A 106,167-nucleotide genomic window follows, 5' to 3' on the forward strand; every position below is an offset into this window, starting at 1 on the left:
CGACGGGATAGTAGACGGACGCACACGGCGTCCACGTCAAGGCAAGGAGAGAACCATGAAGTACATGTTCATCATGCGCGCCACGGACGAAGCCATCGAAGCCTCGAAGCAGGTTCCGTTCGAGGAGATCCTCAACCAGATGGGCGCCTACAACGAACAGCTCATCAAGGCCGGCGTCATGCTCGCCGGCGAGGGCCTGACCGACCTGTCCGAGGGATCGGCCTTCGTGGTCGATTTCTCCGAAGAACCGCCCGTGGTGACGGACGGCCCCTACGGCGAAACGCATGAGCTGTTCAACGGCTTTTGGATTGTCCAGGTGGCTTCCAAAGAAGAGGCGAAGGAGTGGGCCAGCCGCTGCCCGCTTGGTCCCGGTTCGAAGCTTGAGGTCCGCCGGATCGCTGAGGCCGACGACTTCGCCGACTTTGCGGACAACGAGTACATCAAGAAGGAAGCGGTGTGGCGCCAGGAGCTCAACCAGCCGTGAGCCGGGAGCGGGCGGTGGGCGGAGATGCCGTAAACGATGCGGCAGCCGCGGTACGGCGCCGGATTGATGCCCTCTGGCGCATCGAGGGTGCCCACATCGTCGCGGCCCTGGCCCGCGCCACCCGGGACGTTGGCTTCGCCGAGGATCTGGCCCAGGAAGCCCTGGCCGAGGCCCTGGTCCAGTGGCCGGAATCCGGGACACCGGACAACCCTGCCGCCTGGCTCACCGCCGTCGCCAAGCGCAAGGCCATCGACGCCTGGCGCCGGTCCGAACGGCTCGAGGAACGGTACCGGGCCAAAGCCCGGGACCTGGAAGACGACGACGGCGTGGCCTGGGTTCCGCTGGAGGACGACGTGCTCAGGCTCGTCTTCACAGCCTGCCACCCGGTCCTCTCCCGGGAGGCCCAGATGGCGCTGACGCTGCGGGTGGTGGGCGGCCTCACCACCGAGGAAATCGCAAGGCTGTTCCTCGTTCCCGTCGCCACCGTGCAGCAGCGCATCGTGCGGGCCAAGAAAACGCTGGCGGCGGCCCGGGTGCCGTTCGAGGTTCCCGAGCCCAACGAGTGGGGCGCCCGGCTGGGAGCGGTCCTCGGCGTCGTCTATCTGATGTTCACGGAAGGGTACGCCGCCACCACGGGAGATTCGTGGATCAGGCCCGACCTGGCCCACGAGGCCCTGCGGATCGGACGCATCCTGGCCGGGCTGGTCCCCCGCGAACCCGAGGCCCACGGACTGGTGGCCCTGATGGAGTTCCAGGCGTCCCGCTTCCCTGCCCGCACCACACCCGACGGGTCTCCGGTCCTGCTGGCGGACCAGGATCGGACCCGGTGGGACCGGGCGCAGATCGGCCGGGGGCGTGCCGCCCTGCGCCGCTGCGACGGGCTGGGCCGGGGCCGCGGCAACTACGCACTGCAGGCCGCGATCGCCGAATGCCACTCGACGGCGCCCAGCGTCGACGACACCGACTGGCAGCGCATCGTGCTGCTCTACGAGGCGCTGGGCAGGATCGCTCCCAGCCCCGTGGTGGAACTGAACCGGGCCGTGGCGGTCTCCATGGCCACCGGGCCGGCGGCCGCGCTGGCCATCGTGGACGGCCTCGCCTCCGGCGGAGCCCTGCGCGGAACGCACCTGCTGCCCAGCGTCCGCGGGGAACTGCTGGTCCGGCTCGGACGGACCGGGGAGGCGCGGTCCGAGTTCGTGACGGCGGCCGGACTGGCCAGGAACCAGCGCACGCGGGAGCTACTGGAGCAGCGGGCAGCCGGGATGTGACCGGCACCCGGTTCAGCCGGTGAAGATGACGTCCTTTGTCTCTGCCACTGCAGCCGTCCGGCCGGGCCCTCCATGGTATTTCCAGTAGAGGTTCGTGTGGGCTATGACCTGGCCCGGCGGAGGGGCACCCCATTCGGTCAGGTCCTCCGTGGTGTGGGCGTCGCTGACCAGTGTCACGTCGTAACCGCGGACGAACGCCCCGTGGATGGTGGACCTGATGCATTCGTCCGTCTGCGCTCCAGCGACCATCAGCCGGCCTACCGCCGCGGCGGCCAGCACCTGCTCCAGATCGGTGTCGTCGAAGGCATCGCTGAAGGACTTGTGCACCACCGGTTCCTGCTCGCGGCGCCTCAGCTCGGGCACATACTCCCAGGCCTCGCTCCCCCTCTCCAGCCGGTCGTCGGAGTGCTGGACCCAGACGACCGGAACCCCGGCTTCGCGGGCCCTGTCCACGAGCGCGGCGATGTTGGACACCACTGCGTCCCGCTGGTGCGCTCCGGCCACGACCCCCTTCTGCATGTCAAGCACCATCAGGGCGGTGTTGGGCCGGTCCGGCAGCGTGGTCATGATGGTCTCGGCGTGGTCATATGAGCTCCTTGGCCGGGTGGTTGGTGGAACCCAGCCTAGGAGCGGCCACCGCCGTTGTGAACCCGCCACCCATTGCAGGCGGACGGGGCCAGCGGAAGAATGGGGCCTAGCGTGCATTCTCGGCAGATCGGACCAAAAGCATGACCCGCATCCTGCTCATCGGCCCGCCCGGCTCCGGCAAAGGCACCCAGGCCCACCGGCTCAGCGGAGAGCTGCACATCCCGGAGATCTCCACCGGGGACATGTTCCGCAGCCATCTGGCCAACGGATCGCCCCTGGGCCGGGAAATCAAGGAATTCCTCGACGCCGGCAACCTTGTTCCGGACAATCTCACCACCGCCATGCTGCGGGAGCGGCTGCAGGAACGGGACGCGAGGAACGGCTTCCTGCTGGACGGCTATCCGCGCACCGTGAGCCAGATGGACGACCTCGACGGCATCCTGGACGCGGCCGGGACCAGCCTCGACGCCGTGGTGGAAATTACCGCCCACGACGACGAGATCGTCCGGCGGCTGCTGCTCCGCTCCGACGCCGAGGGGCGAAGCGATGACACCGAGGACGTCATCCGCCACCGGCTGGAGCTGTACCGGCAGGAAACGGAGCCCGTCATCGAACGCTACGGCCGGCGCGCCCTGCTGGTCAGCGTTGATGGCACGGCGGACATTGATGCCGTCACCGTCAGCGCGCTACAGGGCATAGAAGCCGTCAGGGCGCGGCCATAAGCAGCGCACCGCTCACGCCGCCTTCCACTCATATCGCCGTTCAGGGCGCCCGACGCCGTACTTAAGTGTCACGTCCACCAGCCCCACGTCGTTGAGGTACTCCAGATAGCGCCGCGCGCTGACGCGCGACGTCCCCACCTGCACAGCCAGTTCCGCGGCCGACACATCGCCGCCACCGGAGCGCAGCGCCTTCTCCACCACCTGGAGCGTCTCGGCGCTGCAGCCTTTCGGCAGGGGACGGTCCGCGCGTTCCAGCCCAAACACGCGGTTGACGTCCGACTGTTCCGCCACATCCTTGGACGAGTCAAGGCTTTGGTAGGTGTTGCGGTAGTGTTCCAGCCGCTCCTGCAGGTCGGTCTGGGAAAACGGCTTGATCAGGTAGTGCACGATCCCGCCACGAAGCGCCTTCCGTACGGTCTCCACCTCGCGCGCAGCACTGATCACTAGCACGTCCAGCTCGGGCGCCACGTCCCGCAGCTGGTGCATCAGGTCCAGGCCGTTGACATCGGGCAGGTGGATGTCCAGCAGCACCAGGTCCGGCTGCAGCCGTTCGGTCTCCAGCACCGCCTGCGCGCCCGTGTGCGCCACCCCGACGACGGCGAACCCCGGCGTGCGCTGGATAAAGCCGGCGTGCACTTTGGCCACCATGAAGTCGTCGTCGACGATAAGTACCTTGATCAAAGCTGCTCTCCCTTACGCGTCAGCAGGGCTGTAAAGACGGCGCCGCCGTCGTTCCGAACGGTGAGCCGTCCGCCGCGCCGCTGGCAGACCACCCTGGCGAGCGCCAGGCCGTAGCCGCGGCCGCCGTCGGGCGAATTTTTGGTACTGAAACCCTGCCGGAAAATGTCGTCCATGACCTCCACCGGAACCCCCGGTCCCGAGTCCCGCACGTCAACCCGCACGCCGCCGTCGGCCTCTCCGATGAGCACCTCGACCTTCGCTTCGGCCGTGTTGGTGACGGCGTCGAGCGCATTGTCCACCAGGTTGCCCACCACGGTGGTCAGGTCACGGGACAGGTCCTCATCCACCTTGCCCAGCCGGGATTCCTCCGCGAGCTGCAGGGACACCCCGCGTTCGGCGGCGAGGCTCGACTTGGCAATGAGCAGCGCGGCGAGGGCGGGGTCCTCGATCCTGCTGGTCACGTCGTCGTTCAGGCGGGTCCGGTTCGACGTCGTGCCGTTGACGAACTGGACGACGGCGTCATACTCGCCGATCTGGATCAGGCCCGAAATAGTGTGCAGCTGGTTGGCGAACTCGTGTGCCTGCGCCCGGAGGGTGTCGGTGGCCGTCCGCGTCGTGCCCAGCTCACGTTCCAGGGACGCCAGCTCCGTCCGGTCGCGCAGGGTGGTGACCGAGCCGATCACCCGTCCGTGCGAGCGCATCGGCATCCGGTTCAGCACCACGAGCTTCTCCCCCACCAGGACCAGGCGGTCCGGTCCGGGCTGGTCCTCGGTGAGCACCTCGCGCAGCATCGGCGGCACCGCCAGGCTGCCCAGGTTCTTGCCCACGCAGTCGTGCGGCAGATTCAGCAGGCTCCGTGCGCTGTCGTTGACCACCGTGATGCGCTGCTGGGGGTCCAGCGCCACCACGCCTTCCTTGAGCCCGTGCAGCATCGCCTCCCGGTTCTCCACGAGGCCGGTGATCTCGTCCGGCTCCATGCCCAGCGTCTGGCGTTTGACGCGGCGGGCCAGCAGTAGCGAACCGGCCACGCCCAGGACACTCGCCACGCCCAGATAGGTCAACAGGTTCGGGACTGCATCGCCCAGCCGCTCCAGGACGGAAGGGTAACTCCTGCCGACCACGGCAATGCCTACCATTTTCCCGGCGTCGTCCAGCACCGGCACGTGCGCGGCGACGGCTTCCCCGGTCCCGGTTCCGACCACGCCGGTCCACGCGCGCCCGGACATCACCGCGCTGTCGCCGAGTTCCAGCTGGCGTCCCTCCTGGGACGGATCCGACGACGTCACCACCGTCCGGTCGGCCCGGGCCAGGGCCACCTGGGAGGACCCCGAAATCGTCCGTACCGCCTCGGACACCGACGGCAGCACGGAGTTGCCCTGGGGCTGGGCATCCGGCAGCAGGCTCCGTACGGCAGGGTTCGCCGCCAGCGTTTCCGCGGCCGAAAGGGCCTGGCGGCCCTCCACTCGTTCAAACGTTGCCGCCGACTGGGCCAGCGAGATCGCCACCACGGCCACCAGCACGGCCAGCACGATCAGGAGCTGCAGCCGAAGATACTGCCCCGCAAGGGACATTCCTCGCCGTCGAGTCATCTGCTGCTGTTCTTCCTGTGGGGCCGTAGGTGGGGTGAACTATACCTGACACGGTACCGGGCCTACCCCTTCGTTTGCTGCGCTGTTGGAGAGCGGAAACGTGAACGAAATGAACTTAACTTTCTCTGCTTACACAAGAGTGAGCCCCGTCACGTTGGGCCCTAGCATCGGAAGCACCCCCCGATCAACGGATTCAACGAGAAGAGGAACAACATGCGCGGATTGAGCGCATTGCGCGTGGCGGCAGTGGCGGCAGGCATCGCACTGATGGCGTCAGGCTGCGGAGCAACCGGCAAGACTGCCGCCGGCCCCTCCACGAGCGGAGCCAGCACCGCCCCCCTTACCGGACTTCGCATCATGGTGCCGAACACCGCGGGCGGCGGCTACGACACCACGGCCCGCGCCGCGGCAAAGGTTCTCGAGGACGAGAAGCTGGCCACCAACCCGGAGGTCTTCAACCTGGCCGGCGCCGGCGGCACCGTCGGCCTGGCCCGCATCGTCAACGAAAAAGGCAACGGCGACCTCGCCATGCTCATGGGCCTGGGCGTCGTCGGCGCAAGCTACACCAACAAGTCCGAGTCCAAGCTGACCGACACCACCCCGCTGGCGAAGCTCATTGAAGAGCCCGGCGCCATCATGGTCTCCAAGGACTCCCCATACAAGACCATCGACGATCTTGTCACCGCTTGGAAGAAGGACCCGTCCAAGGTCAGCGTCGGCGGCGGCTCCTCGCCCGGCGGCCCGGACCACCTCCTGCCCATGCAGCTCGCAGGTGCCGTGGGCATCGACGCCAAGAAGGTCAACTTCGTTTCCTACGACGGCGGCGGCGACCTGCTCCCGGCCATCATCGGCAACAAGCTCGGCTTCGCAGCTTCCGGCGCAGGCGAATACATCCAGCAGATCAAGTCCGGCGACATCCGCGTGCTGGCGACCAGCGGCGAAAAGCGGCTGGAAGGCGTTGACGCCCCCACGCTCAAGGAATCCAACATCGACCTGGTGTTCACCAACTGGCGCGGCATCGTGGCTCCCCCCGGCGTCAGCGACGCCGACCGCGACGCCCTGATCGCCACCCTGGAGAAGATGCATGAGTCGGCAGCCTGGAAGGAGACCCTGAAGACGCGCGGCTGGACCGACGCCTTCATCACCGGCGACGAATTCAAGTCCTTCCTCACCGACCAGGACAAGCGCGTTGCCGACGTTCTGACGAAGCTCGGCCTGGCGTGACCTCTCTGTCCACCCGCCTTAAAGGCCGCTCCGAGCTGGGCGTCGCAGCCCTGCTCGGGGCGGTTGGCGCCTTGGTCCTCCTGGACGCAACGCGCCTGGTCGTGCCCTACTCCCAGTCAGACCCGGTGGGCCCCAAGACCCTGCCCATCGTCGTGGGAGCACTCCTGGTGGTCTGCGCCGTGATGCTGGCCGTGAACGTCCTGCGCGGCGGCCGTGGCGAAGCTGAGGCCGGCGAGGACGTCGACCTGACCCACCCCAGCGACTGGAAGACCGTCCTCCCGCTGGCCGGCGCCTTCATCGCCAACATCCTGCTCATTGACTGGGCCGGCTGGGTCATCTCCGGCACGGTGCTCTTCTGGGGCAGCGTCTGGGCGCTCGGAAGCCGCCACTACGTCCGCGACGGACTGATCTCCTTGGCGCTTGCCTTGCTGACCTTCTACGGCTTCTACCTCGGCCTCGGCATCGCACTTCCTGCCGGGCTCCTTGAAGGGATTCTCTAGATGGACATCCTGTCCTCACTCATGGACGGGTTCGCGACGGCGCTGACCCCCATGAACCTCCTGTACGCGTTCATCGGCGTCCTGCTGGGCACCGCCGTCGGTGTCCTGCCCGGCATCGGCCCGGCCATGACCGTGGCCCTGCTGCTTCCCGTGACAACCGTCCTGGAACCGACCAGCGCCTTCATCATGTTCGCCGGCATCTACTACGGCGGCATGTACGGCGGCTCGACGACGTCGATCCTGCTCAACACCCCCGGCGAATCGTCCTCGGTGATCACGGCCATTGAAGGCAACAAGATGGCCAAGGCCGGCAAAGCCGCGCAGGCACTCGCGACGGCGGCCATCGGCTCGTTCGTCGCCGGCACCATCGGCACCACCCTCCTGGTGGTCTTCGCGCCGATCGTCGTCCAGTTCGCCGTCAGCCTCGGTTCGCCGAGCTACTTCGCCATCATGATTCTGGCACTGCTGGCCGTCACCGCAGTCCTGGGTGCCTCACGACTCCGCGGCTTTGCTTCCCTCGGCCTCGGCCTGGCCATCGGCCTGGTGGGCATCGACTCGGTGACAGGCCAGCGTCGCCTCACCTTCGGCCAGCCCCTGCTGGCTGACGGCCTCGACGTGGTCGTTGTCGCGGTGGCGATCTTCGCCGTCGGCGAGGCCCTCTGGGTCGCGGCGCACCTGCGCCGCACCCCGCTGCAGATCATTCCCGTCGGCCGGCCATGGATGGGCAAGCAGGACTGGAAGCGGTCCTGGAAGCCGTGGCTGCGCGGCACCGCTTTGGGTTTCCCCTTCGGGGCATTGCCCGCCGGCGGCGCCGAGATACCTACTTTCCTGTCCTATGTGACCGAGAAGCGGCTGTCCAAGCACCCTGAGGAGTTCGGCAAGGGCGCCATCGAAGGCGTCGCCGGGCCCGAGGCTGCCAACAACGCCGCGGCTGCGGGCACGCTGACCCCGATGCTCGCGCTGGGCCTGCCGACGAACGCCACGGCCGCCGTCATGCTCGCCGCGTTCGTGCAGTTCGGCATCCAGCCCGGACCGCTCCTGTTTGCCAATGAGGGACCCCTGGTCTGGGCGCTGATCGCCAGCCTCTTCATCGGCAACACGCTGCTGCTGCTGGTCAACCTCCCGCTGGCACCGGTATGGGCCAAGCTACTCCGGCTGCCCCGCCCCTACCTCTACGCGGGCATCCTGTTCTTCGCCACGCTGGGCGCCTACGCAGTGAACCTGCAGGCCTTCGACCTGGTGATCCTGCTGGTCCTGGGCGCCCTCGGCTTCCTGATGCGCCGGTACGGGCTGCCCGTGCTGCCGCTGATCCTCGGCCTCATCCTGGGTCCGCGAGCCGAAGGCCAGCTGCGGAAGACCCTGCAGCTGAGCGCTGGCGACGTGTCTGGCCTCTGGAGCGAGCCGATCGCCGTCGTCGTCTACATCATCGTGGCCCTGGTCCTGGCCTGGCCGCTCCTGGCAAAGCTCTGGCGCCGCCTGCGGCCCCGGACGGCCGGGCTGGTTTTGGCCGGCGGACCCGCCGTTGAAGGACCCGCTGCCGGCCCTGCTGCCGCGCCCGCCGTCGAGGGACCCGCAGCCGGGCCCTATCTTTCACCCGCTGTTGAGGCACCTGCCGCTGAGCGACCTGCTGATGCCGGCCGCCGCCGGGCGGACGCCACCCACGCCAACCACGGAGAGGAGAACCCGTGAGCATCATCGTCGGCTACGTCCCCACGGCCGAGGGTACCGCGGCCCTGGACCGCGCCATCACCGAGGCGCACAAGAGCCAAACACGACTGGTTATCATCAACTCCTCCCGGGGAGACGCCATCGTGGACAAGCGGTACGCCCAGGCGGCCGACATCAATGAGGTGACCCAACGGCTGGAGCAGGCAGGGATCGACCACCTGGTGCTGCAGCCGGTCCGTGGCAACGACGCGGCCAACGAGGTGCTGGAGGCCGCGGAGAAGTACCGGGCCGAGCTCATCGTGATCGGTCTCCGTAAGCGGACCCCGGTAGGGAAGCTGATCATGGGCAGCACGGCGCAGCAGATCCTGCTGGAGGCATCCTGCCCGGTGCTGGCCGTCAAGGCCGGCGCCTGAGCCTGAGCCACCAAACGGCTGCCGCCACTAACCACGCCGCGGGCCGGTGTCCGGATCCATCGGGATCCGGACACCGGCCCGCGGCACTTTGAAAGGACCACCCATGACCGTTTGCGCCCCCAATATCCAGGCCCGATCACCGTGGCCCGCCCGCGAACCAGTAGCCAACTGGGCAACGCTGTCCCCGGCTGACGAAGTAGAGATCCGCCGCAACGGGCGCACGGTCGCCGCTGGCTGCGTCGACATGCGGGCCCCGGACGGCAGCGTCATCTGGCTCATCCAGGACGGCGGCCGCGGGCGTGCGCTGTTTCTGCAAGGCGACGGAGTAACGGTCTTCCGGCGCGCCCGGAGGCACATCGCCGGCACGGACCGCACCCGGATTCCCGGCAGGGCCGGGCAGTCCCACCGGCGCTGACCACCACTGACCTGCGCTGACGTGCGCTGACCGGCGCTGACCGTCCGATACCGTAATGCCATGAACCAGTACCGGCTAGCCATTCTGGACGACTATCAGGGAGTCGCGGAGGACTTCGCCCCATGGAGTTCCCTGGCGCAGCGGGGCGTCGCCGTCACAGTGTTCGGTGCGCATTTTGGCTCGGAGGCCGAAACCGCGGCGGCCCTCGCGGACTTTGACATCGTCATCGCCATGCGGGAGCGGACGCCGTTTCCCCGCAGCCTCATCGGGCAGCTGTCGCAGCTGAAACTGCTCGTGACCACCGGCGCCGCCAATGCGGCCATCGATCTGCAGGCGGCAGCCGACCACGGCGTCGTGGTGTGCGGAACCGGCGGCTCCCCCACTGCCGCGCCGGAACTGACGTGGGCATTGCTGCTCGCTTTCGCCCGGAACCTGAGCGCGGAAGAGGCCTCCTTGCGCGCCCACCACTGGCAGACCGGCATCGGGTTCGAACTGTCCGGAAAGACCCTGGGAATCGTTGGTCTGGGGAAGATCGGGAAGCGCATCGCCGCCTACGGCCGCGCCTTCGGGATGGACGTGCTGGCCTGGAGCCAGAACCTCACCGAGGAAACCGCCGCGGCTGCCGGCGCCCGCAGAGTCGGCAAGGAAGAACTCTTCACAGAGTCCGACGTCGTGTCCCTGCACCTGCGCCTGTCGCCGCGTTCGGAGGGGACAGTAGGAGAACGGGAACTGCAGCTCCTCGGCCCCGACGGCGTCCTGGTCAACACCGCCCGCGGGCCGCTGGTGGACCAGCAGGCTCTGGTTACCGCCCTCCAGGAGGGCTGGATCCGTGGCGCCGCGATCGACGTGTTCGACCAGGAACCCCTTCCGGCAGGGCATCAGCTGCTGGCCGCGCCCCGAACACTCCTGACGCCCCATCTGGGCTACGTCACCCAGGAAAGCTACCGGGCCTTCTTCGGCGGCGCGTTCGAGGACGTCACTGCGTGGCTGGACGGCTCCCCGGTGCGGGAACTGACGCCATAGAAGACGGACGTACCCCAGCCGGGCCGGGTCTGACTGGCTTGAGGCTATTGGGCCACTCGGGTGGTTCCCAGTCCTGGTACTCGGCCGGATAGGACCGGCCGGTGGGCGAGATCCAGCCCGGCGGGCTCTCACGGGTGGCGCCGACCGGTCTCCACGCTGTGGTGTGTTTCAGGCGGTGGTGCTTAGGGCAAGGCTGGCCTAGGTTGGCAACGCCGGTGGTCCCGCCGTCGGCCCAGGCCAGGATGTGGTCGGCGTCGTTGTCCAGGGAGTGATTGTTGCAGTTGGGAAACGTGCAGCTCGCGTCTCGGAGCCGGAGCCATTGGCGCATCGGCTTCGTTAATCGGTAGCTGGTGCGTCCGATCTCCAGCGGCGCGCCGTCCCGCGGGTCGGTCAGGACCCGCAGGAACGATCCCCCGCCGTCGGCAACGAGCCGGCGGGCCATCGACGGCGGGATCGGCCCGTACCCGTCCAGGGTGGCCGGCTCCTCCGTCTGTCCAAGCAGCGAAAACACCGGAACCGTGACCAGGAACTGCGCCCGTGGAGTCGGCACAACACCGGGAGGGACAGAGCCTGCGGACAAGGAACCTTCGGCTCCATCAACCCCGGGGCCCGCCGTCAGCAGCCATCCGGCGGCCACATCAGCCCGCAGCTGGGTCAGGGTCCGGGACTCTGCCGGGCCCTGCAAGGCACGGGCGGCGACAGTGGTGCGGTCCCAGATCCCGGCAGCCTGGTCCGCGGGCAGATACGCGGACAGCCAGGCCATGCCGTCCCGGTCCGGAACATACTCCAACCGCCGATCCTTCACACTCTTGCTGTGGCGGGTTTCGATGCTCACCGGATGGTGCCGTTCCCGCCAGGCACGTGCCCTGGCCCGGAACCTGCCCGGCGCCAGCTCCCCGGCAAAGCAGCCCCGCGCAAACCCGGGAGCGTCCGGGTCGAGGAAATGGGCTTCCAGGGCCCCGGCCGCGGCGGGCTCCAAGTTGGCTGTTTCGTCACACATCACCCGTGCGTGCTGAAACGATATCCTCCCTGACCCCAGCGCGGTCAGCGTCATCGGCCGCTCGGTGGTCAGGGTTTGGGCCTCGCACAGCAGGGCACCGGCACTGCGTTCGCTCACGGTCAGGGCACCCGCGACCTCAGCGGTCACGGACATTTCCCGGGCTGTGCCCTCCTGCCTCGAATTCGACGGTACCGCCAAGGCCTCGTCAAGGGTGGAATACCCCGCGGCCAAACGGACTTTCAGAGCCGCCAGCCGGGCCTCCAACCTGCCCAACTCAGCCATACTGTCCAAACACGCATCCCCGTTCCCGAAGCGGATCACCCGCAGCAGGATCCACAGCGACCAGATCACCGGTCGCCTGGCCGTCACCTATTCCGGCGGCCCCGCGGACAAAACCAGCCAGCACAGCAACGGAGGACTCAATGCCCTCCCACGTTTCCACCACTGCCGTGCTATCCATACCCACAGCATGACAGGGGGAACCGACAATTTTGCGGCGCGCCAAGGCAGACGATCCCGGGGTGGCTCCGCCGGTTTCGCGGGTTGGTTTCGACAGGCTCAACCAGCGGTTCGGCACCCCGACGGCGCCGAGAAGGTGCCCCCGCGGGAAGCGTGCCCCGCAGTCAGCTGCCGGCACCTTCGACGGTCCCGGAACCGTCGAGCGTGACGGTGCCGGCGTCGCCGTCGACCTTAACCTGCTGTCCGCTCGACACGCGCTGGGTGGCCACCCCCGTTCCAAGGACGGCAGGAATGCCGTACTCCCGGGCGACGATTGAGCTGTGGCTCAGCGGCCCGCCGACGTCCGTGACGACGCCGGACGCCATCGCAAACAGCGGTGTCCAGGCTGGGGTGGTCATGCGTGCCACCAGCACCTCGCCGGGCCGCATGCTGGCGAAATCGTCGGGACCATGCAGCAGCCGGGCCAGCGCGCTCACCTGCCCCGAGCTCGCGCCCACGCCGGTGATGACATCCCCGGCCTGCTGCACCGATCGGGCGGGCATCATGCTGACAAAGGCCCGCTCCATCCACCGGCTCTCGGGCAGCAACTGCGGGGCAGCCGCTTTCCGCTGACCGCGCCACAGCATCTTGCGCTGTTCAACGGCCTCCGCCCGCACCGGCCGGTCCGTACCGGTAATGGCCGCGCCGGGCGTGGCCAGCCCGAAGTCGATGGCGTTGCGGAGTTCGTCGAGCCGTAGCCAGAAGATGTCCGACGGCGCCCCGATGACGCCCGAGTCCGTCAGCCGCTGCCCCAGTTCCAGCAGCATCCGGCGCATCAACGGCCAGGCCAGTCCGACGTCGGCCAGTGCGTCCTCACGGACAGGCGCCGCCTTCTGCGCCCAGCGGAGGAGCCTGCGGAAGACAGCGCGGCGGCGCGGTCCCACCCTGGCGCTGACCAGCCGGCTCTGCTCTTCCCGCCGGTCGGCGGACCGCTGCTGGCGCTCGTGCGGGTCCTTCCCCTGCCCCCGCACGAAGTACCTCAGGGTCTCCAGCAGCGCGGAGGGGTCATCGGCCGGCACCGGGTTGATGAAGTCCAGGTTGTAGACGGCATGCCCGTAACGGTCCAGGTGCCGCTGGAGGCGGGAACGCCACTCGTCCCACTGTTCCGGATCCACAGCCGGGGCTCCGTCCACTCCCGCCGAAGGCGTCCCGGCGCGAAGAGCTTCGGCGATGCCGGCCGATGGCCCTTCCGTGACGGCCGAGGCAAGCTGCGGGCTATCGCGGGTCCACATCGCAAGGTCGTACAGGGATTTCTCCGCGCGGATGGGTTCGCTGTCGTAACCAAGGAGGAAGACCTCCGCGGAGGGGTCGCCGGGCCGCCGGACGAGCTTGTCGTAGTAGCTCCGGAACATGATCTCGCTGGTTGCGGCGATGGGGATGATGGACTGCACGGCGGTGTAGTACGCGGCGCCGGCGTCCAGCAGCGCCGAAATGCCCTCCAGCAGTTCGGCCGCCGGACGGTCCGCGGGCCGTTTGGCGGCCCAGAACTTCACGAGTCCGCGGTACTTCGGGTGCGAGTGGTCTCGCCAGCCCTTGATTCCCATGTTGGCCTTGCCTTGGGCCAGCGCGCGCATCGCCGTCAGTGACTTGCCCATGACCCGCCGCATTCCGGCGTTGTTGTAGTAGTAGTACGCGTAGCCGTTGACGGTGGGCAGCGAGACGTCCCCGGGCCGCACCACGCTCTTACCGAATGCCTCGTTGAACAGGGCGTTCAGCGACCGGACTACGGCGCCGTCGATGAGGTCGGCGAACAGGGGCGACAACGGGTCCGGCAACTGCTCGACGATGCTGGCCCGGAAGTACATCCCGTTCGGGTAGGGCAGCGGCCACTCCGTCGGGGCGTCGGCCGAGGGCTCGGGCAGTGCGGTGATGGGACGGGCCTGCAGGATGAAAAAGTCCCCTGCTGCCTGCGCCCATTCGATGTCCTGGGGCACCCCGAAGTGCTTCGCTATAGCCGTTCCCTGGCGGGCCAGGGCGGCCGCCGCGTCGTCGTCGAGCACGGGCTCCCGGCGCTTCTCTTCGGGGACCGGCTGCTCCCTGGTGCCTGTTCCGTCGTAGACGGTCATCACGTCCTTGTCCGCCGTCCGGCGTTGCTCCACGCGGCCCGTCGCGGCATCCACTACGACGTCGTCCGTGGTGACGGCCCCGCTGACCACGGATTCGCCCAGACCCCAGGCGGCGCTGATCACCACCTGGTCGCGGCGGCCCGTGGCGGGGTTGGCGGTGAACAGCACGCCAGCGGCCCCGGCGTCGACCATCTCCTGGATCACGACGGCGAGGCGCACGGTGGCGGGGTCGAAGCCGTTCCGTGAGCGGTATGCCATGGCGCGGGCGTTCCACAGCGACGCCCAGCAGTCGATGACGGCGGCGACGATGGCGTCAGGCCCGGAGACGTTCAGGTAGGTGTCCTGCTGGCCGGCGAAGCTGGCCGAGGCGAGGTCTTCCGCGGTGGCTGAGGAGCGCACCGCCACCCGCGCGGCGTGGTCGCTGCTGGGCTCCGCGCCGGCCCCGTCGCCTGCTCCGGCCGGCGTCTGGTGGTCCAGCGTCTGGTGGCTCAGCCGCCCGTAGGCCGCCAGGAGTTCGCCGGTAATCTCCTCGGGCACCGTGCTCTCGGCGAAGAGGGCGCGGATCTGCCCGGCGGCAGCGTCATAGTCGCCGTTCGAAGCGCCGGCGGGGAGGGCGGCGAGCTCAAGGATGCGGCCGGTGATCCCGTTGGCGTTGACAAAGTCCTGGTAGGCCGCCGTGGTGAGCACGAAGCCGGGCGGCACCGGGAAACCGGCCCGGGCCAGCTCGCCGAGGTTGGCGCCCTTGCCGCCTGCCTCGTCCAGATCGCTGCGTCCCAGCTGGCCAAAGTCCTTGATGTAAGTCATGACCCTGCGTCCCTTCTGCCCGGGAGCCGGGACCGCGGCATTGCGGCTGCTGACCCCGTTCCGGCGCTGCACCCTATTGTGGCACTGCACCCCGTTCTGGCAATGGGGAAGGCCAGGAGGGGACGGCTAGACCCGGATGGCTAGATATCGCCGCGGGGCCGCCACACCACCACGGCCTGCGAACGGGGCCGGGGGCGCTGGCCGCGTGCCAGGCTCACCACGTCACCGGCGGCGCCGGCGGCAAAGATCCGGGACTCCAACGGCTCACGACGGCGGGCCAGTTCCTCGGTCAGTTCGCTCACCCGGTGCTGCAGGGCAGCAACCTGGTTTTCGAGTTCCAAGATGCGCTTGATGCCTTCGAGCGAGACGCCCTCATGGGACAACCGCTGCACTTCACGGAGCCGGTTCACGTCCCGCTGGGAGTACCGGCGGGACTTGCCCGGCGCCCGGCTGGGCGAGACGATGCCCAGCCGGTCGTACTGGCGGAGGGTCTGCGGGTGCATGTCGGCGAGCTCGGCGGCCACCGAGATGACGAAGATCGGCTGATCGAAATTAATGTCCACGGCCGGCACTCGTCGCTAAAGCCGGGCCTTGGCTGCCAGGCCCTGGCGGACGTCCGAGCCGGTGGTGGCGGCTGCAAATGCTTTCACGGCCTCCTCGGCTTCCTTGCTCAGGTTCTGCGGTACGGCGACGTCGATGGTCACCAGCAGGTCCCCGGTGCCCTTTGACGTCTTCACGCCGCGGCCCTTGACCCGGAGTGTGCGCCCCGACGGAGTGCCGGCAGGAACGCGGACCCGGACGTGTTCGCCGTCGATCGTAGGAACCTCGATGTCGGCACCCAAAGCAGCCTCCGGGAAGCTGACGGGCACGTGGATCCGGAGGTTGTCGCCGTCGCGCGTGTAAAAGTCATGGTTCTTGACGTTGACGGTGACCAGCAGGTCGCCGTTGCCAGCCGGGCCGTACTGGCCCTTGCCGCGGACGCGCACCTTCTGGCCGTCCTTGATGCCCGCGGGCACCCGGACGTCGATGACCTCGCCGTCCGGCTCACGCAGCCCAATGGTGGTGCCTCGGATGGACCCGGCGAAGGAGATGCTGGTGCTGGCCGTCCGGTCGGCGCCCTTCTGCGGTGCGCGCTGGTAACCGGCAGGGCCGCCACCGAAACCGCCGCCGAACAGGTCGGCGAACTCGGGCGGGACGCCGCCGGCGGTGCTAAACCCGCCGGAGTGCCGGCCGCCGCCGCCGGTGAACAGGCCGCCGAAGAGGTCCTCGAAGCCGCCGTTCGCGGTGTTGCCTGCGCCGTGCGGGGCAAAACGGGCGCCGCCGCCCATGGCCCGGATGGCGTCATACTGCTGCCGCTCATCAGGATCGGACAGCACAGAGTACGCCTCGGAAATGTCCTTGAACTTCTTCTCCGCAGCAGTATCTCCGGAGTTCGTATCAGGGTGGTACTGCCGCGCGAGCTTCCGGTAAGCCTTCTTAATGTCAGCGTCGGAAGCGTCCTTGGCAACACCAAGGATCTTATAAAAGTCCTTGTCCACCCAGTCCTGGCTAGCCAATGGCGTTTCCTTTCAAATCTGTTCTAACCGAGCTCTCCGCGATACATGGGCCCCCGCCCCTTCGCGTGGCGGCTTTGGTCCTACGGACCTGAGCCGCCACGCTCCGGCAGGCCCGATGCCACTCCCGGGGCCCATGTATCGCTGCGAGCTTGTGGTCACCTCACCTTAGGCGAGAAAACCGCTGGCGCGGAGGCCGGATATGGGGCGGCGGTGTGGAGGGCACCGCGAAGCGGGCACCGCCCCATATCCGGCGTAGCGCCTTGGTGAGTCAAGCAGGTACCGCGACGATTACCTGTGCTGCGCGGAGGACCCGCTCGCCTGACTTGTAGCCGGAGCGGAGCACCTGGCTGACGGTGTCCACTTCGATGTCATCGCCGGGCTGCTGGATGAGGGCCTCGTGGATGGTCGGGTCGAACTCCACGCCGGTCTCATCGATGCGGGTCAGGCCGTAGGTCTTCAGCGCATTCTCCAGCTTGGCGGCGATCGCGGCGAACGGGCCGTCCGCGAGGTCACCGTGCTGGCGGGCAGCGTCGACGTCGTCCAGGACCGGGAGCAGGGAGTTCAGGACGCCGATGACGGCCATCTCCCCTGCCACGGCGCGGTCGCGTTCAACGCGCTTGCGGTAGTTGACGTACTCGGCCTGCAGGCGGAGCAGGTCGTTCTTCAGCTCCGCCGCCGCGGCGGCCTCGGTGCCCTGCGCGACGGACTCCTCGGCGGGCACCTCGACCTGGTTGAGGATTTCCTCAGCCTGGGCGAGGGCGTCGCCGTCGGAATCCGCGGGTGCGCCGGCCTCCGACGCGGCGGACTGGCCGCCCTGCGGATGCCGGGCCTCCCCGGTCACCGGGTCCACCTTGCGGTGGTCCCGGATGACCGGCTCGTCGCGGTTGCTGCCTTGGTCTCGGGAAGAGTTGTGCTCTTCTTCGTTACCGTGATGCGGCATGGTTACTTCTTCTCTTCTTCGTCGACGATCTCGGCGTCAACGATGTCCTCGTCAGCCTTGCCGCCTGCGGCACCGCCAGCGGCGCCTTCAGCACCTGCAGCGCCGGTGGCGCCGTCCGGGGAACCGGCCTGGGCGTAGATGGCCTCGCCGAGCTTGGTCTGGGAAGCCTGCAGCTTCTCAAACGCGGTCTTCACCGCAGCGTCGTCGGTGCCTTCGAGGGCCTTCTTGAGGGCGTCGACGTCGGCCTGGACCTCGGTCTTGACCTCTTCAGGCAGCTTGTCGCTGTTGTCGGCGATCAGCTTGTCCACGGAGTAGGCGAGCTGCTCGGCGGTGTTGCGGGTGTCGGTGGCCTCGCGGCGTGCCTTGTCCTCGGCTGCGTGCTCCTCGGCGTCCTTGACCATGCGGTCAATGTCTTCCTTGGAGAGCGCGGTACCGCCGGTGATGGTCATGGACTGTTCCTTGCCGGTGCCCTTGTCCTTCGCCGAAACGTGCACGATGCCGTTGGCGTCGATGTCGAAGGTGACCTCGACCTGCGGGACGCCGCGCGGGGCCGGCGCGATGCCGGTCAGCTCAAACGTGCCCAGCGGCTTGTTGTCGCGGGTGAACTCACGTTCGCCCTGGAAGACCTGGATGGCCACGGACGGCTGATTGTCGTCAGCCGTGGTGAAGGTCTCGGACCGCTTGGTGGGGATGGCCGTGTTGCGCTCGATCAGGTGCGTCATGACACCGCCCTTGGTTTCGATGCCCAGGGACAGCGGGGTGACGTCGATGAGGAGAACGTCCTTGCGCTCACCCTTCAGCACGCCGGCCTGCAAGGCTGCGCCAACGGCCACAACCTCGTCCGGGTTGACGCCCTTGTTGGGCTCCTTGCCGCCGGCCAGTTCCTTCACGAGATCGGAGACGGCGGGCATACGCGTGGAGCCGCCGACGAGCACGATGTGGTCGATGTCGGAGAGCTTGATGCCGGCTTCCTTGATGACGTCGTGGAACGGCTTCTTGGTGCGCTCGAGCAGGTCCTTGGTCAGGTCCTGGAACTTGGCGCGGGTCAGCTGCTCGTCCAGGTGAACCGGGCCGTCCGGAGTGACGGAGAGGTACTGGAGCGAGACGTTGGTGCTGGTGGAGGAGGAGAGTTCCTTCTTGGCCTGCTCGGCAGCTTCGCGGAGGCGCTGGAGGGCGATCTTGTCCTTGGACAGGTCGATGCCCTTGACCTTGAGCTGGTTCAGCAGGTACTCGACGACGCGGTTGTCCCAGTCGTCGCCGCCGAGGCGGTTGTCACCGGCGGTGGCGCGTACCTGGATGGTGGAGAAGTCGTCCTCGTCCTTGCCGACTTCCAGCAGGGAGACGTCGAACGTTCCGCCACCGAGGTCGAATACCAGGATGAGTTCGTCTTCCTTGCCCTTGTCCAGGCCGTAGGCCAGGGCGGCCGCGGTGGGCTCGTTGACGATGCGCAGGACGTTCAGGCCGGCGATTTCGCCGGCTTCCTTCGTTGCCTGGCGCTCGGCGTCGTTGAAGTAGGCGGGAACGGTGATCACAGCGTCGGTGACCTTTTCGCCAAGGTAGGACTCGGCGTCGTTCTTCAGCTTCATGAGGACGCGGGCGGAGATTTCCTGCGCCGTGTACTTCTTCTCGTCGATGGCCACGGACCAGTCGGTGCCCATGTGGCGCTTGACGGAGGCGATGGTGCGGTCGATGTTGTTGACGGCCTGGCGCTTGGCGATTTCACCGACCAGGACTTCGCCGGACTTGGAGAACGCAACGACCGACGGCGTGGTGCGGCCACCCTCGGCGTTGGCAATGACGGTGGGCTCGCCACCTTCGAGAACGGAGACGACGGAGTTGGTGGTTCCGAGGTCGATACCTACTGCACGTGACATGTGTTGCTTCCTTCTTTCCTTGGAAACTTGGGCTCGCCCACTTCCTTGAGCGATCTGCACTCAACTCTACTCAGCGCGCAATTTAAGTCAATCCAAAGTTGAGTCAAGGACACTCAACTTCGCCTGCGTGCGACCCCGCAGCAAGGAAAGAACCCCCGATTGCCACGCGGTACTTCCGCGTGAAACCGGGGGTTCTTCAATAAACGGCTGCCGGATTTCGCCCAACGTGAACCTGCGCCTAGCCTCCCGAGGAGGTGCCGCCGTCGTCGTTCCGCGGCGCATTGACCTGGCCGTCGATCAGTTCGTCCTTCAGGTCTTCGGCGGCGCCGCCTTCGGGGGATGTGCCGGCGGCGCCGTAGTCCCCCTCGGGGTATTCGCCTTCCTCATCCCCGGGCAACTCCTGGCCGACCCCTCCGGCCCGGCCGTAGTCGCCTTCCGGATACTCGCCTTCTTCCACCTCCGAGGAGGGCTTAACCGCCCCCGCATCGCCGTAGTCCCCTGCCTGGTATTCGCCCTCGGGTTCGGTGGCGGATTCCTGCCCTGCCACGCCGGCATCGCCGTAATCACCCTCCACGTACTGGCCGCTGTCCCCCTCGAGCGCCGGATTCCTGGAGCTGTTATGCGTCTTGCCCGCGCCGCCGGTCTCACTGTTTTCGGTCATCGGTTGATCACTCCTTCGAAAGGACTGGGCGCGCCTGGTTCGGGCGCAGTGGCAGTCTACTCAGCCGGCGCAGGCGGCAACAGGGGCCGGCGCGGGGCTACCCGGCTTGGGACTGCCAGTCCGGGGCCAATCCGGCCGAACTAAAGCCCGGCGAGATCCGCCAGCAGAGCAATGTGGTGCTCGAACAGTTCATCAGGGGCGGAAAAAGTGCCGGCGCCATACTGCCCGAACACTTCAAAACTGACGGCTCCAAAGAGTGAGGTCCAGATGAGGGTGCCGCGGGCCAGCAGGGCACCCGGGACTTCCACGTTCAGCTCACGCCGGATTGCTTCCAGATCGGCGGCCAGGGGTGCCGGCACCGCGGAGGGCCCGCGCTCCGCAAGGCGCCCGGCACGGTGCGCCGCGTCCAGGATCTGCACCAGGCTGTTGACCACCCGCGTGCCGGGCGCCGTGGTCCGCTCCGCCGGAGCCTGATACCCCGGCACCGGGCTGCCGAACAGGAGGCCGTAGCGCGCCGGCTCCCGGAGGGCCCACCTGCGGACAGCGCGGGCCAGTGCGCCGAACCGGCCTCCGAAGTCTTCCGCGGGGACGGACTCGACGGCGGCATCCACCGCATCCCCCAGGTCGTTGTAGGCATCCACGAGCAGGAGGGTCAGCAGCTCGTCGCGGCTCCCGACGTATCGGTAGACGGCCGAGGAGACCACACCCAGCTCACGGGCGACAGCGCGGAGCGACAGGGCGGCGGCCCCATGTTCCGCCAGGTGCTGCCGGCCCAGCCGGATGATGTCGGCGATGGTCTGCGCCCGGGCACGCTCACGCGGCGTACGGATTTCCCCGCTGGCGGTCTGAGAGGTGGCTGGCATCAGCCCAGCATGGCACGAATCAGAGCAGTGTCAACAATTGAGAGCAGTGCTCTTGACTTTGCTGGGTCCCTGCAGGATCCTTGCTTTGAGAGCAGTGCTCTCAAAACCCCACTTGGCCCCCCGGGACCATCCGCACGAAGGAGAAATGCTTATGTCCGGTCTATATGTGGTCACCGGCGCCGGGCCCCGTGGGCTGGACGGTGGCGGAGCAACTGGCGGAGCGCGGCGGGCGGGTCCGTGTCCTCACGCGCTCCGGCAGCGGTCCCGACCACCCGTTGGTCGAGAAACTGCAGATGGATGTCTCCAACGCGGGCCTGCTGGGTGACGCTTTCGAGGGCGCCGCGGCGGTCTTCCACTGCATCCACGGCTCCTCCTACAGCGCCGCGGCCTGGGAACAGGAGCTGCCCGCTGCCGAACAGGCGGTCCTGGCGGCGGCAGGCGAGGCGGGGGCCGTCGTCGTTTTCCCGGAAAGCCTTTACTCCTACAGCGATCCGGAGCGGGTGATGACCGAAGGCAGCCCGCGCGAGGCGGAGGGCGGCAAACGCGGCGTCCGCGCGGCGCTGCTGCGGGCGCGGGAGGCGAGCGCCACTGACACCGTGTCCGTGGTGGCAGGCGATTTCTTCGGCCCCCGCGTCCGGATGGCCCACGCCGGCGAGCGCATGGTGCCAGGCGTCCTCGCCCGGCGCCCGCTGCAGGTGGTCGGAAGCGCCGACCAGCCGCATTACTTCACCTACGTTCCCGATCTGGCCGCGGCAATGATCCGGGCTGCGGGAATGCCGGAGCTGTGGAACCGGGTGCTGCACGCGCCCACCAACCCGCCGCTCACGCAGCGCCAGATCGCTCGAGCCTTTGCCGCGGCCGCCGGCGTGCCGTCCGCGAAGGTCCACGCGGTGCCGGGATGGGTCCTGCGCACCCTTTGGCTGTTCTCCGCCGACATGAGAGAGCTCGGCGAGATGCTCTACCAGTTCGAGCGGCCGTTCGTGATGGATTCAACGGCCAGCGAGGAGCAACTGGGCCTTCGTCCGACTCCCCTGCAGGTGGCAGCCAAGGAGACGGTGGAGTGGTGGCGCTCGGAGCTCACTGCAGGTCCGGGACGGGCACCGGCGGCGACGGCCGCCTAGCGGATGGAAACTTCCGCAGGGCCTTCCAGTTTGCTGGCTTCCTGCGCCTCGGGCCGGCTGAGTCTACCCGGCCACCAGATGCGCCGGCCCAGGTCGTAAGCCAGGGCGGGAACCAGGAGCGAGCGCACCAGAACGGTGTCCAGCAGCACCCCGAACGCCACGATGAAGGCCAACTGCACCGGGAACATGATGGGGATGACGCCAAGGGCCGCGAACGTGGCGGCCAGGACCACCCCGGCCGATGTGATCAGTGCTCCGGCGCACCATATCGACCCTTCTTGCTACCTGCCCGAGGTGCGGAGAAGGAGTAGCGTTTCCCTATGAGCGCGCAGCAGCCGGAAGATGTCTACACTCACGGCCACCACGAGTCCGTGGTCCGGGCCCATGCGTCGCGGACGGCGGAGAATTCGGCCGCGTTCGTTATCCCGCACCTCACCCCCGGCGCATCGGTGCTCGACGTCGGGTGCGGGCCGGGCAGCATCACGTGTGACTTCGCGCTTCTGGTGGCCCCCGGGAAGGTGACGGGGCTGGACCGCTCCCCTGACGTGATCACCCACGCCCGCGAACTGGCGGCCGACCGCGGCGTGGAGAACGTTGAGTTTGTAGCGGGCAACATCTACGACCTTGATTTCGAGGACGACACCTTCGATGTGGTCCACGCCCACCAGGTCCTGCAGCACCTGACCGATCCGGTCGAAGCGCTGCGGGAAATGCGCCGGGTGGCCAGGCCCGGCGGCATCGTTGCCGTCCGCGACGCGGATTTCCACGGCATGAGCTGGTATCCCGCCATTCCCGAGCTCGACGAGTGGATGGATCTGTACCAGCGGATCGCCCGCCGGAACGGCGCCGAGCCCGACGCCGGCCGCCGGCTCGTCTCCTGGGCCCAGGCCGCCGGCTTTACGGACGTGGCGCCAACCAGCAGCAACTGGCTCTACGCCACCGGGCAGCAGCGCCGCTGGCAGGCCAGGGTGTGGGGCGAGCGCGTGCTGCATTCGGCGTTCGCGGAGCAGGCCCTCGAGTACGGCTTCGCACAGGAGGCCGACCTCACGCGCATCTCGGCCGGCTGGCACCGCTGGGGCTCCACCGACGACGGCTGGTTCCTCATTCCCAACGGCGAGGTCATCGCCCGGGCGTAAGCGGGCCCCAGCCGTCGTAAACGTCCCGCCCCGCAGGCCGACTAAACTTGATGGGTGCAACTCTCCCTTTGGCTGGCCCTCGCGGGTGCCGGCGTCCTCATCAGCTTCACTCCGGGCGCAGGTGCCATCAACACCATGAGCAACTCGCTGACCGCCGGGTTCAAGCGCTCCATCTGGGGCATCCTGGGGCAACAGGCCGCCCTGATCCTGCATGTCATCGTTGTGGCCCTCGGCGTCGGCGTTCTGGTTGCCGGCTCCCCGGTCGCCTTCAACGCCATCCGCTACGCCGACGCCGCATACCTGGTGTACCTCGGCATCAGGCAATTCCTGCGCAAACCGGACCTGGACCAGGAGAAGGTCGCCGCACTCCGGAACGAGCCGGCCTGGTCCATGTTCCGCAGGGGTCTGTGGGTCAACCTGCTCAACCCCAAGGCCATCGTGTTCTTCCTGGCCTTCGTGCCGCAGTTCATCCGGCCCGCCAGCCCGCTCCTGCCCCAGTACGCCGTGCTCGCCGCGACCGTGGTCCTCATCGACGTCCTCGTCATGTGGTTCTTCTTCGCGGCGGCGGCAAAATCGTTCCAGCGCTTTGCCCACAATGCCCACGGCCAAACCGTGCTGAACCGGATTTTCGGCGTCCTGTTCGTCGCGGTGGGCGTGCTGCTGGCATTCATCCACTAGCAGCCTCCCGCTGCCAGCCCGGAGCCGACCCCGCCGTCCGTGGCAGGGTCACTCCTCGCCCTGCCAAGAGACCCGATTTCGGCACCGCGCGAAATGTTTTGAACAATAAGAATACTTACTAGCCAAGCGGTGTTAGCGTGCTCCATGCTTAGCCGTATGACCTCAATGACGAGACCATACCGGATCATCGCGGTCTGCACCGGCAACATCTGCCGGTCCCCGATGGCGGAGCTGATGCTGGCGGAGGCCTTTGCAGCGGCGGGGCTCGCCGGCGCCGTCGTCGTGGACTCCGCGGGAACCACCGCCTATGAGGCAGGACGCCCCATCGACCCCCGGGCCGCGCGGAAACTAACTGCCCACAATCTCCGCTCCGACCGGCACATTGCCCGGGAATGGCGGAAGGAGTGGTTCGCGGAACGCCATCTGATCCTGGCCCTCGACGTGGACCACTACGGCTGGCTGCAGGCGTCGGCCCCGGACGGCGAATCCCTCGAGAGAATACGCATGCTGCGCAGCTTCGATCCCCTATTGGCAACGAAGGATCCCTTGGACCAGGGCATCGAAGACCCTTGGTACGGGGACCACAGCGACTTTGCGTCCGTGTGGGACCAGATCCAGGCGTCGGTGCCGGGAATCGTAGAGTATGTCCGTTCCGCCATCGCCGCGGCCTCGGCGGATGGCGCCCCGCTCCAGCTTAAGGACAGCCAGCAGGTACGCTCTATTTCATGACCCCCGCACCTGTGATCATCGCCATTGACGGGCGGTCCGGCGCAGGTAAAACCACATTGGCCATCGAGCTCGCGGCCACGCTGCGGAACCACCACAAGGTCTCGCTGTTCCACCTGGAGGACATCTATCCCGGCTGGGACGGACTGTCGGCCGGCATCGAACGCTACGTCACCTCGGTGCTGGCGCCCCTGAGCCGCGGCGAAGCGGCCACGTGGGTCAGCTGGGACTGGAAAAAAGATAACGACGGCGACCCTCGGGTCACGCTGCCCGCCGAGATCGTGATCGTCGAGGGCGTTGGGGCGGCCGCAGCCGCCGCCAGGCCGCATCTGGACGCCGTCATCTGGGCCGATGCCCCTGACGGCGAGCGCCGCACGCGCGCGCTGGCACGTGACGGCGAGACGTACGAGCCGTTCTGGGACCAGTGGGCCGGGCAGGAGGCGGAGCTCCTGGCCGCGGACGATATCCCGCAGCATGCCCATGTCCGGGTCCTCAACCGTGCGGACGGCACCGCCCCCGCGGACACCCTGCAGGCACTTACCTACCTCCCGGCGCTCACCACGGCACTGGTTCCCGAGCTCTCCTCGCGGCGCGGCCTGCGCCTGCTGTCGGAACGCATCGAGGCCAGCCCTGATCCGGCCGCACTTTTCCAGGCGCTGTACGCGACGTCCGGCAATGCGGTCTGGCTGGACTCCTCCCTGCGTTCGGCCGAAACGGCCGGTCCCGGCAAGGGAACCCCCGCGGCGGAGCGCAGCCGTTTCAGTATTTTGGCTGACGACGGCGGCACGTTCGGCCAGTCTGTCCTGCACAGTTCCGGGGTCACCCGGATCACCGCCGGATGCGCCACGGCCAACGTGTCCGGCCCGTTCTTCCGCTGGCTGGAGACGGTGTGGGGACGGAAGGCCGTGCGCGGGCCGGAGGACTACCCGTGTGACTTCGCGCTGGGCTGGCTGGGCTACCTCGGCTACGAGCTCAAGCGGGAAACCGGCGGGCACGACATCCCCTCGGACGCGCCTGATGCGGGCCTGATCTTTGCCGGCCGCGGCGTGGTCCTGGACCACACGGACAACACGGTGTGGCTGCTTGCCCTCGACGCGCCGGATGCCGCGGACTGGCTGGACCGCGCCCGTGAGGCGGTGGTCACCGCCGCACCGGAAGCCGGCGGCAGCACCGGCGTCGTACTTCCGGCGCCAAACGCCGCAGCCCCGGCCCATAACGCAGCGCCTGCCTATGATGCAGCCCCGGCGTTTGCCGGCCGCGACACCGAGACGAGCTACAAGCGCAAGATCGCCGAGGCGCAGCATCAGATCGCCGAGGGGAATTCGTACGAGGTCTGCCTCACCACCACCCTCGCGGCGGAAGTGCCGGCACTCGACCCGTGGGCCGCGTACCTGGCCCTGCGCCAGCGGAACCCGGCGCCGTTTGCGAGCTACCTGCGGTTCGGCGGGCTCACGGTGGCCAGCACGTCGCCGGAACGCTTCCTGCGGATAGCGTCCGACGGCGGCATGCGCGCCGAGCCGATCAAGGGAACCCGCCGCCGGGCTGCTGACCCGGACGCCGACGCCGCCCTGCGCGACGACCTGGCCACGTCCCTGAAGGACCGGGCGGAAAACATCATGATCGTGGACCTGCTCCGGAACGACCTCAGCCACTTCGCCGACCCCGGATCGGTGACCGTCAGCCGGCTGTGCGAGATCGAAAGCTATGCCACGGTCCACCAACTGGTGAGCACCATCGACGCTGTACTCCTGCCGGGGTCGCCGCGGGCCGAGGCCGTGGCCGCCTGCTTCCCGGCCGGCTCCATGACCGGGGCGCCGAAGATCAGCACCATGGCCATCCTGGACCGGCTGGAGGAGGGCCCGCGCGGCGTCTATTCGGGCGCGATCGGGTACTTTTCGCTGAACGGGGCCACGGATCTGGCGGTGGCCATCCGCACCCTGGTGGTGCAGGACGGCGGCGAAGGCGGAAAGGTAAGGCTCAGCCTTGGCGTCGGCGGCGCCATCACGGCCGATTCCGTGCCGCAGGATGAGTACGAGGAGATCCGCACCAAGGCCTACGGCGTGCTCTCCACCCTCGGGTCCGCCTTCCCGGACTGAGTTTTGTGTTTAGCGACCGGGTTATTGGACCGTGGCCGTGAGTCGGGCTACGTTGTCCACGTACCTTGCCGCGAGGGGCCGGCGCATCCAGTCCTCTAGCCGCAGTTCGTGGGAGATGTCGCGGTAGGTGTCCTCCACGGCGCGCATGCTGTTCACGATGTCCGCGCCCAACAGCATCACCGAAACCTCCAGGTTCAGGGAGAAGGACCGCATGTCCATGTTGCTGGAGCCCAGGACCGCCACCTCGTCGTCGATGGTGAAGTGCTTGGCGTGGAGCACGAACGGCGCCTTGTACAGGTAGATCCGAACGCCCGCCCGCAGCAGAGCCTCGTAGTAGGACTGCTGGGCATGGTGGACCAGGAACTGGTCGCCCTTCTCGGAGACGAACAGTTCCACGTCCACGCCGCGCTGTGCCGCCGTGGTGATGGCGTAAAGCAGGGAATCGTCCGGCACAAAGTAGGGGCTGCAGACGGAAATCCGATGCTGTGCCGAGTAGATCAGCGTGTTGAAGAGCCGGAGGTTGTTCTCAGTGGTGAAGCCGGGGCCGCTGGGCACCACCTGGGCCGTGACGCCGCCCGGTGACGGCTCGGCGGAAAGCTGCAGCTGGTCCTCGAGTGATTCGTCGGTCTCGCTGAGCCAGTCGGTGGCGAAGACAACATTGAGCGTGGGAACGATCGGGCCCCGCAGGCAGGCCATCAGCTCGATCCACTCCCGGCCGGCCTTGCGGTGCTTGGGGTTGTTGTAGGAGGGCTCGATCAGGTTCTGCGACCCCGTAAAGGCGACTTCGCCGTCGATCACCATGATCTTGCGGTGGTTCCGCAGGTCCGGCCTGCGCCATTGGCCGTGGATGGGCAGCAGCGGAAGCATCCGCCGCCACTGGATGCGGCTGGCCTTGAGCCGCTTCAGCAGCTTGTTGTACCCCTTCACGCGCAGCGTTCCGATGTGGTCGAACAGCACCCGGACCTGGACGCCGCGGTCCGCCGCCTCCTCGAGGGCCGTGAGGAGGTCATCGGTGACGTGGTCCGTGCTCATGATGTAGAACTCGGCGTTGATGAAGCGCTTTGCCTTCCGCACGGCCTCGGTCATGGCTCGGATGGAGTCCGGGTACCCGGGAATCAGCTCCACATGGTTGCCGTCAACCAGCGGGATCGACCCGAGCCGGCGGTTGAGTTCGGCCGCGGACTGGACCCATTCGGGACCCGAATACTCACTGGCGGCGTCGGAAAGCACCGCACTTCCGGCCCGGACCCGCTCGTTGACCAGCTGCTGCTGCTCGGTGCGGCGGCGCGACAGCTTGAAGTTGCCGAAAAGCAGGAAGAGGATCAGTCCCAGGACCGGTACGAAGAAGATGCCCAGCAGCCAGGCCATGGCCGTAGTGGGCCGCCGGTTGCCCGGGATGATGCCCACGGCCAGGACCCGGATGACCAGATCCGCGCCGCTGAGCAGCAGGATCAGCCACGCCGGCAGTGTTTCCGCCAGCGGAAATGGCCACAACACAGTTGAAACCCCCGTCATTTCTTACCTTCGCAGCCATTCCGTATGGAGCGGTGAGGCCAGCCTATCGGCCACCGGCCGCACTAAGCTTGAGGCATGACCTCTCGTACCTCCCACACAGTGCTGGTATTTCTGGATCCGGACTATATGAACGGCCGGCTCGCCGACCCCGAAAAGCCGCAGCTGATGGCCACTGATCTGGGCGCCACCCGCGGCGACGGGGTGTTCGAGTCCATGCTCGCCGTCGCCGGACACACGCGGAAGATCCAGGCCCACCTGGACCGGCTGGCCCGCTCGGCCGAGGCACTGGATCTTGAGATTCCGGGGCCGGACGACTGGCGCCGGGCGGTCCAGACGGGCGTGGCAGCGTTCCGTTCCGACAACCCTGCTTCCTCCCCGGAGCTGGACGAGGCCGTGGTCAAGCTCATTGTCACCCGCGGCGTCGAGGGCGCCGCCGCCCCCACCTGCTGGGTGCAGGTCTCCCCCGTGGCCGCGGCGGGCCGGCGCCAGCGCGAGACCGGCATCGACGTCATCCTCCTTGACCGCGGCTACGACAGCGACGCGGCCGAGCGGGCCCCGTGGCTGCTGCTCGGCGCCAAGACCCTGTCCTACGCGGTGAACATGGCCGCGCTGCGCCATGCCCACAAGCAGGGCGCGGACGACGTCATCTTCACGTCCTCGGACGGCCGTGTGCTGGAGGGCCCCACGTCCACCGTGCTGCTGGCGAATGTGGAGAAGAACGACGGCGGCGCAACAGTTAAGCGGCTCGTCACGCCGCAGCTGGACAGCGGCATCCTTCCCGGAACCTCGCAGGGTGCGCTGTTCGCCGCTGCCAAGGCCGCCGGCTGGGAACTGGGCTACGGCCCGCTGAAGCCCCAGGACCTGGTGGACGCCGACGCCGTGTGGCTGATTTCCAGCATCCGCCTCCTGGCACCGGTCAATCACATTGACGGGCGCGAGATTGGTACGCCGGCGCTCCGCAAGCAGCTGACGGCCGAGCTGAACGAGCTGTTTGCCGGCATCGAGTAATAACAAAAGGGCACCGTTCTAAAAAATGTAGGACAAGCCGGCGCCCCGCGTTGTAGTCTTCTTCCACGGCCAACTGCCCGTACCCGCAGGGGTGATGACACGCGGCCTGGTTCCGGGCTCAGCCGGAATGAGTACATATAAAGGAATAGCCGATGTCTTGGGACGAGAATTCCCTTCCCGCATGGACAAACTCACCACCCACGGGCTTGGGGGCCCAGGCAGCGTTGCCGGGGGACATGGGTGGAATTTCCGTGCGCTGGCAAGCCCGCCAGATCATCACCGAACTGCTCGCCGAGACAGATCCGGCCAGCGAGTGGACCCGCACGCAGCTGCGTGTCCTGTTCGAGGCACATCCGGATAATCCCGAACACGTGCTGCTTGAGCACCTCACCGCCACCACAGAGCTGGCCAACGCCGAGAACGGCGCCATCCCGGTCAGCGTGCCTTCCCAGGCTGTGGCTGCGCCTGAACCGGTTCCATTTACCCGGCGCAGCAGGAACCGGATTGAAGCCATCCTTTCCGACAAGATGCTGATGACCGCGTTCCAGCCGATCCGCCGGCTTCCGGAGGGGCACGTGATCGGGGTCGAGGCCCTGACCCGCTTCGTCAGCGACGACGGCGCCAGCGCAGACCACTGGTTCAACGAGGCAGAGTCCGTCGGCCTGGGCACAGACCTTGAACTCGCGGCACTGCACCGGGCCCTCTCTGCGGCGCAGGCCGTGCCCGACCCCATGTTCATCGGCCTGAACCTGACACCGGCAACGTGCGCGGACCCAAGGATCACGGGGCTGCTGGAACATTCCCAGCTGGCCATGGACCGGATCGTCATCGACCTGAACGGCCCGATCCCGCTCGACCAGTACCCGTCCCTCACGGCCGCCATCGCTCCGCTGCGGCGCCGAGGACTGCGGATCGCCGTAAACGGCGCCGAGGCCGGCTTCACGTCCATGGACCAGGTCCTGGAGCTGCACCCGGACATCATCAAACTGGACCGGAGCTTTATCGCGGGCATTGAAAGCTCCCCGGGCCAGCGGCTCAGGGCCGCCGCCATGGGTGAACTCGCCAGGTACATCGATGCCGCACTCGGCGCCCAGGGCGTGGAGACGCCGGAGGAACTCGAGGCAGTGACCGAACTCGGCATGGCCGCTGCGCAGGGCTACCTGCTGGGCAGGCCCTCCATCCATCCGCTGGACTGGAATGCCTGGATCCGTTCCGAAAGCGAAACGGCCACCAGTGGCCCTGCCTCCTGACGGGTCTCTGCGGGTCCGGTCCTCCGCGAGGTGCTAGTCCTCCGCAAGATCCGTGGCCAGGCGGATGTGGTTATCCGCCAGCCACACAGGATTGAAGGCCTTGCTTTGGTAGTTGCTGCCCGTGTCCGGGGCGATCGCCACCACCACTGACCCGTGCGGCGCCGCCCTGGCCACCCGGAGCGCTGCCGCCACCGTCAGGCCCGACGACGGCCCGAGGGACAGGCCTTCGTCGTTGAGCAGCCGGTGCAGCGTGGTGTACACCTCGTCATTCGGAATCCGCAGGAACCGGTCCAGCAGACCGCGGTCGAAGACCTTCGGCCAGTCGGGCTTGGGCCAGGAGTTGCCCACACCGTCCACCAGGATCGGGCCGGGATGCCCGCCGCTGTAGACCGAACCGTACGGGTCCGCGCCGATCACCTCCACATGCCCGCCGGACTTCTCCTTGAGGTACCGCCCGTTCCCGCTGATGGTGCCGCCGGTGCCCACGCCCGCGACGAAGTGCGTCACCCTGCCCGCCGTCTGCTCCCAGATCTCCGGCGCCGTCCCCTCATAGTGCGCCTGCGGGTTGGCCGGGTTGTCGAACTGCAGCGGACGCCATGCGCCGGGAATTTCGGCCGTGATCCGGGCAGCAACCGCCCGCGCGTTTTCCGGCGAATCCGACGGCGCGCTCCAGTCGGTGAACACCACCCGCGCCCCGTACCGGTTGAGGGCCTCCAGCTTTTCCGACGAAATGGAATCACCCGTGACCACCACCACCGGATGGCCGGTCAGCGCCCCGATCAGCGCGAGCCCGATTCCGGTGTTCCCGGAGGTGCTTTCCACGATGGTCCCGCCGGGCTGCAGCTCGCCGCTGCGCTCAGCCGCCCGGACCATGCTCAACGCGGTCCGGTCCTTGATGGAGCCGCCGGGGTTCTCCGATTCGAGCTTGACGAAGACAGTGCTCCCCAGCCCGCGGCTCAGCACGTCGAGCGGCACCAGCGGAGTGTTCCCCACCCGCGCCAGCACCGCACCGGCGTCCATCCCCGGATCCAGTACCTGGCCCACATGCCTTGCCTGGCGGCCGCTTCCTGTCACGGTGGTCATGATTCTCCTCCCCCGTCATCTGCACTTCGGCCATTCGGCCCACGGTCATCCGGCCTTAGGTCATTCGGGCCACCCAGGCCCGGTGTCCGTAATTCGGGCAGTCCTGCCAGCAGGTCCCCCAGCGCAGCACGGGCGCTGTCAACCAGCACCGCCGCCGGCAGCTGCCCGGCCAGCAGCTCCGACAGGCGCGCCACGACAGCGCCGGTGCCCGCTCCCAGCTGCCGGATCTCCGCTTCCCGCAGATCCGTGCCCTGCGCCTCCGCCAACAGGTAGGAGGCCGTCAACGCCTCAATTGTAAGGAGCTTGGCCGCGGCCTCCACCGAGCGCTCCAGCTGCTGGAGGGCCAGCGGGGCCAGGGTGGAGTGGTCCTCCACGTCCGCGGACAGGGTGGGGGCACCGAGGGTGGCGGGTGCCGCCAGGAACTTCAGCTCCGCCAGCAGGCCGGCGGCCGAGTACCAGAGCAGTCCCGGCAGGTCTTCGGACGCGAGTGGAGTGCCGGCCCGGGCCGCCTCGAGGTTGAGCTGCCGGATCAGGCGCTGCGGCGGATAGAGCTTGGCGATCCGCCGCTCGCTGCTGATCCCGACATGAGCCAGTCCCAGCCGCAGCGCCTCGAACGCCAGCGCGAGCTGCATGGGCTGGAAGTTTCCGCCGGACACCATCCGGCCGGAGGCAACATCCGTCAACGGGTTGTCGCCCCTGCCGTTGAGCTCCACCTCGAGCGCGTCGGCCAGGGCCGTGACCTGGGCCCGGAACGCACCGTGCGTCTGCGGCGCGGCGCGGAAGGACAGGGCGTCCTGGACCGATACCTGCCGCCGCGGGTCCTCCAGCCAGCCGCCGCGAACCAGTCGGCGGACGTTGGCCGCCGAGACGCGCTGGCCGTCCACTGCCTTGGCCGACTGCACGGCCGGCGAGAACGGGCTGAGGTTACCGCCGCCGTCGTACCTGGCTGTGGCCTCAAGGGACAGCGCCAGCGCGGTGTCCGCCAGATCGGCGAGCCCCCGGATACGGCGGAGCTCCAGCGCGCCGGCGCCAATCGAATAGGAGTTGGCGCTGACCAGCGCCAGGGCCTCGCCCGGCGCCAGCACCAGCGGTTCCAGCCCGGCGGCGGTGAGCGCTTCCGCGCCGTCCTGCAGGCCGCCGTCGGGAGCAAGCGCCTGTCCCTCACCGATGGCGACGGCGGCAACCGCCGCCAGCTGGGTGAGGTCGGACGAGCCGACGGACCCGTCGCGCGGAACGGCCGGCACCACGCCCCTGTTGAGCAGCCCGGCATAGAAGCGGGCAGTCTCCGGACGGACCCCCGAGCCGCCACGGGTGAACCCGATGAGCCTTGCCAGGATGAGGGCGCGGACTTCATCCCGGTCCAGCAGCGCGCCGACGCCGCTGTGGTGGTAGCGCACCACCTGCAGCTGGAAGTCGAGGATGGATTCCTGCTCCACGGAAGTGTCGCGGCCGGAACCCAGCAGGGTGTTCAGGCCGTAGACGCGGTGGCCGGAATCGATGGCGGCCTGCACCACCTCGCGGGACAGGCCCACGAGCTCGAGGGCTTCGGCACTGAGGACCACCTCCACCGCGGGATCGGCGGCTGCGGCGGCCATGTCGTCGGCACGGATGTGGGCTGTGCCGATCAGGAACGTGCCGTGCCGGACCCCCGGCAACGGTCCGTCGTATCCCCCGGCTCCTGCCCTTGCACCAGCCCCTGCCATGGCGCTAGAAGTCCAGCAGATTCCGGCGGAAGCCGCCGTCGCCGTAGCTCGTTCGCAGCAGTCCCCGCCTCCGGAGCACCGGCGCCAGCCTGTCCAGCACGCCGTGAATGGTGGCCGGATCGACGAAGCCGGAGAAGAGGAACCCGTCGCCGCCCACTGCGGCCCCGGTCTCCTCGAGGTAGTCGGCGATTTCCTCTGCGGTGCCGATGATGCTGTCGCCGGCGCCGCCGCTGCGGGCCTGCAGGATCTGCCGCAGGGTGGAACCCGGCGGCGCGGCCTTGGAGAAATGCTCCAGCGTGCCCTGATTGCTGTTGGTGCTGAGCTCGGGGAGGGGCGCGTCGAGGTCGAACTGCTTGAAGTCGATGACGGGACAGATAGGAGATCGAGTTGAGCTGGCTGTCGATGTCCCGCTGCGTGAGCTCCCGGCGGGCAGCCCGCAGCTCCTCCGCCTCGGCCCTGGAACCGGTCACCGTGGGTTTGAGGACGAACAGCACCTTGACGTCGTCGGGGTTCCGGCCGGCCCCGGCGGCCTCGGCGCGGATGGAGTCGCGGTAGGCCTTCATGCCGTCCACGCCGCGGGCCAGGGCAATGGCAACATCCGCGTTCGCGCCGGCGAAAGCCTTGCCCCGCGGGGATGCCCCTGCCTGCACCAGCACCGGTTCCTCCGGCAGCGGTGCCGTGTTCAGCGGTCCCCGGACCTTGAAGAACTCCCCGTCGTGGTGGATCGGCCGGACCTTGGTGTGGTCCGCGAAGACGCCTGCCCGGGCGTCCTCCAGGATGGCGTCGGGTTCCCAGCTGCGCCAGAGCTTGCGCACGACGTCCACGAACTCTTCGGCCTTCTCGTAGCGGAGGTCGTGCTCGATCTGCTGGTCCAGCCCGTAGTTCTGCGCGGCAAGGTCGCTGCCGGAGGTCACCACGTTCCAGCCCAGCTGCCCGTTGGAGAAGTGCTGAAGCGTAGCCAGCAGCCGGGCCGCGGTGAACGGCGGATAGAACGAGGCGCTGATGGTGGGCACAATGCCGAGGTGCTCCGTGGCGGAGAGCAGGTACGGCACCAGGGCCAGCGGATCGTGCTTGGGCGCAAAGGACGCCTGCGCCAGCGAAACCTCCGCGCTGCCGCCGTAGGTGTCGGGGACGGTGAGCGAGTCCTCGATGATGAACAGGTCCAGCCCGGCCCGCTCGAACTCCCGGACCGCATGCTGGTAGGGAGCGGGCTTCTTCCAGTCATAGCCGATTCCGTAGCCGGGCGTCCCCCAGCCCTGAACCCCGAAGCCGTGGCCCACAAACCATCCAAAGTGCAGCATGGGAGTCACTGTATTCGCGGTCGAATCATTCACTGTGGCCTGGTTTCATCCGGCGTTACGGCGGTTCATCTCCCGTCATTATCCTCCCGGCCACCGGCTTTGTAACCGGAGCGCGGCGACTGCTGCGACCGGCAGTGACCGGATGCGTTACGGAACATGACGACGACGGCGGTGCGCACCGCCGTCGTCAGTGTTACGTTTTTGGGGAGTAATGAGTACCGGCATGAAGCCCTGACTGGCCGGTCGGCAACCCTCCTTCCACGGCGGGGTGCCTCAGGTGAATACTCGGCATATCGACCACTTCGAGCTGCAAGCGTGAGAAAAGGAGATCCGTCGTGTCAGACGCCCCCGCCGTTGCAACGCTGCCGTCCCAGCAGGATAAACCTGAGGAAAAGCTGGCCTACCGCCTGATCACGGGACCGGACGACCGCGCGTTCTGTGAGCGCATCTCGGCTGCCCTGGCCGAGGGATACGTGCTGCACGGCAGCCCGGCCGCCACCTTCAACGGCACCAGCGTCATCGTGGCCCAGGCCGTCATCCTGCCCGCCGCCATCGCCACCGCAGATGCCGCCGTCGCCACCGCCGTGGACCGGCTGGACTCCGACGACGACCTCAGCGCAGAAGCCTACGAGGGCCACGCATGAGCTACGCCGGAGACCTCACGCCGCAGGACGCGTGGGCCAAGCTCGAAGAGGGCGCCGTCCTGGTGGACGTTCGCACCGAGGGCGAATGGGCGCACATCGGCATTCCGGACACCAAGGCCACGGAGAACGATCCGCTTTTCATCCAGTGGACCTTTCCCGGCGGCATTCCCAACCCCGACTTCGTCGAGCAGCTGAAGCAGCAGGCGCCTGAGGACACCCGGGTGGAGCTGGTGTTCCTGTGCCGCTCCGGCCAGCGCTCCATCGCCGCAGCCATCGCCGCCACACAGGCCGGTTTCACGGCCTACAACGTCCTCGAAGGCTTCGAGGGCGAACCCGACCGCTACGGTGAGCGCACCGTGAACGGCTGGAAGAACCGCGGCCTGCCGACGAACCTGGGAAAGAACTAAGTTGACTTTTAATCACGACGCCGCCGGCTGGAGCCCCGATACCCAGGCCGTCCGCGGCGGGCTTGACCGCACCAATTTCCAAGAGACCACCGAGCCCGTCTTCCTGAACTCCGGGTTTGTCTACGAGTCCGCCGCTGCCGCCGAACGCGCCTTCACCGGCGAGGACGAACGCTTCGTCTACTCGCGCTACGGCAACCCGTCCGTGGCCACCTTCCAGGAACGTCTCCGGCTGCTGGAAGGCACGGAAGCGTGCTTTGCGACGGCGTCCGGTATGTCCGCTGTGTTCACCGCCCTGGGCGCCCTGCTCGGGGCCGGGGACCGCGTGGTCGCCAGCCGTTCCCTGTTTGGCTCCTGCTTCGTGGTCCTCAACGAGATCCTGCCGCGCTGGGGCGTGGAGACCGTCTTCGTGGACGGTCCGGACCTCGAGCAGTGGCGCGCGGCCCTCTCGGTGCCCACCACGGCCGTCTTCTTCGAATCCCCGTCCAACCCCATGCAGGAAATCGTGGACATCGCCGCGGTCAGCGAACTCGCCCACGCCGCCGGCGCCAAGGTTGTGGCGGACAACGTCTTCGCCACCCCGCTCCTGCAGCGCTGCGGAGACCTCGGCGCGGACGTGATCGTCTACTCCGGCACCAAGCACATCGACGGTCAGGGCCGGGTGATGGGCGGCGCCATCCTGGGCACCAAGGAATTCATCGACGGTCCGGTCAAGCAGCTCATGCGGCACACCGGCCCGGCACTCTCCGCATTCAACGCCTGGGTGCTCACCAAGGGCCTGGAGACCATGGCGCTCCGCGTGAACCACTCCTCCGCCACGGCGCTGCGCCTGGCCGAATGGCTGGAGGCCCAGCCCGCCGTCAACTGGGTGAAGTACCCGCTGCTCAAGTCGCACCCGCAGTTCGGGCTGGCGGCCAAGCAGATGAAGGCCGGCGGCACCGTCCTCACGCTGGAGCTTGCGACGACGGCAGGCCAGTCGGGCAAGGAAGCCGCCTTCGCGCTTTTGGACGCCCTGAAGATCATCGACATCTCCAACAACCTGGGCGACGCCAAGTCGCTGATCACCCATCCCGCCACCACGACGCACCGGGCCATGGGGCCGGAAGGACGCGCCGCGATCGGGCTGAGCGATGGAGTGGTGCGGCTGTCCGTGGGTCTGGAAGATGCGGATGACCTCATCGCGGACCTGGAGCAGGCACTCAAGCAGATCTGACCCTTCCGAGTCCGGCTGTCTTTTACTTCGGATGGCGGGCCGTGAACGTGCGTTGCGCGTCACGTCCCTTCGTTTCTGACGTCCTTGGGAACAGGGCTGCGGCACGGTTTAGTGGGTGGACAGGCAGGGTTTACCCAGGGTTTACACGGATGGTCTTGTGAGGTTCCGTGCGCGCTGGGCAGACTCTAATAACACCGATGAACCGATCAAACCCCTGTCGGTTCAGCACCCCACCCAAGGACAGACGCAGCGATGCGTTCGGGGCCGCGGCCGCGAAGACGCTGCGCGCAGCCTCCCTGACCGGAAGGACCGCCATGGCCGGAGTTTTTGAAGTTTTTGTTGATGCAGAGTCCCAGTTCCGGTTCCGGCTGAAGGCCCCCGATGGAACCGTGCTGGCGATCTCCGCACCGTTCGAGGACAAACGCGCGGCCGCGGCCGGGATCGCGGACGTGCGCGAATGCGCCGGGACGGGGCTCATCACGGACCTCTCCCCCGCGGCGCCGCAGGTGACGGCCAACGCCGCGGAGCAGGGATGCGCTGTACCGCAGGTACCTCTGTCGGCACGGGCCGAGCACCGCAGGCAGGGATTCGGCAAGAAGCGCACGCCGTCCGATGCCACCGGAACACCGCTGCGCAGGCAGGCGGCAGCGCCGGCCCGGTTGACCGGGGCAGCCTGATCGCCGTCGCAATCTGCTTTCCGCAATATCCACGGGCAACGTAATGAAGTGCCAGCCGGATTCGCCCGGATACAACCACATTGGGGCCCTGAACTGGTAAGACTCGCTCACGGAGCGAGTATGGCATGCCGTAACAGGCCGCGGAACGGTTTTACTAAGGTAAGCCTTAACTAATATCCTCTTCCGGTGACCACGCAGCTTGATTTCGCGCGGGTGCCCTTCGCCGCGGATCTCGCAGGCCACGGCGACAGGCCCGCAATTCTCACCGACAATTTCACTCTCACCTACCGGGAACTAGCCGACAGGGTTGATGCCCTCGCGCTCCGGCTGGGTACCCAGCGGCGCCTGGTGGCACTGGCGGCGGCGAACGACGTCGACTCCCTGGTGGCCTACCTCGCTGCCCTGGTTGCCGGCCACCCGCTGATCCTGCTGCCGGAGGACAAGCCGGCGGCGCTCGAGTCCCTGGTGGCCGCGTACGACCCCGACGTCGTGCTGGGTTCCGCCAACGGACAGACGCTGCTCGAGGAACGCAGGGCGGGCACCCGGCACGAACTCCATCCGGATCTAGCGCTTCTGCTCAGCACTTCCGGTTCCACCGGGTCGCCGAAGCTGGTACGGCTGTCCGCCACCAACCTGCAGGCCAATGCGGAGTCGATTGCCGAGTACCTGAACATCGGCCCGGCAGACCGCGCCGCAACCACCCTGCCGATGTCCTACTGCTACGGGCTGTCCGTGATCAACAGCCACCTGCTCCGGGGTGCGGGCCTGGTGCTGACCGACCTGTCCGTTGTTGATCCGTGCTTCTGGGAGCTTTTCCGCACCGGCGGGGCAACGTCATTTGCCGCGGTGCCGTACACCTTCGAACTGCTGGAACGCGTGGGCTTTGCCGGGATGGACCTCCCGGGCCTGCGGTATGTCACCCAGGCCGGAGGCCGGCTCGCCCCCGAACGCGTGCAGAGTTACGCCGAGCTCGGCCGCCGGAAGGGCTGGGAACTGTTCGTCATGTACGGCCAGACGGAGGCCACAGCCCGGATGGCCTACCTTCCGTCCAAGCTGGCCGCCGAGCACCCCGGTGCCATCGGCATCCCGGTGCCGGGCGGCGCCTTCCGCATCGAGCCCGTGCCCGGCCTCGAGCACGGCGAACTCGTCTACACCGGGCCCAATGTCATGCTCGGCTACGCAGAGACGCCGGAGGATCTCGGCGCCGGCCGCACGGTCCACGAACTCCGCACCGGGGATCTGGCCAGGCAGCACCCGGCCGGCGTCTACGAAGTGGTCGGGCGGCGCAGCCGGTTCGTCAAGATCGTTGGCCTCCGGGTTGACCTCGGCCAGGTGGAGCGCATCCTGGCCGACCTCGGCGTTGAAGCGGCGAGCGCGGGCACGGACCAGGGCCTCGTCGTCGCGGTCGAGGGCAGTCACGACACCCAGCTGCTGGCCAAGGTCCTCGCGCAGGGCATCGGGCTGCCCCGTGCGGCCCTGGAGCTGCACGCCGTCGAGCACCTCCCCCGCCTGGCCACCGGCAAAGTGGACTACCCGGCGGTCCTGGCGCTGTCAGAACCTGCGCTTTCGAAACCTGCGCCCTCCAAACCCGGTCCGGACCCCGCTGCCGGTCCCGACGACGTGCGGCGGGTCTTCCGCGACACGCTGGAGCGCACGGACATCGGCGACGGCGACACGTTCGTTTCGCTCGGCGGCGACTCGCTGTCCTACGTGGCGACGTCCGTTCGCCTGGAGCAGCTGCTGGGGCACCTCCCGCCGGACTGGCACGTGACGCCGGTCCGCGACCTGGAGCAGCACGCGGGGAAAAAGCCGGCCGGGAAGATGCGTCGGTACTTTGCCCCGCTCGAAACCAGCATCGTACTCAGGGCCGTGGCCATTGTGCTCATCGTCAGTACGCACGTGGGGCTGATGAAATGGCCGGGAATGGCCCACGTCCTCATGGCGGTCGCCGGGTACAACTTCGCCCGGTTCCAGCTCAGCGGGGACCGTCTTCCGCGGTTCAGGCGCCAATTCACCAGCCTGGCACGGGTGGCGGTGCCCAGCATGGCCTTCATCGGCGTGGCCTACCTGATCACCGACCGGTATACCCTGGCCAATGTCGTGCTCCTCAACTCCGTGGTCGGCCCCGAAGCCGTGACCACGCAGTGGCATTTCTGGTTCATCGAGGTGCTGGTCTACATCCTCCTGGGCATGTCGGCCCTGCTGGCCATCCCCTGGGCGGACCGGGCGGAGCGGCGGTTCCCGCTGCTCTTTCCGCTTGCCGTCACTGGCCTCGCGCTGCTCTCGCGGTATGACATCGTTGATCCCGGCATCCCCCACCCGTCGCCAACCCTGTGGCTGTTTGCCCTGGGATGGGCCATTGCCCGGACCCGGACGTGGGTCCAGCGGTGCGCGGTATCGGGCCTCGCGATCCTTACGGTGCCCGGATGCTTCTTCGGGGATACCCACCGGGAGCTGACGCTTGTTGCCGGAATCCTGCTGCTCACCTGGCTGCCCACCATTCCCGTGCCGAAGGGTCTGCAGCGGCTGGCGGTCCTGCTGGCCAGCGCTTCCCTCTACGCGTACCTCGTGCACTGGCTGGTCTACCCGCTGCTGGATGCAACCAGCCCGGCATTGGCGGTGGCAGCGTCCCTGGCGGCCGGTGTGGCGTACTGGGCGCTGTGCACGCGCGTCATGGGGCTGTTGAGCCGGAGTAACAGGGATACGCTCCGCCGCCGGTTCAGGCGGTCCAAGGCGCACACCTCCTGAACCGGGCGGCCTGGGCTCAGACGGCCTGAGCTCGGATAGCCTGGAGGTCGCGGGATGCCACGGCGGAGACAAGCATGGAGCCCGCAGCCGTGACGGGGTCAATGACGGGAATTCCCAGCCTGCGCCGCAGGACGTCCGCCATGCCGATGCTCGTCAGTCCAGTGCTTGCCTCGAGGATGACATCCGCTCCGGCGTCCACCAGCATATGGGCGGCGGCGAGCGCGTCGAAGATGCCAGTTGGCATGAGGAAGCCGTCCGGCGTCTCCACACTCTCGGGGCCATCGATCAGGAGCATGCGCTCGCTAAGGGCATCGGAAATGGGACCCGGCACGGAGTGCTTGAGGCCAAGGACGCCCACCCGGCCGCCGAAGGCGAGGGCGGCCGCAGCCGCTGCGGAGCCGGCACCGATCACGGGGATGTCCAGCAGGGCACGTGCCTCCGGCAAACCGGGATCGGCGGCGCAGCTGATGACCAGCGCATCGACGTCCGGAGCCATGTCCAGCGCGAGTTCCACGACCTTGGGTACGGCGCGCTGCAGCGATTCAGCGTCGTGGACGCCGGAGGGCTGGTCCTGGATGCACCGCGTTGTCACGTCGAAGCCGAAGGTCTCGCGGAGCAGCCTTCCGTGTGAGTTGAGCAGGCGCCGGTCGGTGGTGGTCAAAGCCCTGATGATTCCTACGCGCATGGTGCGTTCCTTCCCCCGTGCGGTTCTTGTGATGCCACACTAACCAGCCGAGGTTTCACGCGGTTTGCCGGAAAATGACCATCGGAAACATGCCCGCCTCACCAGCGCACCACCGGGGTGCGAACGCACACTTAAGCCCCACCGGCCCGCGCCACCCACACGCGAACTGGCAGGTGATGCCTTCAAATGCGCGTTTTGAGGTGCTAGCTGCCAGTTCGCGCTGCGGAAGTGCGCGGGTCAGAGCTGCCGGACGCGCAGCAGTTCCGGGGCGACATCGGCATTCGGGCCGACGTACCCATCGGTTCCCTTGTGGGTGGCCCGCACGGCGTGCGCGACGACGGCACCCAGCCCGCCGTCGTCGGGCTCTGCTTTGTCCAGCACCACCTGCCGGATGCCGCGCTGCTCTGCGGCGCCGGTGCCGCGCGCGAAGATCTCCTCGATGCCCCGCCGGGCCAGGTCCAGCTCGCCGTTCTCGGCAAGCACCGGCTCCAGGAAGTCGACCAGCGAGCGCACCACGTCCTCGGCGGGCACGGGCCGGAAGCTGCCGAAGTCGAGCAGTTCACCGCGCAGGCCGAAGTTGCTGGCCTGCCAGGCGGCCATCCGCAGCAGCACGGTCGGCACGGGCGTGGGCTCCACACCCTCACGCCATTCCCGGCATGCCGATTCCACGAGCGCCCGGACCAGGACGGCAATCAGCGCCGCGTCCTCGGCGCGGAGGCAGACGTCCGCCACCCGCACTTCCACGGTGGGATGGTTCCGGGAGAGCCGTGCGTCGAAGTAGATCATGCCCTCGTCCAGCACCACGCCGCTGTCCAGCAGCCGCGTCACCAAACGGCGGTAGGAGGACAGGCTGCCGTAAATGGCAGACGGGCCCGACGACGGCCAGCGGTTCCATGCCTGCGTCCGGTAACTCTCGAATCCGGTTTCCACGCCGTTCCAGAACGGGGAGTTGGCACTGAGCGCGATCAGGACGGCCAGTTTGTCCCGGATCCTGTCCAGCACGGCCACGCCTTCGTCCGGGGATTCGATGTAGGTGTGGACGTGGAAGCCGCAGGTCAGCTGTTCCTGCGCGGTCAGGCCGAACCGTTCCAGCATCCTGGCGTAGCGCGGATCCGGCGTGGTGTGGCTGGAGAGGGCCAGCGGTGACGTGGCCAAGGCGGCAATCCGCGCACCGTGGCTCTGTGCGGCGTCGTCCGCCAATGCCCTGCCGGCACGGATCTGCCGCAGCAGTTCCGCATGGTCCAGGCATGGACGCGTCTGGGTCTCGATCTGTTCAAGCTTGAGTTCGGCGCTCAAGCCCATTTCGTCGTCGTCGAACTGGGCTTCGGCCTTTTTCTTCACCAGCCGGGGCTTGCCCGGGGCGTCGTCGGCGGCGAGTTTGCGGCCCGCCAACAGGGCATCGGCGAGCGCCAGCGGTTCCCCGCTGTCCGGATCAACGATCAGGAGCTCTTCCTCCACGCCAAAAGTCCGCATGCCTACATTGTGCGCCAGACCAGCGAATACGTCCCCGACATGACGAAGCGCGAACGGACACTTGTGGCCCCTAACCCGCGAGCCAACGGGGCTTAAGTGTTCGCTCGCGCTTCCTTGAATGGGCTTAAGTGTTCGCTCGCGCTCGAAGTGGCGTCAGTCCTGGAAGTACTCGATTTTGGCGCCGATGGTGTTGAGCCGCTCGGCGAGGTCCTCGTAACCGCGCTCAATGACGTAGATGTTGCGCAGCTCGGATACGCCGCGAGCCGCCAGCATGGCCAGCAGCAGGCAGGCGGCCGGACGCAGCGCGGGCGGGCAGCCCACCTCGGCGGCACGCCACCGGGTGGGTCCGTTGACGTAGATCCGGTGCGGGTCCAGCAGCTGCACCCGCGCGCCCAGCTTGTTCAGCTCCGTCAGGTAGATCGCGCGGTTCTCGTAGACCCAGTCGTGGATCATGGTCTGGCCCTCGGCGTTGCCGGCGATCACCGCGAAGAACGGCAGGTTGTCGATGTTCAGCCCGGGGAAGGGCATCGGGTGGATTTTGTCCTCGGGCGCACGCAGTTCGGAGGGCTTGGTGGTCACGTCCACCAGCCGGGTGCGCCCGTTGCGGGCCATGTACTCGCCGGAGACCTCCAGCTGCTGGCCCATCTGCTCCAGCGTGGCCAGCTCGATCTCCATGAATTCGATGGGCACACGGCGGATGGTCACCTCGGAGTTGGTGACGATGCCGGCGGTGATCAGGCTCATCGCCTCGATGGGGTCTTCCGACGGGAAGTACTCGATGTCGACGTCGATGGTCGGCTTGCCGGTGATCTTCAGCGTGGTGGTCCCGACGCCGTCGATCTCCACGCCCAGCCGTTGCAGGTAGAAGCAGAGGTCCTGGACCATGTAGTTGGGGCTGGCGTTGCGGATGACCGTGGTGCCGCAGCGGTGGGCAGCCGCCATGATGGCGTTTTCGGTCACGGTGTCACCGCGTTCGGTCAGCACGAACGAGCGGTCGAGGTCGTCGGTCGGGGGTGCCTGAACGGCGTAGAAGCCGGAGCTGGCCTCCACGGACAGACCGAACTGGCGGAGTGCCTGCATGTGCGGCTCCACGGTGCGGATGCCCAGATCGCAGCCGCCGGCGTAGGGCAGCCGGTATTCATCCGTTTCATCAAGCAGCGGGCCCAGCAGCATGATGACGCTGCGGGTCCGGCGCGCGGCCTCGACGTCCATGGACGCCAGGTCAAGGTCCGCGGGGCGGCGCAGGCGGAGGTCGTTGTCGTTCAGCCAGGTGCATTCGACGCCGATGCTGCTCAGAACCTCGACGATGCGGTTGACTTCCTCGATGCGGGCCAGCCGGCGCAGCGTCGTGGTGCCGCGGTTGATGAGGCTGGCACAAAGAAGAGCGACCCCGGCGTTCTTGCTGGTGTTGACGTCAACGGCACCCGAAAGCGTCCGGCCGCCCTCCACGCGGAGGTGGGTCATCTGGGATTTGCCGAGCTGGACGATGCTGCGGCCGAAGATCGCCTCCAGGCGCTGGATCATTTTCAGGCTCAGGTTCTGCTTGCCCTGTTCCATGCGGGCCACGGCACTCTGGCTGGTGCCAAGTTCCGCGGCCAGCTGGCCCTGGGTCCACCCCTTCTGGCCGCGGGCGTCGCGGAGCAGAAGGCCGACGTGTTCAGGGGTCTGTTGAGTCATGGACAAAAATATATCAGATATGAGTTATTTCGTCGCATCGGTGCGGATAATTCGAGGAGAGCGCCCTTGATATACCCGTTACACGCATAAACTTTCAGTAACGGGCCGGAGTGGTGTGACAGAATCCGTGGAGGCGTCCGCCGTCTTCGTCAAGCGCCTGCGCCCGCCTTGACCGCGGAGCGTATCCGGGAGCAAGCTAGCGGTACCTGTTGCGGCCATAAGGGAACGGGAGGCCGCCGTGTCCATTTTCAGCTCCGCTGTGCTTACCAGGAGGCGCCCGGCCGGGCGCCGGGCTTCAGCGCTGCTGTCCTTCATGGTCGCCACCGCCGTGGGTTTCATCCCGGGACCGAGGCTCGACGACGGCGCGCCGCCGGCCCCCGAATCGACCGTCACCGAGGCCTCGCCCCGGGCTTCGGCCGCTCCCGGCGGCGCCGCGCAGGCGGAGCCGCCCGCGTCCCGGCAATCCCCGCAGCCGGCCAACCGGCAACCCGCGCGGCAGCCGTCAGGGTCCGCCTCCGCCCTGCCTGGCGACGAAACTGGCGACGAAACCCTGCTGGGCAACGACGTCTCTTGGCCGCAGTGCAACGGCGACCTGCCTGACAACCCTGCGTTCGCGATTGTCGGGGTCAATAACGGGCTGGCGAACACCACCAACCCGTGCCTCCACCAGCAGCTTGACTGGGCGGATGACTCTGCCGGCGGGACCGGCCAGCCGCGGCTGGCGCTCTACGTGAACACGGCTAACCCGGGGCTGCGAGGCTCCTGGTGGCCGACGAACAACGAGTACGGCGGCGAGGTCGTGGCCAACCCGTACGGCACCTGCCAGGGGCAGGACGACGCGGCGTGCGCCTACATGTACGGGTACGCCAAGGCCTTCGACGATGCCTACCTCCGCACCATTTCCGAGCCTGGGACGTACCTCTGGTGGCTGGACGTGGAGACGGGCAACAGCTGGTCAGGCGACAGGAACGCGAACCGGGCGGACCTCGAAGGCATGGCCGACTTTTTCCACAGCATCGGCGCCAGGGTGGGCATCTACTCCTCCGCCCGGCAGTGGGGGCAGATCGTGGGCGAAGTGGGATCGGCCAGCAGCCTCTACTCGCTGCCAAGCTGGCTTGCCGGCGCGCGCACCGCCGCCGTGGCCAATAGCATGTGTTCCGCGGCGCCCCTCACCGCGGGCGGCAGGGTGGTCCTCACCCAGTTCGTGGCAGACGGCTTCGACCACGACCACTCCTGCATCTGAGGCCGGCCGGGAACATTAGAGCCGAAACATTAGACGTCGGGAACATTAGACTCGGCGCCATGGATCCCACCTGCAATGTCCGCCAGGCCGCACCCGAAGACGCTGAGGCCCTAGCCCGGCTCCACCTGGAATGCTGGCGCGAAACGTATGCCCACCTGCTTTCACCGGGCTTTATGGCCAAGCAGGGCGTGGAAGGGCGGCTGGCCATGTGGCGGCAACTCCTGGCCGGACCGCACGCGGGCCGCCATTACGTAGCGGTCGACGACGGGACGCTGGTGGGGTTTGCCGGTGCGTTTCCGCCCGAGGACGGGGTGCGGGAGCAGACCGAGCTCTGGGGCATCTATCTTCTCGCCTCCCACCAAGGCAGGGGCCTGGGCCAGGCCCTGCTCGATGCCTCGATCGGGAATGAAGCGGCTGCGCTGTGGGTGGCCGAGGACAACCCGGGCGCCCAGGCCTTCTACCAGCGCAACGGCTTCGTCTTCACCGGCGCCAAGGACACGATCGAGGACTGGGAAGGGCTGGCCGAGGTCCGGATGGCACGGCCTGCTGGCTAGGAGCCCTCAAGCCACACCATGTTCCACGTACCGGCCCACAGCGCGGCGGCCACAGCGCCGACGGCGATCACGACTCCGCCGAGCACCACCCAGACGTCCAGCACACTGTAGGTGGACACGCGCGCCCAGGTCCGGCTGGCCCCGCCGAATCCGCGGGCCTCCATGGTCACGGCAAGGCGGGTGGCGCGGCGGATGGCCTGGACCAGGAGGCCGAAGCTCTGCCCCAGGGTGGCCCGCATCCGCTGCCACGGGTTGCCGCGCGATCCGACGCCACGGGCGCGCCGGGCCATGCCGATGGTCTGCCACTCCTCGGCCATCAGCCCGACCAGCCGCATCGCGGCCAGGGTCCCCAGCACAAAACGATGCGGCAGCCGCGCCTTCTGGGCGAGGGCGTCCGCCAGGTCGGTGGGATCGGTGCAGCTCATCAGCAGCACCGCAGGCAGGGCGATGGCCAGGCCCCGCAGCAGAAAACCCAGCCCCAGCTGAAGGGAACCTTCGCTCATGGACCAGAGTCCGACGTCGAGCAGTATCCTTCCGCTGTCCGGCGCCAGGATGGAGGTGCTCCAGCCGCCCACAGCGGCAGCCAGGATCAGCGGCCACCCGCGCTGCCACAGCAGCGAAAACGTCAACCCGGCCAGCGGAAAGACCAGCAGCTCACACGCGAGCGCCACCGAGGCGGACATCCAGTCGATGGACAGCGCCAGCACCAGGGTGATCAGGAAGACCGCGGCGAATTTGGCCAGCGGATTGGCGCGTGTCAGCACTGCCCGGTTTCCGGCGAGTGTCAGTGCTTCCCTCATGTCGCCGCCTGTTCTGACGTTGGTTCGGCTTCTGAAGCCGGCTCAACGGGCCTGGGCTCGGGCCGTCCGCCGGAGCCCAGCCGCAGCTCGGTGCCGCCGAGCACATGGGTGAACTCCTCGTCGTGCGTGACGGACACGACCGCCGTGCCGGCGTCGAGCAGCTCGGAAAGGAATGAGGCAAGCTCCGCCCAGGTGTTGGCATCCTGGCCGAAGGTCGGCTCGTCCAGGACCAGCACCTGCGGGTGAGCGGCCAGGACGGTGGCCACGGACAGCCGGCGTTTCTCCCCGCCGGACAGCGTGTACGGGTTGGCGTCCACGAGATGCGTGAGGCGTAGGCGCTCCAGCAGCTCGTCAACGCGGTCTTCGCCGTGGCCCAGATGGCGCGGGCCGAACTGCAGCTCGTCCAGGACGCGGCCGGTGACGAACTGGTGCTCGGGTTCCTGGAACACCGTGCCGATCCGGGCGATCAGCTGCTCGGCCCTCCACTTGTACGGGTCAATTCCGGCTCCGCCACTCAACTCAACAGTCGCGGAGACCTTGCCGTCCACCGGCGGCAGCAGCCCGGCGAGGGTCAGCGCAAAGGTGGACTTGCCGGCGCCGTTGGGACCCGTGACCGTCAGCGCCTCCCCCGCCCGGACCTGTGCCGTGACGTCCCGCAGTACGGGCTCGGGCGGTACGGAGCGGAAGCCGCGGCGCCGGGGCCGTTCCCGCGAGACGGCGAGCTTTTCGGCGGCGAGCAGCAGCCGGCCGCCGTCAATGCCTGGGACACCGGCAGCCAGACGGCGCCGGGTTTCGGGGACGTAGCCCGGGACCCAGACGCCGGCCGCGGTAAGCATCCCGCGGGCCTGCTCGAGGACCTCGTCCGGCGTCCCGTCGATCAGTACCGCGCCGTTCGCCGCGGACCCCGGCTGCAGGACCACGATGCGGTCCACCAGGTCTTTCCAGGCCGCGACCCGGTGCTCCACCACCACCAGGGTGGCCCCGGTCTTGTCGAGGCAGCGGCCCACCGCGTCCCGGACCTCCAGGACGCCGGCCGGGTCGAGGTTCGCGGTCGGCTCGTCCAGCAGGATGAGTCCCGGACGCATCGCCAGGATGCCGGCGAGCGCCAGGCGCTGCTTCTGGCCGCCGGACAGGGCAGACGTCGGGTGGTTCAGCGGCAGGTGCGACAGTCCGACGTCGTCCAGTGCCTCATGCACGCGGCGCCAGATCTCCTCGCGGGGCACCGAGAGGTTCTCGGCGCCGAAGGCGACGTCGTCGCCCAGGCGGGAGAGCACCACCTGGGTTTCCGGGTCCTGCTGCATGAGTCCGGCACGGCCCCGTTGCGCGCGCGGTGGCGCGCCGTCGATGAGCAGCTCGCCGCTCTCATCCGCGTCGTCGCGGTCCGCTGCCCCGGTGTCTAGTGTCCCGGCGTCAAGGGTCCCGTCCGCGGAACTGCTGCCCGCGTCGCTGTCCCCCAGCACGCCAGCCAGGGCATGAAGCAGCGTGGACTTACCGGCCCCGGAAGGGCCCAGCAGCAGGACGCGTTCGCCGGGGCGGATGTCCAGGTCCAGGGCGTGGACGGCGGGTTTGGTGCGGCCGGCGTGGCGCCAGCCCCACCCACGGGCGTGTACCGCGGCGGGGCGGACCGCGCCGTCGTGTTGTCCGGGCATTAGGAGAAGACGGGCTCCGTCGCTGCCTTGCGGGACGCGAAGGAGCTCAGCACACCGGTCTTGGCCAGGCCGCGGGTGGCGATCCAGGACAGGGCGCCGGCGATGACTGCGCCGGAGATGGCGCAGAACACGATGTACGCGAACTTGTCACCCGCGGCGTAGGCGATGTTCCAGCCCCACGGCGCGAAGGAGTCGTTGAGGCCGCAGAACAGCCCGGCCCCGGCGCCTGCCAGCAGCGAGGCGGGGAGGTTGAACTTCCGGTACACCAAAGCGGCGAACACGAGCTCCGCGCCCAGGCCCTGGAGGACGCCGGAGATCAGCACCGTGGTGCCGTACTGCGAGCCCATGAGGAGTTCACCCGTGGCTGCCACCGTTTCGCAGAACAGGGCCGCGCCGGGCTTGCGGATGATGAGCATCCCCAGTACCGCCGGAATCATCCAGCCTCCGGCGTACAGGCCGGTCAGCGGCGGGTAGACGGCGTTGATGGGGGCGGAGATGAGGTTGGCACCCTGGGACCACGCCCAGAAGATCACGCCGCCGGCAACGGCGATGAGCGCCGCCACGACGATGTCGGCCACGCGCCAGTTGTAGCTGGTCTTCTTGATTGCTGCAGTTGTCATGATGGTCCTCCTGAGGAACAGGAGGGGAAAGCGTTCCCCCGGCTGCCGGTGGCTTGGCCACCTGCTGCCGGGCACTTTGAGAACTCGACTCCCTTACGCCGGTACTAGCCGGATCAGGTTCGAGGGTCTGCGGCGGTCCGCACTCTCAGCGCCCATCCATGGTTGCGCTGGCAGTTGCCTTTGCATCCCGACGGCGGCGCTCCCCTGTCGTGATAAATCTGCCCTTGTGGGCCGGTCCAGTTTACACCTCGGCGGCCACGGAATCCCGGGGCAGCTGTCACAATGCCGGAGTTTTCCTGCGCCGTCGGGACAGCTGTCCGGAGTACATTGGGGCCATGACGCTACAGGACTCCGGCAGCACTGCCCTGCCCGTCTTTGACCCCGATGCCTCCGAGGAACAGCCGGCGGGATCCCTGGAAGCCCTGATCGGTCAGATCGAGGGTGAAATCGCCGAACTGCAGTTCCCGAGGTTCAGCAAGGACGATGCCCTGGCGCTGGGCCTGGAACTGGTGGAACGCGGCAAGGAGGACAACCTGCCCATTGCCATCGACATCACCAAGGGCGAACAGGTCCTCTTCCACGTAGCGCTTGAGGGAGCCACCCCGGACAACGAGGGCTGGGTGCGGGCCAAGCAGCGGACTGCCGCGCGCTACGAGGAGCCCTCACTGCTGGTGGGCCTGCGCGGCAGGGTCGGCGGGGGACGGATCGAGGACAACGCCTGGTTCGACCAGTCCACTTACGCTGCCCACGGCGGAGCCTTCCCCATCTATGTGCGGGACGTGGGAGCGGTGGCCGTGGTCACGGTGTCCGGGCTGCCGCAGAAGGCGGACCACGACCTCGTGGTGCAGGCGTTGCGGGAAATCCACCGGTCCATGCGGCTAGGCTAGCGCTTCATGCGGATAGGGTAGGAAAAGACCAGTGTTCATCACGCGAGGAGTTCCGCAATGAGTTTCTTCATCAAGCTGCTTGGCACCGGCATCAGCCTGCTGGCAGGGTTCGCCGGCACCAAGGCCGTCGATACCATCTGGGAAAAGGTCACGGGCCGCAAGCCCCCCAAGGGCGACAAGGACGACGTCCCCACCACGCTGCGCACAGCCCTGACGTTCGCCCTCGTCTCCGCTTCCGTGAGCGCGGTGATCCAGGTGCTGGCCAACCGGGGCACCCAGCGGGCCATCACCCGCTTTGCCAAGACCCAGGACATCGTCTAGCGCCAGGCGTCGTCCACCCGCCAGGGCATCTCCCAGCGCCAAGACATCGTCCCGGCCCTTTAGCCCCCAACATAGGGTGAGCCTGGTCCGGCCGTTCGGCATCCTGCCGGGTTTCTCCAAGCCCGGCACGCCAATCTATACATGTTCTGAACCTGGCAGTGCTGATGACCTCGGCCGGGCTCACAACAGCCGGACCCGGCACCGCAGACCTGCGGTGCCGGGTCCGGTCACATCCTGCGGCGGCAGCCGGTCACGTGCCCCCGCGGCGGCCGGTGTCAAGCCCAGGCACTGCCCGCGACGGCGCCGGCAAGGCCTTGGCTGGAGCATCACGGGTCCCCCCACGCCGCCGCCAAAAACCTTAGATTCCAAGGTTTTTCCAACCGCGAACCCGAACGTTTTTCCAACCCCCGCCGCATTAGGTGGATGCCATCAGCGTCTTTTCAAGGAGACAAAAATGGTATCCATCCCACCTTTCCTGTCGGCCCAGCACCTGACCTCACGACATCGGGCTCCGCGCCCATCCCGCCGCCGCGGAATCGCTGCCGCCACGGCCGTGCTGCTCGCCGCGACCGGCGCCGGCACATCACTGGCCGCCACGCAGGTGACGGTGAAGAACCCCGGCGGGCTGACCGCCGTCGGGCCCGTCAACACCGAGTATGGCTTCCCGTCCTGGTACGAGGACAGCAACAAAACCCGCGTCGAGCTCTGCCTGGACGCGGAAAACCCGCTCTGCGGCTTCCTGCCCGGAGACATCCCGGACGAAACCGCACCCATATCGTTCCCGGACAACTTCCCGGAAGAGGCGTTCTACATGCTCGCCGGCTCGGAACTGGCCCTTCCCGGCGGCGGCCGCGCCGTCCTGGTCCTCGGTCTGGAGGCAGCGTTCGCCAACACGGTCACCGAAGGAGACCAGCTGGTGTTCGGGCGGCAGCGCATCGTCGTCAAGGGCGGACCGGCCAACGCCACCCTGACGTTCCAGCACCCCTACGGCACCATCACCATCGACACCGACGGCGCCGGCGACGGCAAGCTCGTCGAGGACATCTCACCCGCCGTCGGCAACTTCTCCACGGCCCTGAAGAGCAACATCGGCCCGTTCCTGAAGTGGGATCCGGCCGCCGCCCCGGCAGCGCCCGAGGGCTACCTCGGAGACCCGGGCCAGGACCACACCGTTACCGGCAGCCCCTTCGGCTACAACAAGTTCTCGGTCAACGGCGGCGGCCTGGCCCTGGAAACGGACCAGTTCACGGTCCAGGGCAAGATCTCCACCAACCAGGGAGTCAACGGCGACAGCGCCGTCCTGAACGGCACCATGATCGACGTGTTCGCCAGCAGCGGGAACGGCGCCCAGCTCCAGGTGGACGGGCAGGCCGGGGTTTTCGAAACCACCCCCATGCTCAGTGACCCCGACACCGGCCGGTACTACGCACGGGTCCAATTCACCGGGACCGCGCCGGCCACGGTGAAGGTCACCAACATCGGCGACAAGCCCGCCAGCAGCAGCCAGATCAGCGTCACCAAACCCAGCGGCATCCTGATCACCAAGGCGGTCTACGACGGCACGAACCTGACCGTCGGTGCCCTCTCCTCCGTTGGCTACCCGCTGACCGTCACCGGCCTGGGCACCCTGGATGAGCCGGCTGCCGGCACACCGTCTGAAAAGTCGTTCCCGGTCAAGGCTCCCCCGGCCACCGTCACGGTGAAAACCGCAGCCGGCGGCTCCGCGTCCCTGCCCGTAACCATCTCCGGCGGTCCGGCAACCCCGGTCGGGCTGGACCCAGTCACTCCCGCCCCGGATCCCGGCCCCGTCGTCGACACCGGCAGCGGCTCCGTCCCCGGTGAAACGCAGCCGACGACGGCGGTAGCCACCGCCGCTTCGACCACGGTCACCCGCGGCGGAACCGTCCAGCTGGACGGCAGCGCCTCCACCGGTGCCGCCAGCTACAAATGGCTCCAGGTCAGCGGACCCGCCGTCACCTTCTCCAGCGACACCGCCGCCAAGCCCACCGTCACCGTCCCCTACTACGCCAAGACCACCGATACGGCACCGCTGACAGCCAAGGCCAACGACCCCATCCAGATCCAGCTGATCGTCACGGACAAGAACGGCATCGGCAGCGCACCGGCGACGGTGAATCTGACGGTGCAGACCGACACCGTGGCCGTCGCCGGCTCCCGCCACCGGCTCGGCACCGAGCTCCGGGTCACGGGCACCTCAACGCTGCCCGGCAACACCGCCGTCCTGATCCCGGCCACCACCGTGGTCATCTACGACACCACCCCCGGACGGGCCGCCACCAAGATCGGCACAGCACAGGTCGACACCCTCGGCGCCTGGTCCTACCGGGTCAAGCCCGGACCCAACCGGCAGATCACCAGCGTCCTGGTCCAATCCAGCCGCGGCGGCACCGCAACCGGGGTGCTCGCAACCCGGTAGGGGTCAGCCGCTACCACTCAGGGCCCCGCCTGCTCAGCAGGCGGGGCCCTGACTGCTTAAGGATGTTGGCCAGTCCTCCGAAGGGCGTTCACTTGCCTGGTTTCGACAGGCTCAAACAGCGGTGCGGTTGCCGCCGTCGTCCTCTTCCGATTCACGGGCCGCCTTGGCGGCCTTCACCACCACGGCCTCCAGCTCATCGGTGCTGAGCAGCTCCTTGTGGAGGTGCTTGGTGCGGTAGCCGGCGCGGCCCACCATGTGGGCCGAGACCGGAACGGTGAGCAACTGGAAGATCCAGGCCACGAGCAGCACCGGCCACACCCACCAGGTGCGCAACTGCAACCCTACCGCCGCCAGCAGCAGGAACAATCCGAGCACCTGGGGCTTGGTAGCAGCGTGCATGCGGCTCATCAGGTCCGGGAAGCGGAGCAGGCCGATGGCGGCGGCGAGGGACATCAGGGCGCCCACCACCATGAAGACGGCCGAGGCAACATCGATCACGGTATCCACGGCGTTCGGTTCAGGACTCATTGGGCTGCTCCCGCCTGTCTGCCACGAAGCGTGCCACCGTCACTGAGCCGATGAATCCGATGATGGACACCGCCACCACCAGCATCAGATTGTTCAGGTGCCGGTTCACTGCCATGTCGATGCACAGTGCGGCTCCGAGGATGGCAAGCAGCACGTCCGCCGCGAGGACGCGGTCCAGCAGCGACGGGCCGCGGGCGATGCGGATGATTGCGCCCGCGGCGGCCAGGGCCAGCGCCACAGCCGTGACGGTGAGGACCAGCTCCATCATGCGCCAACCTCCTGATTCAGGGCGGCAAGCTCTTCCTTCGTTCCCATGATCCGGATGAGCCCCGCCTCGGTGTCCCGGACTTCCTTGCGCAGTTTGAGGACATCTTCCCCGTTCCGCACGTTGAGTCCGTGAATGTAGAGCGTGGAGGTGGACCTGTCCACCTCCACAACCAGTGACCCCGGAATCAGGGAGATCACGTGGCCGGTCGCCGTCACCATCAGGTCCGAATGGCTGCGCAATGGAACGGCGACGACGGCGTTGGTCACCTTGGGCCCCTGGGCCACTGCCAGGTAGAACACCTGGCAGCTGGCGGCCACCACCCTGACGAGGAACACCACCGCGAACGGAACGGCCTTCAGCACGTTGAAGCGGCCGCTCAGCTCCACCGGCGGCAGGTAGAACAGGCGCGCCACCGCAACCGCCAGCAGGGCGCCGAAGAGCAGGTTGCCGGGACTGAAGTCCTGCCAGAGTGCTCCCCAGACGATGACCAGCCAGACCAGCAGCGGCAGTTCCTGCCGCAGGGACACCCTTTGCCGGCTCACTTTCCGCCTCCGCTCAGCGCCAGGGCCGGGACGGGCGCGCCGTCACCGAGCACCGCCTGGATGTAGGCGGACCTGTCCAGCATGGCCGCGGCGGACTGGTCCGCCACCTGGAAAAGGGGTCCGGCGAACACGGTGAGCGCGACACCTAGGACCACCAGGCCCAGCGTGGACCCGACCATGGTCCGGGGCAGGAGGCGCACCGCCGTCGTGCTGCTTTCCGGGGCGGGAACCGCCAGGAGTACCGGGTCGGGGTGCTCGGCGTCCTCGGCCTTGCGCCAGAAGGCACGGTTCCACACGCGGGCGACGGCCAGGAGGGTCAGGAGGCTTGTCAGCACGCCGCCGATCACCAGGGCGTAGGCGAGCGGGGTTCCCAGTCCGATGCCGGCCTGGATCAGGCCGAGCTTGCCCAGGAAGCCCGAGAACGGCGGGATGCCGGCCAAGTTCATGGCGGGGACAAAGAACAGCAGGGCCAGCAGCGGGGACAGTTTGGCCAGCCCGGCGAGCCGGTCCACCGAGGAGCTGCCGCCGCGGCGCTCAATCAGCCCGGTGACCAGGAAGAGGCTGGTCTGGATGGTGATGTGGTGCGCCACGTAGAACACGGCAGCAGCAAGGCCGGCCACGGAGGACATCGCCAGGCCGAACACCATGTAGCCGATGTGGCTGACCAGGGTGAAGGACAGCAGACGCTTGATGTCGCTTTGGGCGAGGGCACCCAGAATGCCGACGACCATGGTCAGCAGTGCCACCACCATCAGCGGCGTGTTGAGGCTGTCGCCGGGGAACAGCAGGGTTTCCGTGCGGACCATGGCGTAGACCCCCACTTTGGTCAGCAGGCCGGCGAACACGGCAGTGACCGGGGCCGGCGCGGTGGGGTATGAGTCCGGAAGCCAGAAGGACAAGGGGAAAACGGCGGCCTTGATGCCGAAGGCGACCAGCAGCATGACGTGCAGGAGCGTCTGGGTTCCCTGGTCCAGTTCCGACAGCTTGATGGCCAGGTCCGCCATGTTGATGGTGCCGGTCGCGCCGTAGACCATCGCAATGGCGATCAGGAACAGCACCGACGACACCACCGAGACCACCACGTAGGTGACGCCCGCACGGATGCGCGGACCTGTGCCGCCGAGGGTCATCAGCACATAGCTTGCCGTCAGCAGGATCTCGAAGCCGACGTAGAGGTTGAACAGGTCCCCGGAGAGGAACGCGTTGGAGACCCCGGCCACGAGGATCAGGTAGGTCGGGTGGAAGATCGACACGGGGGCGTCCTGGTCGCCGTCGGCCATGCCCTGGCCGGTGGCGTACACGAGGACGGCGAGGCTCACCGCGGAGGACACCACGAGCATCAGCGATGAGAACTGGTCCACCACCAGGACGATCCCCCACGGCGGCACCCAGCCGCCGATGTTCACCGCCGCCGTGCCGCCGTTCCAGACGGATGCCAGGAGCAGGCACTCCAGCAGCAGGGTGAGCGAGAGCAGGCTAATGCTTACGGCGCGCTGGGTGCGGGAGTGCCGGATCAGCACGAACGTCAGCGCTGCGCCCAGAATGGGAAGTACGACGGCGAGCGGGGCAAGGCTTGCGAGGTTCACTTCGCCCCTCCATCCGCGGTGTCTGTGCCCGGGCCGGTGACGTTGGCGGATCCCGGTTTTTCCTCCAGCGCCGCGTGCTCTGCCAGGAGGATCCGGCCGCCCGCCTCGACAGTCGCCCTCGGCTCTGCCGCGGCGGAACCGTCCGGTCCGCGCATGGGCAACGGGAACTCTGAGGTTTCCATGGGGATGACGGCGTCGTCCTCCGCGTCGAAGCTGGGGGTTTCGGCCACGCGGCGGTCCTCGATGTCGTCCTGGATGTCGTCCTGGCGGGCAAGCACCCAGGTCCGGTAGATGATGCCCAGCATGAACGCGGTCACCGCGAAGGAAATGACGATGGACGTCAGGATCAGTGCCTGCGGCAGGGGATCGTTGTAGGACGCGGGGTCCGTGTCCTTGCTGAAGAAGGGTGCCAGCCCGGCGTAACCGCCGGTGGCGAGGATCAGCAGGTTGGTGGCGTTGGCCAGCAGCATCAGCCCCAGCAGCACACGCGTGAGGCTGCGTTCCAGGATCAGGTAGATGCCGCAGGCGTAGAGCGCACCCATGACGGTGAGCAGGGTCAGGTTAACGGTCATGGGGTGCCGCCTCGGGTTGATCCGGCCGGGATACCCGTTGGCACCGGTTCGCGGTCCTCGTCGCCGTCCTGTGCCTCCTGCTGCAGGGGGCGCTCTTCAAAGTGCTCGTCGATTTCGGCGCCAAGGCTACGGAGCACGTCCAGCACCAGGCCGACGACGACAATGTAAACACCGGTGTCGAAGATGGTGGAGGTGACGAACTTAATGTCGCCAAAGACCGGCAGCCAGAACTCGATGATGGCGCTCTGGAACACCTGGCCGCCCAGCAAAACAGGCGCGGCGCCGGACAGCGAGGCCGTGGCAAGACCGATCCCGAGCAGCGTGCCGGCGCTGATGGGGGTGGCTTCCCGCAGTTCGAAGCGGCCGCCCGCAAGGTAGCGCAGGGTGAGGGCCAGCCCGGCCATGAGGCCGCCGGCGAAGCCGCCGCCGGGGAGGTTGTGGCCGGCGAGCAGCAGGTAGAGCGAGAAGATGATCATCGAGTGGAAGACCAGCCGGGTGACCACTTCAAAGATGATGGAGCGGCGTTCCGGTGCCAGGGTGCGCCCGGCAACGAGCCACGGGTCCCGCGCGGCCGCGGCAAACTTGCGGGTCAGCGCCAGTGCGGCGCCATCCCTCGACGATTTGTCCACGCCGTGGCGGCGGCCCACCGTTCCCTCGGCCACGGCGGACGCCGTGCGCAGTCGGTCCCCGCGGCCCCGGACGAAGATGAGGCTCGCCACGCCGGTCGCGGCCAGCGCCAGCACGGAGATCTCACCGAAGGTGTCCCACGCACGGATGTCCACCAGGGTGACGTTGACGACGTTGAGCCCGCCGCCGCCCTCGTAGGCCAGCTTGGGGAACTCGAGGGAGACGGGCGTGGCGATGCGGGCGCCCATGGCGTGGATGGCGGCGAAGACCATGGTGGCGCCGAAGGACAGGCCGATGATCACGCGGACCACCCGGTATTTGCCCCCGGTGCGGTCCCGCAGTTCCGCCGGGAGGCTGCGCATGGCCAGCACGAACGCCACCAGGATGATGGTCTCCACGAGCATCTGCGTCAGGGCCAGGTCGGGGGCGCCCTGCAGCGCGAACATCAGCGCGATGCCGTAGCCGGTGACGGAAACCATAAGCACGGCAAGGAAGCGTTTGTTGGCCCGGACGGCAGCGAGTGCCCCGATCACGATCCCCGCTCCCGCCACCAGCTGCAGGGGCGAGTTGGGGTCGACGAAATAGAGCCCTTCGGGAAGCGGCTTGTTCGCGGCGATCAGCGCGGACAGGGGCAGGACGAAGGCGACGCTGAGGATCACGGCCAGGTAGAAATACAGCGAACCACGCTGCGTGCGTCCGGTGATCCACACGGCGGCGTCGTCCAGCGCACCTATGGTCAGCTGGTAGCCGCGGTCGGCGTCGAACCAGGGCGGAACGGCGCTCTGAATCCTGTCCACCACCGCCCGCCCGTAGAACATGGCCGCGCCGGCGGCGAAGGTGATGGCGGTCAGACCCAAGGCAGGGGTCAGCCCGTGCCACAGCGCGAGGTGCCCTGCGGCACCTTCCGCAGTAGCGGCGTCGTGCGTTCCCTCGGTAAACAGTGCCGCGTAGGGCTGGATCCAGGCATCCACGGGAACCGGCCACAGGCCGTAAACGATGGTCAGGACGCTCAGGACGGCAGGAGCCGCCAGGAAGGAGGGCCGGATGGCCTTGAACGGGGTGCGCTCGACGCCCGGCTTCACGGCGAAGGCGCCCCACATGAAACGCGCGCTGTAGGCAAAAGTCAGCACGGAGCCGAGCACCACGCCCGCCAGGGCCACTGCGCCCCAGGGGCCGTAGCCGGGCGCGGCGGCGAAGTGCACGAGCGCCTCGAGCACCGACTCCTTCGCCACGAAGCCGCCCAGCAGCGGGATGCCGGCCATGGAGGCGGCGCCGACGCCGGCCACGATCCCGAGGGCCCGGGCTGAGCGGAAAACGCCCGAAAGCTTGCGGATGTCGCGTGTGCCGGACTGGTGGTCGATGATGCCCACCACAAGGAAGAGTGTGGCCTTGAAGAGCCCGTGTGCCAGCAGCATGGCGAGCCCGGCGAGCGCGGCGTCGGGCTTTCCGAGCCCCACCACCATGGTGATGAAGCCCAGCTGGCTCACGGTGCCGTAGGCCAGGATGAGCTTGATGTCCGTCTGGCGCAGCGCCCGGTAGCCGCCCACCAGCATCGTGGCGAGCCCGAGCCCAAGGACCAGCGGCAGCCAGTAGGTGGTGTCCGTAAAACCCGGCGCGAGGCGCGCCACGATGTACACGCCCGCCTTCACCATCGCGGCGGCGTGCAGGTACGCGCTCACGGGCGTTGGCGCGGCCATGGCGCCCGGGAGCCAGAAGTGGAAGGGGACCAGCGCGGATTTGGTGACCGCACCGATCAGGATGAGGACGACGGCGGCGCCCACGGCTCCCGCCGCCGGGCCGGAGACCAGCCCGGGCGCCTGTTCAAGGATCGCCGAGATCCGGTAGGTGCCGGCGCTGGCGCCGAGCATGATCAGGCCAACGAGCATGGCCAGGCCGCCGGCGGTGGTGACCATGAGTGCCTGGAGCGCGGAGCGGCGGGCAGCAAGGCGTGTCCGTGCGTAGCCGATCAGGAGGTAGGACAGGACCGTGGTGAGTTCCCAGAAGATGAACATCATCAGCAGGTCATCCGCGGTGACCAGCCCGAACATCGCCCCGGCGAATGCCAGCAGCTGCGCGCCGAACCCGCCAAGGTAGCTGTCTTTGTCCTTGAAGTACCGCGCGCAATAGACCAGCACCAGGGCGCCCACCCCCAGGACCAGCAGGGACATGACCCACGCCAGGGCGTCCATGCGGAAGGCGAATTCGATGCCGAGGCTTGGAATCCACGGGACGATTTCGGCTTCTGCGGTGGCTCCGGCGCCATAGACGGCGGCGTGCTGGAACAGAAGCCAGACGAATGAACCGGCGGGCACCGCGGCCAGCCCATAGAACGCGTTGCGGCCGAACTTCCGGAAGACGAACGGCGCCACAGCGGCCACCGCGAAGTGCACGGCAAGGACTGTGATCACTGGTATCTCCGCAAAGTCAGAATTCGGTTATCAAAAGTTGGAGCAGGCGGTCATTCGTTGGGTTCGGTCCCGACAGTTTATCAAGGGGGCACTGGCAGTTTTCCCTGCGCTGGCGGGCCGCAGGGCAAGTTTCGCCAGTCTGCGGGAGAGTTTCCGTTCCCTGTTCGCCACAGGCGGATAGCATCGGCCTATGAACTCCGCAGCCGCATCCGAGGCAACGCAGCCGCCGTCGGAACTTGAAGCAGGGCCCCGGGCGTCCAGCAAGGGCCGCGTGTTGGCCTGGGCGGCGTGGGACTGGGGGTCCGCGGCGTTCAACGCGGTCATGACGACGTTCGTCTTCACGGTCTACCTGACCTCCCAGGCGTTCGGCGGCGAAGACCGGGCCTCGGCGGTGCTCGGCGGAGCGCTGGCCATTGCCGGGGCGGCCATCGCGCTGCTCGCCCCGGTCACCGGCCAGCGATCCGACACCGGTGGCCGCCGCAAGCTCTGGCTGGGAGTGAACACGGCCGCCGTCGCGGTCCTGACGGCACTGTGCTTCTTCGTGTTTCCCCGGCCCGAGTTCCTCCTGCTCGGGGTGTCCCTGATCGCCCTGGCCAACGTGTTCTTCGAGTTCGCGGGCGTCAACTACAACGCCATGCTGGCTCAGATTTCCACGCCCCGGAACATCGGCAAGGTCAGCGGGTTCGGCTGGGGCATGGGCTACCTCGGCGGCATCGTGGCCCTGCTCATCGTGCTCCAGCTCTTCGTGCAGCCGAGCTTCGAGTGGTTCGGCGCCTCCACCCAGGACAGCCTCAACATCCGGCTGGTGGCGGTGTTCTCCGCCCTGTGGTTCTTTATCTTCGCCCTGCCGGTGATGTTCGCGGTCCCTGAGCTGCCCAAGCCGAAACGCGCAGCGAGCCTCGGGTTCCTCGCGTCGTACGGGCTGCTGGCGCGCAGGATCAAGGCGATCTACCGGACCAGCCCGCACACCATCTTCTTCCTGCTGGCCAGCGCCATCTTCCGGGACGGGCTGGCGGCGGTCTTCACCTTCGGCGGAATCATCGCGGCGGGCACCTTCGGCTTCGCGCTGCCGCAGGTCATCTTCTTCGCCATCTTCGGCAACGTCGTGGCGGCCGTGGGCGCGATCATCGGCGGCTTCCTGGATGACAGGGTGGGGCCCAAGGCCGTGATCATCGGCTCCCTCACCGGGCTGCTGGTTGCGGGGACGGTGATCCTGGTGCTGGGTAACGACAACCACACGTTCTTCGGCGTGCCGTGGTCAGGTGCCACGACGTTCTGGGTTTTCGGCCTGTTCCTTTGCCTGTTCGTCGGTCCCGCGCAGTCCTCCTCGCGCGCCTACCTCGCCCGGCTGGCCCCGCAGGGCGAATCCGGCGAGCTGTTCGGCCTGTACGCGACCACCGGCCGCGCCGTCAGCTTCCTCGCACCGACCCTGTTCACCCTGTGCATCACGGTTGCCACTCCCCTGGTGGCCCAAGGGGAAGCACAGCGCTGGGGCATCCTCGGCATCATGGTGGTGCTGCTGGCCGGGCTTCTGGTCCTCCTGCCCGTGAAGGCCCCGAGCGAGGCCGAGATCGCGGTCGTCCCGCAGTCCTAGCCGGCTCTGGGCGCGAACGCACACTTAAGCCCCGCCGGTCCGGCGCGAACGCACACTTAAGCCCCGCAGCAGGGGGACCCAGTTTCAGCCGAAATCGCAGGTTCGCGGACTAGGCTGATGTTATGTACATGGAAGAGACAGACCTCCCGGGCCTGGGCAGGCGCAAGGACTTCATGACCGCTTCCGGCCGGCGGATCGGGGTGGTGGAACTCCGCGAGGGCCAGACGGAGCTGTTCGTTTCCACCTGGGATGACCCGGACACGTGCCAGGCCTCGATTCCGCTGACCGGTGAGGAAGCGGCATGTCTGGGGAACCTGCTGGGAGGCCAGCACCTGGCCATGACGCTGACCGAGGCCCACCGGGAGGTTCCCGGCATCGCCACCCGGCAATTCTCCATTGCCGCGGACTCCCCGTTCCAGAACCAGCCCATGGGCAAAGCCCGCATCCGCACGCGGTGCGGCGTTTCGATTGTGGCGATCATGCGTGAAGGCGAAGTGGTTCCTTCGCCTGGCCCCGACGTCCACCTTCACCCCGGCGACCTGCTGGTCGCCGTCGGCACGCAAGAAGGTCTGGACGCTGCGGCCGACATCCTGCGCAACGGCTGATCCTCATGGACCGCGTGGCCCTGTCGCTCATCGAACTGGGGGCAGTCGTGTTCTGCCTCGGCCTGCTGGCGAGGCTCGCGGGGCGGATCGGGATGTCCCCCATTCCGCTGTATCTGGTGGGCGGACTGTTCTTCGGTGCGGGCGGCGTGGTGGAACTGAGCGGCATGAAGGAGTTTTCCCACCTCGCGGGTGAGATCGGCGTCATCCTGCTCCTGCTTATGCTCGGTCTGGAATATACGGCAACCGAACTCGTGACGGGCCTGCGCAGATCATGGAAGGCCGGCATCCTCGACTTCGTCCTGAACTTCGTTCCCGGCGCTGCCCTGGCCGCCCTCCTGGGATGGGGAGTCGTGGGCGCCATGGTTATGGGCGGCGTCACGTACATATCGTCATCGGGCATCGCGGCCAAGGTCATCACGGACCTTGGCCGCATCGGTAACCGTGAGACACCAGTGGTGCTCTCCATCCTGGTGTTCGAGGACCTTGCCATGGCGATCTATCTGCCGATCCTCACCGCCACGCTTGCCGGGGTCAGCTTTCTGGGCGGCCTGCAGACCGTGGGCGTCTCGCTGGCTGTCGTCACCGTGGTGCTGCTGGTTGCCCTGCGGCACGGGCACCACGTCTCCAAAGCCGTGCACAGCGAGAATTCCGAGGTTTTCCTGCTGAACCTGCTGGGGGCCGCCCTGCTGGTTTCGGGCCTGGCGGCGGCGCTGCAGGTGTCCGCCGCGGTGGGCGCCTTCATGCTCGGCATCGCGATCTCCGGCGCCACGGCCCACAGCGCCACGCGGATCCTTGAGCCGCTGCGGGACCTGTTTGCCGCCATCTTCTTCGTGGCGTTCGGGCTCAACACCGACCCCGCCTCCATCCCGCCGGTGCTGGCGTGGGCGCTGGTCCTCGCGGTGCTCACCGCCGCCACCAAGATCATCACCGGAGCCTGGGCCGCCAAGCGTGCAGGCATCGCGCGTCCGGGACGCTTCCGCGCAGGGGCTGCGCTGATAGCGCGGGGCGAGTTCTCCATTGTCATCGCCGGGCTCGCCGTGACGTCCGGAGCGGTCGAGGCCGAGCTCGCCGCCCTGGCCACGGCATACGTCCTGATCATGGCGGTCCTGGGTCCGCTGGCCGCCCGCTACATCGAGCCGCTCGTCAAGAAATTCTCCCGCCCGGCGCGGCCGGAGCCAGTGCCGGCCTGATCCCGTTCGTGGCGGGCCAGCCGGCCTGATCCCGGCCGGCCCGAATCCGACGTCCGCGCTAAATGTCGGTCCGGTGGAAGTTCAGGTGGCTGCGGCTCGCGGTGGGTCCGCGCTGGCCCTGGTAGCGGTTGCCGTACTCGCCGGAGCCGTAGGGGAACTCCGCGGCGGAGGTCAGCCGGAAGAAGCAGAGCTGGCCGATCTTCATGCCCGGCCAGAGTTTGATGGGCAGCGTAGCCATGTTGGACAGCTCCAGCGTGACGTGCCCGGAAAAGCCGGGATCGATGAAGCCGGCCGTGGAATGCGTCAGCAGGCCGAGGCGTCCGAGCGAGGACTTGCCCTCCAGGCGCGCGGCGATGTCGTCCGGCAGCGTGACGGTTTCGTAGGTGGAGCCCAGCACGAATTCGCCGGGGTGCAGGATGAACGGTTCGCCCTCTTCCACCTCCACCAGCCGGGTCAGCTCGGGCTGCTCTTCGGCGGGATCGATGTGGGCGTATTTGTGGTTGTCGAACAGCCGGAAATAGCGGTCAATCCGGACATCCACCGAGGACGGCTGGACCATCGCGGCTTCGTACGGATCGAGGACGATCCGTTCGGAATCAATTTCGGCACGAATGTCGCGGTCAGAGATCAGCACACCGTCAAAAATACCATTGCCGGTCCCCTGCCCTGCCGCTAGTGTTGCGTGAACAATCAGGCCGACGGTCTCACGTCACACGGTCAGAAATAGAGCTGGGGATATTTTGAACAGGATTGCGGCCAAGGCCGCTGTTGCACTCGCCTGCGCCCTGGCGTTGGCGACGCCCGCGGCCAGCGGCCTGCCAACCATGGCACCCGCCGGCAGATCCGCTGCCGCCATGCCGGGCACCACTGCCCCCTCACCGGAAGCCCCGGCGCTAGCAGCCGCTCCCGGTTCCGGTGCAGCGGCTGCCCTTCCGGCCGACGCCCCGCCACCGGCCATGCCCGACGACGGCGGCACAGCCCCCGCGGCGACCTCACCCGGGCTTCCACTCACCGATCCGGCTGACACCGGAACACCAGCGGCACCCGCCGCCCAGGAGGGACCTGCCCAGGAGGGGCCTGCCGCTGCCAGCCACACCACGCAGCCCGCTCCCGCCCGGGCCCCGGCCCAGACCTCCCAACCCACGGCGCCCGCGGGCCCGCCGGAACCAGCCTCGATCCCGCCGCTCTCAGCCCCTGCCGATGCGTTCGCCGCACCGCCATACACGGCCCGCACGGAGCCGGGCAGCGCCGCCAAGGGCCTGCTGACAACGCAGGCGCTGGTGCCGGACAGCAATGCCGCCCAGGTGGCCGCCGTCTTCAACGCCGTCAACACCTACCGGGCGTCCCTGGGCCTGCCGGCGGTCAAGTACCACGCGACGGTTGCCGGCATGGCGCAGGACTGGTCGGACAGCATCGCCTCCCGCGAGGTCATTGAACACCGGGTGAATTTCTGGACAGATGCGCGGGCCCTGAGCCCGAACAACGGCGCAGGCGAGGTCATTGCCGTCCGCTGGGACCGGGACGCCGCGCAACTCGTCGAATGGTGGAAGAATTCGCCGGCCCACAACGCCATCCTTACCGACCCCCGGTTCAACGTCGTCGGCATTGGCATCACTTTCACCGACGGGAACTGGCAAACCACCCCCAGCCGCTACACCATGTGGGGCGTGGTGAATTTCTTCGGCTACTCGGCGCTGCCCGCCGGCACCACGGCCGCGCCGGGTGGCAGCACCTCGGTTCCCGTGCAGCCAACAGATGTGTGCGAGCCCCTGGTCAAGCACATGCCGCCCACGCTGGACCTGGCCACGGCGGCCATCAAGGGTGCCGGGGACATCGTGTCGGTCGACGCCGCGGGGCAGCTCATCAACCGGCCCGCACTGGACGCCGGACAGTTCGGCCCGCCCGACACCATCGGCACCGGCTTCGGGGCCGCGCGGCAGGTTCTTGTTACGGACTGGGACCGGGACGGTGTTTTCGACGTCCTGGCGCAATGGTCCGACGGCCGCCTGACCCTGTATCCCGGGCAGCTGGCGGGTGGGTTCCTGCCACCGGTCACACTGGGGCAGTCCGGCTGGGCGGGCATGACACTGGCCGTCGGCGGTTGGTGCTCCACCAACAGGCTTCCCGAGCTGCTGGCCCTCGACTCCGACTCAAACCTCTGGCTCTATCCCAACCGGGGCGCCGGCGACCTCGTCCAGCGGACCCTCATCGCTACCGGCGTCGCCGCGACACGGCTCGCCTTGGTGGATTACGACGGCGACGGTTTCCAGGACCTGCTGGCCCGCCAGGGCGACGGCAACGTTCTGCTGTACAGGGGTTCCGGAGGGCCGTCGCCCAAAGCCGAAGCCCGGACACTGGTCGCCAGCGGGTGGGGTGACGTGACAGCGATCCGCACACTGCACGGAGTCACCGGCATCTACTCCGTCGGTCTGGTCCTGCAGCGCACCGGCATCGCCGGGCAAACCAGCCCCGTGCAGTACTGGAATCTCGACGCCGGCGTCCTGTCGCCGCCATCGGCCGTTCCCGGGACGTGGGCGGGCCAGCGGCTGGCTCAGTAAGCAGTAAACAGTAGGCGCGCACCGGAACAATAGGAGTTTTTGTCCAGATATTGGCCTCAAAAGGCCGCTTAGCTCGCAATATCTGTACAAAAACTCCGGCGAACAAGCGAAAAGCCTCAGTCCGCCGTCGTCCGTTCTTCGATGACGCCGGGGAGCTTCGCAAGCTGTCCCACGGCCGCCCGGAGCTGGCGCCGGTATGCCGGACGGATGAAGCTCCAGAAACCAAGCGTCGGCGCCTCAAGCGCGAACCGCACCCGGGTCCCGTCTCGCTCGGTGCTGAGGTAAAAGCCGCCGCGCAGGAGGGACGGACCGGCCACCACCTGGAACTGAATTTCGGCGCCAGGCCGCGCCTGGGTGATCTCGTAATCGCGCGCCACCGGCCGGTCCCGGGGGCCGTCCATGGTGACCTGGTACCTGGCGCCCACGCTGCCGGCGCTACCCGAGCTGAGCCCTATGCTCCGGACACCGGCCTGCCAAATGGGCAGATTCGCGCCGTCCAGGAGGAATGAGTAGACCGTCATGGCGTCGCGCGCAACGAGGACCTCGTGTTCTGCACCTGCCATGGGGATCCTTTTCCGACGTCGGGCCTGCCTTGCGTAGCCCGTTCCCCTTACTGCAGCTAACGAGATTCAGGATAGTCACCCGCGCCGGCAAGCGGCCGCGCACCGCCCGGGCCTTTACCGAACAGTTACGGGAGGCCTTCCGGCTTGGCTCGCCGACGCGCGCGGACTCGTGATCCAGATGGCCGGAGTCGCCGTGCAACTGCGCTAAGCTAGGTTCTGCCCCGGGCAGTTTCCGGTGCGACTGCGGCTGTAGCTCAATGGTAGAGCGCTAGCTTCCCAAGCTTGATACGCGGGTTCGATTCCCGTCAGCCGCTCCAAACCATCCCTTGAATGCGCCGCCTGCGGCGTCATGGCGCCCGGCGCACCACCCTCAGCGGTCCCCGCCGGTTCCGCAGGTCCACCTTCAGCGTCAGCTCACCTTTGCGGGCAAGCACGACGGCGACAGTCGCCGCGGCGAGCGCCGGCACCCCTCCGGCCACCAGCAGCCCGGCGTGCGGATCAAGGTGTTCGGCAATGAAACCGATCATCGGTCCGCCGAGGGCCTGGCCACCGATCAGCACCATGATGTACAGGCTCATCACGCGGCCCCGGATGCTCATGTTGGAGCTGGTCTGCACCAGCTGGTTGGATGCGGTGAGGAACATCAGGCACCAGAACCCGGAGAGCACCAGCGCGGCGCCGAAGAGCGGCAGGGTGGGGACAGCGGCGGAGAGGCACAGCATCAGCCCGTACATCCCGGCTGCCAGGACCACCGACCGCAGCCGGAGCTGCCGGCGCCGGGTGGACGCGACCGCCCCGGTCAGCGCCCCGAGCGCCACGAGCGCATTCAGCATGCCGTAACCGCCCGCACCGATGCCGTACACGCGGTCCGCGAAGGCGGCGAGCAGCACCGGCAGGCTCATGGCGAACACGGCAATGAAGCCCACCATGAGCCACGGCCAGTAGATGGTGGGCTTACTCAGCGCGTACCGCAGTCCTTCCCGCAGCATTCCCTTGGACTTGGGCGCCGGCGCGCTGACGAACAGCTCGTCCCGGCGCAGCAGCAGGAGCATCGCCACGGTGGAGCAGCAGGCCGCGGCATTGGCGGCGAAGGCCCAGCCCGCACCGACGGCCGTGAGCAGCACCCCGGCAATGGCCGGACCGATCAGCCCGCCCAGCTGGAACGTCGTCGAGTTAACGCTGATGGCGTTGCGGAGGTACCGGGGCCCCACCAGCTCATGGACGAAGACCTGCCGGGCGGGCTGGTCCAGCACGGTGACCAAACCGAGCACCAGGGCGATGACGTAGACGTGCCAGACCTCGATCCTCCCGGTGAGTGCGAGGGCCGCGAGCGCAGCGGCGAGGATGGCAGCGGCGGACTGGCACATGATGAGGATCCGGCGCTTGGCGAACCGGTCCGCGACCATTCCGCCCCACGGTCCCAGAAGCAGGGACGGCAGGAACTGAAGCGCCACCGTGAAGCCGACGGCGGTGACCGATCCGGAGAGCTGGAGCACCAGCCAGTCCTGGGCGATCCGCTGCATCCAGATGGCGATGACGGCAATGAAGTGGCCTGTGGCGAAGAGCCTGAAGTTGGGGACCCGGAGTGAGATGAAGGTGTGCCGCCACGGAAGGCGTTCACTGACGACGGCGACGGGCTGGGTGACGGTGGCCAGTGGCGGCGGTGGGGGTGTCACAGGGGTTCCTCAGGTGAGCGGGCCGGCGGGGATGTCCTCAACGCTATGGCGCACACTTCTAATTGTGGAAGACTATTGCTCCTATAACTATCATTGCTGAACGTAATGATGCCCGCCGTCGAGGAGGACGCAATGTTCGAACCGGCCCAGCTCCGATCGTTCCTCGCCGTCGCCGAAACGCTGAGCTTTACCAAGGCGGCAGAACGCTTGGGCCTGGCCCAGCCGACGGTAAGCCAGCACGTGCGCAAGCTCGAGCTTGCCGCCAAGCGGACGCTGATCAGCCGGGACACGAGGGACGTCAGGCTGACGGACAACGGCGATGCCATGGCAGGCTTCGCAAGGAGCATCCTCGCGGCCCACGACGCCGCCGCCCGCTATTTTTCCGGTTCGGCCATGCGCGGGCGCCTGCGCTTCGGCACCGCCGACGACCTCGCCATTACCGGCCTGCCGCGCATCCTGCGTGAGTTCCGGCAGATCTATCCGCAGATCAACCTCGAGCTCACGGTCGGCCAGAGTGACCAGCTGTACAAGCGCCTGAATTCCGGCCAGCTGGACCTCGTCTTCGTGAAATGGGTAGCCGGCGCCAAGGACGGCACCGTGGTCCAGCACGACACGTTCTCCTGGGTGGGCCTCGAACAGACCGCACTGGAGCCGGGCCATCCGGTGCCGCTCATCGCCTACCCGGCCCCGAGCCTGAGCCGCAAGCTTGCCATCGATGCCCTCGAATCCGTGGGCCGGACGTGGCGCATCACGTGTACCACCAAGCAGATCAGCGGGGTGCTGGCAGCCGTCCGCGCCGGCATCGGGGTGGCCGTGATGCCGTCCTCGCTGGTGCCCGAGGATCTGAAAATCATCACCCGGCGCTTCGAGCTGCCGCCGGTGGGGGATGTCGATTTCACACTGATCAGGAACCCTTTAGCGAACGCCGAGGTCATCGACGCCCTGACCCAGGCCATCATGGGAAGGACCCTGAAGAAGCCTGTTTAAGCCGGAAAATGATTGATAACGGTTCGCAGCTGTCTTATGCTGTGACTGTTGCGGTCATGCAGCGGCCGATAACACACAGGTTTCGATAACGAACATTGCCGGCAATGACGCCCGCGTGTTCGGGATAGGTACGCCGTGACCACAGCCGCAAACCCCCGCTATACCCGCCACTCCATGACCGTAGAGGCCGAATATGTCGGCCAGCCAAACTGCGAAAAGTGCGGAACAGACGAGTTCATCTACCTCGAATCCTTCGTGCCGCCCAAGCACCGCCAGGACGGCACCGTCCGGAAGCTGGGCGAAGTCGCGTACACCTGCACGCGCTGCGAGGACTTTTCCGCACACAGCGTTCCCGCGTCGTGGGCTCCACCCGGCTGGTATTTGGGTTAAGCAGCAACGGACAAACAGTTCGGGCGGGCACCTTGTGGTGCCCGCCCGTTCTATTGCCCCATTAGATCGCTGGATCAGCAGACCCCTAGATCAGTGAATCGGAGAGGTGGTTCGGCGTACCGAAACGGTGCGCTGTGATGCTGACAGCCTGCTCGTGCAGGAACGGCAGCATTTCAACACGGCCGGCCTCCGTCACCTCGTGGCCGTAGATGGCCAGGTCCGGGCGGCCGCCGGTCGCGTCGGCCAGGTCCGGGGCGGAGCCGCCGATCAGGCGGATGCGTCCGCCGGACAGCTTGTCCTCCGCGGCGAGACGGCCCACGGACGCCAGCCACGCGGCGTCGTCCTCCACCGTCACAGGGATGTCCAGCCCGGTGAGCACGGAACGCAGCTGGGCGGGAAGTTCGACGCCGGACGATACGGTGACCGGGGCACCGGCAAGTACGCCGGCGGCAACTGTCCGGACGAGCGCCCGGAGGGACTCGCCGTCGGAGAGCCGGACGGTGACCGGCAGCGCACGGTAGCGGAAGATGTTCCGCTCGGCGCTCAGGCCCGAGACGTCCTTGGCGGTGCCGAATTCGTCCGCCCAGGCGATGGCGTCGGAGCCCAGCGCACGCTGCAGGGCCTCGATGTCCGCAGCGTCGAGTTCGCCCTTCACGGCGTCCACGAGGCGCTGCACCCTGCGGTTGGCGATGCCCGCCGCAGCGCCCCGGGTGCTCTCGGTGCTGGTCCAGTCGCCGAGGCCGGCGAGGTAATTGGGGCCGCCTGCCTTGGTGCCGGCGCCAACCGCAGACTTCTTCCAGCCGCCGAACGGCTGGCGCTGCACGATGGCACCGGTGATGCCGCGGTTGATGTAGAGGTTGCCTGCCTGGATGGTGTCCAGCCAGAGTGCCAGCTCGTCGGTGTTGAGGGAGTGCAGGCCGGCGGTGAGGCCGTACTCGATCTGGTTCTGGATGGCGATTGCCTCTTCCAGGGTGTCCGCGGTCATGACGCCGAGGACGGGGCCGAAGAACTCGGTCAGGTGGAAGTAGGAGCCGCGCTTGACGCCGTAGCGCACGCCCGGGCTCCAGAGTCGGCCGGTGTCGTCGAGCTTGCGGGGCTCGACGGCCCAGTTCTCACCCTCGCCGAGGGTGGTCAGCGCGTTGAGCAGCTTGCCCTTGGCCGGTTCAATGATCGGACCCATCTGGCTGGTGGGGTCCTGCGGGTAGCCCACCTTGAGGGAGGTCACGGCGTCGATCAGCTGGTTGTGGAACCGCTTCGAGGTGGCCACGGAGCCCACCAGGATCACCAGCGAGGCCGCGGAGCACTTCTGTCCGGCGTGGCCGAAGGCTGAGTAGGCCACGTCCTTCGCGGCGAGGTCCAGGTCAGCGCTGGGGGTGACGATGATGGCGTTCTTGCCGCTGGTTTCGGCCAGCAGCGGCAGGTCCTTGCGGAACGAGCGGAACAGTTCGGCGGTCTCGTAGCCGCCGGTGAGGATGACGCGGTCCACGGCGGGGTGGGAGATCAGCTGCTGGCCGAGCTCGCGTTCACCCAGCTGCACCATGGTGAGCACGTCCCGCGGGACGCCCGCCTCCCACAGTGCCTCGATCATCACGGCGCCGCTGCGGCTGGCCTGCTTGGCGGGCTTGATCACGACGGCGGAGCCGGCGGCGAGTGCCGCCAGTGTGGAACCGGCGGGGATGGCCACCGGGAAGTTCCACGGCGGCGTGACCACGGTGAGCTTCGCGGGCACGAACGTGGCGCCGTCGACGTCGTCGAGCTTGCGGGCGGATTCGGCGTAGTAGTGGGCGAAGTCAACGGCCTCGCTGACCTCGGGGTCGCCCTGGTCGATGGTCTTGCCGGTCTCGCTGGCCATGACCTCGAGCAGCTCCGCGCGGCGGGCCTCGAGGACGTCGCCGGCGCGGTGCAGGATCTCGGCACGCTCGGCGCCGGACAGCGCACCCCAGGCCTTGCCCTTTTCCACGGCCGTGGCAATCACGGTGTTGAGCGTGTCCGCGTCCGCGATGGTGGCGGCTTCAACGGAGGCGTTGCCCAGGGTCGACGTCGGCACCCGGTCCAGGATGGCCCGGCCCCAGTCGCGGTTGGCGGGCAGGGACGGGTCCGTGTCCGGGGTGTTCCGGAAACCGGTGCGGGGCATCAGCTCTGCCGGGAGGCTGCGGTTCTGCTGGCGGTTGGGCGGCGGGACCTCGTCGTCGAGCTTTTCCAGGGAGGACAGGAAGCGCTGCTTTTCGCGCTCGAACAGCGCTTCGTTTTCACTGAGCTCGAAGACGGCGGACATGAAGTTTTCCTGGCTGGCGCCCTCTTCGAGGCGGCGGATCAGGTAGGCGATGGCGACGTCGAATTCGGCCGGGTGGACCACCGGCGTGTAGAGCAGCAGGGAGCCGACGTCCTTCTTGACCGCCTCGGCCTGTCCCTGCGCCATGCCCAGCAGCATCTCGAATTCGATGCCCGACTCGACGCCGCGCTGCTTGGCCAGCAGCCAGGCGAAGGCGATGTCGAACAGGTTGTGGCCGGCCACGCCGATGCGGATGTTGCCGATGCGGTCGGGGTGCAGCGAGTAGTTGATGACGCGCTTGTAGTTGGTGTCCGAGTCCTGCTTGGTGCCCCAGGTGGCCAGCGGCCAGTCGTGCAGCGAGGATTCCACCTGCTCCATCGGAAGGTTGGCGCCCTTGACCACGCGGACCTTGATGGCCGCGCCGCCATCGGCACGGCGGGCGGCGGCCCAGTCCTGCAGGCGGATCATGGCGGACAGGGCGTCCGGAAGGTAGGCCTGGAGCACGATGCCGGCTTCCAGGTTCTTGAACTCGGGCTTGTCCAGGATCCGGGTGAAGACCGCAATGGTCATGTCCAGGTCCTTGTACTCCTCCATGTCCAGGTTGATGAACTTGGCCTTGGGGAACGAGGCGGCCCGGGCGAAAAGCGGCGTGAGCTTCTCGACGACGTGCTCCACGGCCTCGTCGAAGGCCCAAGCCGAATGCGGGGCCACGGTGGATGACACCTTGATGGAGACGTAGTCCACATCCGGGCGGGCCAGCAGCGTGTGGGTTCCCTCGAGCCGGCGGGAGGCCTCGTGCTCGCCCAGCACAGCCTCGCCGAGCAGGTTCACGTTCAGCTTGATGCCGTCCTTGCGGATCTTGGCGATGGCGGGGCCCAGCTTGGAGTCGGTGGCGTCAACGATGAGGTGGCCCACCATTTCGCGCAGGACCTTGCGGGCCACCGGAATGACAACCTGCGGCAGGACCGGGGCCATGAGGCCGCCCATCTGGACAGCGCTGCGCATGTACCAGGGCAGGAAGGCGGGAACCTTCGGGGCGAGCGCGGCGAGGTTGCGGGCGGCCACGTGCAGGTCCTCGGGACGGACCACGCCGTCCACGAAGCCCACGGTGAAGTCCAGCCCGTTCGGGTCCTTGAGTACGCCGGCGAGCTGCTCGGCGGATGCGTCCACGGGAACCTTGCTGGCTTCGGTCAGCCAGCGGCGGACGAGGGCGATTGCGTCGGCGGCCAGAGCTGTCGCTTTTGCGACGTCGGACCCTTCCGAGGGGGTGGCGACGGCGCCGGTAACAGCGGCGTCCTTGCCTGCCTGCACGCGGTGATCCGTTGCGGTGTTGGTCATGGCTTTCCTCGTTCTTTCAGTGCGATTGGATCGTCTTATCCATCAGTATGGGCTTCCCTTCGCTTAAGATAAAGCGATCTTTGCTAAGCGATACACGTTAGAAAAACCGATCGTTCTGTATTTACATTGGGCACCCCAAAATGCTGCCCTTCCGGCCCCGGCGATCGCCCAGTTTCCGCCGCCTTCCCAGACCCGTCCTCAGCTTTCGCCGCTTGTTCGCGAACCCTTCCTCACCGGCATGAGGAAGGGTTGCGACAATTGCTGCAGTACGTGAGGAAGCGTTGCGTGTACGGCTGCAAGACGTGAGGAAGCGTTGCGTGTACGGCTGCAAGACGTGAGGACGCGTTGCGTGTACGGCTGCAGTACGTGAGGAAGGGTTGCGACAATTGCTGCAGTACGTGAGGAAGCGTTGCGTGTACGGCTGCAAGACGTGAGGAAGCGTGGCCAAAATCCCTGCAGGACGTGAGGAAGCGTCAGGAACCACAAACCCTCCCTCAGCTTTCGTCGCTTGTTCTCAAACGCGCCCTCAGCTTTTGTCGCCTCCTCCCAAACCCTCCCTCAGCTTTCGTCGCCAAACGACGAACCCTCCCGCACCTGAGAGGTGCGGGAGGGTTCGTCGGTATGGCGCCAAATGAAGGGAGCTACACGGGCGTGTGCATCTCCACGGCCTCGTCGTGCCGCGGGCTGTTCGGGTTCATTAGGGAGTGCCGCTTGCCGTAGCCGAAGTAGATCACCAGGCCAATCACGAGCCAGATGCCGAAGCGCAGCCATGTCTCCCAGTGCAGCTGGAACATCAGGAAGGCGGAGGCCAGGACACCGAACGCGGGGACCACCGGCATCAGCGGCAGGCGGAAGGTCCGCGGGGCCTCCGGCTTGGTGTAGCGGAAGATGATCACGGAAACGCACACCACTACGAATGCCGCGAGGATGCCGATGTTCGTGAGGTCAGCGACGGCCTTGATCGGGAACACGCCGGCCAGAAGCGCCGACGCAATGCCGCCGATCCAGGTCACGCGCTGCGGGGTTCCGTGCCGGTCCGTCTTCGAGAACCAGCCGGGGAGGAGTCCGTCGCGGCTCATGGAGAACCACACGCGGGTGACGCCGAGGAGGAACGTGAGCATCACGGTAAGGATGGACAGCACGGCGAAGACCGAGATGATGGTGGCGATGACAGGAAGGCCGACGCCTTGGAATGCCGAAGCGAATCCGGCGGCGGGATCAATGTCCTTGTAATTCTGCATGCCCGTGAGCACGAGGGTCGCGGCAACGTAGAGGAGCATGGCGATGATGAGCGACAGGACGATGGCCTTGGGCATGTGCTTCTTGCCGTCGGTTGCCTCTTCGGCGGCGGTACTCATGGCGTCGTAGCCGAACACGGCGAAGAACACGGTGGCCGAGCCGGCCAGGACGGGACCAAAGCCGCTAGGCATGAACGGGTTGAAGTTCTGGGTGTTGATGTAGAAGACGCCCAGCCCGATGATGAACAGGATCAAAACAACCTTGATGGCAACGGCAATCAGTTCAAACCGGCCGAAAGTCTTGGTGCCGCGCGAGAGGATCCAAGTAACCAGCAGACAAACCAGGATGGCGGGGAGGTTGATGATGCCGCCCTTGCCTTCGTCAGGGGTGGACGTCATCCACACGGGCATGTGGATCCCGATGCCGGACAGGAACGCGTCGAAGTAGCCGGAGATGCCGATGGCCACCACAGCCACGATCGCGATGTACTCCAGGAGCAGGTCCCAGCCGATGAACCAGCCGACGATTTCGCCCAGGGCCACATAGCCGTAGGTGTATGCCGAGCCGGCGCGCGGGATCATGCCGGCGAATTCTGCGTAGGACAGTGCCGCTGCGGCCGAAGCCAGGCCCGCGATCAGGAAGGAAATCAGCACCGCAGGTCCGACGCCCGGCGTGTCCGCGCTGCCGTGCGCCACGAGTCCGGCCAGCGAAAAGATGCCGACGCCGATGATGCCGCCGACGCCGATGGCGGTCAGCTGCCACAGTCCGAGGGACTTGAATAGGCCGCTGTGCTTGTTCTCTACTTCGATGTCGTCAATGGGCTTGCGCCTCAAGATTGACTGCGAGTGATCTGGTGTACTCATCGGGACTCCTGCGTAGGTGCGGCCCCATCATTTCGCCCTGTGATGGGGGTAACTCAATCTGTTTAGTATGCAAGCAGTGTTGCATTAGATAAAGTGCATACTTCTAACCAGTATTCGTAAGTCCAACTATTCATTTGTGCAACCCAAGGAACAGCCCATGCTTGATGTTCGCCGGTTGAGGCTGCTCCGCGAGCTGAAGATCCGGGGCACGCTTGCCGAGGTTGCCGCAGCTCTGCAGTACAGTCCTTCCTCAGTCTCCCAACAACTGGCCCTGCTTGAGAAGGAAGTTGGGGTGGAACTGCTCAGGAAAACTGGGCGCCGCGTGCAACTCACGCCGCAGGCCGAGGTTCTGGTGGCGCATACAGCCCACCTGTTGGAAACACTGGAACAGGCGGAGGCAGACCTGGCCGCATCACTGACCACGGTTTCGGGCACCGTGCGGATCGCCGTCTTCCAGTCCGCCGCACTGGCACTCATGCCGGACGCGCTGACCCGCCTCGCCGCTACCTACCCCGAAGTCCGGATCGAGATGACACAGCGCGAACCCGAGACGGCGCTGCATGAGACGTGGGCCCGGGACTTCGACCTGGTCATCGCCGAGCAGTATCCCGGCCATGCAGCGCCGCGCTACCCGGAGCTCGACCGCGTGCGCCTCACGAGTGACGCCATCCGCCTCGCAGTCCCGCCGCCCGCCGAGGGCAGGGCGGAAGTCGACTCACTCGCAGACACGGCAGAGATGCCGTGGGTGATGGAACCGCGCGGCGCGGCGTCGCGTCACTGGGCCGAGCAGGCATGCCGGAGTGCAGGCTTCGAGCCCGACGTCCGCTTTGAAACAGCAGACCTCCAGGCCCAGATCCGCCTGATCGAGTCCGGAAATGCCGTCGCCCTGATGCCGGACCTGGTGTGGACCGGCCGGGGCACCACGGCCCAGCTGCTGGATCTCCCCGGCAAGCCGAGGCGGACGGTGTTCACGTCGGTGCGGCGCTCCGGGGCGCAGCGCCCCGCCATCCTCGCGGCCCGCGAAATCCTTGCCTCCACCGCCGCCTCCATCGCGGCTGCCCAGGAAATCGACACTGGCGCGGACGCCTCCGGCGCCCCCGCGGCAACGCCGACAACGGCAGCAGCCACCGCAGCAGAAGGAGCAGCAGAAGGAGCAGCAGGAGCAGCAGGAGCAGCACAAGGAAGACCAGGAGGCGGAGAATCGGTGTAGCGGGGGTGTTCCCTGGCTCACAGCCAAGCGTTGACCCCGGCGTTAGACTGTTCACGTTATGAATCGCACAATGTTTAAGTCCAAGATCCACCGCGCCACCGTCACGCACGCGGACCTGCACTACGTGGGGTCGGTCACCGTAGACCTGGACCTGCTGGATGCTGCCGACATCATGCCCGGCGAGCTCGTGGCCATTGTCGACGTCACCAACGGCGCCCGCCTCGAGACCTACACCATCGCCGGCGAGCGCGGTTCCGGCGTCATCGGGATCAACGGCGCGGCCGCGCACCTGATGCACGAAAACGACATCGTCATTCTGATCACCTACGCCCAGATGACCACGGATGAGGCCAAGGCCTACACCCCCAAGGTGGTCCACGTGGACAAGGACAACAGGATTGTCCAGATCGGCAACGACCCCGCGGAGGGCCACACCACAGGTCTCATGCGCCCGCCGTTCGCGTTGAACAACGCCACGTGCAGCTGACGGCGCCCCTCGACTGATCCAGGGTACCCGACTGATCCAGGGCACCTTGCTGCCCGAATGGCGAGATCCCGGACACAACGTGAACCGCCGCTGAATAAATCTGATTAGGCTGGGATGGTGGACGCCCCCGCCTGTAGCCCCGAGCCTTCAGAGACACCCGGATGCTAGGCGTCCTCGCAGGCTTTTTTGTGGTCTGGTCCATCATCCTGGTGGGCATGTTCGTGGGCCGGCGCAAGATCCTGGGCGAGAATGCCCGGCAGGTCCTGAGCGGGCTGACCTTCTTCGTGGCCAGTCCCGCGCTGCTCTTCGAAACGCTGAGCAGGGCAAGCCTGCGCGACGTGTTCGCGGCACCACTGCTCGTGGCGGCAGTCGGCGCCGCCACCACCGCCGCACTGTTCTTTGTCATCGTCAGGTTCCTGCTCAAGCGCACCGTTCCGGAATCACTGATGTCGTCCATGAGCGCCTCGCTGGCCAACTCCGCCAACCTGGGCATCCCGATTGCCGTGTACGTCCTCGGCGACGCCAGCCATGTCGCTCCCCTGCTGATCTTCCAGCTGGCGTTTTTCACGCCGATGTTCCTCATGGCCCTCGATGCCACCACCAGCTCGCACCGGACCACGCCGCTCCGGTTCGTGATGCTGATCCTGAAGAATCCCATGATCGTCGGTTCGGCCCTTGGGCTGCTGGTCGCCGGAACAGGCTGGCAGGTCCCGCCGCTGCTTCTGGAGCCCATCCACCTGATCGGCGGCGCCGCAATCCCGGCCATGCTGATGGCCTTCGGCATGAGCCTGAACGGGTCAAAGCCGCTGCAGGCGGCCGCCGGCCGGAGAACCGATGCCCTGCTGGCCAGCGGCTTCAAGCTCTTCGTCCACCCGGCGATCGCGTACATCTTTGCACGCTTCGCCCTCGGGCTGGACGGCCCGGCGCTGTTCGCCGTGGTGGTCACATCCGCCCTGCCCACCGCGCAGAACGTGTTCGTCGCCGCCAGCCGGTATAAGGCCGGGCTCACGGTCGCGAAGGACACCGTCCTGATCACTACGATCGTGGCCGTGCCTGCGATGATCGGTGTGGCCCTGCTTCTGGCATAACTGCCGGCCCACCCCTGACCGCTCCGCGGCTGCCGCCCGAATTGGAGGAAACCTTGAACACCACCCTGGACACCGTGATCATCGGTGGCGGAGCCATGGGCTCCGCCACCGCCTGGGCGCTTGCCGCCCGGGGGCGCGACGTGACCCTGCTCGAGCAGTTCACGCCCGGCCACCATAAGGGTGCCTCGCACGGCGCAACCCGGAACCTGAGCCTCTCCTATGCTGAGCCCGAGTACGTCGCCATGCTGGCCGAAACGCTGAAGCTCTGGGCCGAGCTCGAAGACGAGAGCGGCGAACGGCTGCTGGCGCGCACCGGCGTCGTCAACCACGGCCCCGACCCCCGCCTCAGCGACATCCACGCAGCGCTCAGCAGCGCCGGCCTGCGGGCCGACTTTGTGCCGCTCGCCGAAGCCGGCGAGCGCTGGCGCGGCATCCGCTTCGACCAGCAGGTTCTCCACATGCCCGACGGCGGCCAGCTCAACCCCGAGGCCGCCCTCCCGGCGTTCCAGCGGCTCGCGGCGCGGAACGGCGCGGCAATTCGGCACGGCGCGAAGGTTGTGGGGCTGGAAATGCTCGACGACGGCGTCCGGCTCACCGTGGACAACGGCGGGCGGACGGAGGTGCTCACCGCCCGGCAGGCGGTGGTCACCGCTGGCGGCTGGACCTCCAAGCTGCTCGCTGGGTCAGTCTCCACCCCGCGCCTGACGGTCACGCAGGAGCAGCCCGCCCACTTCGGCATCACCGACGACGGCGCCACCTGGCCCGGGTTCAACCATTTCCCCGGCGAGGGCGCAGACTACGCGGGCTTCTACTCCCCCGTGTACGGCATGCTGACCCCCGGCGAGGGCGTCAAGGCGGGCTGGCACGGCGCGGGGCCCGTGGTGGACCCGGACCGGAGGTCCTACCTGCCCGAACCGCGCCAGCGCGCGGCCCTGCAGCAGTACGCGCGGGACTGGCTGCCGGGCGTGGACGCCGACGCCATGACCGACATCAGCTGCACCTACACGACCGCCCCGGACCACAACTTTGTCCTGGACCGGATCGGCCCCGTGGTCGTCGGGGCGGGCTTCGCCGGGCACGGCTTCAAGTTTACGCCGGTGGTGGGCCGGATCCTCGCGGACCTTGCCACCGGAGAGGGCCCGGCGCCGGCGATCTTTGCCGCCTCCCGCGCCTAGAGCGTCTTTGCCAGGGTCAGTTCCGCTGGTGCTGGTCCAGGAGCCGGGCGCAGCGGATGAACCCAAGGTGTGAGTACGCCTGCGGGTGGTTCCCCAAGTGCGTCTCGGTGCCCGGATCGTACTCCTCCGGCAGCAGCCCCGTGGGTCCGAACAGGTTGACCAGCTGGTCGAACAGGTCCCAGGCCTCGGCGATCCGGCCCACGGCCACATACGCCTCTATCAGCCAGGTGGTGCAGATGTGGAAGCCGCCCTCCAGGCCCGGCAGGCCGTCGTCGTACTTGTACCGGAAGACCGTGGGTCCCACGCGGAGTTCCCGCTCCACGGCCGTGACGGTGTCCAGGAACCGCTGGTCGTTGGCGTCGAGCAGGCCGGACAGCCCGATGTGCAGGACCGCGGCGTCAAGGTCGGGGCTGTCGTAGGCGACGGTGTAGGACGCGGCGGTGTGGTCCCATCCCTCGCGGAGCACCTCGTCCCGGATGGTTGCGGCCGTGTCTGCCCAGGCAGGCTCGGGGCTGCGGCCGTGGCGTGCGGCGGTGCGCAGTGCCCGGTCCAGGGTGACCCAGCACATCACCTTGGTGTAGACGTGGTGCCTCGGTGCGCGGCGCGCCTCCCAGATGCCGTGGTCCGCCTCATGCCACCGCGCCAGCACGGCACTGGCCATCTGGACCATCAGTTCCCAGTGCTCATCCGCCAGCGAACCCCGGGACTCACTCAGCCCGTGGATCAGCTCGGCGATCGGGCCAAAGACATCCAGCTGGACCTGGTGGTCCGCGGCGTTGCCGATCCGCACTGGACGCGAGCCAGCATATCCGGGCAGGCTCTCGATGATGGCCTCCGTGGACAGCGGTGCACCGGTGACGGAATACAGCGGATGCAGCCATTCCGGCCCCGGGGCATTGGCCAGGATGCCGGTCAGCCACCTGAGGAAACCGTCGGCCTCCACCGTTGACCCCAGATCCACCAGGGCGCTGACGGTCATGGAGCCGTCGCGCAGCCAGCAGTAGCGGTAATCCCAGTTGCGGGTCCCCCCGATGCCCTCCGGAAGGGATGTGGTGGGGGCCGCGAGCACCGCGCCGGTGGGCTCGTGGACCAGCGCGCGCAGCACCAGTGCCGAGCGCCGCACCAGGGACGGCTTGACGGACGGCAGCGTCAGGCCCTGGACCCAGCGGCGGGAGTGATGGGCGACGGCGGCCCTGCGGTCCGCTTCGTCCGTCGCCGCCTCGTCCGAACCGGCCGGGCGCTGGGGCTCCGTGTCGCCGCACCGGAGGTTGAGGACAACCGGTCCGTGGTGCAGGTTAACCTCGGCGGTGGCCGTGCCGTGCCGCCCGTCTGAGGTGATGGTGAAGCTGACGTCCGGCGCCAGCAGGATGATGGGGTCGGACGTACCGACGACGTGAAGCTCGCCGCCGCGAGCCTCCATGCTGAAGGGCGCATTGGCATAATCCGGCCGGGGTGCGAAGACGATCCGGGCCGCACCGGTGCCGGACAGCACCCGGACCAGGCTGGTGATCCCTTCCGGGGCGGGCTCAAGATAGTCGGTCACGGTGACGTCCGCCCACCGTGTTTCCACGATCATCGTGCTGTCCACGTACCGTTGGCCCAAAACCCGCGACGCCTTGACCGGTTCCACGGAGAAGTGCCCTGCGGCGTCGCCGCCCAGGATGTGGGCAAAGAGGGAGCCCGAGTCCGGCAGCGGGTGGCTCATCCAGCAGATCTTTGCCTCGGGCGTCACGAGCGCCGTGGAGGAACCGTTCCCGATCATGGAGTGCCGCTCCAGGCCGACGGCGTCCTCACCGAAAAGCCAGGCGCGGCGCAGCTCAAAGAGGATTCCGAGCACCCGGGCGAACGATTCCGGATCCTTCAGCCGGTGTTTGACCGGCGACGGCAGGTCCCCCACCCACAGCCCCATGTCCGGGCCGCGCAGCGTGGCCATGGCCAGTTCATCGCTGACGGCGTCCCCCGCGTACAGCGCAGCGCTCACCCCCAGGCGTGCCCGCAGATGGTCCAGCGCATCGGCTTTGGAGGGCTGCACCACGGACAGGTCCAGGACGGAACCGTCCACGATGAAGAACAGCCCGAGGGCCCGGGCAACCTCCTCGGCCTTCCTGGCACATATGGCCGCGACGTCCGGGGCGGCGGCTCTGGTGTGGACAGAGACCGCGACGGGCTTCCGTTCGATGGTGATTCCCTTGTGGGCGCCCACGGCTTCGAGCAGCGACTGGTTGGCCTGCTGCAGCACGGACTCGGTGGACAGGGACAGTCCGTGCGCGAATCCCATGTCGAACTCCGCCCCGTGCGAACCCACCAGGTGGACCTCGGCGGGAAGCCTGGAGACCGCGGCCAGGTCACGCAGCGACCGCCCGGAGATGACGGCGGCGTGCGTGTTGGGCAGGGCGGCCAGGGCCCTGAGGGCGATGGCCGCGCCACCGAGCGGCAGTGTTTCCGTGGAGATGCCTTCGGCGGCGCACAGGGTCCCGCCGTAATTGCAGGCGACGAGCAGTCCCGGCGTCCGGGCCAGAATCTTCAGTTCGCCGAGCAGCTGGGGTGTGAGCCCGTCGTCGGCCGCCTCTGCTTGGACGAAGGCCCGCAGCAGGCCCAGCGGCAGGGATTTTGTCAGCAGTGCGGAATCGGCCACCGTCTGGTTAAGCGGAGTTGGCATGCGCGGCAATCCTTCGGATTATCCCCAATCGGTATTGGACACCTAAAGTGTCCGCCGCGGCCGTTTCCCCTGAATATCCCCGTCATTGCGTCCGTGTAACTTTGTGGGCTCTCTTCCCGCCAACCGGATTCAGCAGTTGGGCGAATCGTATTCGTAGGCTCCGGAGTCAGCAGCGGCCGTTCCGGCGCAGTCCCCGTTCTGAACGGACGGGGCTTGCATGAGGTCCACCGTGTAGGGCGTGGTGCCGGCCCTGTCGATGGCGGGACTGGTGCCCGTCAGGCGCAGGTCCGCGGGTGCACTGGCGAAGCGGGCCGGCGCCGTGCTCGACGTGCTGTTCGGGGCGATGTTTGCGGGCCCGTTCAGCACGTTCTGCTTCTCGGTCCAGCCGGAACCGTTGATCCACAGGGAGTTCCTGACGCCCACCAGGATGTTGGCGCGGATCACCGTTGAGGCGGGGCACGTCGCGTGGCACACGATTGCCTGCGACTGGGTGCCAGTCAGGTAGACCGTGTTGAACTCAAAAACGGTGCCGTTGGTGGGGCCGAACGATGTTCCGTTTCCACGCGCAATGAGGCCCTTGGCCTCGGAGCAGTTGGCGCCGCAGGTCGAGCGGATGAGGTTGTAGCGGAACGTGTTGCCGTCCGCCGTGCCGGAGGACTTTCCAAGCTCGGAAAAGTTGTTGTTGTCCAGCGACACGTTGTGGTGAATGTTGTTGCGGTTGCCGTTGTAGATTTCGAACGCACCGCCGTCCTGGTTGTAGTCATAGGACTTGCCAGTGGACCCGCTGACGATATTGCCGGAGAATTCATTGTCGCTGCCGTTAATCAGGACACCAAAAGCCCCCGAGTCGTCGCTGCAGTTCACGGCCGCCGACGTTCCGCAATTAGTGCCCGGCGTATTCACATTCATCACATTGTTGTTGGTGAGCGAATTTCCCGTGTATTTGCCGTAGTCGGACCCGCTGCCGACCTTAAGCCCAACGGCATTGTTGGACGCGCTGGAGTTCCTCACGGTATTGCGGTCGCCGGTGACGCTGATTCCGGCGTAGCCGCAGGCCACGGCGCGGAAACCCTCAACGATGGTATAGCTGCCGTTCACCCGGATGCAGTTTCCGGATTTTCCGCCGGTGACTATGGGGGCGTTGCCCGTGCCGTAACTGTTCAGCGTGATGGGGGCGGTGGAGGTTCCGCTTTGAGCGGTGACGACGCCGCCGCTGAAGGTGTCGCCCCGGCGGAACCTGACCGTGTCGCCTGGCTTGAGCACCGCCTGGTTGACCTTGGAAAGTGTCTTCCACGCCGATGTGCTGGCCGTGCCGGAGTTGCTGTCACTGCCGGCGGCGCTGACATAGTACGTGGTGCCCGCGGCGGACGCCGGAGCAGCAGCTCCGGCAATCAACCCGGTGACCATGAAGAAGGTGGCGAGAACCGCGGCGGCCGGAGACATGATCTTCATATTTTTACCTGCATCTGGTCAATGGCGGGAAGTGCTTTATGGCAGAGCAATGCCTTATTCGTAAAGCACCCCGTGCACGGTCCGGTGGATCCATATCAGGCATACCGAATTACCCCGCCCTTGGCATTCGGGAGCGGGACAACGGCGTGTAGTGATTTGAGACCGCTACATTCAACCCAGCCGGCAATGAGTGTTGAGATTGAGACCTTGCGCACTTAAAGCTAAGTTCCGCCCCGCCCGAAGTCAAAAGATATCAGTTGACTAATGAGGCACTGAATACCCCATTATGCGGCGGTCATTTCCCGCGCATCGCGTTGACCTGCAGGTTTAGTCAAAGCGCACCCGCCAGAGCGGACTAATATTTCTTTTCCTGAGGTAGTTAGACGCTGACCAGTCCGGCTGCCTCTGCCAGGAGCTCAACCGAGCGCAGCCGTTCTTCGGTTCCGGTGCTCTGGTGCGCCACGATGAGCTCGTCGGCGTCGGCATGCCGGGCAAAGCCGTCCAGATAATCCAGCACGACGTCCGGGGTGCCCACGGCCGAGTACTTCATCATCTGCGAGACGTGCTGTCCCTGTGGCGAGTCCAGGATCATGTCCGCTTCGTCGTCGGTGAATTGCCGCCCGCCGCCGAAGAACAGTGAGACGCGGGCACGCATCGTGGCGCGCAGGATCTCCTGCGCGTCCGAGGCCGCATCGGCGGCCACCACGTTGACGCCCGCGATAACGTGCGGCGCGGCCAGCTGCTCTGACGGCTTGAACTCCCGGCGGTACACGGCGACGGCGTCCTGCAGCGCGTTCGGGGCGAAGTGGGAGGCGAAGGCGTACGGCAGCCCCAGCTGCGCAGCCAGCCGCGCCCCGAAAAGAGAGGAGCCCAGAATGTAGAGGGGCACGTTGGTTCCCCTGCCCGGCGTCGCCTCCACGCCCTGCACGCGGGTGGGCCCGGTGAGGTAGCCCTGCAGCTCCAGGACGTCCTGCGGGAAGGTGTCGGCCGAATGCGGATCACGGCGCAGGGCCCGCATGGTGTTCTGGTCGCTGCCGGGCGCACGGCCGAGACCCAGGTCAATCCGGCCGGAGTGCAGGGTCTCCAGGGTGCCGAACTGCTCGGCGATGGTGAGCGGGGAATGGTTGGGCAGCATCACTCCGCCGGCGCCCAGACGGATGGTGTCGGTGTGGGCGGCGACATGGGCGATCAGCACGGACGTGGCAGACGACGCGATGGAAGACATGTTGTGGTGCTCGGCGTACCAGACGCGCCTGTATCCAAGCTTTTCGGCCAGCTGGGCCATGGCGACGCTCCCGGCAAAGCTCTCCGCCGCCGTCTGGCCCTTGCCGATGGTTGCCAGGTCGAGGATGGAGAGGGGAACAGTCACGGCAGGACGGCCTTTCGTAGGGGTTTGCGCAGCTGCCAGCCTCGCGGCGGCACGTTGGGAACAACGACGGCGGAGCCCGGGTTATTTCTTTCCGCGGCGGTGACGCTGTCCACATATCCAGTCCATGCGCCTCCCGCTATGCTGGCGGCATGGCCCACAAGTCCACCGCAGATAAAGTAGCCACCATCCAAAAGGGCTATGCCCTGGAGGGTGCCACCATCGAGCTGGGCGCCGCCATCGTCGACGGCGAACTGCACAAGGACGCTCCCGTCCGGCTGCCGCTTTCCCATGATGAACCGGCACGGGCTCGTGGCCGGCGCCACCGGCACGGGCAAGACCGTCACCCTGCACATGATGGCGGAACAGCTCTCGACGGCCGGGGTGCCCGTATTCCTGGCAGACATCAAGGGCGACCTCTCCGGGCTAGCCACGGCGGCCGCCGGAAGCGACAAGCTGGCCAAGCGGACCGAGAGCATCGGACAGGCCTGGTCCGGGAAGACGTTTCCGGTGGAATTCCTGGCCCTTGGCGGGGACGGCGACGGCATCCCGGTCCGGGCCACGATTACTTCGTTCGGGCCCATCCTGCTCTCCCGGGTCCTGGAGCTCAACGACACGCAGGAATCCAGCCTCCAGCTCGTGTTCCACTTTGCGGACAAGAACAACCTCGAGCTGGTGGACCTGAAGGACCTGCGAGCCGTCATCCAGTTCCTCATCTCCGACGAGGGCAAGGAAGCGCTCAAGGAGCTGGGCGGCCTGTCCAAGGCGACCGCCGGCGTCATCCTGCGCGAGCTGGTGACACTCGAGGCGCAGGGCATGGAGCGTTTCTTCGGCGAGCCCGAGTTCGACACCGCCGAGCTGCTCCGCACGGCGCCTGACGGGCGTGGCGTCATCAGCTGCCTGGAGCTGCCCACCCTGCAGACCAAGCCGATGGTTTTCTCCACGTTCCTCATGTGGCTGCTCGCGGACCTGTTCGAGGACCTGCCCGAAGCCGGCGACCTCGACAGACCCAAGCTGGTGTTCTTCCTCGACGAGGCCCACCTGCTCTTCAACGACGCCTCCAAGGCTTTCCTGGAGGCCATCACCACCACCGTCCGCCTGATCCGTTCCAAGGGCGTGGGCATCTTCTTCGTCACGCAGACCCCGAAGGATGTTCCTGCGGACGTCCTCGGACAGCTGGCCAACCGGGTCCAGCACGCCCTCAGGGCTTTCACGCCAGAGGATGCGAAGGCCCTCAAAGCCACCGTCTCCACGTTCCCGGTCAGTGACTATGACCTCGAGGAAACCCTGACGTCCGCGGGCATCGGCGAAGCCGTCATCACGGTGATGAACGAGCGCGGAGCCCCGACGCCGGTTGCCCTGGCCCGCCTCCGGGCGCCGGAATCCGCCATGGGTCCCAGCGCCGTCGAATTGGTCAGGAGCACCGTGGCAGGGTCTGCGCTGCTCGCGAAGTATGGCACTGCTGTGGACAACGTCTCAGCGTATGAGAAGCTGACCGGCAGGGCCGCGGCGTCCACAGGGGCCGCGGCTCCCGGCCAGCCGCCGGCGCCTTCGCCCGAAGTGTTCGTCCCGGGCAGTCCTGACCCAACAGCCATCGACGAGGAAGCCCGCCGCATCGAGGAGGAGATCCTCGGCCGTCCCAGCAGCAGGCAGCCCAGTAGCCGGCAGGCCGACGGCGCGTCCGCACCTCCGCCCCCGGCCAGCCGCCAGGCTCCCCCGTCCGGCGGCATGATGGACGACATCACCGGCGCCCTCGGCGGAGTCCTTGGCAGCGGCCTGAAAAGCATGGCCCGGTCCATGGGAACGCAGCTCGGCCGGGAGCTCCTGCGGGGCGTTTTCGGCACCTCGTCCCGGCGCCGCCGCTAGCCGAAGGTAGCGCCGAAAGCGGCGGGTGAGGTCCCGCCGTCGGGCGTTCCTGCGCGTTGGGCGGGCGTCATGGGGACCGGCGCTACTCCAGAGTTGCGTGACGTTGCAGGTAACGTGGGGTGCGTGCAAATGAGTCAAGCGTTGGTGAAGACGGCGGCCGGGTGGCTGCTGGGCCTCATGCTTGCCATCGTTGGGTCCATCGTTTCGGTCAATCTGGTCAACTCCTCCGTGGCCAGTCCGCAGCAGCCGGTGCGCGAATATCTGGAGGCCCTGCAGCACGGCGAAGGCGAGCGGGCGCTTGGCCTGCTCCGCGCGTCAGTGCCGGAAGCCGACGCCGCCATGCTCGACGGAACTGCCCTGCAGACGGCGGCATCGCGGATCACGAACGTCAAGCTCGGCGCAGCAGTGGCCCGCGGCGGCAACCGGGTGATGGTGCCGATGGACTACACCATCGACGGCAGCCAGCTGCACACCGAGTTCCTGCTGGAGAGCACCGGCACCGAATGGCTGTTCTTCCATAAGTGGTCTTTCGTGCCGACCACCCTGCCCACCGTGGACGTGACGGTGGTGAACTCCAGCGAGGCAACGATGAACGGCGTGCCGGTGAACATGCCCGGCGGGCACAACAGCTTCGCGGTGTTCTACCCGGGCGAGTACGAGGCGTCGCTCAACGGCCAATACTTCGCAGCTCCCCCCACGCGGGCCACAGTCTCCGGACGGGAAGCTCCCGCTGCCCCGCTGAACCTGCTGACGCATGCCACCGACGAACTCAAGCAGGCGGTGTCCGCCCGGGTCAAGGAGTTCCTCGACAAGTGCGCGGCGGAAGCCGGCCAGCAGCAAAAGCTCCAACCCGACTGCCCGTTCTACCACGTGACCAACAACCGCGTGGTGGACGGCACCATCAAGTGGAGCATCACCGAGTACCCGAAAGTCACCATCGAGCCTTTCGACGGCAAGTGGGTGGTGGCGCCGCTGGACGGCAAGGCAAAGATCACGGCCGAGCAGGTCGATCTGTTCTCCGGAGCCGTCTCGCCCCTGGACGTGGAGCACGATTTCAGCTTCACCACCCGGCTGGACATCGACGGCGACACCATCAAGGTCACGCCCCTGCTCACCTTCTAGGGGCTAAGTCCGGGTCGTGCACGACGTCCCCCCTGTCAACGCGAAAGGCTGCCGCCCGTGACGCCGTAACAGCGTTCACGAACGGCAGCCGATGCAACGTGCCGGGATTAGTCCATGCCGCGCAGGTCCAGCACCAGATCGGTGTCGCCGTCGGCCTGCAGCACCACGGGAATGCCCCAGTCCTGCTGGTACAGGTGGCAGGCGGCGTGGTCGGGGATCTCGCCGTCTTCGGTTTCCGGGCCGTCACAGGCAGCTGCGCGGGCCGTAATGTGCAGTATGCCCTCCGGAACGTCGGAGGCCAGCTCGAGCGTACGGAGCAGGCCCACGGAGGTCCCGGCGCCGGACACGAGCAGCTCCGGCGGGGTGGAGGAGATCTTCAGTTGGGTGGGGTCGCCCCAGCGGTCATCGAGCTTCTGGCCGGTGGGCGCCGTGAAGCGGACAGTGAGCTCCATCAGACCGGGCGCCACAGGGCTCTTGGGCCGGTGCGTCTGGGCGGCGCCCTCGTCCACCTGCTGGGCCTCTTTAGGGATGGGCACGTAGACAAGCTGGTGCTTGTTCGCTTCGACCACCACCAGCAGCGGTTCGGAGCCGGCCACCTGGGTGTGGTCGACGATCACGTCGGACGGCTCGGCCAGACCACGCGCCAGCGTGGATACGGTGCCGGCGGCCGGATCGTAGCGGCGCACGGCACCGTTGTAGGTGTCGGCAATGGCCACGGACCCGTCCGGCAGCACGGTGACGCCCAGTGGATGCTGCAGGCGCGCCTCGGACGCCTCGCCGTCGCGGAAGCCGAAGTCGAACAGGGCCCTTGCCCACCGCTGATTCAACGGTGACTGTTCCGTCGTCGCCGATCACCAGCTTGCGCAGGGCAGAGGTCTCGGAGTCCGCCACCCAGATTTTTCCGTCGGCGTCCTCGGCCACACCTGACGGCTGCGCGAACCAGGCCTCGTGGGCGGGCCCGTCGAGCAGGCCTTCCAGTCCGTTGCCGGCGACGATCGAGACATCCCCGGTGAGCGGCTCGTAGCTGAAGATCTGGTGCACACCGGCCATGGCGATCACCACGGCGTTCAGCTTGCTGGACCAGACGACATCCCACGGCGAGCTGAGCGCCACGTCCAGGGGGTGGTCTCCCAGGCGTCCGGTGAAGCCGGCTGCGTCCTCGTCCACGCGGGCGGGCCCGGTTTCGAGGAGCCGCTGCACACCGCTGCCGACGAGGGTAGTGACGGTTCCGTCCGCAAGCGACAGTCCCCGCAGGCGGTGGTTGACGGAGTCGGCAATTACGACGTCGTAGCCCGTCTTCGCTGCCACGTCTTCCGGCAGCAGGACAAGACCCTGGGGTTCGTTGAACCGGGCGGTGCCGGCGGCACCGTCGGCGTGGCCCTTCTCCCCGGAACCATACGTGCTCAGCACGGTGTGGAAGTCGGTGCCGAGCTCCAGAACGCGGTGGTGGCCGGTATCCGTGACAAGCCAGGTGCCGGCGTCAGCGGCTCCGGCGGCAGCACCGGCGTCGGACGCTGAACTGGCGGATGCTGAACTGGCGGACGCTGAACCACGGCCGGACGGAAGGTAGAGCGCCTTGCCCGGGAAGCGCAGGGTTCCCGACGTCGGTTCCGGGGCCACGTAGGGGCCGTTGCCGCGGTGCAGGGTGCCGCGGGCCTCATGCTCGGCGATCAGCTCGGGAATGAGCACGCCCAGGCCGTCAGCATGGCCTTCGCCGGAAAGGTGCGCCACGATGTAGCCCTCGGGGTCAATGACCACCAGCGTGGGCCAGGCGCGGGCCGTGTAAGCCTTCCACGTTTCCAGTTCGGGGTCGTCCAGGACCGGGTGGTGGATCTCGTAGCGCTCCACGGCGGCGGCCAGCGCGACGGGATCGGCCTCGTGCTCGAACTTCGGGGAATGCACGCCCACGGTGACCAGGACGTCGGAGTACTTTTCCTCCAGCGGACGGAGTTCGTCCAGCACGTGGAGGCAGTTGATGCAGCAGAAGGTCCAGAAGTCCAGGAGCACGATCTTGCCGCGCAGTGCCTCCAGGTCCAAAGACTTGCCGCCGGTGTTCAGCCAGTTGCGGCCCACCAGTTCGGAGGCGCGGACCCGGAGGTGGGTGCGTACAGTTTCGCTCATCAGCGTCCTTCCAGCTTTGAGTTGCGTTCAGCCAACTTGGCGTCGCGTTCAGCCAATTTGGCAAACATATCGTTGTAAGCGGTGAGATCGGCGTCGTTATTCCTGTCCGCGGCCCGGTCTGTGCGCCGGGTTTCGCGTTCATCGGACCTTGACCACATGATGGCGACGCCGATGGCCACCAGCAGGGTGGGCACCTCGCCGATGCCCCAGGCCACGGCACCGCCCATTTGCTGGTCCAGCAGGGCCGAGCCTCCCCAGCTGCGGCCGAGGTTGCCGAAGTAGTCGGCGGCCAGCAGGTTGGTGCCGCCCATGATGGCCACGCCGAAAAAGGCGTGGAAGCCCATGGTGGCCAGCAGGAGCAGGAGCCGCAGGGGGTACGGCGCACGGCGGGGAAGCGGGTCGGTGCCGATCATGCTGAGCACGAAGATGTAGCCCGTCAGCGCAAAGTGCAGGTTCATCAGTTCGTGGCCCACGTGTTCCCGCATCGCGAGGCTGAAGGCATCCGAGTAGTAGAACAGCACGATGGAGCCGGCGAAGTTGGCGGCGGCGAACAGCGGGTGGGTGACCACCTGGGAGAACTTCGAGTGGACGAACAGCAGGAGCCATTCGCGGAGGCCACGGGACCCGTCCCTCCGTGCCGGAAGGGCCCGGAGCGCAAGCGTCACGGGGGCGCCAAGCACCAGGAAGATCGGGGCAACCATGGTGAGGGCCATATGGTCCACCATGTGCGCGGAGAACAGTACACGGCCGTATACCGACGGCGGTCCCGACGTGATGTAGGTCAGCACCAGCAGGCCAATGATCCAGTTTGTGGTGCGGAACCAGGCCCACCTGTCCCCGCGCGCGCGGACCTTCGCCACGCCCAGGAGGTATGACACCAGGCCGAAGATGGCGACGGCGATCCAGAGCCAGTCCAGGCGCCATTCGGTCAACCAGCGTTCGGGCGTCAATTCCGGCGGCAGCTCGTAGCCGGAGAGGATGAACGCCGGCGAGGCATCTGCCGCATAAGTTGTTGGTTCCGGCGGCGCGGAACGGCCCAGTGCGACTGCGATGCCGGACGTGGCGCCCATAATGAGGAGTTCGATGAGAATCAGCTGCCAGAGCACGCGCCGCGCCGACATGGCAGCCCCCGCACGGGCCAGCTGCGGGATGACCCACTGCCGGTGCATGAAGCCGATTCCACCCAGTACCAGCGTGGCGGCGGACTTCGCCAGGATCAGCTGCCCGTAGGCCGAGCCGAAGAGATCAGCCCAGCTGGTCACGCGGATGCTGGCGTTGATCACGCCCGATGCGAACACCAGCGCAAAGGCGAACCCTGCCAGTGACGAGAACCGGCGGAGGACCGGTTCAGTGATGTCGTGGCCGCCCGGCTGGGACGCCAGGCCGCTGCGGGCCTGGTTGCGCGGGGCGAGGAAACCGGAGAGGAGGGCGAGCAGGATGATGCCGCCCACCCAGACGCTGACCCCCACCAGGTGCAGGCCCAGCGAGTTGATGGCTCCCTCGTGGTCGCTGGAGCTGGCGGAGTGGCCGATCAGCGCGGTGGGGACGAGGCCGATCAGTGCCAGCAGCAGCGTAAACACCAGGCCGGTCAGGGAACGCACCCCGAAGAGGGCGGTTGTCACGACGGCGGCGATGATCGTGACAGCCAGCCAGGCGCGCCCGGTTTCAATGTCTGTCATGAAGTAGACGAGGGCCTGGGTGAATTCGGCATCCCCGGAGATGCCCTGCCCCGCCACATCAGAGTAGGTCAGCACCAGGACGGCGATGGCGGACAGCGTCCAGGCCACGCCTGCGGCTGCCGCAACGGCAAGCGCGCGGGTGAAGGCGGGGTGCTCGGGCGCGTCGCTGTCCTTCGACCGCACACCCCCGAGCTTGTGGGGCAGGATACCTGCAGCGAAGATCAGCCCGCCGACTACAGCGGCAAGGGAGACATTGTGGATGGCCTTGCTGACCGGCAGGCCCCAACGCACCAGCGCTCCGGGGTCGGAAACTTCACGGGCGGCCGCGGCGCCGGAGAACAGCAAGGCAGCCACCAGCCCCAGGAAGAGGGCACCGAGTCCGGCCAGCTGCCAGGCCCGCTGGATGCCAAAGGCACTGTCAGTGGCCCGCGTGCCCGAATCGGGCGCGGGTTGCGGAGTGAGGGGCTTTGCTGCTGAGGGCACCTATCCATTGTCCGCTACCGTCGGCAAGGCGGCGAATCGAGGGTTGGCGGATCGAGGGTTAAAAGCAAGAGGAGCGGCAACCCGCGGGTTGCCGCTCCTCTGAGCTGAGAAAGACTACTTCTTGGAGACAGCGGCCTTCAGCTTGGAGCCTGCAGTCAGCTTGACGCTGTGGCCGGCCGCAATCTGGATGGTCTCGCCGGTCTGCGGGTTGCGGCCAGTGCGGGCTGCACGGTCGGTGCGCTCAACTGCGAGCCAGCCCGGGATGGTGATCTTCTCGCCGGCGGCGACAGAAGATTCGAAAACCTCGAACAGTGCATCGAGCACGGAGTTGACGGCTGCCTGGCTGGTGCCGGCCTTGCCTGCTACCTCTGAAACAAGTTCACTACGGTTCTTAGCCATGTATGTCCTCCTGGACGCTCTTGATACTGGAGCCTGCATGCGGCGTGCGTGCAAGCCACTGTTCGAAAACTTACCAGCTTGCACCCGGGAGGGGGATAAATTCCGCGTGTTTCCGCGACTTTTTGACCTAAATCACCGGTATTTCAAGGATTTCCAGCCAAAAGCGGCCCCCTGCCCGGTTCTCCCCCGCTTTCGGGCGCCGCCCGGCCCTGGACGCTTCCTCACATCCCGTCGCCTGGGTCCGGACGCTTCCTCACATCCCGTCGCCTGGGTCCGGACGCTTCCTCACATCTTGTCGCCTGGGTCCGGACGCTTCCTCAGCTCCCGCGGGGTGCTGCCGGAGCCTGCGGGAGGGGTCCGTTGGTTGAGCCTGTCGAAACCAGGCTCCCGGTGCTGTGAAAGCCGGGTTAAATGCGGGAGAGCCCCGACCAGTGACTGGTTGGGGCTCTCGACCTAATGGTTGTCCGGCGGTGACCTACTCTCCCACACCCTCCCGGGTGCAGTACCATCGGCGCTGTGGGTCTTAGCTTCCGGGTTCGGAATGGGACCGGGCGTTTCCCCCACGCTATGACCGCCGTAACCCTTTGACCCGGCACACACCCGCGCGGGTGTGTGTGGGAAAACAGTGGTTACAACAACAGTGGTGTTGTTATTCAATTTATTTCGGTTCGCTTCCAACGGGTTTGTTGGTTGGGAACCACATAGTGGACGCAAGCATTCTTTGTTCTTGTGTGGTGTAAGTTATCGGCCTATTAGTACCGGTCAGCTTCACGAGTCGTTAGTCCTCGCTTCCACATCCGGCCTATCAACCCAGTGGTCTGGCTGGGGGCCTCTCACACCCGGAGGTGTATGGAAATCTCATCTCGAAGCGAGCTTCCCGCTTAGATGCTTTCAGCGGTTATCCCATCCGAACGTAGCTAATCAGCGGTGCACTTGGCAGTACAACTGACACACCAGAGGTTCGTCCGTCCCGGTCCTCTCGTACTAAGGACAGCCCTTCTCAAATTTCCTGCGCGCGCAGCGGATAGGGACCGAACTGTCTCACGACGTTCTAAACCCAGCTCGCGTACCGCTTTAATGGGCGAACAGCCCAACCCTTGGGACCTACTCCAGCCCCAGGATGCGACGAGCCGACATCGAGGTGCCAAACCATGCCGTCGATATGGACTCTTGGGCAAGATCAGCCTGTTATCCCCGAGGTACCTTTTATCCGTTGAGCGACGGCCATTCCACAATGTACCGCCGGATCACTAGTCCCGACTTTCGTCCCTGCTCGAGATGTCTCTCTCACAGTCAAGCTCCCTTGTGCACTTACACTCGACACCTGATTGCCAACCAGGCTGAGGGAACCTTTGGGCGCCTCCGTTACTTTTTAGGAGGCAACCGCCCCAGTTAAACTACCCATCAGGCACTGTCCCTGACCCGGATTACGGGCCGAAGTTAGATGTCCAAAGTGACCAGAGTGGTATTTCAACGATGACTCCACCCGAACTGGCGTCCGGGCTTCAACGTCTCCCACCTATCCTACACAAGCCACTCCGAACACCAATACCAAACTATAGTAAAGGTCTCGGGGTCTTTCCGTCCTGCTGCGCGTAACGAGCATCTTTACTCGTACTGCAATTTCGCCGAGTTTATGGTTGAGACAGCGGGGAAGTCGTTACTCCATTCGTGCAGGTCGGAACTTACCCGACAAGGAATTTCGCTACCTTAGGATGGTTATAGTTACCACCGCCGTTTACTGGGGCTTAAATTCTCAGCTTCGCCGTGAGGCTAACCGGTCCTCTTAACCTTCCAGCACCGGGCAGGAGTCAGTCCGTATACATCGTCTTGCGACTTCGCACGGACCTGTGTTTTTAGTAAACAGTCGCTTCCCCCTGGTCTCTGCGGCCCCGATCCCCTCCCGGTCGCTAGTACCGTTCAAGGTTGGGGCCCCCCTTCTCCCGAAGTTACGGGGGCATTTTGCCGAGTTCCTTAACCATAATTCTCTCGATCGCCTTAGTATTCTCTACCTGATCACCTGTGTCGGTTTGGGGTACGGGCGGCTAAAACCTCGCGCCGATGCTTTTCTAGGCAGCATAGGATCACCGAATCCCCCCTTTACGGGAGTCCCGTCAGATCTCAGGCACATGAACAGCGGATTTGCCTACCGTTCGCCCTACATCCTTGGACCGGGACAACCATCGCCCGGCTCGGCTACCTTCCTGCGTCACACCTGTTAATACGCTTGCCTCCCAGGATCAGGTCCCGCGCTCCACCAAAACCCTTCACCCACAAGGGGTGTCGGGCAGGTCTCGGGCGGTTAGTATCCCCTGTTCAACATGGGCGGTTTTTCGCCGGTACGGGAATATCAACCCGTTGTCCATCGACTACGCCTGTCGGCCTCGCCTTAGGTCCCGACTTACCCAGGGCAGATTAGCTTGACCCTGGAACCCTTGATCATCCGGCGGACGGGTTTCTCACCCGTCTTTCGCTACTCATGCCTGCATTCTCACTCGTGTAGGCTCCACCGCTGGTTTACACCGCGACTTCACCGCCCACACGACGCTCCCCTACCCATCCACACTCCTGAACCACAAAGGCTTGGAAAATATGTGAATGCCACAACTTCGGCGGTGTACTTGAGCCCCGCTACATTGTCGGCGCGGAATCACTTGACCAGTGAGCTATTACGCACTCTTTTAAGGATGGCTGCTTCTAAGCCAACCTCCTGGTTGTCTTCGCAACTCCACATCCTTTCCCACTTAGCACACGCTTAGGGGCCTTAGTTGGTGGTCTGGGCTGTTTCCCTCTCGACTATGAAGCTTATCCCCCACAGTCTCACTGCTGCGCTCTCACTTACCGGCATTCGGAGTTTGGCTGACGTCAGTAACCTTGTAGGGCCCATTAGCCATCCAGTAGCTCTACCTCCGGTAAGAAACACGCAACGCTGCACCTAAATGCATTTCGGGGAGAACCAGCTATCACGAAGTTTGATTGGCCTTTCACCCCTACCCACAGCTCATCCCCTCCATTTTCAACTGAAGTGGGTTCGGTCCTCCACGACGTCTTACCGTCGCTTCAACCTGGCCATGGGTAGATCACTTCGCTTCGGGTCTAGATCACGCCACTGCAACGCCCTGTTCAGACTCGCTTTCGCTACGGCTTCCCCACACGGGTTAACCTCGCGACGTAACACTAACTCGCAGGCTCATTCTTCAAAAGGCACGCCGTCACAGCTACAAGGCTGCTCCGACGGATTGTAAGCACACGGTTTCAGGTACTGTTTCACTCCCCTCCCGGGGTACTTTTCACCTTTCCCTCACGGTACTGGTCCGCTATCGGTCATTAGGGAGTATTTAGGCTTATCAGGTGGTCCTGACAGATTCACACGGGATTTCTCGGGCCCCGTGCTACTTGGGATACTCATCAAAGGCGGTGCACAGCATTACGGTTACGGGGCTCACACCCTCTACGGCCGGCCTTTCAAGACCGTTCACCTATACCAGCACTCACACCTCCCCGGTCCGGCAGAACCAGGACAACAAGTCCCACAACCCCGCCCATGCAACGCCCGCCGGCTATCACACATGGGTCGGTTTAGCCTGATCCGCGTTCGCTCGCCACTACTAACGGAATCACTGTTGTTTTCTCTTCCTGCGGGTACTGAGATGTTTCACTTCCCCGCGTTCCCTCCACGCACCCTATGTGTTCAGATGCGGGTCACCAGATCACTCGCGCGTCTGGCGGGGTTTCCCCATTCGGACACCCTGGGATCACAGTCCGGTTATCGACTCCCCCAGGCTTATCGCAGATTCCTACGTCCTTCTTCGGCTCCTAATGCCAAGGCATCCACCGTGTGCTCTTAAAAACTTGACCACAAAAGATCAAGGAGTAATTTTCGAGAGAACCACGAAAACCAACCACACCCAACAACCACTCCCCCACAAGGGAAGCCATCATCACGCGCAGCCAGATCCAGGTTCATATTCTTGGAAATTGCTTCTTATAAAAGATGCTCGCGTCCACTATGTAGTTCTCAAACAACAACCCCGTACCACACACCCCACACACCACCCCCAAAGGAGCCAACGCGCATGATCCGTGCAGCCAGGAAACCAGAAACAAACAAAACCCGGGAAAGTCACCCTCCCCGGCCCTGTTGCCTCAGGACCCAACAGTGTGCCAAACACTAAACCGCGCATCCCCACCCGCACCGTTCCAGGACCCCCTCCAAAAAGAAGATCCGTACTAAGCACAGAAGAAAAACCCGCGGCCGCTATCCGTTGATATTCCACCCATGAGCACCCGCCGCAGAACTTGCGTCTGCGCAACGGGCCTTTACTCCTGACAACCCCACCACACCCGCATACACGGGCACAGAGGACTGTAGGTGCTCCTTAGAAAGGAGGTGATCCAGCCGCACCTTCCGGTACGGCTACCTTGTTACGACTTAGTCCCAATCGCCAGTCCCACCTTCGACGGCTCCCTCCCACAAGGGGTTAGGCCACCGGCTTCGGGTGTTACCAACTTTCGTGACTTGACGGGCGGTGTGTACAAGGCCCGGGAACGTATTCACCGCAGCGTTGCTGATCTGCGATTACTAGCGACTCCGACTTCATGGGGTCGAGTTGCAGACCCCAATCCGAACTGAGACCGGCTTTTTGGGATTAGCTCCACCTCACAGTATCGCAACCCTTTGTACCGGCCATTGTAGCATGCGTGAAGCCCAAGACATAAGGGGCATGATGATTTGACGTCGTCCCCACCTTCCTCCGAGTTGACCCCGGCAGTCTCCCATGAGTCCCCGCCATTACGCGCTGGCAACATGGAACGAGGGTTGCGCTCGTTGCGGGACTTAACCCAACATCTCACGACACGAGCTGACGACAACCATGCACCACCTGTGAACCGGCCCCAAAAGGAGAAACCACATTTCTGCGGCGGTCCGGTCCATGTCAAGCCTTGGTAAGGTTCTTCGCGTTGCATCGAATTAATCCGCATGCTCCGCCGCTTGTGCGGGCCCCCGTCAATTCCTTTGAGTTTTAGCCTTGCGGCCGTACTCCCCAGGCGGGGCACTTAATGCGTTAGCTACGGCGCGGAAAACGTGGAATGTCCCCCACACCTAGTGCCCAACGTTTACGGCATGGACTACCAGGGTATCTAATCCTGTTCGCTCCCCATGCTTTCGCTCCTCAGCGTCAGTTAATGCCCAGAGACCTGCCTTCGCCATCGGTGTTCCTCCTGATATCTGCGCATTTCACCGCTACACCAGGAATTCCAGTCTCCCCTACATCACTCTAGTCTGCCCGTACCCACCGCAGATCCGGAGTTGAGCCCCGGACTTTCACGGCAGACGCGACAAACCGCCTACGAGCTCTTTACGCCCAATAATTCCGGATAACGCTTGCGCCCTACGTATTACCGCGGCTGCTGGCACGTAGTTAGCCGGCGCTTCTTCTGCAGGTACCGTCACTTTCGCTTCTTCCCTACTGAAAGAGGTTTACAACCCGAAGGCCGTCATCCCTCACGCGGCGTCGCTGCATCAGGCTTTCGCCCATTGTGCAATATTCCCCACTGCTGCCTCCCGTAGGAGTCTGGGCCGTGTCTCAGTCCCAGTGTGGCCGGTCACCCTCTCAGGCCGGCTACCCGTCGTCGCCTTGGTGAGCCATTACCTCACCAACAAGCTGATAGGCCGCGAGTCCATCCAAAACCGCAAAAGCTTTCCACCCCCCACCATGCGATGAGGAGTCATATCCGGTATTAGACCCAGTTTCCCAGGCTTATCCCAGAGTCAAGGGCAGGTTACTCACGTGTTACTCACCCGTTCGCCACTAATCCCCGGTGCAAGCACCGGATCATCGTTCGACTTGCATGTGTTAAGCACGCCGCCAGCGTTCATCCTGAGCCAGGATCAAACTCTCCGTTGAAGTAAAACAGACACAACCAACACCCCCGGAAATAACGGGAACGAAGGCTGCACAAAATTTGAAACCAGCCAAAAACACCAGGCCACACCACGGGGGTGGGCAGCCCGGCACAATCAACCAATTCATAAAAAATCGGTATCAACAAACTTGGCACACTATTGAGTTCTCAAACAACAGACACACCCGGCACCACCCAAACCAACGTTCAGGATCGCTCCGGAGCAACTTTTCAAACTTACCCGGTTTCACTTCCCGACGCAAATCCATGTTTCAGGACCCACACCGGCAAACAAACCAGCCCCACCAAGTTCGAGCGACCTAAAAGAGTCACCAGATTTTGGTCTTGATTTCGGGGATTTGGCCGCCCGCGGTTACCAGCTCTTCGCTGTCTCCCTCGCGGCGACTTGGAAAACATTACACCCACCCCACCGCCAAAGCAACCCAGCCAAAAACACGTGAAGCGCGCACCGAAACCCTTGGACTGCCGCGGTTTTTGGGCCCTCCAAGGGGGTCAACGGAGCCAACCAGGATCCGGACTGGTTTTATGGACCGCATCACAGTCCGGCATGCCGCCCTGGGCCGGCGGCTGCCGGCCCGGCGCACCAGATGTCCTCCCCCCCCACTCAACCGCACGTCAGACTGCCGGCCCGCCGCCAGCCGGCACCCGCCGCCATGAACCACAGCCTCCACAAACCACAACTTCCCCAAAGTGCCCGGGAAGGTTGCCGCAGTGAAATTCCTCACCGAAGCGCCGCGGGCCGCGTTGCCGGGACTGCCAGGCACCGGCAACCCAAGGCCCTGCCCCGGACAGGCCAGCGGGACGTGAGGGACGAACGACCTCCAGGATGGGGTTCGCGGCCGGGCCCGGCGCATCAGTTGGCACCGCTTGCCGGCCCTGGACGCCGTAGCCAGCTGTTGGCACCGTGGCCGCACATCCGGCGGGCGGCGGGCGGCGGGCGGTGCGACTTTTTGGACGGGTCAGGTTTTAAACGGCCAGGGCCCCGGCGGATGCGCCGGGGCCCTGGGCGGGTGCGAAATGGTGGTTAAATGCGGGAGAGCCCCGACCAGTGACTGGTTGGGGCTCTCGACCTAATGGTTGTCCGGCGGTGACCTACTCTCCCACACCCTCCCGGGTGCAGTACCATCGGCGCTGTGGGTCTTAGCTTCCGGGTTCGGAATGGGACCGGGCGTTTCCCCCACGCTATGACCGCCGTAACCCTTTGACCCGGCACACGCCCGCGCGGGTGTGTGTGGGAAAACAGTGGTTACAACAACAGTGGTGTTGTTATTCAATTTATTTCGGTTCGCTTCCAACGGGTTTGTTGGTTGGGAACCACATAGTGGACGCAAGCATTCTTTGTTCTTGTGTGGTGTAAGTTATCGGCCTATTAGTACCGGTCAGCTTCACGAGTCGTTAGTCCTCGCTTCCACATCCGGCCTATCAACCCAGTGGTCTGGCTGGGGGCCTCTCACACCCGGAGGTGTATGGAAATCTCATCTCGAAGCGAGCTTCCCGCTTAGATGCTTTCAGCGGTTATCCCATCCGAACGTAGCTAATCAGCGGTGCACTTGGCAGTACAACTGACACACCAGAGGTTCGTCCGTCCCGGTCCTCTCGTACTAAGGACAGCCCTTCTCAAATTTCCTGCGCGCGCAGCGGATAGGGACCGAACTGTCTCACGACGTTCTAAACCCAGCTCGCGTACCGCTTTAATGGGCGAACAGCCCAACCCTTGGGACCTACTCCAGCCCCAGGATGCGACGAGCCGACATCGAGGTGCCAAACCATGCCGTCGATATGGACTCTTGGGCAAGATCAGCCTGTTATCCCCGAGGTACCTTTTATCCGTTGAGCGACGGCCATTCCACAATGTACCGCCGGATCACTAGTCCCGACTTTCGTCCCTGCTCGAGATGTCTCTCTCACAGTCAAGCTCCCTTGTGCACTTACACTCGACACCTGATTGCCAACCAGGCTGAGGGAACCTTTGGGCGCCTCCGTTACTTTTTAGGAGGCAACCGCCCCAGTTAAACTACCCATCAGGCACTGTCCCTGACCCGGATTACGGGCCGAAGTTAGATGTCCAAAGTGACCAGAGTGGTATTTCAACGATGACTCCACCCGAACTGGCGTCCGGGCTTCAACGTCTCCCACCTATCCTACACAAGCCACTCCGAACACCAATACCAAACTATAGTAAAGGTCTCGGGGTCTTTCCGTCCTGCTGCGCGTAACGAGCATCTTTACTCGTACTGCAATTTCGCCGAGTTTATGGTTGAGACAGCGGGGAAGTCGTTACTCCATTCGTGCAGGTCGGAACTTACCCGACAAGGAATTTCGCTACCTTAGGATGGTTATAGTTACCACCGCCGTTTACTGGGGCTTAAATTCTCAGCTTCGCCGTGAGGCTAACCGGTCCTCTTAACCTTCCAGCACCGGGCAGGAGTCAGTCCGTATACATCGTCTTGCGACTTCGCACGGACCTGTGTTTTTAGTAAACAGTCGCTTCCCCCTGGTCTCTGCGGCCCCGATCCCCTCCCGGTCGCTAGTACCGTTCAAGGTTGGGGCCCCCCTTCTCCCGAAGTTACGGGGGCATTTTGCCGAGTTCCTTAACCATAATTCTCTCGATCGCCTTAGTATTCTCTACCTGATCACCTGTGTCGGTTTGGGGTACGGGCGGCTAAAACCTCGCGCCGATGCTTTTCTAGGCAGCATAGGATCACCGAATCCCCCCTTTACGGGAGTCCCGTCAGATCTCAGGCACATGAACAGCGGATTTGCCTACCGTTCGCCCTACATCCTTGGACCGGGACAACCATCGCCCGGCTCGGCTACCTTCCTGCGTCACACCTGTTAATACGCTTGCCTCCCAGGATCAGGTCCCGCGCTCCACCAAAACCCTTCACCCACAAGGGGTGTCGGGCAGGTCTCGGGCGGTTAGTATCCCCTGTTCAACATGGGCGGTTTTTCGCCGGTACGGGAATATCAACCCGTTGTCCATCGACTACGCCTGTCGGCCTCGCCTTAGGTCCCGACTTACCCAGGGCAGATTAGCTTGACCCTGGAACCCTTGATCATCCGGCGGACGGGTTTCTCACCCGTCTTTCGCTACTCATGCCTGCATTCTCACTCGTGTAGGCTCCACCGCTGGTTTACACCGCGACTTCACCGCCCACACGACGCTCCCCTACCCATCCACACTCCTGAACCACAAAGGCTTGGAAAATATGTGAATGCCACAACTTCGGCGGTGTACTTGAGCCCCGCTACATTGTCGGCGCGGAATCACTTGACCAGTGAGCTATTACGCACTCTTTTAAGGATGGCTGCTTCTAAGCCAACCTCCTGGTTGTCTTCGCAACTCCACATCCTTTCCCACTTAGCACACGCTTAGGGGCCTTAGTTGGTGGTCTGGGCTGTTTCCCTCTCGACTATGAAGCTTATCCCCCACAGTCTCACTGCTGCGCTCTCACTTACCGGCATTCGGAGTTTGGCTGACGTCAGTAACCTTGTAGGGCCCATTAGCCATCCAGTAGCTCTACCTCCGGTAAGAAACACGCAACGCTGCACCTAAATGCATTTCGGGGAGAACCAGCTATCACGAAGTTTGATTGGCCTTTCACCCCTACCCACAGCTCATCCCCTCCATTTTCAACTGAAGTGGGTTCGGTCCTCCACGACGTCTTACCGTCGCTTCAACCTGGCCATGGGTAGATCACTTCGCTTCGGGTCTAGATCACGCCACTGCAACGCCCTGTTCAGACTCGCTTTCGCTACGGCTTCCCCACACGGGTTAACCTCGCGACGTAACACTAACTCGCAGGCTCATTCTTCAAAAGGCACGCCGTCACAGCTACAAGGCTGCTCCGACGGATTGTAAGCACACGGTTTCAGGTACTGTTTCACTCCCCTCCCGGGGTACTTTTCACCTTTCCCTCACGGTACTGGTCCGCTATCGGTCATTAGGGAGTATTTAGGCTTATCAGGTGGTCCTGACAGATTCACACGGGATTTCTCGGGCCCCGTGCTACTTGGGATACTCATCAAAGGCGGTGCACAGCATTACGGTTACGGGGCTCACACCCTCTACGGCCGGCCTTTCAAGACCGTTCACCTATACCAGCACTCACACCTCCCCGGTCCGGCAGAACCAGGACAACAAGTCCCACAACCCCGCCCATGCAACGCCCGCCGGCTATCACACATGGGTCGGTTTAGCCTGATCCGCGTTCGCTCGCCACTACTAACGGAATCACTGTTGTTTTCTCTTCCTGCGGGTACTGAGATGTTTCACTTCCCCGCGTTCCCTCCACGCACCCTATGTGTTCAGATGCGGGTCACCAGATCACTCGCGCGTCTGGCGGGGTTTCCCCATTCGGACACCCTGGGATCACAGTCCGGTTATCGACTCCCCCAGGCTTATCGCAGATTCCTACGTCCTTCTTCGGCTCCTAATGCCAAGGCATCCACCGTGTGCTCTTAAAAACTTGACCACAAAAGATCAAGGAGTAATTTTCGAGAGAACCACGAAAACCAACCACACCCAACAACCACTCCCCCACAAGGGAAGCCATCATCACGCGCAGCCAGATCCAGGTTCATATTCTTGGAAATTGCTTCTTATAAAAGATGCTCGCGTCCACTATGTAGTTCTCAAACAACAACCCCGTACCACACACCCCACACACCACCCCCAAAGGAGCCAACGCGCATGATCCGTGCAGCCAGGAAACCAGAAACAAACAAAACCCGGGAAAGTCACCCTCCCCGGCCCTGTTGCCTCAGGACCCAACAGTGTGCCAAACACTAAACCGCGCATCCCCACCCGCACCGTTCCAGGACCCCCTCCAAAAAGAAGATCCGTACTAAGCACAGAAGAAAAACCCGCGGCCGCTATCCGTTGATATTCCACCCATGAGCACCCGCCGCAGAACTTGCGTCTGCGCAACGGGCCTTTACTCCTGACAACCCCACCACACCCGCATACACGGGCACAGAGGACTGTAGGTGCTCCTTAGAAAGGAGGTGATCCAGCCGCACCTTCCGGTACGGCTACCTTGTTACGACTTAGTCCCAATCGCCAGTCCCACCTTCGACGGCTCCCTCCCACAAGGGGTTAGGCCACCGGCTTCGGGTGTTACCAACTTTCGTGACTTGACGGGCGGTGTGTACAAGGCCCGGGAACGTATTCACCGCAGCGTTGCTGATCTGCGATTACTAGCGACTCCGACTTCATGGGGTCGAGTTGCAGACCCCAATCCGAACTGAGACCGGCTTTTTGGGATTAGCTCCACCTCACAGTATCGCAACCCTTTGTACCGGCCATTGTAGCATGCGTGAAGCCCAAGACATAAGGGGCATGATGATTTGACGTCGTCCCCACCTTCCTCCGAGTTGACCCCGGCAGTCTCCCATGAGTCCCCGCCATTACGCGCTGGCAACATGGAACGAGGGTTGCGCTCGTTGCGGGACTTAACCCAACATCTCACGACACGAGCTGACGACAACCATGCACCACCTGTGAACCGGCCCCAAAAGGAGAAACCACATTTCTGCGGCGGTCCGGTCCATGTCAAGCCTTGGTAAGGTTCTTCGCGTTGCATCGAATTAATCCGCATGCTCCGCCGCTTGTGCGGGCCCCCGTCAATTCCTTTGAGTTTTAGCCTTGCGGCCGTACTCCCCAGGCGGGGCACTTAATGCGTTAGCTACGGCGCGGAAAACGTGGAATGTCCCCCACACCTAGTGCCCAACGTTTACGGCATGGACTACCAGGGTATCTAATCCTGTTCGCTCCCCATGCTTTCGCTCCTCAGCGTCAGTTAATGCCCAGAGACCTGCCTTCGCCATCGGTGTTCCTCCTGATATCTGCGCATTTCACCGCTACACCAGGAATTCCAGTCTCCCCTACATCACTCTAGTCTGCCCGTACCCACCGCAGATCCGGAGTTGAGCCCCGGACTTTCACGGCAGACGCGACAAACCGCCTACGAGCTCTTTACGCCCAATAATTCCGGATAACGCTTGCGCCCTACGTATTACCGCGGCTGCTGGCACGTAGTTAGCCGGCGCTTCTTCTGCAGGTACCGTCACTTTCGCTTCTTCCCTACTGAAAGAGGTTTACAACCCGAAGGCCGTCATCCCTCACGCGGCGTCGCTGCATCAGGCTTTCGCCCATTGTGCAATATTCCCCACTGCTGCCTCCCGTAGGAGTCTGGGCCGTGTCTCAGTCCCAGTGTGGCCGGTCACCCTCTCAGGCCGGCTACCCGTCGTCGCCTTGGTGAGCCATTACCTCACCAACAAGCTGATAGGCCGCGAGTCCATCCAAAACCGCAAAAGCTTTCCACCCCCCACCATGCGATGAGGAGTCATATCCGGTATTAGACCCAGTTTCCCAGGCTTATCCCAGAGTCAAGGGCAGGTTACTCACGTGTTACTCACCCGTTCGCCACTAATCCCCGGTGCAAGCACCGGATCATCGTTCGACTTGCATGTGTTAAGCACGCCGCCAGCGTTCATCCTGAGCCAGGATCAAACTCTCCGTTGAAGTAAAACAGACACAACCAACACCCCCGGAAATAACGGGAACGAAGGCTGCACAAAATTTGAAACCAGCCAAAAACACCAGGCCACACCACGGGGGTGGGCAGCCCGGCACAATCAACCAATTCATAAAAAATCGGTATCAACAAACTTGGCACACTATTGAGTTCTCAAACAACAGACACACCCGGCACCACCCAAACCAACGTTCAGGATCGCTCCGGAGCAACTTTTCAAACTTACCCGGTTTCACTTCCCGACGCAAATCCATGTTTCAGGACCCACACCGGCAAACAAACCAGCCCCACCAAGTTCGAGCGACCTAAAAGAGTCACCAGATTTTGGTCTTGATTTCGGGGATTTGGCCGCCCGCGGTTACCAGCTCTTCGCTGTCTCCCTCGCGGCGACTTGGAAAACATTACACCCACCCCACCGCCAAAGCAACCCAGCCAAAAACACGTGAAGCGCGCACCGAAACCCTTGGACTGCCGCGGTTTTTGGGCCCTCCAAGGGGGTCAACGGAGCCAACCAGGATCCGGACTGGTTTTATGGACCGCATCACAGTCCGGCATGCCGCCCTGGGCCGGCGGCTGCCGGCCCGGCGCACCAGATGTCCTCCCCCCCCACTCAACCGCACGTCAGACTGCCGGCCCGCCGCCAGCCGGCACCCGCCGCCATGAACCACAGCCTCCACAAACCACAACTTCCCCAAAGTGCCCGGGAAGGTTGCCGCAGTGAAATTCCTCACCGAAGCGCCGCGGGCCGCGTTGCCGGGACTGCCAGGCACCGGCAACCCAAGGCCCTGCCCCGGACAGGCCAGCGGGACGTGAGGGACGAACGACCTCCAGGATGGGGTTCGCGGCCGGGCCCGGCGCATCAGTTGGCACCGCTTGCCGGCCCTGGACGCCGTAGCCAGCTGTTGGCACCGTGGCCGCACATCCGGCGGGCGGCGGGCGGCGGGCGGTGCGACTTTTTGGACGGGTCAGGTTTTAAACGGCCAGGGCCCCGGCGGATGCGCCGGGGCCCTGGGCGGGTGCGAAATGGTGGTTAAATGCGGGAGAGCCCCGACCAGTGACTGGTTGGGGCTCTCGACCTAATGGTTGTCCGGCGGTGACCTACTCTCCCACACCCTCCCGGGTGCAGTACCATCGGCGCTGTGGGTCTTAGCTTCCGGGTTCGGAATGGGACCGGGCGTTTCCCCCACGCTATGACCGCCGTAACCCTTTGACCCGGCACACGCCCGCGCGGGTGTGTGTGGGAAAACAGTGGTTACAACAACAGTGGTGTTGTTATTCAATTTATTTCGGTTCGCTTCCAACGGGTTTGTTGGTTGGGAACCACATAGTGGACGCAAGCATTCTTTGTTCTTGTGTGGTGTAAGTTATCGGCCTATTAGTACCGGTCAGCTTCACGAGTCGTTAGTCCTCGCTTCCACATCCGGCCTATCAACCCAGTGGTCTGGCTGGGGGCCTCTCACACCCGGAGGTGTATGGAAATCTCATCTCGAAGCGAGCTTCCCGCTTAGATGCTTTCAGCGGTTATCCCATCCGAACGTAGCTAATCAGCGGTGCACTTGGCAGTACAACTGACACACCAGAGGTTCGTCCGTCCCGGTCCTCTCGTACTAAGGACAGCCCTTCTCAAATTTCCTGCGCGCGCAGCGGATAGGGACCGAACTGTCTCACGACGTTCTAAACCCAGCTCGCGTACCGCTTTAATGGGCGAACAGCCCAACCCTTGGGACCTACTCCAGCCCCAGGATGCGACGAGCCGACATCGAGGTGCCAAACCATGCCGTCGATATGGACTCTTGGGCAAGATCAGCCTGTTATCCCCGAGGTACCTTTTATCCGTTGAGCGACGGCCATTCCACAATGTACCGCCGGATCACTAGTCCCGACTTTCGTCCCTGCTCGAGATGTCTCTCTCACAGTCAAGCTCCCTTGTGCACTTACACTCGACACCTGATTGCCAACCAGGCTGAGGGAACCTTTGGGCGCCTCCGTTACTTTTTAGGAGGCAACCGCCCCAGTTAAACTACCCATCAGGCACTGTCCCTGACCCGGATTACGGGCCGAAGTTAGATGTCCAAAGTGACCAGAGTGGTATTTCAACGATGACTCCACCCGAACTGGCGTCCGGGCTTCAACGTCTCCCACCTATCCTACACAAGCCACTCCGAACACCAATACCAAACTATAGTAAAGGTCTCGGGGTCTTTCCGTCCTGCTGCGCGTAACGAGCATCTTTACTCGTACTGCAATTTCGCCGAGTTTATGGTTGAGACAGCGGGGAAGTCGTTACTCCATTCGTGCAGG

General features: G+C 66.0%; 72 protein-coding genes, 1 tRNA gene, 8 rRNA genes, 5 pseudogenes and 2 riboswitches. Of the genes and pseudogenes, 39 read left to right on the top strand and 47 right to left on the bottom strand.

Annotation, left to right across the window (positions count from 1 at the left end; translation table 11 throughout):
• Positions 1–55: 55 nt before the first annotated feature.
• A complete protein-coding gene (locus tag QF036_RS23410; protein WP_076799765.1) occupies positions 56–484 on the top strand; it encodes a YciI family protein in 429 nt (142 codons plus the stop codon).
• Positions 481–1,752 (top strand): RNA polymerase sigma factor, encoded by a 1,272-nt coding sequence (locus QF036_RS23415; RefSeq protein ID WP_307105590.1) that lies wholly within the window; start codon positions 481–483, stop codon positions 1,750–1,752. Before QF036_RS23410 ends, QF036_RS23415 begins: the two co-directional genes overlap by 4 nt.
• 12 nt (positions 1,753–1,764) lie before the next feature.
• Here QF036_RS23415 and QF036_RS23420 read toward each other — a convergent pair whose 3' ends face one another.
• Positions 1,765–2,319 carry a cysteine hydrolase family protein gene (locus QF036_RS23420; RefSeq protein WP_307105591.1) on the bottom strand — a complete coding sequence of 185 codons (555 nt, stop codon included), beginning with the start codon at positions 2,317–2,319 and terminating at the stop codon, positions 1,765–1,767.
• 161 nt (positions 2,320–2,480) lie between these two features.
• Between QF036_RS23420 and QF036_RS23425 the strand changes: the two genes are divergently transcribed.
• Positions 2,481–3,062 (top strand): adenylate kinase, encoded by a 582-nt coding sequence (locus tag QF036_RS23425; RefSeq protein WP_307105593.1) that lies wholly within the window; start codon positions 2,481–2,483, stop codon positions 3,060–3,062.
• Positions 3,063–3,074: 12 nt separating this feature from the next.
• On the opposite strand, the gene QF036_RS23430 is transcribed toward QF036_RS23425, so the two are convergent.
• Both QF036_RS23430 and QF036_RS23435 read right to left on the bottom strand, forming a co-directional pair.
• Entirely contained in the window at positions 3,075–3,743 is a 669-nt protein-coding gene (locus QF036_RS23430) for a response regulator (RefSeq protein WP_307105594.1), read from the bottom strand.
• Positions 3,740–5,314 (bottom strand): sensor histidine kinase, encoded by a 1,575-nt coding sequence (locus QF036_RS23435; protein WP_307106070.1) that lies wholly within the window; start codon positions 5,312–5,314, stop codon positions 3,740–3,742. Before QF036_RS23435 ends, QF036_RS23430 begins: the two co-directional genes overlap by 4 nt.
• A 231-nt stretch (positions 5,315–5,545) precedes the next feature.
• On the opposite strand from QF036_RS23435, the gene QF036_RS23440 reads away from it, so the two are divergent.
• The 6 genes from QF036_RS23440 to QF036_RS23465 all read left to right on the top strand — a co-directional run bounded on the left by QF036_RS23440 (position 5,546) and on the right by QF036_RS23465 (position 10,575).
• Positions 5,546–6,556, top strand: coding sequence for a Bug family tripartite tricarboxylate transporter substrate binding protein (locus QF036_RS23440; RefSeq protein ID WP_307105596.1), 1,011 nt, complete (start codon positions 5,546–5,548; stop codon positions 6,554–6,556).
• The gene (locus QF036_RS23445) at positions 6,553–7,056 is read left to right on the top strand and encodes a tripartite tricarboxylate transporter TctB family protein (protein ID WP_307105598.1); all 504 of its coding nucleotides are present in this window, start codon (positions 6,553–6,555) and stop codon (positions 7,054–7,056) included. The genes QF036_RS23440 and QF036_RS23445 overlap by 4 nt, the downstream gene beginning before the upstream one ends.
• Positions 7,057–8,745: a tripartite tricarboxylate transporter permease gene (locus tag QF036_RS23450; protein ID WP_307105600.1), complete on the top strand. Its 1,689-nt coding sequence runs from the start codon at positions 7,057–7,059 to the stop codon at positions 8,743–8,745.
• Entirely contained in the window at positions 8,742–9,137 is a 396-nt protein-coding gene (locus QF036_RS23455) for a universal stress protein (protein ID WP_307105601.1), read from the top strand. Before QF036_RS23450 ends, QF036_RS23455 begins: the two co-directional genes overlap by 4 nt.
• A gap of 103 nt (positions 9,138–9,240) precedes the next feature.
• The gene (locus QF036_RS23460; protein WP_307105603.1) at positions 9,241–9,552 is read left to right on the top strand and encodes a hypothetical protein; all 312 of its coding nucleotides are present in this window, start codon (positions 9,241–9,243) and stop codon (positions 9,550–9,552) included.
• A 60-nt stretch (positions 9,553–9,612) separates the two neighbouring features.
• Complete coding sequence (locus tag QF036_RS23465) at positions 9,613–10,575, top strand: D-2-hydroxyacid dehydrogenase family protein (protein ID WP_307105605.1); 963 nt, start codon at positions 9,613–9,615, stop codon at positions 10,573–10,575.
• Here the strand turns inward: QF036_RS23465 and QF036_RS23470 are convergent.
• The 8 genes and pseudogenes from QF036_RS23470 to QF036_RS23505 all read right to left on the bottom strand — a co-directional run bounded on the left by QF036_RS23470 (position 10,529) and on the right by QF036_RS23505 (position 20,837).
• Positions 10,529–12,035, bottom strand: a pseudogene (locus QF036_RS23470) (DUF222 domain-containing protein). The gene QF036_RS23465 and the pseudogene QF036_RS23470 overlap by 47 nt on opposite strands.
• Before the next feature lie 163 nt (positions 12,036–12,198).
• Positions 12,199–14,943, bottom strand: a complete 2,745-nt coding sequence (locus QF036_RS23475; protein ID WP_307105607.1) for a PEP/pyruvate-binding domain-containing protein — start codon at positions 14,941–14,943, stop codon at positions 12,199–12,201.
• Positions 14,944–15,083: 140 nt separating this feature from the next.
• The gene (locus tag QF036_RS23480; RefSeq protein ID WP_307105609.1) at positions 15,084–15,506 is read right to left on the bottom strand and encodes a heat shock protein transcriptional repressor HspR; all 423 of its coding nucleotides are present in this window, start codon (positions 15,504–15,506) and stop codon (positions 15,084–15,086) included.
• Positions 15,507–15,521: 15 nt separating this feature from the next.
• A complete protein-coding gene (locus QF036_RS23485; RefSeq protein WP_307105611.1) occupies positions 15,522–16,499 on the bottom strand; it encodes a DnaJ C-terminal domain-containing protein in 978 nt (325 codons plus the stop codon).
• Positions 16,500–16,767: 268 nt separating this feature from the next.
• The gene (locus QF036_RS23490; protein ID WP_307105612.1) at positions 16,768–17,439 is read right to left on the bottom strand and encodes a nucleotide exchange factor GrpE; all 672 of its coding nucleotides are present in this window, start codon (positions 17,437–17,439) and stop codon (positions 16,768–16,770) included.
• 2 nt (positions 17,440–17,441) lie between these two features.
• Positions 17,442–19,313, bottom strand: a complete 1,872-nt coding sequence (dnaK, locus tag QF036_RS23495; protein ID WP_307105614.1) for a molecular chaperone DnaK — start codon at positions 19,311–19,313, stop codon at positions 17,442–17,444.
• 238 nt (positions 19,314–19,551) lie between these two features.
• Positions 19,552–19,974 carry a hypothetical protein gene (locus tag QF036_RS23500; protein ID WP_307105616.1) on the bottom strand — a complete coding sequence of 141 codons (423 nt, stop codon included), beginning with the start codon at positions 19,972–19,974 and terminating at the stop codon, positions 19,552–19,554.
• Positions 19,975–20,114: 140 nt separating this feature from the next.
• Complete coding sequence (locus QF036_RS23505; protein WP_307105618.1) at positions 20,115–20,837, bottom strand: TetR/AcrR family transcriptional regulator; 723 nt, start codon at positions 20,835–20,837, stop codon at positions 20,115–20,117.
• A gap of 151 nt (positions 20,838–20,988) precedes the next feature.
• Here QF036_RS23505 and QF036_RS23510 point away from each other — a divergent pair.
• Positions 20,989–21,958 (top strand): annotated as a pseudogene (locus QF036_RS23510) (NAD-dependent epimerase/dehydratase family protein).
• Here the strand turns inward: QF036_RS23510 and QF036_RS23515 are convergent.
• A pseudogene (locus QF036_RS23515) lies at positions 21,955–22,215 on the bottom strand (MMPL family transporter); the annotation flags it as partial. The pseudogenes QF036_RS23510 and QF036_RS23515 overlap by 4 nt on opposite strands.
• A 63-nt stretch (positions 22,216–22,278) precedes the next feature.
• On the opposite strand from QF036_RS23515, the gene QF036_RS23520 reads away from it, so the two are divergent.
• The 4 genes from QF036_RS23520 to QF036_RS23535 all read left to right on the top strand — a co-directional run bounded on the left by QF036_RS23520 (position 22,279) and on the right by QF036_RS23535 (position 26,594).
• Positions 22,279–23,094 (top strand): methyltransferase domain-containing protein, encoded by an 816-nt coding sequence (locus tag QF036_RS23520; RefSeq protein ID WP_307105620.1) that lies wholly within the window; start codon positions 22,279–22,281, stop codon positions 23,092–23,094.
• Between the two features lie 54 nt (positions 23,095–23,148).
• The gene (locus QF036_RS23525) at positions 23,149–23,772 is read left to right on the top strand and encodes a LysE family transporter (RefSeq protein ID WP_307105622.1); all 624 of its coding nucleotides are present in this window, start codon (positions 23,149–23,151) and stop codon (positions 23,770–23,772) included.
• 156 nt (positions 23,773–23,928) lie between these two features.
• The gene (locus QF036_RS23530; protein WP_307105624.1) at positions 23,929–24,501 is read left to right on the top strand and encodes a low molecular weight protein-tyrosine-phosphatase; all 573 of its coding nucleotides are present in this window, start codon (positions 23,929–23,931) and stop codon (positions 24,499–24,501) included.
• On the top strand, positions 24,498–26,594 hold the full coding sequence (locus QF036_RS23535; protein WP_307105625.1) for a chorismate-binding protein: 2,097 nt from the start codon (positions 24,498–24,500) through the stop codon (positions 26,592–26,594). The genes QF036_RS23530 and QF036_RS23535 overlap by 4 nt, the downstream gene beginning before the upstream one ends.
• Positions 26,595–26,615: 21 nt before the next feature.
• Here the strand turns inward: QF036_RS23535 and cls are convergent, their stop codons facing one another.
• Entirely contained in the window at positions 26,616–28,109 is a 1,494-nt protein-coding gene (gene cls / locus QF036_RS23540) for a cardiolipin synthase (protein ID WP_307105626.1), read from the bottom strand.
• Positions 28,110–28,184: 75 nt separating this feature from the next.
• Between cls and QF036_RS23545 the strand changes: the two genes are divergently transcribed.
• Both QF036_RS23545 and QF036_RS23550 read left to right on the top strand, forming a co-directional pair.
• Positions 28,185–29,117: an aminodeoxychorismate lyase gene (locus tag QF036_RS23545; protein ID WP_307105628.1), complete on the top strand. Its 933-nt coding sequence runs from the start codon at positions 28,185–28,187 to the stop codon at positions 29,115–29,117.
• 251 nt (positions 29,118–29,368) lie between these two features.
• The gene (locus tag QF036_RS23550; protein ID WP_307105630.1) at positions 29,369–30,367 is read left to right on the top strand and encodes an EAL domain-containing protein; all 999 of its coding nucleotides are present in this window, start codon (positions 29,369–29,371) and stop codon (positions 30,365–30,367) included.
• Between the two features lie 33 nt (positions 30,368–30,400).
• Here QF036_RS23550 and QF036_RS23555 read toward each other — a convergent pair whose 3' ends face one another.
• The 3 genes from QF036_RS23555 to QF036_RS23565 are packed head-to-tail and all read right to left on the bottom strand — an operon-like array spanning position 30,401 to position 34,454.
• Positions 30,401–31,450: a PLP-dependent cysteine synthase family protein gene (locus QF036_RS23555; RefSeq protein ID WP_307105631.1), complete on the bottom strand. Its 1,050-nt coding sequence runs from the start codon at positions 31,448–31,450 to the stop codon at positions 30,401–30,403.
• On the bottom strand, positions 31,447–33,045 hold the full coding sequence (locus QF036_RS23560) for an aromatic amino acid ammonia-lyase (RefSeq protein ID WP_307106072.1): 1,599 nt from the start codon (positions 33,043–33,045) through the stop codon (positions 31,447–31,449). The genes QF036_RS23555 and QF036_RS23560 overlap by 4 nt, the downstream gene beginning before the upstream one ends.
• Positions 33,046–33,074: 29 nt before the next feature.
• Complete coding sequence (locus tag QF036_RS23565) at positions 33,075–34,454, bottom strand: NtaA/DmoA family FMN-dependent monooxygenase (protein WP_307105632.1); 1,380 nt, start codon at positions 34,452–34,454, stop codon at positions 33,075–33,077.
• Between the two features lie 207 nt (positions 34,455–34,661).
• Positions 34,662–34,776: riboswitch (SAM riboswitch) on the top strand.
• A 13-nt stretch (positions 34,777–34,789) separates the two neighbouring features.
• Here QF036_RS23565 and QF036_RS23570 point away from each other — a divergent pair.
• From QF036_RS23570 to QF036_RS23590, 5 genes are all read left to right on the top strand, one after another.
• The gene (locus QF036_RS23570; protein WP_307105634.1) at positions 34,790–35,098 is read left to right on the top strand and encodes a DUF1737 domain-containing protein; all 309 of its coding nucleotides are present in this window, start codon (positions 34,790–34,792) and stop codon (positions 35,096–35,098) included.
• The gene (locus tag QF036_RS23575) at positions 35,095–35,505 is read left to right on the top strand and encodes a rhodanese-like domain-containing protein (protein ID WP_307105636.1); all 411 of its coding nucleotides are present in this window, start codon (positions 35,095–35,097) and stop codon (positions 35,503–35,505) included. The genes QF036_RS23570 and QF036_RS23575 overlap by 4 nt, the downstream gene beginning before the upstream one ends.
• Position 35,506: 1 nt before the next feature.
• Positions 35,507–36,715, top strand: coding sequence for an O-succinylhomoserine sulfhydrylase (locus QF036_RS23580; protein WP_307105637.1), 1,209 nt, complete (start codon positions 35,507–35,509; stop codon positions 36,713–36,715).
• Positions 36,716–36,912: 197 nt separating this feature from the next.
• Positions 36,913–37,392: a YegP family protein gene (locus QF036_RS23585; RefSeq protein ID WP_307105639.1), complete on the top strand. Its 480-nt coding sequence runs from the start codon at positions 36,913–36,915 to the stop codon at positions 37,390–37,392.
• A gap of 186 nt (positions 37,393–37,578) precedes the next feature.
• The gene (locus tag QF036_RS23590) at positions 37,579–40,140 is read left to right on the top strand and encodes an AMP-binding protein (RefSeq protein WP_307105641.1); all 2,562 of its coding nucleotides are present in this window, start codon (positions 37,579–37,581) and stop codon (positions 40,138–40,140) included.
• A 16-nt stretch (positions 40,141–40,156) separates the two neighbouring features.
• On the opposite strand, the gene QF036_RS23595 is transcribed toward QF036_RS23590, so the two are convergent.
• The 3 genes from QF036_RS23595 to QF036_RS23605 form a co-directional block, all read right to left on the bottom strand.
• On the bottom strand, positions 40,157–40,825 hold the full coding sequence (locus tag QF036_RS23595; protein WP_307105642.1) for an aspartate/glutamate racemase family protein: 669 nt from the start codon (positions 40,823–40,825) through the stop codon (positions 40,157–40,159).
• 237 nt (positions 40,826–41,062) lie between these two features.
• Complete coding sequence (locus QF036_RS23600) at positions 41,063–42,298, bottom strand: glutamate--cysteine ligase 2 (protein WP_307105644.1); 1,236 nt, start codon at positions 42,296–42,298, stop codon at positions 41,063–41,065.
• 153 nt (positions 42,299–42,451) lie between these two features.
• Positions 42,452–43,975 carry a UDP-N-acetylglucosamine 1-carboxyvinyltransferase gene (locus QF036_RS23605; protein WP_307105647.1) on the bottom strand — a complete coding sequence of 508 codons (1,524 nt, stop codon included), beginning with the start codon at positions 43,973–43,975 and terminating at the stop codon, positions 42,452–42,454.
• A 238-nt stretch (positions 43,976–44,213) separates the two neighbouring features.
• Here QF036_RS23605 and QF036_RS23610 point away from each other — a divergent pair, with 238 nt between their 5' ends.
• Positions 44,214–45,218, top strand: coding sequence for a hypothetical protein (locus QF036_RS23610; protein WP_307105649.1), 1,005 nt, complete (start codon positions 44,214–44,216; stop codon positions 45,216–45,218).
• A 59-nt stretch (positions 45,219–45,277) separates the two neighbouring features.
• Positions 45,278–45,772, top strand: a complete 495-nt coding sequence (locus QF036_RS23615; protein ID WP_307105651.1) for a GNAT family N-acetyltransferase — start codon at positions 45,278–45,280, stop codon at positions 45,770–45,772.
• Here the strand turns inward: QF036_RS23615 and QF036_RS23620 are convergent.
• Genes QF036_RS23620 through QF036_RS23630 form a run of 3 tightly spaced genes read right to left on the bottom strand, consistent with a single transcriptional unit; the run spans position 45,769 to position 48,841 of the window.
• Positions 45,769–46,572, bottom strand: a complete 804-nt coding sequence (locus QF036_RS23620; protein ID WP_307105652.1) for an energy-coupling factor transporter transmembrane component T family protein — start codon at positions 46,570–46,572, stop codon at positions 45,769–45,771. The genes QF036_RS23615 and QF036_RS23620 overlap by 4 nt on opposite strands.
• Positions 46,569–48,221, bottom strand: coding sequence for an ABC transporter ATP-binding protein (locus QF036_RS23625; RefSeq protein WP_307105654.1), 1,653 nt, complete (start codon positions 48,219–48,221; stop codon positions 46,569–46,571). The genes QF036_RS23620 and QF036_RS23625 overlap by 4 nt, the downstream gene beginning before the upstream one ends.
• Positions 48,221–48,841, bottom strand: coding sequence for an ECF transporter S component (locus tag QF036_RS23630; protein WP_307105656.1), 621 nt, complete (start codon positions 48,839–48,841; stop codon positions 48,221–48,223). The genes QF036_RS23625 and QF036_RS23630 overlap by 1 nt, the downstream gene beginning before the upstream one ends.
• A 72-nt stretch (positions 48,842–48,913) precedes the next feature.
• Positions 48,914–49,057: riboswitch (TPP riboswitch) on the bottom strand.
• A gap of 119 nt (positions 49,058–49,176) precedes the next feature.
• Here QF036_RS23630 and QF036_RS23635 point away from each other — a divergent pair.
• The 3 genes from QF036_RS23635 to QF036_RS23645 all read left to right on the top strand — a co-directional run bounded on the left by QF036_RS23635 (position 49,177) and on the right by QF036_RS23645 (position 52,486).
• Positions 49,177–49,728: a heme-degrading domain-containing protein gene (locus tag QF036_RS23635; protein WP_307105658.1), complete on the top strand. Its 552-nt coding sequence runs from the start codon at positions 49,177–49,179 to the stop codon at positions 49,726–49,728.
• A 57-nt stretch (positions 49,729–49,785) separates the two neighbouring features.
• Positions 49,786–50,049 carry a DUF4235 domain-containing protein gene (locus QF036_RS23640; RefSeq protein ID WP_003803257.1) on the top strand — a complete coding sequence of 88 codons (264 nt, stop codon included), beginning with the start codon at positions 49,786–49,788 and terminating at the stop codon, positions 50,047–50,049.
• A gap of 454 nt (positions 50,050–50,503) precedes the next feature.
• Positions 50,504–52,486, top strand: a complete 1,983-nt coding sequence (locus QF036_RS23645) for a hypothetical protein (protein WP_307105660.1) — start codon at positions 50,504–50,506, stop codon at positions 52,484–52,486.
• 111 nt (positions 52,487–52,597) lie between these two features.
• On the opposite strand, the gene mnhG is transcribed toward QF036_RS23645, so the two are convergent.
• The 6 genes from mnhG to QF036_RS23675 are packed head-to-tail and all read right to left on the bottom strand — an operon-like array spanning position 52,598 to position 59,017.
• The gene (gene mnhG, locus QF036_RS23650) at positions 52,598–53,014 is read right to left on the bottom strand and encodes a monovalent cation/H(+) antiporter subunit G (RefSeq protein ID WP_307105662.1); all 417 of its coding nucleotides are present in this window, start codon (positions 53,012–53,014) and stop codon (positions 52,598–52,600) included.
• On the bottom strand, positions 53,004–53,282 hold the full coding sequence (locus QF036_RS23655; protein ID WP_307105664.1) for a monovalent cation/H+ antiporter complex subunit F: 279 nt from the start codon (positions 53,280–53,282) through the stop codon (positions 53,004–53,006). The genes mnhG and QF036_RS23655 overlap by 11 nt, the downstream gene beginning before the upstream one ends.
• Entirely contained in the window at positions 53,279–53,824 is a 546-nt protein-coding gene (locus tag QF036_RS23660; RefSeq protein WP_307105665.1) for a Na+/H+ antiporter subunit E, read from the bottom strand. The genes QF036_RS23655 and QF036_RS23660 overlap by 4 nt, the downstream gene beginning before the upstream one ends.
• A complete protein-coding gene (locus QF036_RS23665; RefSeq protein WP_307105667.1) occupies positions 53,821–55,410 on the bottom strand; it encodes a Na+/H+ antiporter subunit D in 1,590 nt (529 codons plus the stop codon). Before QF036_RS23665 ends, QF036_RS23660 begins: the two co-directional genes overlap by 4 nt.
• On the bottom strand, positions 55,407–55,982 hold the full coding sequence (locus QF036_RS23670; RefSeq protein ID WP_307105668.1) for a Na(+)/H(+) antiporter subunit C: 576 nt from the start codon (positions 55,980–55,982) through the stop codon (positions 55,407–55,409). The genes QF036_RS23665 and QF036_RS23670 overlap by 4 nt, the downstream gene beginning before the upstream one ends.
• The gene (locus QF036_RS23675; RefSeq protein ID WP_307105670.1) at positions 55,979–59,017 is read right to left on the bottom strand and encodes a Na+/H+ antiporter subunit A; all 3,039 of its coding nucleotides are present in this window, start codon (positions 59,015–59,017) and stop codon (positions 55,979–55,981) included. The genes QF036_RS23670 and QF036_RS23675 overlap by 4 nt, the downstream gene beginning before the upstream one ends.
• Positions 59,018–59,207: 190 nt before the next feature.
• Here QF036_RS23675 and QF036_RS23680 point away from each other — a divergent pair, with 190 nt between their 5' ends.
• From QF036_RS23680 to QF036_RS23690, 3 genes are all read left to right on the top strand, one after another.
• The gene (locus QF036_RS23680; protein WP_307105671.1) at positions 59,208–60,611 is read left to right on the top strand and encodes an MFS transporter; all 1,404 of its coding nucleotides are present in this window, start codon (positions 59,208–59,210) and stop codon (positions 60,609–60,611) included.
• A gap of 122 nt (positions 60,612–60,733) precedes the next feature.
• The gene (locus tag QF036_RS23685; protein WP_307105673.1) at positions 60,734–61,216 is read left to right on the top strand and encodes a cation:proton antiporter regulatory subunit; all 483 of its coding nucleotides are present in this window, start codon (positions 60,734–60,736) and stop codon (positions 61,214–61,216) included.
• A 5-nt stretch (positions 61,217–61,221) separates the two neighbouring features.
• Positions 61,222–62,406 (top strand): cation:proton antiporter, encoded by a 1,185-nt coding sequence (locus QF036_RS23690; RefSeq protein WP_307105674.1) that lies wholly within the window; start codon positions 61,222–61,224, stop codon positions 62,404–62,406.
• A 58-nt stretch (positions 62,407–62,464) separates the two neighbouring features.
• Here QF036_RS23690 and dcd read toward each other — a convergent pair whose 3' ends face one another.
• Positions 62,465–63,040 (bottom strand): dCTP deaminase, encoded by a 576-nt coding sequence (dcd, locus tag QF036_RS23695; protein ID WP_003803277.1) that lies wholly within the window; start codon positions 63,038–63,040, stop codon positions 62,465–62,467.
• Between the two features lie 106 nt (positions 63,041–63,146).
• On the opposite strand from dcd, the gene QF036_RS23700 reads away from it, so the two are divergent.
• Positions 63,147–64,964, top strand: a complete 1,818-nt coding sequence (locus QF036_RS23700) for a CAP domain-containing protein (RefSeq protein WP_307105676.1) — start codon at positions 63,147–63,149, stop codon at positions 64,962–64,964.
• A 116-nt stretch (positions 64,965–65,080) separates the two neighbouring features.
• On the opposite strand, the gene QF036_RS23705 is transcribed toward QF036_RS23700, so the two are convergent.
• Positions 65,081–65,527 (bottom strand): SRPBCC family protein, encoded by a 447-nt coding sequence (locus tag QF036_RS23705; protein WP_307105678.1) that lies wholly within the window; start codon positions 65,525–65,527, stop codon positions 65,081–65,083.
• A gap of 243 nt (positions 65,528–65,770) precedes the next feature.
• Between QF036_RS23705 and QF036_RS23710 the strand changes: the two genes are divergently transcribed.
• Positions 65,771–65,844: transfer RNA gene (locus QF036_RS23710), tRNA-Gly, on the top strand.
• Positions 65,845–65,874: 30 nt separating this feature from the next.
• Here the strand turns inward: QF036_RS23710 and QF036_RS23715 are convergent.
• On the bottom strand, positions 65,875–67,203 hold the full coding sequence (locus tag QF036_RS23715; protein WP_307105680.1) for an MFS transporter: 1,329 nt from the start codon (positions 67,201–67,203) through the stop codon (positions 65,875–65,877).
• 132 nt (positions 67,204–67,335) lie between these two features.
• Here QF036_RS23715 and QF036_RS23720 point away from each other — a divergent pair, with 132 nt between their 5' ends.
• Positions 67,336–68,190, top strand: coding sequence for a LysR family transcriptional regulator (locus QF036_RS23720; protein WP_307105681.1), 855 nt, complete (start codon positions 67,336–67,338; stop codon positions 68,188–68,190).
• Between the two features lie 135 nt (positions 68,191–68,325).
• On the top strand, positions 68,326–68,580 hold the full coding sequence (locus QF036_RS23725; protein WP_307105683.1) for a hypothetical protein: 255 nt from the start codon (positions 68,326–68,328) through the stop codon (positions 68,578–68,580).
• An 85-nt stretch (positions 68,581–68,665) separates the two neighbouring features.
• On the opposite strand, the gene QF036_RS23730 is transcribed toward QF036_RS23725, so the two are convergent.
• Both QF036_RS23730 and QF036_RS23735 read right to left on the bottom strand, forming a co-directional pair.
• On the bottom strand, positions 68,666–72,190 hold the full coding sequence (locus QF036_RS23730; RefSeq protein ID WP_307105684.1) for a bifunctional proline dehydrogenase/L-glutamate gamma-semialdehyde dehydrogenase: 3,525 nt from the start codon (positions 72,188–72,190) through the stop codon (positions 68,666–68,668).
• Positions 72,191–72,831: 641 nt separating this feature from the next.
• Entirely contained in the window at positions 72,832–74,292 is a 1,461-nt protein-coding gene (locus tag QF036_RS23735; protein ID WP_307105686.1) for an amino acid permease, read from the bottom strand.
• Between the two features lie 157 nt (positions 74,293–74,449).
• On the opposite strand from QF036_RS23735, the gene QF036_RS23740 reads away from it, so the two are divergent.
• The 4 genes from QF036_RS23740 to QF036_RS23755 all read left to right on the top strand — a co-directional run bounded on the left by QF036_RS23740 (position 74,450) and on the right by QF036_RS23755 (position 78,252).
• Positions 74,450–75,502 carry a LysR substrate-binding domain-containing protein gene (locus tag QF036_RS23740; protein ID WP_307105687.1) on the top strand — a complete coding sequence of 351 codons (1,053 nt, stop codon included), beginning with the start codon at positions 74,450–74,452 and terminating at the stop codon, positions 75,500–75,502.
• A 58-nt stretch (positions 75,503–75,560) separates the two neighbouring features.
• The gene (gene panD, locus QF036_RS23745) at positions 75,561–75,989 is read left to right on the top strand and encodes an aspartate 1-decarboxylase (protein ID WP_307105689.1); all 429 of its coding nucleotides are present in this window, start codon (positions 75,561–75,563) and stop codon (positions 75,987–75,989) included.
• A 161-nt stretch (positions 75,990–76,150) separates the two neighbouring features.
• On the top strand, positions 76,151–77,077 hold the full coding sequence (locus QF036_RS23750) for an AEC family transporter (protein WP_307105692.1): 927 nt from the start codon (positions 76,151–76,153) through the stop codon (positions 77,075–77,077).
• A 53-nt stretch (positions 77,078–77,130) separates the two neighbouring features.
• A complete protein-coding gene (locus QF036_RS23755; protein WP_307105694.1) occupies positions 77,131–78,252 on the top strand; it encodes an FAD-dependent oxidoreductase in 1,122 nt (373 codons plus the stop codon).
• A gap of 16 nt (positions 78,253–78,268) precedes the next feature.
• Here the strand turns inward: QF036_RS23755 and QF036_RS23760 are convergent, their stop codons facing one another.
• The 3 genes from QF036_RS23760 to QF036_RS23770 all read right to left on the bottom strand — a co-directional run bounded on the left by QF036_RS23760 (position 78,269) and on the right by QF036_RS23770 (position 83,732).
• Positions 78,269–80,911 carry a trehalase-like domain-containing protein gene (locus tag QF036_RS23760; RefSeq protein WP_307105695.1) on the bottom strand — a complete coding sequence of 881 codons (2,643 nt, stop codon included), beginning with the start codon at positions 80,909–80,911 and terminating at the stop codon, positions 78,269–78,271.
• Between the two features lie 129 nt (positions 80,912–81,040).
• Positions 81,041–82,363, bottom strand: coding sequence for a hypothetical protein (locus QF036_RS23765; RefSeq protein WP_307105697.1), 1,323 nt, complete (start codon positions 82,361–82,363; stop codon positions 81,041–81,043).
• A gap of 379 nt (positions 82,364–82,742) precedes the next feature.
• Positions 82,743–83,732, bottom strand: a complete 990-nt coding sequence (locus QF036_RS23770; RefSeq protein WP_307105699.1) for an LLM class flavin-dependent oxidoreductase — start codon at positions 83,730–83,732, stop codon at positions 82,743–82,745.
• Positions 83,733–83,881: 149 nt separating this feature from the next.
• Between QF036_RS23770 and QF036_RS23775 the strand changes: the two are divergent.
• Together QF036_RS23775 and QF036_RS23780 are read left to right on the top strand one after the other, a co-directional pair.
• Positions 83,882–85,595, top strand: a pseudogene (locus tag QF036_RS23775) (helicase HerA-like domain-containing protein).
• 129 nt (positions 85,596–85,724) lie between these two features.
• On the top strand, positions 85,725–86,717 hold the full coding sequence (locus QF036_RS23780; protein WP_307105701.1) for a hypothetical protein: 993 nt from the start codon (positions 85,725–85,727) through the stop codon (positions 86,715–86,717).
• A 107-nt stretch (positions 86,718–86,824) separates the two neighbouring features.
• Here the strand turns inward: QF036_RS23780 and QF036_RS23785 are convergent.
• From QF036_RS23785 to QF036_RS23835, 11 genes and pseudogenes are all read right to left on the bottom strand, one after another.
• A pseudogene (locus QF036_RS23785) lies at positions 86,825–88,838 on the bottom strand (NHL domain-containing thioredoxin family protein).
• Positions 88,838–91,000: a cytochrome c oxidase assembly protein gene (locus QF036_RS23790; RefSeq protein ID WP_307105702.1), complete on the bottom strand. Its 2,163-nt coding sequence runs from the start codon at positions 90,998–91,000 to the stop codon at positions 88,838–88,840. The pseudogene QF036_RS23785 and the gene QF036_RS23790 overlap by 1 nt, the downstream one beginning before the upstream one ends.
• A 114-nt stretch (positions 91,001–91,114) precedes the next feature.
• Complete coding sequence (locus QF036_RS23795; RefSeq protein ID WP_003803320.1) at positions 91,115–91,399, bottom strand: HU family DNA-binding protein; 285 nt, start codon at positions 91,397–91,399, stop codon at positions 91,115–91,117.
• Positions 91,400–91,861: 462 nt separating this feature from the next.
• Positions 91,862–91,978: ribosomal RNA gene (gene rrf, locus QF036_RS23800) — 5S ribosomal RNA — on the bottom strand.
• A 152-nt stretch (positions 91,979–92,130) separates the two neighbouring features.
• Positions 92,131–95,257 (bottom strand): 23S ribosomal RNA (locus tag QF036_RS23805).
• Between the two features lie 525 nt (positions 95,258–95,782).
• A 16S ribosomal RNA gene (locus QF036_RS23810) occupies positions 95,783–97,308 on the bottom strand.
• A 1,098-nt stretch (positions 97,309–98,406) separates the two neighbouring features.
• Positions 98,407–98,523: ribosomal RNA gene (gene rrf, locus QF036_RS23815) — 5S ribosomal RNA — on the bottom strand.
• 152 nt (positions 98,524–98,675) lie between these two features.
• Positions 98,676–101,802, bottom strand: a 23S ribosomal RNA gene (locus QF036_RS23820).
• Positions 101,803–102,327: 525 nt separating this feature from the next.
• A 16S ribosomal RNA gene (locus tag QF036_RS23825) occupies positions 102,328–103,853 on the bottom strand.
• A gap of 1,098 nt (positions 103,854–104,951) precedes the next feature.
• Positions 104,952–105,068 (bottom strand): 5S ribosomal RNA (gene rrf / locus QF036_RS23830).
• Between the two features lie 152 nt (positions 105,069–105,220).
• Positions 105,221–106,167: ribosomal RNA gene (locus QF036_RS23835) — 23S ribosomal RNA — on the bottom strand; the annotation flags it as partial.

The organism is Arthrobacter globiformis (genome assembly GCF_030817195.1).
In the GTDB taxonomy this organism is placed as follows: Bacteria; Actinomycetota; Actinomycetes; order Actinomycetales; family Micrococcaceae; genus Arthrobacter; species Arthrobacter globiformis_D.

Coding starts and splice junctions, on each gene's coding strand:
- QF036_RS23765 (WP_307105697.1), bottom strand. CDS start 82,363: ATGAAGATCATGTCTCCGGCCGCCGCGGTTCTCGCCACCTTCTTCATG.
- QF036_RS23595 (WP_307105642.1), bottom strand. CDS start 40,825: ATGCGCGTAGGAATCATCAGGGCTTTGACCACCACCGACCGGCGCCTG.
- QF036_RS23560 (WP_307106072.1), bottom strand. CDS start 33,045: ATGGCCGCCGCAGCCGCCGATCCCGCGGTGGAGGTGGTCCTCAGTGCC.
- QF036_RS23410 (WP_076799765.1), top strand. CDS start 56: ATGAAGTACATGTTCATCATGCGCGCCACGGACGAAGCCATCGAAGCC.
- QF036_RS23670 (WP_307105668.1), bottom strand. CDS start 55,982: ATGACCGTTAACCTGACCCTGCTCACCGTCATGGGTGCGCTCTACGCC.
- QF036_RS23565 (WP_307105632.1), bottom strand. CDS start 34,454: ATGCTGCACTTTGGATGGTTTGTGGGCCACGGCTTCGGGGTTCAGGGC.
- QF036_RS23555 (WP_307105631.1), bottom strand. CDS start 31,450: ATGACCACCGTGACAGGAAGCGGCCGCCAGGCAAGGCATGTGGGCCAG.
- QF036_RS23720 (WP_307105681.1), top strand. CDS start 67,336: ATGTTCGAACCGGCCCAGCTCCGATCGTTCCTCGCCGTCGCCGAAACG.
- dnaK (WP_307105614.1), bottom strand. CDS start 19,313: ATGTCACGTGCAGTAGGTATCGACCTCGGAACCACCAACTCCGTCGTC.
- QF036_RS23750 (WP_307105692.1), top strand. CDS start 76,151: ATGCTAGGCGTCCTCGCAGGCTTTTTTGTGGTCTGGTCCATCATCCTG.
- QF036_RS23585 (WP_307105639.1), top strand. CDS start 36,913: ATGAACCGATCAAACCCCTGTCGGTTCAGCACCCCACCCAAGGACAGA.
- QF036_RS23435 (WP_307106070.1), bottom strand. CDS start 5,314: ATGTCCCTTGCGGGGCAGTATCTTCGGCTGCAGCTCCTGATCGTGCTG.
- QF036_RS23645 (WP_307105660.1), top strand. CDS start 50,504: ATGGTATCCATCCCACCTTTCCTGTCGGCCCAGCACCTGACCTCACGA.
- QF036_RS23475 (WP_307105607.1), bottom strand. CDS start 14,943: ATGACTTACATCAAGGACTTTGGCCAGCTGGGACGCAGCGATCTGGAC.
- QF036_RS23795 (WP_003803320.1), bottom strand. CDS start 91,399: ATGGCTAAGAACCGTAGTGAACTTGTTTCAGAGGTAGCAGGCAAGGCC.
- QF036_RS23690 (WP_307105674.1), top strand. CDS start 61,222: ATGGACCGCGTGGCCCTGTCGCTCATCGAACTGGGGGCAGTCGTGTTC.
- QF036_RS23740 (WP_307105687.1), top strand. CDS start 74,450: ATGCTTGATGTTCGCCGGTTGAGGCTGCTCCGCGAGCTGAAGATCCGG.
- QF036_RS23425 (WP_307105593.1), top strand. CDS start 2,481: ATGACCCGCATCCTGCTCATCGGCCCGCCCGGCTCCGGCAAAGGCACC.
- QF036_RS23500 (WP_307105616.1), bottom strand. CDS start 19,974: ATGACCGAAAACAGTGAGACCGGCGGCGCGGGCAAGACGCATAACAGC.
- cls (WP_307105626.1), bottom strand. CDS start 28,109: ATGACGGGGGTTTCAACTGTGTTGTGGCCATTTCCGCTGGCGGAAACA.
- QF036_RS23460 (WP_307105603.1), top strand. CDS start 9,241: ATGACCGTTTGCGCCCCCAATATCCAGGCCCGATCACCGTGGCCCGCC.
- QF036_RS23655 (WP_307105664.1), bottom strand. CDS start 53,282: ATGATGGAGCTGGTCCTCACCGTCACGGCTGTGGCGCTGGCCCTGGCC.
- QF036_RS23420 (WP_307105591.1), bottom strand. CDS start 2,319: ATGACCACGCTGCCGGACCGGCCCAACACCGCCCTGATGGTGCTTGAC.
- QF036_RS23605 (WP_307105647.1), bottom strand. CDS start 43,975: ATGACTCAACAGACCCCTGAACACGTCGGCCTTCTGCTCCGCGACGCC.
- QF036_RS23635 (WP_307105658.1), top strand. CDS start 49,177: ATGACGCTACAGGACTCCGGCAGCACTGCCCTGCCCGTCTTTGACCCC.
- QF036_RS23450 (WP_307105600.1), top strand. CDS start 7,057: ATGGACATCCTGTCCTCACTCATGGACGGGTTCGCGACGGCGCTGACC.
- QF036_RS23730 (WP_307105684.1), bottom strand. CDS start 72,190: ATGACCAACACCGCAACGGATCACCGCGTGCAGGCAGGCAAGGACGCC.
- QF036_RS23490 (WP_307105612.1), bottom strand. CDS start 17,439: ATGCCGCATCACGGTAACGAAGAAGAGCACAACTCTTCCCGAGACCAA.
- QF036_RS23630 (WP_307105656.1), bottom strand. CDS start 48,841: ATGACAACTGCAGCAATCAAGAAGACCAGCTACAACTGGCGCGTGGCC.
- QF036_RS23520 (WP_307105620.1), top strand. CDS start 22,279: ATGAGCGCGCAGCAGCCGGAAGATGTCTACACTCACGGCCACCACGAG.
- QF036_RS23440 (WP_307105596.1), top strand. CDS start 5,546: ATGCGCGGATTGAGCGCATTGCGCGTGGCGGCAGTGGCGGCAGGCATC.
- QF036_RS23735 (WP_307105686.1), bottom strand. CDS start 74,292: ATGAGTACACCAGATCACTCGCAGTCAATCTTGAGGCGCAAGCCCATT.
- QF036_RS23575 (WP_307105636.1), top strand. CDS start 35,095: ATGAGCTACGCCGGAGACCTCACGCCGCAGGACGCGTGGGCCAAGCTC.
- QF036_RS23705 (WP_307105678.1), bottom strand. CDS start 65,527: ATGGCAGGTGCAGAACACGAGGTCCTCGTTGCGCGCGACGCCATGACG.
- QF036_RS23625 (WP_307105654.1), bottom strand. CDS start 48,221: ATGCCCGGACAACACGACGGCGCGGTCCGCCCCGCCGCGGTACACGCC.
- panD (WP_307105689.1), top strand. CDS start 75,561: ATGAATCGCACAATGTTTAAGTCCAAGATCCACCGCGCCACCGTCACG.
- QF036_RS23680 (WP_307105671.1), top strand. CDS start 59,208: ATGAACTCCGCAGCCGCATCCGAGGCAACGCAGCCGCCGTCGGAACTT.
- QF036_RS23640 (WP_003803257.1), top strand. CDS start 49,786: ATGAGTTTCTTCATCAAGCTGCTTGGCACCGGCATCAGCCTGCTGGCA.
- QF036_RS23600 (WP_307105644.1), bottom strand. CDS start 42,298: ATGCGGACTTTTGGCGTGGAGGAAGAGCTCCTGATCGTTGATCCGGAC.
- QF036_RS23685 (WP_307105673.1), top strand. CDS start 60,734: ATGTACATGGAAGAGACAGACCTCCCGGGCCTGGGCAGGCGCAAGGAC.
- mnhG (WP_307105662.1), bottom strand. CDS start 53,014: ATGAGTCCTGAACCGAACGCCGTGGATACCGTGATCGATGTTGCCTCG.
- QF036_RS23535 (WP_307105625.1), top strand. CDS start 24,498: ATGACCCCCGCACCTGTGATCATCGCCATTGACGGGCGGTCCGGCGCA.
- QF036_RS23465 (WP_307105605.1), top strand. CDS start 9,613: ATGAACCAGTACCGGCTAGCCATTCTGGACGACTATCAGGGAGTCGCG.
- QF036_RS23545 (WP_307105628.1), top strand. CDS start 28,185: ATGACCTCTCGTACCTCCCACACAGTGCTGGTATTTCTGGATCCGGAC.
- QF036_RS23615 (WP_307105651.1), top strand. CDS start 45,278: ATGGATCCCACCTGCAATGTCCGCCAGGCCGCACCCGAAGACGCTGAG.
- QF036_RS23505 (WP_307105618.1), bottom strand. CDS start 20,837: ATGCCAGCCACCTCTCAGACCGCCAGCGGGGAAATCCGTACGCCGCGT.
- QF036_RS23530 (WP_307105624.1), top strand. CDS start 23,929: ATGACCTCAATGACGAGACCATACCGGATCATCGCGGTCTGCACCGGC.
- QF036_RS23780 (WP_307105701.1), top strand. CDS start 85,725: ATGAGTCAAGCGTTGGTGAAGACGGCGGCCGGGTGGCTGCTGGGCCTC.
- QF036_RS23620 (WP_307105652.1), bottom strand. CDS start 46,572: ATGAGGGAAGCACTGACACTCGCCGGAAACCGGGCAGTGCTGACACGC.
- QF036_RS23760 (WP_307105695.1), bottom strand. CDS start 80,911: ATGCCAACTCCGCTTAACCAGACGGTGGCCGATTCCGCACTGCTGACA.